The sequence below is a fragment of the Ravibacter arvi genome (genome assembly GCF_039540405.1).
Taxonomy (GTDB): domain Bacteria; phylum Bacteroidota; class Bacteroidia; order Cytophagales; family Spirosomataceae; genus Ravibacter; species Ravibacter arvi.
In genome coordinates this window covers 57,672-172,701 of sequence record NZ_BAABEY010000011.1, presented here as the reverse complement: position 1 = coordinate 172,701, position 115,030 = coordinate 57,672, and the positions used below count along the sequence as shown (strand labels likewise).

General features: G+C 49.1%; 108 protein-coding genes (1 of these 108 running past the window's edge). 62 read left to right on the top strand and 46 right to left on the bottom strand.

Annotated features, from left to right (window positions below; genetic code table 11):
* Positions 1-20: 20 nt before the first annotated feature.
* Together ABD852_RS05465 and ABD852_RS05460 are read right to left on the bottom strand one after the other, a co-directional pair.
* Positions 21-4,337 carry a CusA/CzcA family heavy metal efflux RND transporter gene (locus ABD852_RS05465; RefSeq protein ID WP_345027020.1) on the bottom strand — a complete coding sequence of 1,439 codons (4,317 nt, stop codon included), beginning with the start codon at positions 4,335-4,337 and terminating at the stop codon, positions 21-23.
* 232 nt (positions 4,338-4,569) lie between these two features.
* Positions 4,570-4,965: a hypothetical protein gene (locus ABD852_RS05460; protein ID WP_345027019.1), complete on the bottom strand. Its 396-nt coding sequence runs from the start codon at positions 4,963-4,965 to the stop codon at positions 4,570-4,572.
* 248 nt (positions 4,966-5,213) lie between these two features.
* Between ABD852_RS05460 and ABD852_RS05455 the strand changes: the two genes are divergently transcribed.
* Positions 5,214-5,546 carry a hypothetical protein gene (locus ABD852_RS05455; protein ID WP_345027018.1) on the top strand — a complete coding sequence of 111 codons (333 nt, stop codon included), beginning with the start codon at positions 5,214-5,216 and terminating at the stop codon, positions 5,544-5,546.
* Here the strand turns inward: ABD852_RS05455 and ABD852_RS05450 are convergent.
* Positions 5,494-6,879: an aldehyde dehydrogenase family protein gene (locus ABD852_RS05450; protein WP_345027017.1), complete on the bottom strand. Its 1,386-nt coding sequence runs from the start codon at positions 6,877-6,879 to the stop codon at positions 5,494-5,496. The genes ABD852_RS05455 and ABD852_RS05450 overlap by 53 nt on opposite strands.
* A gap of 4 nt (positions 6,880-6,883) precedes the next feature.
* Positions 6,884-7,657, bottom strand: coding sequence for a glucose 1-dehydrogenase (locus ABD852_RS05445; RefSeq protein WP_345027016.1), 774 nt, complete (start codon positions 7,655-7,657; stop codon positions 6,884-6,886).
* Positions 7,658-7,928: 271 nt separating this feature from the next.
* Here ABD852_RS05445 and mtaB point away from each other — a divergent pair, with 271 nt between their 5' ends.
* Positions 7,929-9,251 (top strand): tRNA (N(6)-L-threonylcarbamoyladenosine(37)-C(2))-methylthiotransferase MtaB, encoded by a 1,323-nt coding sequence (gene mtaB, locus ABD852_RS05440; RefSeq protein WP_345027015.1) that lies wholly within the window; start codon positions 7,929-7,931, stop codon positions 9,249-9,251.
* Positions 9,252-9,316: 65 nt separating this feature from the next.
* On the opposite strand, the gene ABD852_RS05435 is transcribed toward mtaB, so the two are convergent.
* Entirely contained in the window at positions 9,317-10,645 is a 1,329-nt protein-coding gene (locus ABD852_RS05435) for an ammonium transporter (protein WP_345027014.1), read from the bottom strand.
* A 55-nt stretch (positions 10,646-10,700) separates the two neighbouring features.
* A complete protein-coding gene (locus ABD852_RS05430) occupies positions 10,701-11,801 on the bottom strand; it encodes a porin (RefSeq protein WP_345027013.1) in 1,101 nt (366 codons plus the stop codon).
* 496 nt (positions 11,802-12,297) lie between these two features.
* Here ABD852_RS05430 and ABD852_RS05425 point away from each other — a divergent pair, with 496 nt between their 5' ends.
* On the top strand, positions 12,298-12,612 hold the full coding sequence (locus tag ABD852_RS05425; protein ID WP_345027012.1) for a hypothetical protein: 315 nt from the start codon (positions 12,298-12,300) through the stop codon (positions 12,610-12,612).
* A gap of 75 nt (positions 12,613-12,687) precedes the next feature.
* Here the strand turns inward: ABD852_RS05425 and ABD852_RS05420 are convergent, their stop codons facing one another.
* Positions 12,688-13,035 carry a 4Fe-4S binding protein gene (locus ABD852_RS05420; RefSeq protein WP_345027011.1) on the bottom strand — a complete coding sequence of 116 codons (348 nt, stop codon included), beginning with the start codon at positions 13,033-13,035 and terminating at the stop codon, positions 12,688-12,690.
* 130 nt (positions 13,036-13,165) lie between these two features.
* Here ABD852_RS05420 and ABD852_RS05415 point away from each other — a divergent pair, with 130 nt between their 5' ends.
* Positions 13,166-14,203, top strand: a complete 1,038-nt coding sequence (locus ABD852_RS05415) for an acyl-CoA reductase (protein WP_345027010.1) — start codon at positions 13,166-13,168, stop codon at positions 14,201-14,203.
* A 126-nt stretch (positions 14,204-14,329) separates the two neighbouring features.
* Here ABD852_RS05415 and ABD852_RS05410 read toward each other — a convergent pair whose 3' ends face one another.
* Positions 14,330-14,491 carry a DUF1328 domain-containing protein gene (locus ABD852_RS05410; protein WP_345027009.1) on the bottom strand — a complete coding sequence of 54 codons (162 nt, stop codon included), beginning with the start codon at positions 14,489-14,491 and terminating at the stop codon, positions 14,330-14,332.
* A gap of 272 nt (positions 14,492-14,763) precedes the next feature.
* Here ABD852_RS05410 and ABD852_RS05405 point away from each other — a divergent pair, with 272 nt between their 5' ends.
* Positions 14,764-16,620 (top strand): M1 family metallopeptidase, encoded by a 1,857-nt coding sequence (locus tag ABD852_RS05405; protein WP_345027008.1) that lies wholly within the window; start codon positions 14,764-14,766, stop codon positions 16,618-16,620.
* On the opposite strand, the gene ABD852_RS05400 is transcribed toward ABD852_RS05405, so the two are convergent.
* The 3 genes from ABD852_RS05400 to ABD852_RS05390 all read right to left on the bottom strand — a co-directional run bounded on the left by ABD852_RS05400 (position 16,617) and on the right by ABD852_RS05390 (position 20,673).
* The gene (locus tag ABD852_RS05400) at positions 16,617-19,205 is read right to left on the bottom strand and encodes a DUF5686 and carboxypeptidase regulatory-like domain-containing protein (protein WP_345027007.1); all 2,589 of its coding nucleotides are present in this window, start codon (positions 19,203-19,205) and stop codon (positions 16,617-16,619) included. The two genes, ABD852_RS05405 and ABD852_RS05400, sit on opposite strands and share 4 nt — an antisense overlap.
* Before the next feature lie 5 nt (positions 19,206-19,210).
* Entirely contained in the window at positions 19,211-19,627 is a 417-nt protein-coding gene (locus ABD852_RS05395; RefSeq protein ID WP_345027006.1) for a hypothetical protein, read from the bottom strand.
* 89 nt (positions 19,628-19,716) lie between these two features.
* Positions 19,717-20,673 (bottom strand): PDDEXK family nuclease, encoded by a 957-nt coding sequence (locus ABD852_RS05390; RefSeq protein WP_345027099.1) that lies wholly within the window; start codon positions 20,671-20,673, stop codon positions 19,717-19,719.
* 61 nt (positions 20,674-20,734) lie between these two features.
* On the opposite strand from ABD852_RS05390, the gene ABD852_RS05385 reads away from it, so the two are divergent.
* A complete protein-coding gene (locus ABD852_RS05385) occupies positions 20,735-21,655 on the top strand; it encodes an alpha/beta hydrolase (RefSeq protein ID WP_345027005.1) in 921 nt (306 codons plus the stop codon).
* A gap of 171 nt (positions 21,656-21,826) precedes the next feature.
* Positions 21,827-22,534, top strand: coding sequence for a hypothetical protein (locus tag ABD852_RS05380; protein WP_345027004.1), 708 nt, complete (start codon positions 21,827-21,829; stop codon positions 22,532-22,534).
* Positions 22,535-22,540: 6 nt separating this feature from the next.
* Here ABD852_RS05380 and ABD852_RS05375 read toward each other — a convergent pair whose 3' ends face one another.
* Together ABD852_RS05375 and ABD852_RS05370 are read right to left on the bottom strand one after the other, a co-directional pair.
* Positions 22,541-22,981: a DUF3592 domain-containing protein gene (locus ABD852_RS05375; RefSeq protein WP_345027003.1), complete on the bottom strand. Its 441-nt coding sequence runs from the start codon at positions 22,979-22,981 to the stop codon at positions 22,541-22,543.
* 37 nt (positions 22,982-23,018) lie between these two features.
* Positions 23,019-24,023 carry a YpdA family putative bacillithiol disulfide reductase gene (locus tag ABD852_RS05370; RefSeq protein WP_425568768.1) on the bottom strand — a complete coding sequence of 335 codons (1,005 nt, stop codon included), beginning with the start codon at positions 24,021-24,023 and terminating at the stop codon, positions 23,019-23,021.
* A gap of 165 nt (positions 24,024-24,188) precedes the next feature.
* On the opposite strand from ABD852_RS05370, the gene ABD852_RS05365 reads away from it, so the two are divergent.
* On the top strand, positions 24,189-25,151 hold the full coding sequence (locus tag ABD852_RS05365) for an aminodeoxychorismate synthase component I (protein WP_345027002.1): 963 nt from the start codon (positions 24,189-24,191) through the stop codon (positions 25,149-25,151).
* On the opposite strand, the gene ABD852_RS05360 is transcribed toward ABD852_RS05365, so the two are convergent.
* The 3 genes from ABD852_RS05360 to ABD852_RS05350 form a co-directional block, all read right to left on the bottom strand.
* Positions 25,123-25,506, bottom strand: a complete 384-nt coding sequence (locus ABD852_RS05360; RefSeq protein ID WP_345027001.1) for a hypothetical protein — start codon at positions 25,504-25,506, stop codon at positions 25,123-25,125. The two genes, ABD852_RS05365 and ABD852_RS05360, sit on opposite strands and share 29 nt — an antisense overlap.
* 91 nt (positions 25,507-25,597) lie before the next feature.
* Positions 25,598-26,761, bottom strand: coding sequence for a DUF4407 domain-containing protein (locus tag ABD852_RS05355; RefSeq protein ID WP_345027000.1), 1,164 nt, complete (start codon positions 26,759-26,761; stop codon positions 25,598-25,600).
* A 207-nt stretch (positions 26,762-26,968) separates the two neighbouring features.
* Positions 26,969-28,006 carry a hypothetical protein gene (locus tag ABD852_RS05350; protein WP_345026999.1) on the bottom strand — a complete coding sequence of 346 codons (1,038 nt, stop codon included), beginning with the start codon at positions 28,004-28,006 and terminating at the stop codon, positions 26,969-26,971.
* A gap of 356 nt (positions 28,007-28,362) precedes the next feature.
* Between ABD852_RS05350 and ABD852_RS05345 the strand changes: the two genes are divergently transcribed.
* The 6 genes from ABD852_RS05345 (at position 28,363) to ABD852_RS05320 (ending at position 33,977) form a co-directional block, all read left to right on the top strand.
* The gene (locus ABD852_RS05345) at positions 28,363-28,932 is read left to right on the top strand and encodes an HmuY family protein (protein WP_345026998.1); all 570 of its coding nucleotides are present in this window, start codon (positions 28,363-28,365) and stop codon (positions 28,930-28,932) included.
* Positions 28,933-28,955: 23 nt separating this feature from the next.
* Positions 28,956-29,792, top strand: coding sequence for a heme/hemin ABC transporter substrate-binding protein (locus ABD852_RS05340; protein ID WP_345026997.1), 837 nt, complete (start codon positions 28,956-28,958; stop codon positions 29,790-29,792).
* 13 nt (positions 29,793-29,805) lie between these two features.
* Positions 29,806-30,909, top strand: a complete 1,104-nt coding sequence (locus ABD852_RS05335; RefSeq protein ID WP_345026996.1) for a FecCD family ABC transporter permease — start codon at positions 29,806-29,808, stop codon at positions 30,907-30,909.
* Positions 30,906-31,745: a heme ABC transporter ATP-binding protein gene (locus ABD852_RS05330; RefSeq protein WP_345026995.1), complete on the top strand. Its 840-nt coding sequence runs from the start codon at positions 30,906-30,908 to the stop codon at positions 31,743-31,745. The genes ABD852_RS05335 and ABD852_RS05330 overlap by 4 nt, the downstream gene beginning before the upstream one ends.
* A 129-nt stretch (positions 31,746-31,874) precedes the next feature.
* Positions 31,875-32,924 (top strand): hemin-degrading factor, encoded by a 1,050-nt coding sequence (locus ABD852_RS05325; protein ID WP_345026994.1) that lies wholly within the window; start codon positions 31,875-31,877, stop codon positions 32,922-32,924.
* 576 nt (positions 32,925-33,500) lie between these two features.
* Positions 33,501-33,977 carry a RagB/SusD family nutrient uptake outer membrane protein gene (locus ABD852_RS05320; RefSeq protein ID WP_345026993.1) on the top strand — a complete coding sequence of 159 codons (477 nt, stop codon included), beginning with the start codon at positions 33,501-33,503 and terminating at the stop codon, positions 33,975-33,977.
* Between the two features lie 64 nt (positions 33,978-34,041).
* On the opposite strand, the gene ABD852_RS05315 is transcribed toward ABD852_RS05320, so the two are convergent.
* A complete protein-coding gene (locus tag ABD852_RS05315; RefSeq protein ID WP_345026991.1) occupies positions 34,042-34,806 on the bottom strand; it encodes a 3-keto-disaccharide hydrolase in 765 nt (254 codons plus the stop codon).
* 177 nt (positions 34,807-34,983) lie between these two features.
* Between ABD852_RS05315 and ABD852_RS05310 the strand changes: the two genes are divergently transcribed.
* The 4 genes from ABD852_RS05310 (at position 34,984) to ABD852_RS05295 (ending at position 43,185) form a co-directional block, all read left to right on the top strand.
* Positions 34,984-36,777: a 3-keto-disaccharide hydrolase gene (locus ABD852_RS05310; RefSeq protein ID WP_345026990.1), complete on the top strand. Its 1,794-nt coding sequence runs from the start codon at positions 34,984-34,986 to the stop codon at positions 36,775-36,777.
* Positions 36,778-36,922: 145 nt separating this feature from the next.
* Positions 36,923-39,007, top strand: coding sequence for a plastocyanin/azurin family copper-binding protein (locus ABD852_RS05305; RefSeq protein WP_345026989.1), 2,085 nt, complete (start codon positions 36,923-36,925; stop codon positions 39,005-39,007).
* Positions 39,008-39,100: 93 nt separating this feature from the next.
* A complete protein-coding gene (gene nadB, locus ABD852_RS05300) occupies positions 39,101-40,675 on the top strand; it encodes an L-aspartate oxidase (protein WP_345026988.1) in 1,575 nt (524 codons plus the stop codon).
* A gap of 98 nt (positions 40,676-40,773) precedes the next feature.
* Positions 40,774-43,185 (top strand): TonB-dependent receptor, encoded by a 2,412-nt coding sequence (locus ABD852_RS05295; protein WP_345026987.1) that lies wholly within the window; start codon positions 40,774-40,776, stop codon positions 43,183-43,185.
* Between the two features lie 10 nt (positions 43,186-43,195).
* On the opposite strand, the gene ABD852_RS05290 is transcribed toward ABD852_RS05295, so the two are convergent.
* The 5 genes from ABD852_RS05290 to ABD852_RS05270 all read right to left on the bottom strand — a co-directional run bounded on the left by ABD852_RS05290 (position 43,196) and on the right by ABD852_RS05270 (position 50,093).
* Complete coding sequence (locus ABD852_RS05290; RefSeq protein WP_345026986.1) at positions 43,196-43,957, bottom strand: TatD family hydrolase; 762 nt, start codon at positions 43,955-43,957, stop codon at positions 43,196-43,198.
* Between the two features lie 203 nt (positions 43,958-44,160).
* Entirely contained in the window at positions 44,161-46,728 is a 2,568-nt protein-coding gene (locus tag ABD852_RS05285; protein WP_345026985.1) for a TonB-dependent receptor, read from the bottom strand.
* A gap of 674 nt (positions 46,729-47,402) precedes the next feature.
* Entirely contained in the window at positions 47,403-47,579 is a 177-nt protein-coding gene (locus tag ABD852_RS05280) for a hypothetical protein (protein WP_345026984.1), read from the bottom strand.
* Positions 47,580-48,117: 538 nt separating this feature from the next.
* The gene (locus ABD852_RS05275) at positions 48,118-48,495 is read right to left on the bottom strand and encodes a DUF779 domain-containing protein (RefSeq protein WP_345027097.1); all 378 of its coding nucleotides are present in this window, start codon (positions 48,493-48,495) and stop codon (positions 48,118-48,120) included.
* A 71-nt stretch (positions 48,496-48,566) separates the two neighbouring features.
* Entirely contained in the window at positions 48,567-50,093 is a 1,527-nt protein-coding gene (locus ABD852_RS05270; RefSeq protein WP_345026983.1) for an aldehyde dehydrogenase family protein, read from the bottom strand.
* 190 nt (positions 50,094-50,283) lie between these two features.
* On the opposite strand from ABD852_RS05270, the gene ABD852_RS05265 reads away from it, so the two are divergent.
* From ABD852_RS05265 to ABD852_RS05240, 6 genes are read left to right on the top strand one after another with little or no spacing between them, the layout of a single operon-like run.
* Positions 50,284-51,228: an AraC family transcriptional regulator gene (locus ABD852_RS05265; RefSeq protein WP_345026982.1), complete on the top strand. Its 945-nt coding sequence runs from the start codon at positions 50,284-50,286 to the stop codon at positions 51,226-51,228.
* The gene (locus ABD852_RS05260) at positions 51,228-51,857 is read left to right on the top strand and encodes a polysaccharide deacetylase family protein (protein WP_345026981.1); all 630 of its coding nucleotides are present in this window, start codon (positions 51,228-51,230) and stop codon (positions 51,855-51,857) included. The genes ABD852_RS05265 and ABD852_RS05260 overlap by 1 nt, the downstream gene beginning before the upstream one ends.
* 19 nt (positions 51,858-51,876) lie before the next feature.
* A complete protein-coding gene (locus tag ABD852_RS05255; RefSeq protein WP_345026980.1) occupies positions 51,877-52,458 on the top strand; it encodes a GNAT family N-acetyltransferase in 582 nt (193 codons plus the stop codon).
* Between the two features lie 16 nt (positions 52,459-52,474).
* Positions 52,475-53,185: a DNA alkylation repair protein gene (locus tag ABD852_RS05250; protein WP_345026979.1), complete on the top strand. Its 711-nt coding sequence runs from the start codon at positions 52,475-52,477 to the stop codon at positions 53,183-53,185.
* Between the two features lie 16 nt (positions 53,186-53,201).
* Positions 53,202-53,615 carry a DUF3592 domain-containing protein gene (locus ABD852_RS05245; protein WP_345026978.1) on the top strand — a complete coding sequence of 138 codons (414 nt, stop codon included), beginning with the start codon at positions 53,202-53,204 and terminating at the stop codon, positions 53,613-53,615.
* Between the two features lie 28 nt (positions 53,616-53,643).
* A complete protein-coding gene (locus ABD852_RS05240; RefSeq protein ID WP_345026977.1) occupies positions 53,644-54,033 on the top strand; it encodes a DUF1801 domain-containing protein in 390 nt (129 codons plus the stop codon).
* Between the two features lie 14 nt (positions 54,034-54,047).
* Here the strand turns inward: ABD852_RS05240 and ABD852_RS05235 are convergent, their stop codons facing one another.
* The 6 genes from ABD852_RS05235 to ABD852_RS05210 form a co-directional block, all read right to left on the bottom strand.
* On the bottom strand, positions 54,048-54,497 hold the full coding sequence (locus ABD852_RS05235; RefSeq protein WP_345026976.1) for a hypothetical protein: 450 nt from the start codon (positions 54,495-54,497) through the stop codon (positions 54,048-54,050).
* 68 nt (positions 54,498-54,565) lie between these two features.
* Entirely contained in the window at positions 54,566-55,006 is a 441-nt protein-coding gene (locus tag ABD852_RS05230) for a GNAT family N-acetyltransferase (protein ID WP_345026975.1), read from the bottom strand.
* A gap of 111 nt (positions 55,007-55,117) precedes the next feature.
* Positions 55,118-55,573 (bottom strand): Hsp20/alpha crystallin family protein, encoded by a 456-nt coding sequence (locus ABD852_RS05225; protein ID WP_345026974.1) that lies wholly within the window; start codon positions 55,571-55,573, stop codon positions 55,118-55,120.
* Positions 55,574-55,609: 36 nt separating this feature from the next.
* Positions 55,610-55,891 carry a hypothetical protein gene (locus ABD852_RS05220; RefSeq protein WP_345026973.1) on the bottom strand — a complete coding sequence of 94 codons (282 nt, stop codon included), beginning with the start codon at positions 55,889-55,891 and terminating at the stop codon, positions 55,610-55,612.
* 85 nt (positions 55,892-55,976) lie between these two features.
* Positions 55,977-56,306 (bottom strand): hypothetical protein, encoded by a 330-nt coding sequence (locus ABD852_RS05215; RefSeq protein ID WP_345026972.1) that lies wholly within the window; start codon positions 56,304-56,306, stop codon positions 55,977-55,979.
* Between the two features lie 2 nt (positions 56,307-56,308).
* Complete coding sequence (locus ABD852_RS05210) at positions 56,309-56,884, bottom strand: RNA polymerase sigma factor (protein ID WP_345026971.1); 576 nt, start codon at positions 56,882-56,884, stop codon at positions 56,309-56,311.
* Between the two features lie 406 nt (positions 56,885-57,290).
* On the opposite strand from ABD852_RS05210, the gene ABD852_RS05205 reads away from it, so the two are divergent.
* Entirely contained in the window at positions 57,291-57,854 is a 564-nt protein-coding gene (locus ABD852_RS05205) for a DUF4256 domain-containing protein (protein WP_345026970.1), read from the top strand.
* Between the two features lie 102 nt (positions 57,855-57,956).
* Here the strand turns inward: ABD852_RS05205 and ABD852_RS05200 are convergent, their stop codons facing one another.
* The 6 genes from ABD852_RS05200 to ABD852_RS05175 form a co-directional block, all read right to left on the bottom strand.
* A complete protein-coding gene (locus ABD852_RS05200) occupies positions 57,957-58,451 on the bottom strand; it encodes a DUF6265 family protein (protein WP_345026969.1) in 495 nt (164 codons plus the stop codon).
* 19 nt (positions 58,452-58,470) lie between these two features.
* Positions 58,471-58,968: a thiol peroxidase gene (gene tpx / locus ABD852_RS05195; protein WP_345026968.1), complete on the bottom strand. Its 498-nt coding sequence runs from the start codon at positions 58,966-58,968 to the stop codon at positions 58,471-58,473.
* A gap of 155 nt (positions 58,969-59,123) precedes the next feature.
* On the bottom strand, positions 59,124-59,792 hold the full coding sequence (locus tag ABD852_RS05190) for a DUF4097 family beta strand repeat-containing protein (protein WP_345026967.1): 669 nt from the start codon (positions 59,790-59,792) through the stop codon (positions 59,124-59,126).
* 124 nt (positions 59,793-59,916) lie between these two features.
* Positions 59,917-60,708 (bottom strand): DUF4097 family beta strand repeat-containing protein, encoded by a 792-nt coding sequence (locus tag ABD852_RS05185; RefSeq protein ID WP_345026966.1) that lies wholly within the window; start codon positions 60,706-60,708, stop codon positions 59,917-59,919.
* A 111-nt stretch (positions 60,709-60,819) separates the two neighbouring features.
* A complete protein-coding gene (locus ABD852_RS05180) occupies positions 60,820-61,575 on the bottom strand; it encodes a HEAT repeat domain-containing protein (RefSeq protein WP_345026965.1) in 756 nt (251 codons plus the stop codon).
* On the bottom strand, positions 61,559-62,077 hold the full coding sequence (locus ABD852_RS05175) for an RNA polymerase sigma factor (RefSeq protein WP_345026964.1): 519 nt from the start codon (positions 62,075-62,077) through the stop codon (positions 61,559-61,561). The genes ABD852_RS05180 and ABD852_RS05175 overlap by 17 nt, the downstream gene beginning before the upstream one ends.
* A 143-nt stretch (positions 62,078-62,220) precedes the next feature.
* Between ABD852_RS05175 and ABD852_RS05170 the strand changes: the two genes are divergently transcribed.
* Positions 62,221-63,141 (top strand): DUF6454 family protein, encoded by a 921-nt coding sequence (locus ABD852_RS05170; RefSeq protein ID WP_345026963.1) that lies wholly within the window; start codon positions 62,221-62,223, stop codon positions 63,139-63,141.
* Positions 63,142-63,144: 3 nt separating this feature from the next.
* Here the strand turns inward: ABD852_RS05170 and ABD852_RS05165 are convergent, their stop codons facing one another.
* The gene (locus ABD852_RS05165; RefSeq protein WP_345026962.1) at positions 63,145-65,301 is read right to left on the bottom strand and encodes a S9 family peptidase; all 2,157 of its coding nucleotides are present in this window, start codon (positions 65,299-65,301) and stop codon (positions 63,145-63,147) included.
* A 229-nt stretch (positions 65,302-65,530) separates the two neighbouring features.
* Between ABD852_RS05165 and ABD852_RS05160 the strand changes: the two genes are divergently transcribed.
* From ABD852_RS05160 to ABD852_RS05135, 6 genes are all read left to right on the top strand, one after another.
* On the top strand, positions 65,531-65,818 hold the full coding sequence (locus ABD852_RS05160) for a hypothetical protein (protein ID WP_345026961.1): 288 nt from the start codon (positions 65,531-65,533) through the stop codon (positions 65,816-65,818).
* A 197-nt stretch (positions 65,819-66,015) separates the two neighbouring features.
* Positions 66,016-66,657: a hypothetical protein gene (locus tag ABD852_RS05155; RefSeq protein WP_345026960.1), complete on the top strand. Its 642-nt coding sequence runs from the start codon at positions 66,016-66,018 to the stop codon at positions 66,655-66,657.
* A complete protein-coding gene (locus tag ABD852_RS05150) occupies positions 66,650-67,390 on the top strand; it encodes a DUF3307 domain-containing protein (protein ID WP_345026959.1) in 741 nt (246 codons plus the stop codon). Before ABD852_RS05155 ends, ABD852_RS05150 begins: the two co-directional genes overlap by 8 nt.
* A gap of 37 nt (positions 67,391-67,427) precedes the next feature.
* Positions 67,428-67,910, top strand: a complete 483-nt coding sequence (locus tag ABD852_RS05145) for a nucleotidyltransferase substrate binding protein (protein ID WP_345026958.1) — start codon at positions 67,428-67,430, stop codon at positions 67,908-67,910.
* Positions 67,907-68,215, top strand: a complete 309-nt coding sequence (locus tag ABD852_RS05140; protein ID WP_345026957.1) for a nucleotidyltransferase domain-containing protein — start codon at positions 67,907-67,909, stop codon at positions 68,213-68,215. Before ABD852_RS05145 ends, ABD852_RS05140 begins: the two co-directional genes overlap by 4 nt.
* Before the next feature lie 169 nt (positions 68,216-68,384).
* A complete protein-coding gene (locus ABD852_RS05135) occupies positions 68,385-68,792 on the top strand; it encodes a DUF4890 domain-containing protein (protein WP_345026956.1) in 408 nt (135 codons plus the stop codon).
* Between the two features lie 35 nt (positions 68,793-68,827).
* Here ABD852_RS05135 and ABD852_RS05130 read toward each other — a convergent pair whose 3' ends face one another.
* The gene (locus tag ABD852_RS05130) at positions 68,828-70,159 is read right to left on the bottom strand and encodes an MATE family efflux transporter (RefSeq protein WP_345026955.1); all 1,332 of its coding nucleotides are present in this window, start codon (positions 70,157-70,159) and stop codon (positions 68,828-68,830) included.
* A gap of 212 nt (positions 70,160-70,371) precedes the next feature.
* Here ABD852_RS05130 and ABD852_RS05125 point away from each other — a divergent pair, with 212 nt between their 5' ends.
* Entirely contained in the window at positions 70,372-71,790 is a 1,419-nt protein-coding gene (locus tag ABD852_RS05125; protein ID WP_345026954.1) for a DHA2 family efflux MFS transporter permease subunit, read from the top strand.
* Between the two features lie 9 nt (positions 71,791-71,799).
* On the opposite strand, the gene ABD852_RS05120 is transcribed toward ABD852_RS05125, so the two are convergent.
* Complete coding sequence (locus ABD852_RS05120) at positions 71,800-74,226, bottom strand: helix-turn-helix domain-containing protein (RefSeq protein WP_345026953.1); 2,427 nt, start codon at positions 74,224-74,226, stop codon at positions 71,800-71,802.
* A 233-nt stretch (positions 74,227-74,459) separates the two neighbouring features.
* Between ABD852_RS05120 and ABD852_RS05115 the strand changes: the two genes are divergently transcribed.
* A complete protein-coding gene (locus ABD852_RS05115; protein WP_345026951.1) occupies positions 74,460-75,101 on the top strand; it encodes a DivIVA domain-containing protein in 642 nt (213 codons plus the stop codon).
* Positions 75,101-75,451: a dihydroneopterin aldolase gene (folB, locus tag ABD852_RS05110; RefSeq protein ID WP_345026950.1), complete on the top strand. Its 351-nt coding sequence runs from the start codon at positions 75,101-75,103 to the stop codon at positions 75,449-75,451. Before ABD852_RS05115 ends, folB begins: the two co-directional genes overlap by 1 nt.
* Here folB and ABD852_RS05105 read toward each other — a convergent pair whose 3' ends face one another.
* The 3 genes from ABD852_RS05105 to ABD852_RS05095 form a co-directional block, all read right to left on the bottom strand.
* Positions 75,452-77,617: a hypothetical protein gene (locus tag ABD852_RS05105; protein WP_345026949.1), complete on the bottom strand. Its 2,166-nt coding sequence runs from the start codon at positions 77,615-77,617 to the stop codon at positions 75,452-75,454.
* Between the two features lie 18 nt (positions 77,618-77,635).
* Positions 77,636-78,298, bottom strand: coding sequence for an outer membrane beta-barrel protein (locus ABD852_RS05100; RefSeq protein WP_345026948.1), 663 nt, complete (start codon positions 78,296-78,298; stop codon positions 77,636-77,638).
* Between the two features lie 94 nt (positions 78,299-78,392).
* Positions 78,393-79,010, bottom strand: coding sequence for a DUF4136 domain-containing protein (locus ABD852_RS05095; protein ID WP_345026947.1), 618 nt, complete (start codon positions 79,008-79,010; stop codon positions 78,393-78,395).
* A gap of 459 nt (positions 79,011-79,469) precedes the next feature.
* Here ABD852_RS05095 and ABD852_RS05090 point away from each other — a divergent pair, with 459 nt between their 5' ends.
* The 3 genes from ABD852_RS05090 (at position 79,470) to ABD852_RS05080 (ending at position 81,913) form a co-directional block, all read left to right on the top strand.
* Entirely contained in the window at positions 79,470-80,021 is a 552-nt protein-coding gene (locus ABD852_RS05090) for a DinB family protein (protein ID WP_345026946.1), read from the top strand.
* A 1,089-nt stretch (positions 80,022-81,110) separates the two neighbouring features.
* Positions 81,111-81,650 (top strand): DNA-3-methyladenine glycosylase I, encoded by a 540-nt coding sequence (locus ABD852_RS05085; RefSeq protein ID WP_345026945.1) that lies wholly within the window; start codon positions 81,111-81,113, stop codon positions 81,648-81,650.
* Between the two features lie 14 nt (positions 81,651-81,664).
* On the top strand, positions 81,665-81,913 hold the full coding sequence (locus ABD852_RS05080) for a hypothetical protein (RefSeq protein ID WP_345026944.1): 249 nt from the start codon (positions 81,665-81,667) through the stop codon (positions 81,911-81,913).
* 33 nt (positions 81,914-81,946) lie between these two features.
* Here the strand turns inward: ABD852_RS05080 and ABD852_RS05075 are convergent, their stop codons facing one another.
* Positions 81,947-82,306: a DUF488 domain-containing protein gene (locus tag ABD852_RS05075; protein ID WP_345026943.1), complete on the bottom strand. Its 360-nt coding sequence runs from the start codon at positions 82,304-82,306 to the stop codon at positions 81,947-81,949.
* Between the two features lie 541 nt (positions 82,307-82,847).
* Here ABD852_RS05075 and gmd point away from each other — a divergent pair.
* From gmd to ABD852_RS05010, 15 genes are all read left to right on the top strand, one after another.
* On the top strand, positions 82,848-83,990 hold the full coding sequence (gmd, locus tag ABD852_RS05070) for a GDP-mannose 4,6-dehydratase (RefSeq protein WP_345026942.1): 1,143 nt from the start codon (positions 82,848-82,850) through the stop codon (positions 83,988-83,990).
* Entirely contained in the window at positions 83,990-84,157 is a 168-nt protein-coding gene (locus ABD852_RS23040) for an integrase core domain-containing protein (protein ID WP_425568765.1), read from the top strand. Before gmd ends, ABD852_RS23040 begins: the two co-directional genes overlap by 1 nt.
* A gap of 104 nt (positions 84,158-84,261) precedes the next feature.
* The gene (gene aspS / locus ABD852_RS05065; RefSeq protein ID WP_345026941.1) at positions 84,262-86,022 is read left to right on the top strand and encodes an aspartate--tRNA ligase; all 1,761 of its coding nucleotides are present in this window, start codon (positions 84,262-84,264) and stop codon (positions 86,020-86,022) included.
* Positions 86,023-86,081: 59 nt separating this feature from the next.
* Positions 86,082-88,409: an SLBB domain-containing protein gene (locus ABD852_RS05060; protein WP_345026940.1), complete on the top strand. Its 2,328-nt coding sequence runs from the start codon at positions 86,082-86,084 to the stop codon at positions 88,407-88,409.
* Between the two features lie 72 nt (positions 88,410-88,481).
* The gene (locus ABD852_RS05055; RefSeq protein ID WP_345026939.1) at positions 88,482-89,531 is read left to right on the top strand and encodes a GumC domain-containing protein; all 1,050 of its coding nucleotides are present in this window, start codon (positions 88,482-88,484) and stop codon (positions 89,529-89,531) included.
* 34 nt (positions 89,532-89,565) lie between these two features.
* Positions 89,566-90,906, top strand: coding sequence for a hypothetical protein (locus ABD852_RS05050; protein WP_345026938.1), 1,341 nt, complete (start codon positions 89,566-89,568; stop codon positions 90,904-90,906).
* Positions 90,907-90,917: 11 nt separating this feature from the next.
* On the top strand, positions 90,918-91,070 hold the full coding sequence (locus ABD852_RS23035; RefSeq protein ID WP_425568764.1) for a glycosyltransferase: 153 nt from the start codon (positions 90,918-90,920) through the stop codon (positions 91,068-91,070).
* A 10-nt stretch (positions 91,071-91,080) separates the two neighbouring features.
* Positions 91,081-92,100 (top strand): glycosyltransferase, encoded by a 1,020-nt coding sequence (locus ABD852_RS05045; protein WP_345026937.1) that lies wholly within the window; start codon positions 91,081-91,083, stop codon positions 92,098-92,100.
* A gap of 433 nt (positions 92,101-92,533) precedes the next feature.
* Positions 92,534-93,949 carry an MATE family efflux transporter gene (locus ABD852_RS05040; RefSeq protein ID WP_345026936.1) on the top strand — a complete coding sequence of 472 codons (1,416 nt, stop codon included), beginning with the start codon at positions 92,534-92,536 and terminating at the stop codon, positions 93,947-93,949.
* Between the two features lie 71 nt (positions 93,950-94,020).
* Positions 94,021-94,857, top strand: coding sequence for an FkbM family methyltransferase (locus tag ABD852_RS05035; protein ID WP_345026935.1), 837 nt, complete (start codon positions 94,021-94,023; stop codon positions 94,855-94,857).
* A gap of 37 nt (positions 94,858-94,894) precedes the next feature.
* The gene (locus ABD852_RS05030; RefSeq protein ID WP_345026934.1) at positions 94,895-95,632 is read left to right on the top strand and encodes a glycosyltransferase family 2 protein; all 738 of its coding nucleotides are present in this window, start codon (positions 94,895-94,897) and stop codon (positions 95,630-95,632) included.
* 1 nt (position 95,633) lies between these two features.
* Positions 95,634-96,578 (top strand): polysaccharide pyruvyl transferase family protein, encoded by a 945-nt coding sequence (locus tag ABD852_RS05025; RefSeq protein ID WP_345026933.1) that lies wholly within the window; start codon positions 95,634-95,636, stop codon positions 96,576-96,578.
* A 73-nt stretch (positions 96,579-96,651) separates the two neighbouring features.
* Positions 96,652-97,728 (top strand): glycosyltransferase family 4 protein, encoded by a 1,077-nt coding sequence (locus ABD852_RS05020; RefSeq protein WP_345026931.1) that lies wholly within the window; start codon positions 96,652-96,654, stop codon positions 97,726-97,728.
* A gap of 15 nt (positions 97,729-97,743) precedes the next feature.
* A complete protein-coding gene (locus ABD852_RS05015) occupies positions 97,744-98,847 on the top strand; it encodes a glycosyltransferase family 4 protein (RefSeq protein WP_345026930.1) in 1,104 nt (367 codons plus the stop codon).
* Positions 98,848-99,116: 269 nt separating this feature from the next.
* Positions 99,117-100,379 carry a WcaI family glycosyltransferase gene (locus ABD852_RS05010; RefSeq protein ID WP_345026929.1) on the top strand — a complete coding sequence of 421 codons (1,263 nt, stop codon included), beginning with the start codon at positions 99,117-99,119 and terminating at the stop codon, positions 100,377-100,379.
* Positions 100,380-100,393: 14 nt separating this feature from the next.
* On the opposite strand, the gene ABD852_RS05005 is transcribed toward ABD852_RS05010, so the two are convergent.
* Positions 100,394-101,977 carry a capsule assembly Wzi family protein gene (locus ABD852_RS05005; protein ID WP_345026928.1) on the bottom strand — a complete coding sequence of 528 codons (1,584 nt, stop codon included), beginning with the start codon at positions 101,975-101,977 and terminating at the stop codon, positions 100,394-100,396.
* An 89-nt stretch (positions 101,978-102,066) separates the two neighbouring features.
* Positions 102,067-103,083, bottom strand: coding sequence for a hypothetical protein (locus ABD852_RS05000; RefSeq protein ID WP_345026927.1), 1,017 nt, complete (start codon positions 103,081-103,083; stop codon positions 102,067-102,069).
* Positions 103,084-103,384: 301 nt separating this feature from the next.
* Here ABD852_RS05000 and ABD852_RS04995 point away from each other — a divergent pair, with 301 nt between their 5' ends.
* The 4 genes from ABD852_RS04995 (at position 103,385) to ABD852_RS04980 (ending at position 105,992) form a co-directional block, all read left to right on the top strand.
* Complete coding sequence (locus ABD852_RS04995; protein ID WP_345026926.1) at positions 103,385-104,128, top strand: FkbM family methyltransferase; 744 nt, start codon at positions 103,385-103,387, stop codon at positions 104,126-104,128.
* Between the two features lie 109 nt (positions 104,129-104,237).
* On the top strand, positions 104,238-105,110 hold the full coding sequence (locus tag ABD852_RS04990; RefSeq protein ID WP_345026925.1) for a helix-turn-helix domain-containing protein: 873 nt from the start codon (positions 104,238-104,240) through the stop codon (positions 105,108-105,110).
* A 283-nt stretch (positions 105,111-105,393) separates the two neighbouring features.
* Entirely contained in the window at positions 105,394-105,528 is a 135-nt protein-coding gene (locus ABD852_RS04985) for a hypothetical protein (protein WP_345026924.1), read from the top strand.
* 203 nt (positions 105,529-105,731) lie between these two features.
* Complete coding sequence (locus ABD852_RS04980; RefSeq protein WP_345026923.1) at positions 105,732-105,992, top strand: hypothetical protein; 261 nt, start codon at positions 105,732-105,734, stop codon at positions 105,990-105,992.
* 219 nt (positions 105,993-106,211) lie between these two features.
* Here the strand turns inward: ABD852_RS04980 and rpe are convergent, their stop codons facing one another.
* Entirely contained in the window at positions 106,212-106,865 is a 654-nt protein-coding gene (rpe, locus tag ABD852_RS04975) for a ribulose-phosphate 3-epimerase (RefSeq protein WP_345026922.1), read from the bottom strand.
* 141 nt (positions 106,866-107,006) lie between these two features.
* Here rpe and ligA point away from each other — a divergent pair, with 141 nt between their 5' ends.
* Together ligA and dapA are read left to right on the top strand one after the other, a co-directional pair.
* Entirely contained in the window at positions 107,007-109,100 is a 2,094-nt protein-coding gene (gene ligA, locus ABD852_RS04970) for an NAD-dependent DNA ligase LigA (protein WP_345026921.1), read from the top strand.
* Positions 109,101-109,298: 198 nt separating this feature from the next.
* Positions 109,299-110,189, top strand: coding sequence for a 4-hydroxy-tetrahydrodipicolinate synthase (gene dapA / locus ABD852_RS04965; protein WP_345026920.1), 891 nt, complete (start codon positions 109,299-109,301; stop codon positions 110,187-110,189).
* A gap of 130 nt (positions 110,190-110,319) precedes the next feature.
* Here the strand turns inward: dapA and ABD852_RS04960 are convergent, their stop codons facing one another.
* Positions 110,320-111,663, bottom strand: coding sequence for a GntP family permease (locus ABD852_RS04960; protein ID WP_345026919.1), 1,344 nt, complete (start codon positions 111,661-111,663; stop codon positions 110,320-110,322).
* A gap of 142 nt (positions 111,664-111,805) precedes the next feature.
* On the opposite strand from ABD852_RS04960, the gene ABD852_RS04955 reads away from it, so the two are divergent.
* The 3 genes from ABD852_RS04955 to ABD852_RS04945 all read left to right on the top strand — a co-directional run bounded on the left by ABD852_RS04955 (position 111,806) and on the right by ABD852_RS04945 (position 114,928).
* Positions 111,806-112,975, top strand: a complete 1,170-nt coding sequence (locus ABD852_RS04955; RefSeq protein WP_345026918.1) for a sialidase family protein — start codon at positions 111,806-111,808, stop codon at positions 112,973-112,975.
* A 923-nt stretch (positions 112,976-113,898) separates the two neighbouring features.
* The gene (locus ABD852_RS04950; protein WP_345026917.1) at positions 113,899-114,063 is read left to right on the top strand and encodes an ATP-binding cassette domain-containing protein; all 165 of its coding nucleotides are present in this window, start codon (positions 113,899-113,901) and stop codon (positions 114,061-114,063) included.
* Between the two features lie 232 nt (positions 114,064-114,295).
* Positions 114,296-114,928, top strand: coding sequence for a ribonuclease H1 domain-containing protein (locus ABD852_RS04945; RefSeq protein WP_345026916.1), 633 nt, complete (start codon positions 114,296-114,298; stop codon positions 114,926-114,928).
* 2 nt (positions 114,929-114,930) lie between these two features.
* On the opposite strand, the gene ABD852_RS04940 is transcribed toward ABD852_RS04945, so the two are convergent.
* On the bottom strand, positions 114,931-115,030 hold the end of the coding sequence (locus tag ABD852_RS04940) for an ABC transporter ATP-binding protein (protein WP_345026915.1). Its footprint extends 902 nt past the window's final position; 100 of the gene's 1,002 nt are visible here — the last part of the coding sequence; the start codon falls outside the window, past its right edge; its stop codon occupies positions 114,931-114,933.

Below are 115,030 nucleotides of genomic sequence, written 5' to 3'. Positions count from 1 at the left end.
TTCCGATCCCCTTTCATCATTTACCTGGAAATAAGATATTGCAGGTCTGCGATGCTCTGGTTGAGTTGCAGAACTGCGCTGAAATAGTCGTTTTGGATCTGAACAGCCTGGTTATTAAGTATGACCCAGTCCAGGTAGCTAATTTCTCCGCTGCTGAATTGCTCCTGCGCCGTTTGGAAGATCTGCCTGGCGCCGGGCAGCAGTTTCCGGTCATAGGTCTCTACAATGAGCTGTTGTGAGCGGTAGCGTTGCAGCGCCGCCTGGTAGTCGGTTTCCCATTGGGCTTTACGAAGCGCCAGTTCGTTTTCCGCAAACCGGATTCTTTGTTCTTCTGCTTTGATTGTAAACTTTTGAGCTTTTGAAAAAAACGGAATGCCTAAGCCCAGTTCAACTGTATGAAACCGGTTTTTATTCAGGTCTTTAAAACTCTGGTTGGCGTAGCCGATGAGCAAATTCGGGAGGAGCTTTGATCGTTCCAATCGTTCGGACGCCCGGGCCTTCTCTATTTCCTGTGCCGACAGCAGAATGAAAGGATGTTGTTCCGGGCCCGGGCTGAGCAGGCCGTTTTTTGCTATGATGTGGTCAGCGACCGGTTCGTAGCGAGTCGGTGTGTTGAGCATCAATTGAAACTGTATCTTACCCAGCTCGATTTCGTTTGTCAGCGCTTTCAGCTGGATGGCAATGTTTTCCCGTTGCACCTCGGCTGCTGTTTTTTCGAGGAGATTACTTTCTCCTTTTTCAAAACGTAACGCGGCATTTTGAAGGTACCTGGCATACAGGCTGTCCGATTGGTTGAGTATTTTTTCTTTTTCTCGGAGTACGAGCAGGTAATAGAACAGTCCGGTTACCGTTTTCCGGATTTCAATTGCATTGAGATCGACGGCAATTACAGCCGAATTCCATTCTTCCTGGAACAGCTTTTTCTGGTTACTGTAGACGGTTGGAAACTGGAATGACTGGGATATGCCGAATTTTGTATCTGCTACAGGAGTGTTGATTTGCCCGTACTCGCCCGTGATAGCAGTTTGCGGGAGGTTTGCTGCCGTATGGGTCCGTTTCTGATAATACTCAGCCAGCAGGATTTTGCTTTTTTGGGAAAGGTTGTTTAGCGCGGCGGTATCGATAGCCTGGTCCAGTGTAATGGTTTGTCCGAATGCTGACAGTTGCAGGGCCAGGAGAAGTACCGCGGCGGTCCCTTTTTTACCTAGCCGGATTTTGCGGAACTTCAGGTTTTCTACTTGCACAAACAGGGTGGGGAGAACAAAAAGCGTCAGAAAAGTAGCAATCAGGAGCCCCCCGATGACTACGGTAGCGAGCGGGCGCTGAACTTCGGCGCCTGCGCCGTTGCTTACTGCCATGGGCAAAAAACCGAGCGACGCTACCAGTGCGGTCATCAGTACCGGGCGCAGCCGTGTCCTGGTACCGGTTAATGCAACGGAATACAGGTTGCTGTCTCCGTCTTTTTTCAGCCGGTTGAACTCTGCTATCAACACGATCCCGTTCAAAACGGCAACCCCGAAAAGCGCAATAAATCCGATGCCGGCGCTGATGCTGAAAGGCATTCCGCGCGCAGCGAGCAGGAGTATCCCGCCGATAGCGGAAAGTGGGATGGCCGAATAGACCAACAGGCTTTCCCTGACGGACCGGAAGGCAAAAAACAGCAGGATGAAAATCAGTGCAAGCGAGACCGGTACCGCGATCGTCAGCCGGTTTTTGGCCTGGTTCAGGTTTTCAAACGCGCCGCCGTAGGTGACATAGTAGCCCGGGGAAAACCTGAGCTGCCGGTCCGCTTTTTGCTGCAGTTCGTTGACTATGCTCTGTACGTCACGGCCCCGGACGTTGAACCCGACTACAATCCTTCTTTTGGCATCTTCTCTCTGGATTTGTGCCGGGCCGTTTTCAATATTTACGTCGGCTACCTGGTACAGCGGGATTTGGTTGCCTGCTGGCGTGGGAATGAGCAGGTTCCGGATGTCTTCCAGGTTCTCCCGCTGTTTTTCGTCGAGCCGAAGTACCAGGTCAAACCGTTTCTCGCCCTCGTATATCTTTCCCGCGCTCTGGCCCGCAAAAGCCGTGTTGACGATCCGGTTCACATCGGCAATCCGTAGTCCGAATTGCGCGATGCTTGCCCTTTTGTAACGGACAACGAGCTGCGGAAGGCCCGTAACCGGTTCTACATAGACATCCTGGGCTCCCTTCACTGTTTTGATGATTTCACCAAAGCGCCCGGCATATGCCGCGAGGCTGTCCAGGTCCTCTCCAAAAATCTTGCAGACGACATCCTGTCTCGCCCCTGTCATCAGCTCATTGAAGCGCATCTGAACCGGGAACTGAAACCCGGTGCTGATACCCGGCACTGCTTCCAATGACTTGCCCATTTTTTCAGCCAGCTCCGGGAATGTTTTAGCCGAAGTCCATTCCTCTTTGTCCTTCAGAATAACCATCATATCGCTTGCTTCCATCGGCATGGGGTCGGTAGGCACTTCCCCGCTTCCAATTTTGGTCACCACCATTTCTACCTCCGGGTATTGCGTTTTCAATATGTGGGCGGCTTTCTGCGTGTATTCAATGGTAGTCCGAAGGCTACTGCCCGTCAGAACCCGGGTATCCACAGCGAAATCACCTTCCTCCAGCGCGGGAATAAATTCACCTCCGAGCCTGGAAAGGATAAACAGCGCCGCAACAAACAGTACCAATACACCGCCGACAACCAGTTTCGGAAAATGCAGGACCCTTTTCAGCGCGGACTGGTGCAGGTTTTCCAGCTTTTCCATCATCCGGTCGGAAAGCGTTGGGGTATGGGTAAGTTTTTTGCTGAGTACAAGCGAGCTCATCATCGGGATGTACGTAAGGGAGAGTATAAACGCGCCGGCCAGTGCAAAAACTACCGTTTGCGCCATTGGTTTGAACATTTTTCCTTCAATTCCCTGCAGGGTAAAGATGGGCAGGTACACGATGAGAATGATGATTTGCCCGAATACCGCACTGTTGACCATCCGGGTTGCCGAAGCGCCCACCTGCCGGTTCATTTCCTTTTGTGAGATTTTCTGCATCTCGGTATAGCTTTTGCCATGGTGAAGCTGATGAAGTACGGCTTCGACAATAATCACGGCGCCGTCCACTATCAACCCGAAATCCAGTGCGCCAAGGCTCATCAGGTTGCCGCTCACGCCGAAAAAGTTCATCATAATAATGGCGAAGAGCATAGAGAGCGGGATAACGGAAGCGACCAAAGCACCTGCCCGAAAATTTCCCAGGAATAGCACAAGCACAAAAATTACGATGAGCGCCCCTTCAGCCAGGTTTTTTTCAATGGTTCCGATTGCATGATTGACCAGCTTGGTGCGGTCGAGGAAGGCTTCTATGACCACGCCTTCGGGCAGAGTCTTGCGGATTACCGCGATCCGCTCCTTGACATTTCGGATTACCTCGTTGCTATTCGCCCCCTTAAGCATCATCACGACCGCCCCGGCCACTTCGCCCTGATCATTATACGTCATGGCGCCGTACCGGGTTGCTGCGCCTGTCCTGATTTCCGCGACGTCTTTCAGGAGAACGGGGACACCGTCCCGGGTGGCGCTCACCGCGATACCGGCGAGGTCTTCCACGCTGCCCACAAGCCCTTCGCTCCGGATATACAGTACGGTAGGGCCTCGTTCAATATAGGCGCCGCCGGTATTCTCGTTGTTCTTTTCCAGCGCAGCAAAAATATCATCCAGGGTTAGGTTCTGGGCCTGTAGCCGGTGGGGGTTGACAGCGATTTCGTAAGTTTTCAGCTTCCCGCCAAAACTACTTACTTCCGCAACGCCTTCTACGCCCAATAGCTGCCTGCGGACGATCCAGTCTTGTATCGTTCGCAACTGAGTGACGTCGTAGCGGTCTTCATATCCCTTTGCCGGGCGGACCACGTACTGGTAAATTTCCCCCAACCCCGTTGAAATAGGCCCCAGTTCGGGTGTTGCAACGCCTTCAGGAATTTCGTTCCGGACGGCCTGCAGACGTTCTGCCACCTGCTGCCTGGCCCAGTATACGTCCGTTTCGTCATCGAACACGATGGTTACCAGCGAGAGACCGAAGCGGGAGAAACTTCTTATTTCTGTGATGCCGTGAATGTTGCTGTTGGCCTGCTCAATAGGAAAGGTCACCAGGCGCTCGATGTCGGTAGCACCCAGCGACGGCGCCACCGATATCACCTGAACCTGGTTGTTGGTAATGTCGGGTTGAGCATCAATCGGCAACTTTGTGGCTTCATATAGACCCAGCCCAACCAGGGCAATCGTAAAAAGCCCTACGATGAGTTTGTTCCGAATGGAAAACTCAATAATGGTATGTAACATAATAAGTTTTGATCCTGTTAATAAATCGATGGAGCCGATGCTTGTGCAGCCGTTGTAAGGCATGCCCGTAAGCAAAGCGGGTTTAGATGAACCGGCTTCATCCGACCTACGCGGCGCGACCTACGCGGCCCGACCTGCGCGGCGCGTCCTACATAGCGAAGTAAGTCGCAGTCAATTGCGTCGTCAGCCGGCCGCCTTACAGCAGAAGCAGGTTCAGTTCATCCCGGAAAAATTAACAGGATTTGGGCGGTTGCCAGATAGAAGAAAGGAAGTGGCTTTGGACAAAGGTATCGTCTGTCCCGGCGATTTTTTCCCGTTGCACGGGAAGAATATTAACTTCTATTTCAAAAGAAACGGGTTTGGAAAGGACGAAGGAAGTAGCCAGGAAATCGGTATGGACAATAAACGGCAACTTGCGGTCCTGTTCGTAATCGTCGTTATGCGGATGATTTTCCAGGTGATTGCCTTTGTAATGGGCGATCAGAAACCCGGCGAAGGTTATCCCCCGGTTTTTTCCTTTGTGCTCAAAATAATGTTCAATCAATACCGGAAGCTTCAGCAACTGGGAAAGTTCAGTCGTTGAAACCATGTAGATGGTCAGAAAGAATATCGCGAGCACTCTTTTCATCTGCGCATGAACGGTGATTTCTGCTCATAAGCGGCTCGCCGTAATACCCGGGCTTAACCACGTACGCTTCACACCTTTCTCCTGCAAAATTCAGGAAAAAAAGCGATGATTACGCGAGGGGAGGCTAATAAAGATTTTGTCAAAATAAAATAAGTGGCTGAAGGACAGTGGTGATACCGGGGCCACGAATTCACGAATAGACCATTTTATTCGTGCACTCTGTACAACAAAGTTACAGATGGCTGATAATGGAACGCATGGCTTCTATTGAATGGGTATCCAAAGAACAGCCTTCGACAGGCTCAGGCGCCGTCCGGATGGTGCCTGCCGGATGGCGCCTGAGCTCGTCGAAGGCTGCCTACCGGAGGCTGCCGTCCGGATGGCGGGTGAGCCCGTCGAACCCCTTTAACACAATCTGCCGGATGTCTGACCCTCAACCAGGTCAAAAGCTAAGCGTTGTTTATTTAAATCAAAGCACCAAACGTGCTTCGCTGGAATTCGTGGCGAAAAAGGCTTCGGAAGATTTCGCTAAAGCTTCAGATGAAACGACTTGGGACGAGTCAGCGCTTCATAGCCGATAACCGATAAGCTGGCGCCTCGCCCCGTATTCTTGACCCCGGTCCAGGCCAGGGCGGGGTCAAGGTAATCGCAGCGGTTCATGAACCAGGTACCGGTTTCTACCTGGTCGCCGATTGCCAGCGCCGCATCTTTGTCGCGGGTCCAGATGGAAGCTGTCAGGCCATATGCGCTATCGTTCATCAAACGGATCGCCTCGGCATCGTCTTTCACCGACATGATGCCCACGATGGGCGCGAAGCTTTCTTCCGTCATAATGGACATGGTATGGTCTACATCGATCAGTACCTGCGGCGCCATATAGGGGCTGCCGGCTGCATCGGCGGGAAAATGGCTGGGGTCAACAAGTGAGCGCGCACCCTTCGAAAGGGCTTCCGCCACCTGGTCGCGGGCAAATGCTGCTGCCGAAGCTTTCACCAAAGGCCCGAGCGTTGTTTCCGGGTCAAGCGGGTTACCGAGCTTATAGGTCAGAGTGAGCTTTCTGAATCCTTCGACAAATTCGTTGAACACCGATTCGTGGACGTAAATCCGCTCAATTCCGCAGCACGACTGACCGGAGTTAAAATAGGAACCGTCTACAAGATTTTCAACTGCATTTTCCAGGTCAGCGTCGGCCCGGACGTAGGCGGGGTCTTTTCCGCCCAGTTCAAGCCCTGCGATGATGAATCGTTCGTCAATCGCTTTTTGAATAGCTTTACCCCCTGCGACAGAACCGGTAAAGGCCACGTAATCAACCCGGGCGTCGCCAATGATCCGGGCCACCTGCCCGTGATCCAGTGTCAGGTGTTGGAAAACGCCTTCCGGCAGACCGGCTTCCGCGAAGGCGGCCGCGAAGCGGTCACCGCACAAAGGCGTTTGTTGTGCCGCCTTGTAGATTACCGAATTTCCCGCCAGTAAAGCCGGGAAAACCGAGTTGACCGAGGTAAGATAGGGATAATTCCAGGGAGCAATAACAAAAACGACTCCTACCGGCTCTCTTTTTATGAAACGCTGAAAGCCGTCGACAGGCGGCACCTCTATTGTGGCCAGCGCTTCATCGGCAATGTCGATCATATAGCGCGCACGTTCCGCGAAGCCGCGTTTGATCTCGTTGGCGGTATATCGCACGGGGCGGCCCATTTGCCAGGTAATTTCCAGGCCGATTTCATCCGCATTCCGGAGAAAGTAAGCCAGAGCTTTCTCACATATGGCCTTCCTTTCTGCCAGGGGAGTGTGTTTCCAGGCATCCTGCGCTTTTTTTGACAGCGTCAGCGCCTTCTCTATAGATGCGGTGGTATCCAGTTCGCGTTCGTGGTACAGGCTGCCGTCAATGGGGGATATCGTTTTTTGTATGCTCATAACGTTACAATGGAGTTACGTACGCGGAAGTGATACCGCCATCTACCAGAAAGTCGGTTCCGGTAACGAAAGACGACTCATCAGACGCCAGGAACAGTGCGGCGGAAGCCATTTCCCGGGCTTCTCCGAACCTTCCCATCGGGATGTGAACGAGGCGGCGCTGTTTTTTTTCTTCAGTATTCAGAAACTTCATAAGCAGTTCGGTCTTCAGCGGGCCCGGGCACAGGGCATTCACCCTGATGTTTTCACGGGCATGGATCACAGCCAGCTCGCGGGTAAGCGCCAGGACAGCACCCTTGCTCGCCGTGTAGGCGACCTGCGGGGTAGCAGCCCCAAGGATAGCAACAAAAGAGGCTGTGGCAATCACTGAGCCCCCGCCTGCGCGCTTGAGCGCCGGAATTCCATATTTACAACCGAGGAATACCCCCTTGGCATTGATATTCATGGTAAGGTCCCAAATGGCTTCTTCGGTTGTCATGGCGTTGTCGTCGTCGCTGTGCATGATACCGGCATTAAGGAAAAGGATGTCCAGGCGGCCGAATTTTTCTTCTGCCAGCGCCACCATGGCTTCATTGTCTTTCGCGACGGAAACATCAGTTTTGATGAAATAGGCAGTGCCGCCCGCAGCATTTACCATAGCCGCCGTCTCCTGTCCTCCGCGCTCGTCAATGTCGGCTACAATGAGTCCTGCCCCTTCCCGGGCAAACAATAGGGCAGTTTCACGACCGATTCCACTGCTGGCTCCGGTAATAAGGGCAATCTTACTTTTTAGACGCATACTGATTCGTTTTAAAATGGTGATCGTTGTCTTATCTGCTCTGAAGCGACCGACTTATAGGAACAACTCCGGCAGCGTGTCCAAAGGTTAATACTGTTCACGAAAAGAAGAGTCTACTTATGGCTCAAAAATAATTTAAAAAGAGTTTCCGGAGTGGTTCCCGGTCGACTTTTAGTGGTTTTTTGCTGCCGCTTTTCGTTGTTTTCGGCCGAAGTTACCGGGTATCGCTCCATTTATTGTTAACTTTGCGGTTTACAGGGATATTACATCAATGAAAAAGGTAGCTTTCTATACGTTGGGGTGTAAACTCAACTTCTCGGAGACCTCGGCGATTTCGAGAATGTTTGAAGCAAAGGGATATGAGAAAGTAGGCTTTAACCAGGACCCGGATATTTTTATCATCAACACCTGTTCCGTAACTGATAATGCGGATAAAAAATGCCGCAAAATTGTACGTGAGGCACAGCAGATTAATCCCGACGGCTACGTGGCCATAATGGGGTGCTATGCGCAGCTGAAGCCGCAGGAAATATCTGAAATTCCCGGTGTGGATGCAGTACTGGGCGCAGCGGAGAAATTCAGGCTGCTGGAGCTCATCGATACATTTGAAAAAGCGCCTTCCGGCGAGCGGGGCCGGGTGCTGGCGTCGCCGATCGAAGATGCGATCGCCTACCACGCCTCGTACTCGCTGAATGACAGGACCCGCACGTTTCTGAAGGTACAGGATGGCTGCGATTACCCCTGCGCCTATTGTACGATACCGCTTGCAAGGGGCAAAAGCAGATCTGATACGATCAGCAATGTGGTGGCAGCCGCGCATCAGATAGCGGCAAGAGGAGTCCGTGAAATCGTGCTGACGGGGGTGAATATAGGAGATTTCGGAATTATAGACGGCGAGCGCCGGAGCTCGTTCCTGGAACTCGTTCAGGCGTTGGACCAGGTAGAAGGCATCGACCGTTTTCGTATTTCCTCCATTGAACCTAATTTGCTGACGGATGAAATTATTGCTTTCGTGGCGGCCTCCAAACGGTTTGTGCCACATTTTCATATCCCGCTTCAGTCCGGTTCCAACAAAGTATTGGGACTGATGCGCCGCAGGTACAGGCGGGAACTGTACCAGGATAGGGTAGCGAGGATTAAGTCCCTGATGCCCGGCTGCTGTATCGGGGTGGATGTGATTGTCGGGCACCCGGGAGAGACGCACGAAGAATTCCTGGAGACTTATCATTTTCTGAATGAGCTGGATGTCTCCTACCTCCATGTGTTTACGTATTCGGAAAGGCCCAATACACCGGCGACAGGGATCAGGCCGGTCGTTCCGATGAAGACAAGATCCGAGCGCTCACAAATTCTGCACGTTTTGAGTGAAAAGAAGCGGCGGCATTTTTATGAAAGCCAGGTAGGTACAACTGCTACCGTTCTGTTCGAAGAAGGCGATCATGAGGGCAACATGCAGGGCTTCACCGGAAACTACGTCAAGGTACGTGCGGTGTTTGACCCGCTTTTGATTAATGAAACCAAAAAGGTGGTGCTCAGGCAAGTTGATGCGGAAGGCTTGATGGAAATTGCCGAGCCCGAAGATATCCTGGTATAAAAACAAAACAGCCGCCGGCGTGACCGGCGACTGTTGCGGAATAGTCAGGAGAAGGTGGGTTAATTTTATGAAGCCATTTCCAGTAGCTGCTCGTCATGCTGGCTGATATCCAGCCCGATCTTTTCGTCTTCCCGGCTCACCCGTAGCGGCAGGATGAAATCGGTGATTTTAAAGAGCAGGTAAGAGCCGCCAAAGGCGAATAGGGAGCAACCTACCAGGGCAATCAGGTGGTTGATGAAAAGCGTTGTTTGCCCGTAAGCCAGTCCTTCAACGGTTACTGCCGGGTTAATTGAGCTGGTGGCGAAGATGCCGGTGGCCAGCATGCCCACCATCCCGCCTACGCCATGGCACGGAAATACGTCAAGCGTGTCGTCTACACCCGCTTTGGTGGTTCTGAAATGCGCAACTGTGTTGCTGATTACCGAGGCAACGATCCCTATAAAAAGGGAGGCTGAGATGGTAACAAACCCCGCTGCCGGAGTGATGGCCACCAGTCCGACCACTGCGCCGATACAAAATCCGAGTGCTGAGACCTTTTTTCCCCGGGCCACATCGGTAAGGACCCATGCAATTCCGGCCGAAGCTGCCGCGGTATTGGTAGTGGCAAAGGCGGAAACGGCAAGAGTTCCGGCGCTGAGGGCGGATCCTGCGTTGAAGCCGAACCAGCCGAACCAAAGCAACCCGGTACCCAGCAATACAAATGGGATATTAGCCGGTGGGAGGCCATTTTCTCCTACATATTGGCTGCGGCTTTTCAGGAATAAAGCACCGGCCAGCGCGGCCCAGCCCGCCGACATATGGACGACCGTTCCACCCGCAAAATCAAGGACGCCCATTTTGAAAAGTAGTCCGTCCGCATGCCAGGTCATGTGTGCCAGCGGCGTATAAATAAAGATGCAGAACAAGATCATAAATAGCACGTATGATCTGAAATTAACACGTTCTGCCATTGAGCCGGTAATCAGGGCCGGTGTTATAACGGCGAACTTTAACTGGAAAAACGCAAACAGGAGAAATGGAATGGTTCCGGTGAGGGGGGCCTCCATTACGCCATTGAGCATGAAATAGGTAAGCGGGTTTCCGACGATTCCGCCGATATCCTCGCCAAAAGCCATGCTGAAGCCGAAAACCACCCAGATAATGCTGATTACGCCCATCGCAATAAAACTCTGGAGCATTGTTGAAATAACGTTTTTACCATTGACCATACCACCGTAAAAGTAGGCCAGCCCCGGTGTCATCAGGAGAACAAAGGCCGCAGAAACGATCATCCAGGCGGTGTCGCCGCTGTCCAGGCCTTCTGTGATGACATTACCCGGGGTTTGACCGACCAGCAATCCTGCGACACTTACCAATAGCAGAATCAGGAGTGGGATAAAATTGGGCTTGCTCATATTCGTAATTGTTTTTACAGTTAATTGTACTTGTTAGTAGGAGTTTGGTTGAGATTCAGAATTTATAAATGAAAGCGACCCCAAGGGTGGATTGGTTGTTGTGGGTGAATGCCCCCTTGGTATCTTCGAACTCCCGCGCGCCGTTGGGGCGTTTGGCGTATGCATCCAGGCGGAATTCGGGTTTGACCAGGACATGTCCCTCGGCCAGTGTGACGTTGCCTGTGATGGTAAGGGAGTTGACCGAGGTGCCGTTTTTTTGAAAGTCGAGCAATGCGCGGGCGCCGCTGGAATTGTCAAAGTATTCGTAGCGCGCCCCGATCCCGATGTGCTCCGTGATGGCATAGTTGACGTAGCCGGCCACACCGCCCCAGGGTTTCGCGCCCGTTGAATCGGTCAATTGCTGGGACCCAATGGCTGCGTTCAGGCCGAAAAGAAGATGGTCTGAAACCTGGTAGGTGGTGGCAAGATCGAGCATCTGGTAGTAGGCTACGGGTACAACACCGCTTGAGGACGGGTTTTCATCGTTGGTACGAATGGCATTGAGATATATGCTCCAGTCTTTGGCTGGCGAGATGAAAAACTGCCCGATTATCCCTTTTTTGCGGTTGTTGTCGCCAAATCCATCCACCGCATTCACTACTCCCAGCATGAGAGATGCTTTTTCGGAAAAAGCGTAAGTAGACTTCAGGCCGGTATGGTAAAAGGGGCCCATTCCAAAAAGATTTGACAGGGAATAGTTGAAATTGACGGGGGCATCGATCACCTCGTAGCCAATATGCGTTCCAAATTGACCGATGGTAGCCGACCACTTTTCGGTAATATCATATTTAAAGTAAGCCTGTTTGATGGCCAGCGCGGTACCGAGGTTGGCATAATTAGCCAGGTCGGCGTTGGGCCCGAAAACCAGGTCAACTACTACTTCAGACTTTTGGTTGGTGTATTTGACGACAGTTTGGGCGAGGCCCAGGGCAAACTGGTCGGCACGCTGGTCAAACACCCGTGCTGTACCGGCCGTACCTACGTTTCTTTGCGACAGGGGCTTGTTGAAATTAGTTGAGTAATAAGCGTCTACATAACCTGAAAATGAAAACGCGCCTTTTTTTCCGGGCTCTTCCGTTTCCGGAGAAACTGCCAGTGAATCCTCTTTCTTAATCAAGATACTGTCGGAAGAAGAAATCGTTGTTTGTGTTTCTTTGGAAAATCCAACAATATGACAGAACAAACAAAATATTGATAATATAGATATTTTCATAATATTATTTGTTTTAGGTGTTCGTGTTGTTAAAGGCTTTGTTTTTGTAAATATTGAAAATTGAGTTTCAATTACAAAAGCTTTTTATCGTAAAATATATTAGTTGTCTAAAAATTCGTAGTAAAGGATAAGTTTTTGATGCTAAAATATAACAAATTGTGATTTTTGTGTTTCAAGTGTGTTTGTAATATAGTTCTGACTAATTGATATTTTGTAGAATATTATTTTGGTATGTGTAATGATGAAGTGAGACGGGCAAGCCGGCTGAGTCCTGTTGCGCGCGTTTTTGCAGGGGTGGGGCACTTCCGGAAATCGTGGACAAATGGAGAAAAAAAGAGATTTATTTTGTTATCATTGCAGGTAAGTCAGTTATTCCGAAGAATATTAAAGTGAATTTCGAATGAAGCGACAATGGAACGTAATATGCGCGGTGATGATCGCGCTTGTGGCGACCGGTGTTGAGGCGCAGGTTGACCCGGGAGTTTCGGCGAACAATTATAAACATCCGAATAAGGCCCGGCTGGCCCGGCAACCAGCCCGTACGGTGGAAGTTGAAACGATAGCGGAAGCGGAAAAACGCGGCCAGGGAACTGTGAGGTCAACAACTCCGAAGTATAGAAAACGTCACGAAGGGTTGGTGATAGAAAAAGAGGATTCGGTGAACAGGGACCAGATCAACCCGACGAAGCAGCCTGCCCATTACAAAGCCCGGTAGCAGGTGTTCACGACGGGAGTATGGATATAAAAAAAGCCACCGTTTTACGGTGGCTGTAACAGGGGTTACCTGGATTTATTCGTTGTGCAACCAGGCCTTCTTGGCGGTTAGCGTCTCTCTGTCTTCAACTACATCAGGGTCCGGTACGCAACAGTCTACCGGGCATACGGCAGCGCACTGAGGCTCTTCGTGAAAGCCGACGCACTCCGTGCATTTATCTGAAACTATATAATAAAATTCGTCGGAAATGGGGACCTGCTTTTCCTTGCCGCTTACGACGGTGCCATCTCCAAAATCTACCTCATCCAAGCTTGTTCCGTCACCCCAGGTCCACTCAATCCCTCCTTCATAAATGGCGGTGTTAGGGCATTCCGGCTCGCAGGCTCCACAGTTGATGCATTCGTCCGTGATGATAATTGCCATGTTCGACCGATTAAAAGGATATATTTATTCGTTTTGACTAACTTGAATACAAATGTAACTATTTTTAGGTTCACAAATAGTGGATTATTTAATAAATACGTGGCCAATTGGCCGGATTTTACCCAAATACATGATTTCGAAAGACCAAAGAATAGCGGCCTTTGTTGGATTTAGTGAGTTTCTCCGCAATACTGAAAGTGCTGAAATACTGGACGATTGGGCACAACAAGCCTATTTGCGGAACAATTGGTTTGTCCCGCAGAACGTTCTCGCTGCTTTGAGTGCCATTGCCGCAATGCTGCGGGACGAAGAGCGTTTGTCGCAATGGGTCGTCCAATATCCCGAGGTTGAAAACCCGGCTACAATTGGCGTCGTTCTGGCCGGTAACCTGCCGGCCGTAGGCTTTCACGACCTATTGTGCGTACTGATTTCGGGGCACCGGCTCCTGGTGAAGCCCAGCAAAGACGATACGGTTCTTATCGAGCTGATACTTGAAAAGCTTTGTGAAATTGAACCGGCTTTCCGGGAAGCGGTAACGTTCGCCGAGAGGATCAACGCCGCCGATGCCTATATTGCTACCGGAAGTGATAATACGGCACGTTATTTTGAAACCTATTTTGCCTCCAAGCCTCACATTATCAGGAAAAACAGGGTTTCGGTAGCTGTTTTGAGCGGCAATGAGACGGCCGCCGAGCTACAGGGACTCTGCTCGGATATATTCCTGTATTTTGGGTTGGGATGCCGGAACGTATCCAAAGTGTATGTACCCGAAGGGTATGCATTCAGCGCATTTTATGAAACAGCAGAGGCGTTTCGGGATTATGCTGCTCACCACCACAAATATTTCAACAACTACGAGTACAACAAATCGATTTTGCTGGTGAATGGTGACGAGCATTTGGATAACGGCTTTTTGCTCATTCAAGAGAATGAACGCCTGGTGTCGCCCCTGAGCATGATCTATTTCGAAACTTACCATGAACCGGCCGAAGTAAAAGCGCGGCTTGACGCGTTGCGGGAGAAAATTCAGTGCGTGGTTACCGGTCTTGATTTCGGCGAAAAGGAAGTCCCGTTCGGGAAAAGTCAGCAACCCAGCCTGACCGATTACCCGGACGGAGTGGATGTTATGGCATTTCTCAGCGGGATTGGAGGGCGGAAGGAGGAGTAGGAAGTCGGAAATCAGAAGTCGGAAATCGGAAGTCGGAAATCGGAAAATGGGGAATAAGAAACCGGAAAATGGGAAACCAGAAATCAACGGGTTCCGATTTCCGACTTCCGATTTCCGATCTCCCTCTCACACCTTTCCGCGCCCGAAAATCAGGCTGACGATGAAAAGGACTACGAAAATGTAGAAAAGAATTTTTGCGATTTCGGCAGCTCCTGCTGCAATCCCACCAAATCCGAAAACCGCCGCGATAATTGCGACGATCAGGAATATAACTGACCACCTGAGCATAAGACTAAAGTTTAGTGTATTATATAGTTATCGGAAAAATTCAACTCGTTAGTTGAATGAGTCAAATGTAGAACAAAATGACGGAGAATACCAACGTTTATACTTTGTTTTTTCTAGGTGACATGGGATTTTTTTTATCCTGCCTCGTGCTGAAAATTCGGCTGTCAGCGGTACAGAGCGGTATTTCAGCCGGAGGAGGTTGGCCGCTCCATATTTTTACAGTATTTTGCCGTTTGGGATTTGTTGACCGTTACCAAGGTATTTTTTAGAAAATGAAGAAGTATTTTTTGCTTGCCGGATTTTTAATCGCGGCGTTATTAACGGCGCATGCGCAAACGGACAGGTGGCAACAGCGTGTCAGCTACGAGATGGATATCGAGTTTGACACCAAAACACATCGGTACGACGGCAGGCAAAAGCTTACCTATTTTAATAACTCCCCCGACACACTCACTCGCGTGTTCTATCATCTTTACCTGAATGCCTTCCAGCCAGGGAGCCTGATGGATGTCCGGTCACGCACGCTGCCCGATCCGGACAACAGGGTGACCGACCGGATCCGGGATCTCAAGCCCGACGAAATTGGCTATCAGAAGATTAAGCAGCTCAGGCAAAATGGCCGAGAAGTGAAGTATCACGTGGAAGGCACAATTCTGGAAGTAACCCTGGCAACACCCATTTTACCAGGGAGTAAGCATGTTTTTGACATGACGTTCGAGGCGCAGGTGCCCGTACAGATCAGGCGCACCGGGCGGATGAACAAGGAAGGAATTGACTATTCCATGGCGCAGTGGTATCCTAAAATCAGCGAGTACGACTATGAAGGCTGGCACGCCAACCCCTACATAGCCCGGGAGTTTTATGGGGTATGGGGCGACTATGACGTAAAAATTAATCTCGATGCTGCCTACACGGTCGCGGCCACCGGTTACCTGCAGAATGCCGACAAAATCGGGCACGGCTACACCGCAAAACAGGTACGGCACCAGCCTGGGTCAAAGCTTACCTGGCATTTCAAGGCGCCAAATGTACACGACTTCGTGTGGGCCGCCGACCCCGACTACGAACATACGATTGCGAAGGTGGACAATGATCTGGAATTGCACTTTTTCTATCAGCATGATAGTCTCGGAAACTGGAAAGCGCTTCAGTCTTATGCGGTAGACTGCTTCAAACTGATGAACGAACGCTTCGGGCGATATCCTTATAAGCAGTACTCCATTATCCAGGGCGGTGATGGGGGTATGGAATACCCGATGGCGACCCTCATTACGAGCGGCAGAAGTTTAGGCGGGTTGGTCAGTGTGACCGTCCACGAAGCGCTGCACAGCTGGTTTCAAATGCTGCTGGCCAATAATGAATCCAAGTATTACTGGATGGACGAGGGCTTTACCAACTATGCGCAAAGCGAAATAATGGCCAGGCTGATGCCCTCGCCCCTCGATCCCCATGTGCGTACCTATATGGCTTATCGGGACCTGGTACGTTCCGGCGTTGAAGAGCCGCTCACGACACATGCCGATCATTTTGAAACCAATAAGGCTTACGGTGTGGCTGCGTATTCAAAAGGCGCCATTTTGCTGCACCAGCTTTCCTATATCATCGGGAAAGAGGCTTTTGACGCCGGTATGAAAAGGTATTTCGCGGAGTGGAAATTCAAACATCCGAATCCTACAGATTTCAAACGGGTGATGGAAAAAGTTTCCGGCCTGGAACTTGATTGGTACTTTGAGAACTGGGTCGGCACAACCAAGGTGATAGACTATGGTGTAAACCTGGAAGAGCTGAAGGACCAGACGCGGGTCGCACTTCACAGGAAAGGTACCATGCCCATGCCGGTAGACCTTAAGGTTACTTATCAGGATGGCACGAGCGAATGGTTCTATATTCCATTGGATTTGATGCGCGGCGAAAAGAAAGAGCAACAGGCGACCATTCTTTCCGACTGGGGCTGGGCATATCCCGAATATGTCTTCACAATTGGCAAACCCTTGCCGGAAATAAAATCAGTTGAAATTGACCCGTCGCGGCGAATGGCCGACATCGACCTGTCTGACAATCGTTTCCCGGCGGCCCCGTCCACCGGGAAATCGGTACCGGTCCAGGAAGGTGAAATACTAAAGCGTTAGAAGTTGAAGAGGGTACCGATCCTGAAACCGGACCCCAAATACAAATCCTGGTCAAAATGAGTGGCAAACTCCAACCGGATCACTTTTAGCAAGCCTTCGATTCCATACACTTGCTCCGTATAAAAGTAGGTATTGGGAGTGTGGAGCATATGCCCCTGCACATATTCCTTAATTCCGAGCATACGGAGCAGGGGTAATTGCGTGAGCAACAATTTGGGCGAGCGGAAAGAGGCGTGACCCTGTACGTAGTTTTGTGCGGTACTGAACTGGTAATAGGGAAGAAGACGGAAGCCCGTCAGGTGGTCACCCAGTTGCAGTAGGGTCCGGTTGCCCATAAAGTGTTTCATATCCGGAAGCGCCATTGACTTGTTATTAAGGAAACGCCCCCCGTTGAGCTGCATCTGGAGGGTAGAAGCGGCAAACACTTTGGGCTCGTACCGCACACTTCCTTCCAGCAGATCGTAGTCCACATCGCTGCCAAAAACCGGTAGCCCCTTTTTGTAGACTACCGTGAAAACCGGGCTTCGGGGACCTGAATAACGTTTCTTTCCGTTACGCACAGAAAACTGCTGCCAGGGCCGGACGTCCAGCTGCAAAGTCAGGACGGTGTACCGGGTGTTCGGCGAGAAATAAAACGAGGGATAGTCGGCATAGTCCGGTATATTCTGATTCTCCCGTGACAGGGGTTCTCCGCGGAGAAAGCGGCCGCGTTTCTCCAGGTTGTTCAGCCAGTACCTTCGGCCTGTTTCCAGGCGTACATCCAGGTCTGCTATTTCAAATAATTCCTTTTTCCGGTAGGCTGCTTCGATAAACCGGGACTGGTACACCCGCATGTGATTCCGGTTGAGCAATAAGTAATAAAAAGAGTTGACCAGCGGGTGAATGGGATTTTGCCCGTTAACCTGCCGGATCTCCTCTCCGCCGCTCAGGGAGAACGATTGTGTTTGGCCCGAATATTGTAAGGCGAGGGTAGGGCTGAACCGGTTGCGGCCGGTAGAATAATGAACAACAGGAGAAATACGCAAGCTTCTTTCACGCGAAAACCTGCTTTGCCATTCCACGTTTATATCAAAATTAAAGGCTTCGGTGGGGTTAAACGCCAGGGATCTGAGGGGAGATGACAACGACAGCGAGCGACCGCCGCCATATCGGTAACGTCCTCCTGTCAGGAGATGAAGGGGTTTGAACCGCGTCGTATCGGCAGGAGCAGCTTTCTGTTTTCTGACGGCAACAATGCTGTCCCCGACCTGGTAGCTAACTACTTCTGTACGGGTAAGTGGCACACCTCTTACGGTGTTCCAGTACGCGGAATCGCGCCGGTTCGCCAAGGGTTCGACGACAATAGAATCGCGCCGCATTTCCCGTGGGCTTTGTCCCGGGTTTTCCGTTTTTCGTTGCTCGTTCTCATACCTGCGCACCATTTTTTTGAATTCCCTGGCGTCGGTTTTTTCTCCCGAGGAAACGTAATTCTGCAGAGATTGCTCCAGCGCCTTGTTGCCCGGCCTGGCCGGTGGCTGAGCCGCTTGCCCGGCATCCGTAATTGATACGGATTCCTTGAGTACCGGATCGACCCGAAGCTTTTCATACTGGATGGATACCACGTAGCTAAACTTCCCGGCAAAACCGAGGTAACTTCCTTTTATGTCGAAATGCTGGCTTGACGGAATCCAAACGTCCTGTGTAGGCGCATACAGTTGCTTTACATTTATATTAAAGCCCTGCCAGATGGTTTCGAGGTTAAAACTATGAATGGCCCACCGGTTGTCAAGAATGTAAATGCTGCCCCTGAACACACCTTGTTTGAACGATTTCGGCGTTACTTTTATCTTGTTGACTACCTCGCCGCGGTCTTCGAAATGGCCCTCGTATTCAAATTTGTAAATGCTCAGGGCTTTGGGCGAAAGCGGGGTCACCGTGCCGCCGACTTCAGGGTCGTAAAAGCTGGCGAATATGAATTCGTTGGGGGTCGGAGTACTGTTGTCAAGGTTGTTGCGGGTAGAGACGATTCTTTGTTTGTAAGAATTGGGCCGCGTGAAGTCTACCTTGGATACGCTTTCGTTTACAAAAGCCACGTTTTCCCTGATTCCCTGCTTTTGCATGCGGCGGCGCATCAGCAGCGGGATTTTAGTAGGCAGCGCGGTGCTTCTGGCATACACGGAAGCCGAGTAAGACCGGATTTGGAGCTGGTGATACCGCGCCTTGGCAATTGCCCGTCGCATGATAGCGTACGCGGGATCTTCGGTGTCTTTACCGACTTTCAACTCGTGAAGCACCAGGGGTTGTTCCGAAAGCTTAATGTCGAGGTCAATGGGGGTATTGCCAACCGACACCTCCCTCTCTATGGTCTTGAAGCCGAGGTGCTGGAAATGGAGAATGTGAGAGCCAGCTGCAAGGACCAGTTCGTAGCGCCCGTCTTCGTTCGCCAGTGTGCCGAGGCTAGTTCCTTTCACGTTGATCCCCGCAAAAGGAAGCGGTTTACCATTCTGATCCGTTATCTTCCCGTGAACCCCGACCAGCGCCTGTCCGCTGACAAAATGACTTGTCAGGGAAAAAAGCAGGCCGAGTATGAAAAAATATAACTTCACCGCGATCAGGACTTCGGCAATTCGGCCAGGAAGGCTTTGAGCTCGTTGGCCAGGTCATTTATCCGGCTCATGTTCTTCTCAGGAAGCCCGTTAATTGCGTCAAGTTCGGCAATCAGTTTTTCCAGGGTGGGGCGGAGCTGATTCTCCTGGTGGGTAAACCCGCCCCGATGCAGAAAGTCGACTGCAGTCTTGTTCACTGAAATCTCATAGGTGTAATCATAGCCGGAATGCCCGCGGGACAGAATTTCAATCAACTCTTTTTCTTTCAGGTCGTCTAAAATCACGTCCACGGCGTCGACGCTTATTTTGTCGGAGAGCGGAAAATCGTGCGATTTAAATTCTTCATAATCGCCCAGGTTGATTTTTTCAACCAGGAACCGGAGGTAGCGATCAGAAAGTTCAGGCGTGATGAGCTCGTTCATAGTATCGGATGTTGTATGCGGTTAGGCATGGCAATTTAACATTCGGCAGGCAAATGCCCACCTTCCTGCCATTATTTAATCTCTACGAATTAATCCGGTACGGTATTGCTTTCGGCGAGTTCGCACACCTCGTTCAGTACGATCCTTCTTTTCTTTTTTGAAAGCGCGAGCCGGTCCAGGAAATGTTCATTCTCCATAATGTCTTTTACCATGATGCAGGAGGCGGCGAGCAGCACCTCTTTTTCTTTCGGGGTGATCGTGGTCAGGCAGGTGATCGGGTACAACGCTTTCTGGTCGACCAGGTTTTTGATGCTGGCGCCGGAAGGATAGTCCCAGGATAACATCCTGATGCCGTAGTATTCTCCGAAATGGATAGAGTCCGTGGTGAGGTAGGCATTGGTGATCAGCCATCCGTTCGAAAACATCGCTTTACCACCGAAAAGCTCATATTCCCGCACGGAAATGTCTTTGATCCTGGAAAGAAGGTACATGGGGGTAGTTACCGAAATTTTGGCGTCGACGGTATTTCGGAATTTGCACTCGATCCAGAAGGTCTCCCGGTCTTTTTGAGCAATCACATCGGCTTCATGCATAACCGCCAGACCGGGTATGAGCTGTCCGGTCATGGTTTTGTACCCGTAGCTGTGAAAAAACCGGGCCACCCATTTTTCGAAATAATAACCGGCCGGCCCAAGGTCGCGAAGCGCTTTTTTTAGGCTGTACCGTGCGGCAAAGGAATTGGCTACTTTTTTTAGTTGCTTGAAGGCGAGCTGGTAAAGAGACCTCGTAGACATGCCTTCGTAGAGTGAAGGAAGAATTTCTTCAATTACCTGTTCGACTTCCTCCCGTTTTGCACCTGATTTATAGAGTGATACGCGTAGCTTTTCGAGATCGAACGGGATCTGTTCGCCTGAAAATTTGGAAAGATGAATGGGGGGATTCGGGCTTGATTGCATGGTAAGGATCTGGTTACTGCATTGGAAAGCAAAAGTAGGGAGGAATTCATAAATCGGAAACCGGTCTGACGGCGAGCCTCTTGTCTTCACCAACCGATTTTGTATTTTTGGAAGCGGAACCTGATCCGGAGCGGCTCAAACCTTATTTCCCATGACCAGACTAAAACTGACCTGTTTTATTACACTTTTTATGATGACCGGAGCAATGGCGCAGAGCCAGGTAATTCCGCTTTGGCCGGAGGGCCAGATTCCGAATGCTATCCGGAATGATATTGTGGAGAAATCGGAAACGGACGATAAAGGCATCCTGCGCATCAGCGGGGTAACGGTACCAACCATGACCGTCTTTCTGCCGGAGAAAAGCAAAGCAACGGGAGCGGCGGTACTGATTTGTCCGGGCGGCGGCTACGGGATCCTGGCGGCGAGCCACGAGGGCAGCGATCTTGCCAGGTGGTTTAACGAGCGGGGAATCGCCGGGGTGGTGCTCAAGTACCGGTTACCCAACGCCAAGGCCATGGTACGTCAGCACGAAGTACCTTTGACCGATGCCATGCAGGCGATGAAGCTGATCCGGAAAAATGCGGGCGAGTGGCGGATTGACCCGGACAAGATCGGCGTAATGGGCTTTTCCGCCGGAGGACACCTGGCGGCCACACTGTCTACCCATTATCACCGTGGTGAAAAGGCGTCGGAGGGAGCAAAGCCGAACTTTTCGATCCTGATGTACCCGGTTATTACTTTTTCCCAATTGAATACGCATATTGGTTCCAGAAAGAACCTGCTCGGCCCCGACAGCTCGGCCGCGCTCGTCACTTACTACTCCAATGAACTGCAGGTAGATGAAAAGACGCCACCTGCTTTCCTGGTCCATTCTGAAGACGACAAGGCAGTTCCGATAGAAAACAGCATTGGCTATTACCTGGCCTTAAAAAAATACAAGATCCCTGCCGAGGCGCATTTCTACCCGGAGGGCGGGCACGGTTACGGGTTACGGACAGACGGGAAAGGCTCACTTGCCGGATGGCCGCAAGCCCTGGAAAACTGGCTGAAGTCGAGGGGGTATCAGAAGTAGGGGTGAGGTATGAGGTGTGAGGTGTGAGGGGTGAGGGGTGAGCTGGATCCGGTGTTGATGCCAGTGATTGATTATTTCGAATTCCATCTCCAATTCCAATTCCAATTTCCGATTTCCGACTTCTGATCTCCGATTTCCGATTTCCGACTCCCAATCCAACATTCCCGCTCAATGCTATCAGTACTTATTATTTCGTGGTTGCTGAATTTCGTGCCTGCCGGCGAGGCAGGACCTCTAAAAAAGCCGGAAAAGCTCCACTTCACCCAGGCTTGGGTTTGGCAATATCAAAATGACTGGATGCCTGCCGGAGACATCGGGCATCGGGGTGAATTTTTGGTTTATCGCGATACAACGGCCAATACCTGGCTGTTTGATGCAAAGGGTTACGGAAGAACCGGCAGCGGGTTTGACTTTATTGTCGGCAATCCGGACGGACAGTTTGTCTTCTGCTTCAAAGATGACAAGGGAAAAAAGCGGCGATCCGTCAGGAGTATTTCGGAAATCACGACCTCGAGAAGTGACGACAGGATTATCAAACAAGAATTTGAGGCTTCCAATCAGGCCACCGGCAAGTCCCGTAGTTTCGATTTGCAGGCCGGAGTGGCAACGGCCGGGAAAGAGTTTGTTTTCAGTCCTTCCCGCAGCGAAGAAAAGACTTTTCGTTACCTGGCCGATACCCAGGTGGATTTTCAATCCATTGTCTATTTCAACTTTATAGAGGGCGAAGTGAAGCTACCTTACCATTTTCCTACCGATATTCCGTTGGGAAAAATGTTATTGGAAGACAGCACCACCTACCAGGATGGAAGAAAGATTGTTTTCCGGCTGAAGGCAATCGGCCCTGCCGAGATAAAAGTCGATCTCTCCCAATACCGGTAGGGGAAGTCAGACCGTACCAAGGTTGATAAACACCACGTAGGCAATAAACAAACCGACCACAAGCACCATGACGCCGGTAACAAGGGTGGTCCATTTGTTTTCTGCTTTCAGACCGAGCTGCGGTATGTTGCAGACGGATGGATCGGATTCAAGGTAAACCAGGTCCACCTGCGAGCCGACTGGTATAATTTCGCCTTCGCTCAGCTCTTTCCGGTGGCGCACCACATGGTCTTTGCCCGAAGGCGTCGGGAAGCGTACCGCGATTTCACTCAGTTTGGTATCTTTACTTTGTTGCAGACCCAGGTTCCGCACCTCCAGGAGGAGGCCCTGGGTAGCGATACCATTTGTATTAAGCCCGTTTATCTTGGTTTTGTAGACCAGGAAGTTGCGTATGAAGTAAGCGGCAACCAGGATGCTCACAACTGCGATAGCGAAGACAATGGTCATAGTTTGCGTCTTTTGGTGATTGAATGTATAGTGAAAGTCAGATCCGGTCAATCAGTTCCTTTACCTTCCTAATGGGTTTTCCGACAATGTGATCTGCGATAGCAGCCGCGTGCTCGCGGCCGTTTTCGATGAAAACTTTCTCCGTAAAAATACCGGCCATTACCGTTCCGCACAAGTAAAGGCCCGGTACGTTGGTTTCAAAGGTTTCTGCGTCGCGGAAAGGGACTTTGGTAACAGGGTCCATGGCAACCCCGCATCTTGCCAGCAAATGTTCGTCCGGCAGGTAACCGGTGAGCAGGAAAGTAAAATCGGCCGGAAGCGTCTCCGGCTCATTGGTTTCAAGGTTTTTGATCCGGACAAGTCCCTTCCCGATTTCCGTTACTTCGGAGTTGAACCGGACGTTGATCCTGCCTTCTTTAATCCGGTTCAGAACGTCCGGGATCAGCCAGTATTTTACGGTTTTTCGAAAGCTGTCGCCCCGGTGAACAATGGTGACGCGTGCGTCTGTCCGGTACAGCTCAAGCGCCGCTTCGACAACCGAGTTCGCGCCACCCACCAGCACTACATCGGTGAAAGAGTACTTGAAGGCCTCGTCGTAGTAATGAGAAACATGTGGTAGCTCCTCGCCGGGAATATTGAGCTTTCGGGGCAGGTCGAAATAACCGGTAGCCAGTACTACTTTCCTGGCAATGAATGAGTTACCGCTTTTGGTCACCACATGGAACAAGCCGTCGGGCTGCTTTTCTACCAGATCCACCGTGGTAAAAAGCTGAAAATTAAGCTGATAGTAGCCGGCTACTTTCCGGTAGTACTGAAGCGCCTCATCCCGGTTTGCTTTGAAGTCGGCGATAGTAAAGGGAAGACCGCCAATGGAAATATTGTCTACCGTCGAAAAAAAGCGCATTTTTCGCGGGTATTTTCGCAGCGATTCAGTCAGACTTCCTTTTTCCAGGATCAGGTGAGTCAGGCCATATTTGGCCGCTTCAACTCCCATGGCCAGTCCACACGGGCCGGCCCCCACTATCACAACGTCGTAAACCAATTGAATTCGGGTTTGATGAAAACAAATACTCCAATAGCCAAAAATACGTCTTTTTTTATAAGGTCAGGACGCCTAGTTTTGCAACCTCAGTGAGTTATCACGTTTGATTGGGTTTAGAAAGAGAAATTACCGTTCATGTCTGTTTTCGGCGAATTTTGTGATTTGATGGATCAATACGGAGCGTCGGGAATCCCTTTTATCTTCGCGGTCGACTACAAATGCCTGAAGCCGCTGATCTGGAAAGCCGGGGAAGTGCCTCCGGATGTCAGCTACAATTTTGGCGGTTTTTCCAATTGCAGCGATGATGACAATACCGGCATGGCTGCAGCAGGTTTCTTAAAGCATCCGCTTTCATTTGAGTGCTATGAAAAGAGCTTTTCACTGGTAAAAAAAAATATCGGAAGAGGCGAATCGTTCCTGGTCAATCTGTCGGCGCCTACGCCTGTTGAAACGGAACTCTCATTCCCGGAGATTTTTGCCCGGAGCCGGGCCCGGTACCGTTTCAGACTAGCTGACGAATTTGTGTGCTTTTCCCCTGAAACTTTCGTGAAGATCCGGGACGGGATCATCGCTACCAACCCGATGAAGGGGACCATTGATGCAGGAATGCCCGGCGCTGCCCAGCTTGTGCTGGATAATCCGAAAGAAGCGGCGGAACACGCCACCATTGTGGACCTGCTGCGGAATGACCTCAGCCGGGTAGCGGAAAAAGTCTGGGTGGAGCGGTACCGGTACCTTGATACCATTCGTACCTCCGATAAAACACTTCTGCAGGTCAGCTCGGAAATCCAGGGGGTATTACGCAGTGAGCTCAGGCGGTCTTTCGGAACCGTTTTGTCGGAAATGCTTCCAGCCGGTTCGGTTACGGGCGCTCCCAAAGTGCGGACCTGCCAGATAATCGAGGAAGCGGAGGGGTATGAAAGAGGCTATTACACCGGCGTGATGGGGTATTTCGACGGCGAATGTTTTGACAGCGCCGTTATGATCCGTTTTATCGAACGGGGGGCATCCGGGCTGATTTTTAAAAGCGGGGGCGGCATTACCGCCAACAGCGACGCGCGGTCGGAATACCTCGAGTTGATCGACAAGGTTTACCTGCCTATTCCGGCATCTCCCGCTGAAAGTTGATTTCGGTCAGCAAACTGACGGCGTTGAAGCGAAAAATTAGCTTGTTGGCTTCAGCAGACCGATTTTTATCCTGGCACTGAGGTCCGGATTCAACAAAATAGATGTAGATTTTCTGATTCCTCGTCCCCAGTTGCTGAATGTCCGGCGCCCCGAACATTTTGCCGATTTCATTTGAGTTCTTGCCCAGTAATTCCGGTTTGACCTTGCCGATGTCGGGGATTTCTTCCTTGCGGAAATCCTGGCAGGCGCCGCGGTCATTGCGCCATCGCTCCAGGTCGATGTCTCCAAATTTGGCAGGTCCGCTGCATGAAAATGCTGCCGCCGCAATAACAATAAGCCAGAAGGTATGTCGCATAGTGAGCCGGATTAAAGTGCGAATTTAAGCCGGTTTTACCAGAGCGGAGGTCTTGAGCCGATATTTTTGATAAAACTGCGGACCCGTCGCATTACCAGCGGAGACTGGTGCGTCCCAGCTTGTCCTTTTCTTCCTCTTTCCAGTGTTGAATCGTTTCGTCAAGCAATTCGTCTTCAGCGGCGGCAAATTTGCGGCGGATCCGCTGGGCGCGGCTTACTTTTTCTTCCGTCTGGTATTTTTCTTCGTCGGCGAAACGCAGCAGGCGGGCTTCGCTGCGCTGGCGGTTTTTGGCTACCTTCTCCTCTTTGTAAATTTTAAGCTCCTGTTCATGCGCTTCCAGCAATTCGTCATAGGGACCGCGGGAGGAAATAAATTTGACAAAAATCGGGGCGATTTCAATCGCGATAAACAGCAGAACGAGGAAGATGTTGGCCAGGTACATGGCATTGCTTTCAGCGGTTAATGCCCCAAGGGCCTCTATGCGTGCCGCAAACCCGTCATAATGATCTATGCTGACTTTCTGCTGCACCACTACCTGGTCTTCTTTTTTCCGAAGCTCCAGGATCTGGTTTTCGAGCACGGCAATCTGACCGTGCACGCGGGTTTCGGTCTCGGTCAGGTCACGTTGGGCGTCGTTAAGCTGTTGTTCTTTTTTCCGGGCATTGGTCCCGATGCCGGCGATGCCGGTGGTTCCGGTTGTTTTGGTCCCGAAGCGCTCAAAATCGTATTCCTGCTGTTTCTCGTCTCGGAACCTGGTCTTATCGGCTATTTCCTGTTTCAGAGCTGCAATTTTGCCTTCAGTTTCAGCAAATTCAGGGAGCCCTTTGCGAATGGCTTCCCTGGTACGGATCATTTCTTCGGATTTCCTTACGTCAAGCTTCCGGTTGATTTCCTTCTCAAATATTTTTAATTCGAGCGGCTTCGAAATTACCACTGCCAGCAAAACAGCCAGTCCCAGCCTCGGCAGCACCATTTTGAATTCCGACCAGAATTTCCCGGTTTTCACCAGGCTGCTCACGATGTACCGGTCGAGGTTGAAAATCATCATTCCCCAGACAAGCCCGAAAAACGCGGCGATCCAAATGTTCTCAAAAACCGTGAACAATGCGTATCCTGCCGATAATGAGGCCAGAACACCGGTAAAGAAAACAGTTGCCCCGATGCCGGCATACTTCTCTGATTCGCTGGGGCAGCGCATCAGAATGGAACGGTTTACGCCGGAGCAAAACCAAAAGAAATCGCGGAATGACTTCATGACAGGGGTCGTTTTTTTCTGAGGTGTGAGGTATGGGGTGCAAGCCGGCCCACACCCCATACCTCACACCTCACACCTAACCATAAAAATACGATTAAACTCCATGGGTTTGCAACTCGCAATGGGTAAGCGGTTCCTTTTAAATATAAATGGCAACGGGCGCCTCTTATCAGGCGCCCGTTGCCATGGAGCATACAGGTCTCAGGCTTAGAAGTGAACCTGTAAGCCTGCGGTCCATCCGAAATTCAGACCGTTGAAGCGGTCTCCCTTTTCACGTGTCCAGACAGGTCTGAACGGGAAGTTGAAGTCGTCGTCGTCTTTGTCGTAGTAGGTGAAACTGAAGCTTGGGCCGGCGAAAAACTCAAGTTTGTCTGCTACTTTTAAGGCCGGGAGAAGGCGGAGGGTGACCATTTGAACACCGTCGTCATCAAATGATTTCATCAGGGAGCGGGACACAGCCTCGCTTTTCAGACGGAACATCGGGCCGAATTTCCAGTTGGCGCCGAGACCGCCCTCCATTGCCAGGTATTGGTCGCCACCGGGTCGCTTGTTATAGCCTACGCCGATAATGCTGTAGAGTTTTCTTCCGCCGGAACGAAATACGATGGTGGTCGTCATTGTCTCGTCCAACTGCGCCCCAAGTCCCTTTTCTCCGTTCTTGATAAGGTTGATCACACCGATGGAATAATCGCTACTCTCCGCAATATTCAGGAATCCAGAGAGTTGAACGCCGCTTACATGGCGTGCGATGTTGATGAAGCCGCCAATCTGGGAGTTTACATCGACCGCCCTGTTACCGACTCCGGCCACCTGTACGCCTCTTACATTGCCTTTTGAATGGTTGAAAACGCCGGCCACCTGGTTGTCGACCGCACCCGACAAGTTGTAGACGCCCGCAACCTGAATGCCGCGGGTTGTGTCTCTGACATAGTTGCCGATTCCGGCAATCTGAGCACCCGAAGCCCTTCCGCCGACCTGGTTGATAAGCCCGGCTACCTGTACGCCTTCTGCGTTGTTCCTAATAATATTGGCCAGGCCGGCCAGCGCAAACCCGGTTTCATTTTTGGAATAGCCCGAAAGGAAATGAAAGGAGAACCGGTTCGAAATCTCACCGGCGGCTTTTCCGTTGGTGCTGAGCGGATAAATAAAACCCACGTGGAAAGTAGAGGTGCTGTCTTTTTGAGCGGTTACGTTAGTTCCCGCCAATAGCAGGGTAACCAGCGCTGCGAAAGTAAAATGTTTCATTTGTGTGAAAGAGGTTTGAGCAGCGCGGCGGACCGCTGTGAGCCGTGAGGTGTTGGCTTTCATTGCTATACTATTAAATGGTTATAAAAAGGTTGATGCCGCAGCGGTGGACCGCCGTGAGTGATGGGTTTTCGTTAATCGGCGGCGGACCATATGGCGCCGGCGCCTGGAACCCTATCACTCATGGCTATCCTTACGACAACGCTGCCAGCGTTTGCCCTAATTTTTTTGGACTTTTTTCTCATGACTGCCTGTGCGGCCTGAAGAATGGTACAGGATGATTATTAATTTTATTTGAATCAATTCTAAACAATTGTATATTGCGGGCCGGTAATCACTTTGTACAGTCATTCTGAATGAAATCTAAAAGCGCTTTCCTGATTTTTTTCGTGTTGCTGGCGTCGCTGCAGGCCGTTGATGCGCAGCCGCTCCGGCCGGTAACGATAAAGAACCTGCCGGCCGATCCGGACCCGCAATCCAACCGGTATACATTATTCAGTTTTGCCAGGGGAGAAGCTGTGCCTTTGAAAGAGATGGAGACAGACCAGTGGGACCTGGGGTTCAAAGGAACAAGCATTATTGTCAACGGCGGTGGGGAGCGGAAAGGAAAAGGCGGCGTTTTTCTGGTAAACGGTACCTTTGACGCACTCGAAAAGCTTCCCGAAAATACCCGCTGGCATACGGACGAGCCGGAGAAGCCGGCGATTCCGGCGGGCTCAGGGAACGGTTGGTATGAGTACGTGTTCACCACCCACGAAATTAAGCCGTTGCCCAACCGGGTACTGTTGATCAGGACCGCGGCCGGCAATTACGCCAAAGTAGAAATCATCAGCTATTACCGGGATATAGAAGGAGAAACAGACGCGCCGGGGAGGTATTACACTTTCAGGTACGTTTACCAGCCGGATGGTACGGGGAAATTCTGATACGCAATCATAAATTCTTTTCAATGCGTTTTTTTTATCGTTTGGCCGCCAGGATTCCCGGATTCATTTGCTTGCTGATAGCCGTTTCAACGGTTGTTCCTGCACAGCGAATTGTTTCGACAGACGGCACACTCAGCGAAATTATTTGCGGTCTGGGGCTTCAGCCGAAAATAGTCGGGGTGGATGTCACCAGCACCTTTCCGGCAGCGCTGAAAAAGCTCAGGCAAATCGGGCACAATCGCAACATCTCGGCAGAAGGCGTGTTATCGCTCAACCCCGATCTTATTCTGGTAAACAGCAAGGCTAGCCTCAACCCGAAGCTCGTCGGCCAGTTGAAGCAAACGGGCAAAAAAGTGGCGGTTTTTGACCATGAGTATTCCATTGAAGGAACAAAGAAACTGATACGTGAGGTAGGAGCTTATTTCAGTAAAGAGGCAGAAGCCGAAATCATGGTCAAAAAAATAGACAGGGATCTTGCCGCGGTCAAGAGAGGCAGAGGTAGCAAAAAGGTGCTTTTTATTTACGCACGCGGCGCAGGGACCCTCATGGTTTCGGGCGAAGCCACCCAGGTGGACCGGATGATCCGGCTGTCCGGTAATAAAAACGCCGCGACGGGGTTTAAAGAATACAAGCCGCTAACCAGCGAGGCAGTACTGGCGGCCAACCCGGACTATCTTCTTCTTTTTGAAGACGGGTTGAAAAGTTTGGGTGGGGTAGATGGTTTGCTGAAAGTGCCGGGTGTTGCCCATACCAAAGCCGGGAAGAACAGGAAAATAATCGAGATGGACGGGCTTTTTCTGATGGGATTCGGACCGCGCGTAGGAGCCGCGCTTGCCGAGCTGTCCGAAAAGATTCGCTAGCCTGTATCGCAGAATGGTTGAAGAAAAAATAGCTGAGCGCGAAAGTATCACGGGGCAGGTTATCCAGAGAAAGCCCCGCTCCCGGAAACACTTGACGGGGCTGGGTTTGCTGACGTTTATCCTGGCCTTGACCGCGGTCTCCTCGGCGGGCGTCGGCGCCGTACCTGTTTCGCCTGCCGAGCTTTGGGGAATAGTAACTTCGAAGCTGTTCGGCGCTGCGCAGTTCGCCTACCGCGAGGAGCAGGAAGTTGTATTCTGGTTCATCAGGTTGCCGCGCATTTGCCTGGGAATCCTGGTAGGAGCAGGCCTTTCGGTGGCAGGGGCACTGTTACAGGGGTTGTTCCGGAATCCGCTGGCCGATCCTACTTTGATCGGGATTTCTTCCGGCGCTATGCTGGCGGCCGTATTGACCATTGTTTTTAGCATAGGACTGGGTTTCCTGGGCGGATATATGGCAAGTTACTCGCTGGCAGTTGCTGCTTTTTCGGGTGCCTGCCTGACCACGCTCCTGGTTTACCGCCTTGCCCGGGCCAACGGTGAATTCAAGATCAGCACCATGTTACTGGTAGGTATTGCCATCAATGCCTTCGTAATGGCCGTGACGGGACTTATCACCAGCCTGGCAAACGATCAGCAGCTAAGAGATCTGACCTTTTGGAACCTGGGCAGCCTGGGTGGAGCGACCTGGACAAATGTGTTGACGCTGCTGCCCTTTGTGGCAGCGACGCTGGTTTATACACCCGGGCTCTCCAAGTCATTGAATCTCCTTGCGCTGGGTGAAAACCAGGCGGGTTATCTCGGGGTGGACCTGCGCGTTCTCCGACGCCGGTGTATCGTTCTTGCGACGCTGGCGGTGGGTGTTTCGGTAGCAATGGCCGGTAACATCGGGTTTGTGGCATTGATTGTGCCGCATATGGTCAGAAAGGTATTCGGGCCTGATCACCGCGTGGTGATACCGGCTTCCGCGCTGGGTGGCGCCATTATACTAACGGTTGCCGACACGCTTTCCAGGACTTTGACAGCACCTGCAGAATTGCCTATCGGCGTGATTACCGCCCTCATGGGCGCGCCTGTCTTTATCTATATCCTGCTTAAAGAAACCGGGCGACGCGTATGATGGAAATACTGGAAGTCGGGTACAAGGCCAATGGACGGTCACTGATAACGGATGTCAGCCTTCGTATTGAAGCCGGGAGGTTCGTGGCGATCGTGGGACCTAACGGCGCGGGGAAGTCGACTTTTCTCAAGCTGCTCACCGGAGAGCTAACGCCCGCCTGCGGGAGCATCAGGCTGGAAGGCAGGGACCTGAAGCGGTACCGACAACCGGAGCTGGCAAGAAGGCGGGCAGTGCTGGCTCAGCAGAACCACGTTTCTCTCCCTTTTAGTGTCCGCGAGATCGTAATGATGGGCCGTTATCCTTTCCATAAAAACGCCCCGGAGGAAAGGGATTTTGCGATTGTAGAAGCTTGTCTGCGGGAGGTTGAAATGCTCGGGCTGGCCGACCGGGTTTTCCCGACACTTTCGGGTGGCGAACAGCAGCGCGCACAACTTGCCAAAGCCCTCGCCCAGATTTGGGAAATTACCGGCGCTTTTCTTTTCCTGGATGAACCTACCAATGGGCTGGATCTTCGTCATCAGTGCCATTCACTGGAAATTGCACGGCAACTGGCCGGCAAGGGAACGGGTGTCGTAGCAGTTCTTCACGACCTGAATATGGCGCTGCAATATGCCGATGAGGTGGTGATGATGCAGCATGGAAAAGTGTATGCGAAGGGACGGCCGGAAGAAACGCTGACAGAAGAAAACATCCGCCGGGTTTTCGATGTTCAGGTCAGACTGGTAAAACTGCCGGAATCGGGAGAGCGAATTGTTTTGGAAGTCGGAAATCGGAAATCAGCGATCGGAAATCAGGAATCAGCAATCAGCGATCGGAAATCAGCAATTGGAAAATAAAAAAATAAACAGGGCTAGTCGGTAATTTTTAGCCAGGACAGGAATTGGAAACCGGCGCAACCGGGCCTATGCGGCGCGGCCGATTTCCGACTTCCGATTTCCGACTTCCCATTAACCCCAAACAGAGACATGACAAATGCAGCAACACAACATGCCGCCAGCCTCAGGGAGAGGTGGCAGGCTTTCAGGCTGATCAATCCCAAGGTGAGGATCAGGGACGCCGCCCGGGAGTTGGGTACGACCGAAGCCGAACTGGTGGCCACAGGAACAGGAATCGGCACGACACGGCTTCGGCCCGAATTCGAGGCCATACTGAGAGAAGTGGAGCAACTTGGCCATGTAATGGCGCTCACACGAAACGATTCGGTAGTTCATGAAAGAAAGGGGATTTATCTCAATCCTTCCTTTAATCCGCACGTCGGGCTTTTCGTAGGCGAAGACATTGATCTGAGGCTTTTTATGGGTCCGTGGGCTTTTGGATTTGCAGTAAGCGAAGGAGATAAGCACAGCCTGCAGTTTTTTGCGAAAGACGGTGAGGCTATTCACAAAATCTACCTGACGGAGCGAAGCAACCGGGAAGCGTTCGAGGCGTTGGTGAAAAAGTTCGCCGCCGGGCTTCAATCACCGGAATTGCAGGTGGAGACTCCAAAAGAAAAGGGCTATGTATTTGAAGGGATCAGTGCCGAAAATGCAAAGCTTTTCCGTCAGGAATGGGCGGAACTCAGGGATACGCATGATTTCTTCGGACTGCTCAAAAAGTTCGAATTGCCTCGGCGCGAAGCGATGCGCTACGCCCCTGAGGGGCTCGCCTATCAGGTAAGTCCTGGCACAGTGCGCCTGGTATTGCAGGCGGCCGCCGAAAAAGCGCTGCCGGTGATGGTTTTCGTGGGCAACCAGGGGTGTATACAGATCCACACCGGGACCGTCAGCAAGCTTTTCGAAATGGGACCCTGGTACAATGTAATGGATCCTGAGTTCAACCTTCATCTCAGGGAAGACGCTATTGCAGAAGCCTGGGTAGTTATCAAGCCTACCGACGACGGCGTTGTGACGGCGTTGGAAGTTTTCGATGCACACGGTGAAATGGTGGTGCAGTTTTTTGGAAAACGGAAGCCCGGGAAGCCCGAGTTGCAGGAATGGCGGGACCTCGTGAAAGCAAATGCCGTGCGAATATCGTAAACCCCACCAGGGAATATTCAAGGAGGAAGAGGCGGACTGAGGTTCGGCCTCTTCTTTGTTTTTACCGTGATCAAAATTGGATATTGCTGGTTTTTCGAGGCGGTTTCCTGCCGCTTTCTCTGCCCGGAAAACGCCGTCTCGCGCTTTGATTCCTATAACAGGCGTCGCTTTCACAATTTTTTCATACTTTTTTTCAAACGTTTGCATCCTGCCTCCGGCCATGACTTACCCGTTTTCAGCGGCAGGGCAACCTGCAGGGTTGTCGAACCTAAGGGGGAATTGCTATTATTGTGTAAATGCGCATTTTGACTATTCGTTAATCAAATTGGATTATTCTAGCAGTATTCGTCTTGTATGCCAGAGGAATTTTTCAAATGAAATCGCTATGACGTGTGAAATCTGAGGGGGCCTCATGGCCCAAACCTCACAGCTCAAACCTATTTACACCAATGAAAACAGCGTAAAGCATCGTTAACTTTTATTAACCTAAACTAATCAGCATGTTTTTTACAAATTTACTTCTTCGGAAGGGAAGAGGGTTACTGGGTATTGTCCTTTGGGCAGCTACTACAGCCAGTGCTCTTCCAGAAAGCGCTGGGCGGACCGGGTATTTCCCCGACGCGACAGAATAACCTGAATGTCAACCTGATCCGTTATGCCGAAGTGCTGCTGATCTATGCCGAGGCTCAGAACGAAGTGGGAGGGCCCAGCCAGGAGGCCTACGATGCCTACAAGCGTATCCGCGACCGGGCGGAGTTGAAAACCCCCGCTATGGCAACGTTTTCCCAGTCTTCATTCCGGGAGGCCGTCTGGCGGGAACGCTGGTACGAATTCTGTTATGAGGGGATCACCTGGTTTGATATGGTCAGGCTTAAAAAGGTGTTCAATGAAAAGACCAGGGGGTTTGATGATTTTGTGGGGCACCGGAACCTCAATGTAAGTGATGGGGTGGCACTGGCCGAGAAACACCTGTTGTTCCCTTTTGGATTGCAGGAAATGCAGAACAATCCGAACCTGCGCCCGCAGAATCCCGGTTACCCGGCCGCGCCTTAGTCAGGAGATACTCATATAAAAAGGGCCGGAATTTTTTGTTCCGGCCCTTTTTATACTTCGCAGCTTACAGCTCACGTATCCAGATATTGCGGAAACTTACAAGGTCGCCGTGATCCTGCAGACTGATTGGGCCTTTGCCGTGAGGCGTGTTGAGGGGACGGCCAACATAGGGCGTAGTACCCTGGATCTGCGTATGGTTCTGAACCACAACGCCATTCAGGATAACGGTTACATAAGCGGGCACGACGATCATACCGTCTTTGTTGAACCGGGGAGCCGTATACAGAATGTCATAAGACTGCCACTCGCCCGGTGCTTTTACAGGGTTTACCAAGGGTGGGGTTTGCTTGTAAATGGAGCCGGCCTGGCCATTGGCGTAGGTCCTGTTCTGGTGGCTGTCCAAAACCTGTACTTCGTAAATGCCTTGCAGGAAAATACCGCTGTTACCGCGTCCCTGCCCGTTTCCTTTAACTTCCGACGGGCTGCGCCATTCGACATGAAGTTGAAAATCGCCAAACTCTTCCCTGGTTTGAATGCCTCCTTTTCTCGGCGCAACCGTCATGGCGCCGTTGGCTACGGTGAAGGTAGCCGGAGACTTTGCATCTGCCGATGAAACCCATTGGTTCAGGTTGGTTCCGTCAAACAAAACGAGCGCGTCGGAGGGCGCTGTAGTACCGGAAGTTGCGCTGGTGATTTTGCCCGGGGTTACCAGCCGCGGTTCCGGATCCCAAAGCTCACTCGATTCGGGGGTCATCTTTTCGGGTTTGAGCTGGGCATTTGCACTGCAGGCCCCGAGAATACTCAAAACAGAAAAAAACAGATGTTTCATAATCAGTATATTTTAAAAAAAATTAAAAAAGGGATTAAATCAATTAACTTGGTTTTTTTTTAGTGCCGGGAGTGAAAATCAACCGGTCTGCTGTTGTTGCCAAAACTAGTATATTGGCAGGATAGTCAAGAAGTTAAAAATAGAAAATAATAAACAGTTTTTTCAAAATACGAATCAATGGGTACAAACTACTATCGAAGAATAAGAAGCTGCCTTTCTTTTTTGGGGGCAACGGCGTGCTGCCTGACCGCTTCTTCCCAAACCATAACCCTCGCTGACCTCTCGGCGTTCAGAAGTCCGTCGCCTAACTGGCGGGTTGCTTCCAGGGCAATGGCTAACCCGAACACCAAGTATGATTTGAGCGCTATTCCGGGGAACGGAATACTGGTGAACCTTCCGGCAGACCCCAAGCAATCCAAGGATCTTATTACGGTGGAAGAGCATGGCGACGCCGATATCGAAATGGAGTTCATGATGGCAAAGGAATCGAATTCAGGTATTTACCTACAGGGGCGGTACGAGATTCAACTGCTGGACAGCTGGGGTAAGAAAAACGCTGCCGCAGGTGATTGCGGCGGAATTTACGAGCGGTGGGACGAATCGCGGCCGCAGGGTCAGAAGGGCTACCAGGGCTATGCACCCCGCCAGAACGCCAGCAGGATTGCCGGGGTGTGGCAAAAGATCAGGATTTCTTTTCAGGCGCCGAAATTTGACAAGTCCGGACAAAAAACAGAAAACGCAAGAATTCTTAGTATTTATCTCAATGACGTCCTGATTCACGAAAACGTAGAGCTCACGGGGCCTACGCGAGGCGGGATGCACAACAACGAAGTCGCGCGGGGCCCATTGCGTTTCCAGGGAGACCATGGCCCGGTGGCCTTCCGCAATATGGTGATCAAGCCATTCGATGCACCGAAACCTGCACTGAAAAATTTATCATACCAGGTGCATGACGGACGTGTGCTGAAGCAGGAAGAGCTAGCCGGGTTGAAGCCGTCAAAAACGGGAAAAGCCCTGCAAATTGACTACACAGTAGCCCCAATGACCAACAACTTTGTGATCCGGTACCAGGGTACGCTGTCCGTGCCGGTCAAAGGGGCCTACCGGTTCAACGGCGATTTCCGGGGCGGTTATGGCAATCTGGAGATAGGCGGCAAAACCGTATTCCCTTTTTCCTGGCACCATGACACCCGCGAAGTGGAGCTTCCCGCGGGAGATCTCCCTTTTGTCTATACTTACGCCAAAGTGAACGAAGGTGATAAACCTGGCCTGGGGCTATCGGTTTCCGGACCAGGAATCAGGCAAACCGTCCTGAACGCCGTGGGTTCGCTTAACGTTTCGCGGGTGTCCAACCCGATTGCGCTGGAACCGGCCCGCGAAGCTTCCGTGCACAGAAGTTTCATCGCTTTCCGGGGGAAAACGCTTCCATATGGTGTTTCGGTCGGAACTATACAGGGATTAAATTATTCGGTCAACCTGGCGAATGGTTCGCTTATCAGGAGCTGGCGCGGACCGTTTCTGAACGTGACGCCGATGTGGCTGGATCGTGGAAACGGGGTAAGCGTGCCGCTTGGAAGTGTTCTGGACTTTTCAGAAACGCCGCAGATGCTTCGTGTTGCCGGGAGAGACGCTGATGGCTTCCTCCTGAAAGGATATGGGGTCGATGAGAACAACCTCCCTGATTTCCAATATGTATTCAACGGCAGCGGCTTCCATGATAAAACAGTCCCCGATAGTTCGGGAAGATACCTGGACAGAACTATCACCGCTGACACCGGGGGAACAGAATTTCAATTTGCATTGGCAGGCGGCAGCAGTTTTGAAGAGCAGGCAAACGGTATGTACCTGGTTGACGGACAGTACTTCATCAAGGTGCTGCAAGGGGGCAAACCTGCTGTCGTCGAAAAAGACGGGAGTAAGGTACTGGCAGTTACTACCCAGGACAAACTGGTATATTCCATCATTTGGTAATAAAGAAAAAAACAAGATGAAATAGCCACGAGCTTTGAGGTATTAGCGACAAGCGGCACACAAACGGCTGATGAATAAATAGCTCACAGCGGTCCGCCGCTGCGGCTCACCCCTCACAGCTCACGGCTCAAACCTTTTTATTCACATGAATAATTTCCTATATGCCGGTTTCCGGAGAAAATACCTGGTAATACTTGCAATGGCTGCCCAGATCGTGCCTGCTGTTTCACAGACCCGCGAGCTGCCGGCTACTGAAAGCGATTTCTATTCCATGCGGTCGCTTCCGGTTCCGGAGGGCGTGGTGCTGGAAGTAGGCGGGATGGTCACGCTCCCGAACGGATCTCTGGCGGTTGCCACCCGTCGCGGGGATGTCTGGTTGATCGAGAACCCGGACGGGAAGGGGAGCGGCCGTCCCAATTACCGGAAATTTGCGAGCGGGCTTCATGAAATACTCGGCCTGGCTTATCACGACGGCGACCTGATTATGGCACAGCGGGGAGAGCTTACCCGGCTGAAAGACACCAACAAAGACGGGAAGGCCGACGTGTATGAAACGGTTTATTCATGGCCGATAAGCGGGCACTATCATGAGTACAGCTACGGCCCCAGGTTTTTGCCTGACGGTAGCATGATTGTAACAGGCAACGTTGCCTTTGGCGATAATGACTGGTGGGCCGGCCAAAGCCGCGTGCCCTGGCGCGGATGGGCAATGCGTATTACGCTCGATGGGAAAATGGAGCCCTGGGCTGCCGGTATGCGCTCACCGGCCGGTATTGGCGTCGTAGACGGCGAACTTTTTTACAGTGAAAACCAGGGCGACTGGATGGGCTCCGGTTACCTGACCCACCTGGAAAAAGGCGATTTTGTGGGACATCCGGCCGGTCTGCGCTGGGCAGATCGCCCCGAATCTCCGGTGAAGGTCCGTCAAAGTGATATCTATGCACGGGTCGACCCGCGCGAAAGCCCGGCCGGCGGACCTTATGTAAAGCCGGAAAACCTGGCTGAACGCGGCAAGACGTTGGCCGACGTACAGAAAGAGGTGAGCGGCATCAAGACGCCGGCGGTCTGGCTGCCGCATGGAATTCTCGGCATTTCTACGTCCGACATTGTTACCATTCCCAAAGGGGAGGATTTTGGCCCTTTCGGCGGCCAGCTGCTGGTAGGTGACGAAGGGCAGAGTAAAATTGCGCGGGTATTCCTCGAAAAAGTGAAAGGGCAATACCAGGGGGGGGCAGTGTTGTTCAGGGAAGGGTTTCAATCAGGTGTGCTGCGGATGGCCTGGGGACACGACAACTCCCTTTATGTAGGTCAGACCAACCGGGGCTGGGGCTCTACCGGACCGGATGATTTCGGCCTTCAACGCCTGGTGTACAGCGGTAAAACACCTTTTGAGATTCTCAACGTGGTTTCTCAACCCGATGGCTTCGAGATAACCTTCACCCAACCGGTAAGTCGTTCGGCGGCCGAAGACGTAAACGGATATGAAATTACCGGCTTTACCTACAAATACCACCCCGTTTACGGAAGCCCCGTTATTGATGATCAGAATTGCGCGATTTCCGGCATTAAAGTTTCCCCGGACCGGAAGAAGGTCCGGCTCCTGGTTAGCGGGCTCAGGGAAAAGTATATCCATGAAATCAAGCTGGCAGGGATCGCAAACGAGGCCGGTGATAAACTGTTGCACAATACTGCTTATTATACGCTTAATGTCAAACCCGACGGTGCGAAGATGACCGGCTATAAGGCTGTAAAAGCCGGTGACAAAAAAACTCCTGCCGAAGCCGCCGGCAATCATGCGCATCACGGCCCGAAGCTGGCAAAACGAACCACAGAGCAGCCTGCAGACTGGACGAACGGTCCCGATCAGCGTTTTGTATTGGGAACCGAGCCCGGACTTCATTTCGACAGGAAGGAGCTGGTTGTGAAAGCGGGCAGCCGCGTAATGCTCACCATGACCAATACCGACGACATGCCGCATAACTTCCTGCTGGTGACGAAGGGAAGCGCCAACCTGGTAGGTGAGGCAGCCATCAATCTGGGGTTGAAGGGGAATGAAATGGGGTACATCCCCGATCTGCCGCAGGTGCTCTATCATACCAAGCTGATAGGCCCCGGTGCGGCGGATACCATTTACTTTGTGGCGCCGACGGAACCCGGAGAGTACACCTATGTGTGCACATATCCCGGCCATTATTTCTCAATGCAGGGGACCCTCAGGGTAGCACCGTGAAAAGAAATGCTTCTTTTGTAAAGTTTGAGAGGAGCTTTTTTTCATAAGTTTGTTGTCGTTTGAATTAAACCCTGTTGTCAAGAAGAGCTTTTTATGGCCAGATATGATTTCCTTATCATCGGTTCAGGAATTGCGGGATTGAGCTATGCAGTGAAGCTGGCGCGTCATTTCGAGAATAACCGCCCCGTTTCCATTGCTGTAATTACCAAAGTGCAGGCGGATGAAACCAATACCAAATATGCACAGGGAGGTATCGCCGCCGTGTGGGCGGAATCCGATTCCTTTGAAAAGCATATTGCCGATACCATCGACGCCGGCGATGGCATCAACAACCAGAAAATAGTGGACATGGTGGTTCGGGAGGCCCCGGAAAGAATCCAGGAGCTGATCGATTATGGTACGCGTTTCGACCGCGAGCCGGACGGCGAGTACGACCTTGCACGGGAAGGTGGCCATTCTGATCACCGTATCCTGCATTTCAAGGACATTACCGGCGCCGAAATTGAAAGAGCGCTGCTGGAAGAAGCGGGTCGCCACCCCAATATCCAGATCTTCAGCCATTATTATGCGGTGGAGCTGATCACCCAGCATCATCTGGGTGAAACAGTTTACCGGTACCGTACCGACATACAGTGTTTTGGTGCATATGTGCTGAATCGGGAAACCGGGGAGGTGGAGAAGTTCCTTGCCAACACCACCCTGCTTGCAACAGGCGGGATCGGCAGTATTTACCAGAGCACCACCAACCCGACCATCGCCACGGGCGACGGCATCGCCATGGCATATCGTGCCAAAGGCATCTGCGATAACATGGAGTTTATCCAGTTCCATCCGACCAGCTACTTTCTGCCGGGCCAAAAGCCGTCTTTCCTTATCTCGGAAGCCGTTCGGGGTTTTGGCGGCATCCTGAAGCATGCCGACGGGACAACTTTCATGGGAAAGTATGATGAACGGGAATCGTTGGCACCCAGGGATATTACTGCGCGTGCGATCGACTCGGAAATGAAAAAGAGAGGGGTGGATCACGTATACCTTGACGTGCGACATCTCGATTACGAAAAATTCCTGGATCATTTTCCGAATATTAATCAATATTGCCTCGACCATGGGGTGGATGTACGGACCGACATGATACCGGTAGTTCCGGCGCAGCATTTTATGTGCGGCGGGATCAGGGTCAATGAATTCGGACAAACCAATATCAGGCAGTTGTATGCCGTCGGCGAGTGTGCGTGCACCGGTCTGCACGGCGCCAACCGGCTGGCCTCGAATTCTCTTCTCGAAGCGGTGGTTTTCGGTCACAGGGCTTACCTGGCTACGGTTGACAACTATGACCAGGTAACCATTCCGGAAAATATTCCCGATTGGGACGATTCCGGTACAACCCACCCCGAAGAGCAGGTACTGGTGACGGAAATGACACGCGAATTAAACAGCGTGATGTCCAACTACGTGGGTATCGTACGGACCTACAGACGTCTGAAGAGGGCATATGACCGCGTGGAGCTGCTTTACCGTGAACACGAGAAGCTTTACCGTGAATCAAAAGTATCGGTGCCCATCTGCGAACTTCGCAATATGATCAACGTGTCTTACCTGGTAATTAAAATGGCTATGGCCAGGCGTGAAAACGTAGGCCTCCACTTTAACCAGGATAATGTAAAATAGGTTTGGGGTGTGAGATTTGAGGGGTGAGCCGGCTTACCCTCACACCTCATACCTCACCCCTCACACCTAATGATACCTCACCCCCTAATCCCCCTTTGATGCAAAAATTCTTTCGGTTGCTCTTTTTCGGTTGGTTGCTTTTCATTGCATTTTCGGGTACTGCCGTTGCTCAGTCGTCAAAAATACGTGGTGTAATCCAGGATGAAAGTTCCGGCGCTGCGCTTCCTTTTGCCAGTGTAAGGCTTTTTCACCTGCCTGACAGCACATTTATTTCCGGAGAAGTAAGCGATCTCGACGGGAAATTTGAGGTAACCCTGAAGGAAGGAAGATATTGGCTTTTGTTTGAATTCGTGGGGTATAACCAGGAGAAAAGACAGGTGACAGTGGCCGGTACGATGACGGATATCGGGGCAGTAAAATTAAAAGCGGCTACGAAAAACCTGGACGAAGTGGTAGTGCAGGGAGAAAAGAGTACCTATGAAGTAGCGCTTGACAAGCGGATTTTTAACGTTGGAAAAGATCTGGCCAACGCGGGTGGAAATGCCATCGAGATACTCAACAACGTGCCGAGCGTGGCGGTAGACCTGGAGGGAAATGTGAGCTTGCGTGGCAGCAGCAGTGTTCGTATCCTGGTCGACGGGAAACCCTCCGGCCTTGTGAGCATTAAGGGCGGCGCCGGACTCCAGCAATTGCAGGGCAGTATGATTGAACGGATAGAAGTCATTACCAATCCTTCGGCGCGCTATGAAGCAGAGGGAATGGGAGGAATTATCAATATTGTCCTGAAAAAGGAACAGAAAGAGGGATTGAATGGCTCATTTGACATTATTACCGGCTATCCGATGAATTTGGGCGGGGCTGCGAACCTGAATTTCCGCCACCGCAAATTCAATTTCTTTACCAATTACATGCTGACTTACCGCAGCACCCTGGGCGATACCAGGCAGTACCAGGAGCTTTACCGGAATGATTCGACTTTCATAACGGACATGACCTTTGACCGTGAACTGAAGGCATTCCACAATAACCTCAGGATGGGGGCTGACTATTTTTTCAGCGAAAGCAGCATCCTGACAGCCGCCTATACCTGGCGTAGAACCAAGGGGAAGCGGTATTCCCATATCCACTACAACGATTATCTTACCAATACCTCGAACCTCCTGAGCCGGTCGTACCGCACCCAGGACGAGACCGAGACCGAGCCTAATTCAGAATACAACCTTTCGTATAAGAAGCGTTTTGGCCGCAAGGGCCACGAGCTGTTGGTGGATGTGCGCCACCTGGATAACTGGGAGAAATCAGACCAGTATTTCGGGGAAACCGTAACTCCCACCGGCGGCGAGGAAAGGTACTCGCTGCAGCGGTCGATCAATGACGAGACGGAAAAGCAATGGCTTTTCCAGGTCGACTACGTGCAGCCCTTCGGGAAAGACGGCAAGTTTGAGGCCGGTGCGCGGAGCAGTTTCCGGGACATGACCAACGACTATTTTGTTGCCAATGTGAAACCGGACGGTAGTCTGGAAAATATTCCCCGGTTTACCAATTATTTTCTCTATGATGAAAACATCCACGCTCTCTACGGGATCTATGGAAACAAACATCAGAAGTTTTCTTACCAGGTCGGGCTGCGGGGTGAATGGAGCGATGTCACCACTACGCTTGTCGACAGCAACGAAGTTAATAACAGGAAATACGGCCGGCTTTTCCCAAGCGTGCATGTAACCTACGAACTGCCCGGGCAGAATGCGCTTCAGGTCAGCTTTAGCCGCCGTATCCGGAGGCCGGGTTACAATGACCTGAGCCCGTTTATGACTTTCACCGACAATAGAAATTACTGGAGTGGTAACCCGGACCTCAACCCGGAATTCACGAACTCGTTTGAGCTGGGTCACGTGAAGTACCTGGAGCGCGGAACTTTTACCTCGTCGTTATATTACCGGCATACCGTTGATAAAATATTGCAGATCAGGAGGATGGATGAAAGCGGGTTTGCTTATGCCCGGCCGGAAAACCTGGCAACCGAAAACGCCTACGGCCTGGAGTTTACCGGTACCAGCAATGTCAGCAGCTGGCTCAAGCTGGATGGCAACCTGAATTTTTTCAGATCTGTGATCAATGGCGACAACCTGAATGAACAGTACAACGAGAACGAAAATTACGATAGCAAGACTTTCACCTGGTTGGGGCGCCTGTCTGCGCGTATTACCTGGAAAGGAGCGGATTTCCAGTTACGGAACAACTATGAAGCGCCGCAAATTATGCCGCAAGGCAAGCGAAAAGCAATTTATGCGCTTGACTTTGCTGTCAGCCGCGACGTGCTGAAGGGCAACGGAACGCTCACCTTTAACGTCCTCGACGTGTTTAATTCAAGGCGCTTCAGGACCATTACCCAAGGGTCAAATTTCTATACCTACAACAACTCGCAGGGGAGGGTTCGGCAGTTTAACCTAACCCTTAACTACCGGTTAAAACAGGCTAAAACCGGTAAGAAAGGACAGTTTGAAGAGTAAGAGGCGAGTTTCAGGCCCGCTGTAAGCTCCTGGCATTGGCAGTGGTCTGCCGGATGAGATCCTCTTTTTTCATTTGCATGAGGTCGGCAACGCGTTGAGCGACCAGGTCAATATAAGCCACTTCGTTCCGCTTGCCGCGCAGCGGGACCGGAGCCAGGTAGGGCGAGTCGGTTTCCAATACCACGTGTACCGGGTCAATATGCGGCAAGACAGCATCCAGTCCGCCATTCTTGAAGGTAGCTACACCGCCGATGCCTAATTTAAACCCCAGGTCGATCGCAATGCGGGCCTCATCAAGATTACCGGTAAAACAGTGGAAAATCCCGGTCAACGCCGGATTTCCTACCTTTTCGATCAGCTTTACCGTTTCGTGAAATGCTTCCCTGCTGTGGATGTCAATCCAGAGATGGTGCTGAAGGGCGAGCTCACACTGGTAGAGAAACGCGGCTTCCTGTTCCTGCCGGTACGTTTTATCCCAAAAAAGATCCATCCCGATTTCACCGATTGCGATAAATTTACGCTTCCCCAACCATTCTTCCACTACCCGGATCTGGGATTCAAACCGGTCGTTAACATAACAGGGATGGAGGCCGATCATCGGGAGGCATTTACCGGGATTCGCATCGGCAATTTCAAGCATGGGCCCGATGGTTGCGTCATCGCAGTTGGGCATCCAGATTTCCGTTACACCCGCTTGCCAGGCCCTGTGCAGCATTTCGTCCAGGTCGTCGAGGTATTGTTGATCGTAGATATGTGCGTGCGTTTCAATCATGCGAGCGTCTTGCGGAAAATGAGGAGCAAAGGTACCAAAAGTCGCGGATGATTGCACGCCATCCCCCCGGGCTATTTTGAACGGAGCGTAGCGGGTCGAAAAGTCTCCTTTATAAAAATGGGTTCGAGGGGTGAGCCCCCGAACCCATTTCAGTGTTGCAAACCTACAGCCGCCGGATAAACATATTCCCGCCTTACGCTGATTTAGTACACGTAGCGCAGCGTAACACCATAAGTACGCGGGTCGCCTACCACGCCGGCATATTGGCCATAGCTGCCGGGGGCGGCCAGGAGTTGTTCGTAGTAATCTTTATTGAACACATTCCGCGCCCAGACGAATACCGTAATCCCGTTAGACGCGCGGAACCCGGCGCGTGCATTGGTAAGGGAATATCCTTCGATGTTAAGATATTGGGAGGGGGAAGGGCTGGAAGAGAATTTGGAGCGAAAGAATACATCAATCGCACCGAAGTAATTTCCGGCCAGGCCCAGGAAGTTACCCCGCGTAGTGGCCTCGCCGCCAACAGATCCCGCCCACTTCGAAATACCGGGCAATACTCCCCCCGAAATATCTTTGAAGGCCGATGCACCGCCTACTTCTTCCAATGGTACGGGCGCATTCTCAAAGCGAATGTATTTGCCATTGGTATAGGCCGCTGCCGCATTGAAGCTGAAATGATTGCCGAAACGGATGTTCCCGTCGAGTTCGGCGCCGAGTACCCGCACCTTGTCTGCGTTGGCAAGGTAACCCCTGTTGACACCCGGGTCAGGGGTTTGTACCTGGGTTTGGTAGTCGTCTATGTCGGTCTGGTAAAAAGTCAGGTTGAGGACCGAGTTGGCAGAAGGCTTGGTCTTAATGCCCACTTCCTTGTGGTTGACCAGTTCGGGTTTCACATTGGCCAGCTCCAGCATCGGTTGGCCGTTTGCGGTCGGCAGACCACCCACATTCACGCCTATGGGTTTATAGCTGATTGAGTAGGTAGCGTAGGCGTTGATGTTGCTGTTAGGCTTGTATTGGAGCGAAAGCTGACCGGAAAAGTTGCCTTCGGCATAATCGGTGTCGAATTTCTGATTGTTGTAGATCCCGTTTTTCAAAGCCTGCAACTCCGGCGTCACATCCTGCAGGCCGCCATAGACCTGCCTGCTGTAGTGCACGACTTTCTTATCGTAGTTGTAACGAATTCCTGGGAGCAGGTGAAATTTGTTAAAGATATTCCAGTCAGCCTGTCCGAAAACAGCGAGGCTGGTGCTCCGGATGCCGTAATTCGTACGGATCCCGAAATTGTCGAAAAGGCCGGGTGTCTGCCAGAGCGGGTTGCTGTTGGTTTGCGCAAACCGCCACTGTGCCGCCCCTGCTTCTTCGGTATGTACCGGATCGGTGGTCAAATCCTGCCACAGGCCGAAAACACCCACAACGCCACTTAGTTTAGGGGTAATCCTGCCGGAGTACCTGATTTCCTGTGACCATTGGTCGTGGTAGGAATTTCCTGCGGAAACGGTAAAGACGGGAAGCCCTATGTAGTCGCGATCATTGAGCGGCACCCATTTCCAGTAACGCCAGGCGGTTGTAGCGGTGAGCGTTCCGTTGCCGATTTTGATATCGGCGTTGGCAGAGACACCGCCTAACTGATTGTCTGCTTTTGAGGGGGTGTCGAGATCAATAATTCTTTCGAAGGCACTTTTATAGGGCAAAGTGTAATTTAAGTCGGCGATGATGGCATTGAATTGTCTGAATGCTGCTCTTTTTGTAGTGACTACCCCCGCTACCGGCCAGCCGTACCCGGTTGGTTTCTGGTCGGACACGTCGCCGATGAGGGTAATTTTTACACGGTCGCTTGGGGTGTAAAGAATTTGCCCGCGAACCCCGATGTTGTTGATGTCGTTGATGGGCAGCTGGGTATGTTGGTTAAAGAACAGGCCGTTGCGCTGCGTGCCGGTAAAGGACACCCGGGCGGCCAGTTTTTTGCTCAGCGGACCGGTGACCGACGCCTTTGCCTGTACATAACCGTAGTTGCCGTAACTTAATTCAAAGCTGGCGCCAGGGTTAAAGCTGGCCGCGCGGGTGGTAATGTTGAAGGCCCCTGCGGTTGTGTTTTTGCCAAAAAGGGTGCCTTGCGGTCCGCGAAGTACTTCTACCTGCTCAATATCTACGAAGTCGAGCGCAGTGGCGGCGGGACGGGCATAGTACACGCCGTCTACGTAAAAGCCTACTCCCGGATCAATTCCGTCGTTGGTAAGACCAAAGGTGGAGCCGAGGCCGCGGATATTCAGGGTAGTATTGCGGGCATTGGATGAATACAGGTGCACGGTCGGGATCAGCTCTTTCAACCGGTTTACATTGAAAGCGCCAGCGTCATCTGCCTTGGCACCGCGGATGACCGAGATCGGGATGGGTACCTCCTGGGAGACTTCCTGCCTGCGGCGGGAAGAAATTACTACGTCCTCGAGGCTTCTGGAGGTAGGGTCCAGCTTGATAGTAACCTTCTCGTCGCTGACCAGTACCTCCTTCCTGACGTACCCGACATAGGTAACGATGAGTGTAAAAGGAAGTTTCTGGCCCGTTTTCAGGAAGAATTGACCATTTTCGTCGGTGAGGTCGCCATTGGTGGTGCCTTTAATGGTAACGGCGGCGCCGATCAGTGGTTCGCTGCTCTCGCTGTCTATGATAGTCCCGGTGATCAGGGCGTTGATAGTGGTTCTGTCCTGGGCTAACAGGTTTGACGAATATAGAAGTAAGCCTATAGAAAATATAGATTTTATAATGAATTTCATCTTTGTAAAGAGGTTTGAGCCATTAGCGACGGGCCTTGACGGCTCGCCGTTATACAGGCGTTTATGCAAATGTAGATGTGCGGGAAATGAATTGCTTCAGGTCAGGCAAAGGGGGGACCTTGGCCGGGTTCAAGCCGCCGCAACATCGGCAGGCGACTGGTAGATTGCGTTTGTACATCTTGTTCGGTTAGTTCGGAGGCAAACCTAAGAAAAATAATTTTATCTAGTATATAGATTTAGTAGATTAAATAGAAAAAAGTTTTACTTGGTTCATTATCAGTGCATTATTTGGTTGGGTGGAATTGGTTCAGGTTTTTTTGTTTGGGATTAATAAAAGGAGGGGTTGAAAAGGTGCCATCCCGTAGTGGAGAGATCTCCCGCTTCTTGCACCTAGTCACTTTCAGGGGGCTTTTTATACCAACAGGAGATCCTCCGGCTTCACTGCGTTGCGCTACCAATGGATGGCGCCGCTCCAACCGGACGGTCATTCCGAGCAAACAGTTTTTTTTGCGAAAACACCTTGTAGCGGAGATGACAAATAGATGTTGTCAATGGTAGCGGAGCCGAGGAATCTCCCGCTGCCCGGATTCAATTCTCTAAACGGGATTTTTCTAATAACAGGAGATCCTTCGACTCCACTGCGCTGCGCTCAGGATGCCCCTCCGGCAGATGCGCTACCATTGACAACACGATGGATGGCGCCGCTCCAACCGGAGGGTCATTCCGAGCGGAGCCGAGGAATCTCCCGCTCCCTGGACCCAACCCTTTAAATGGGATTTTTCTAATAACAGGAGATCCTTCGACTTCACTGCGTTCCGCTCAGGATGACCCTCCGGCAGATGCGCTACCATTGACAACACGATGGATGGCGCCGCTCCAACCGGACGGTCATTCCGAGCGGAGCCGAGGAATCTCTCGCTCCCCAGATCCAATTCTCTAAACAGAATTTTTCTAATAACAGGAGATCCTTTGGCTCCACTGCGTTCCGCTCAGGATGACCCTCTGGCAGATGCGCTGCTATTGACAATACTACGGATGGGGGCGCCATCCGGACGGTCATCCCGACCGTAGTGGAGGGATTTCCCGCTCCTAGTACCTAATCCTATAAATAGGATTTTTCTAGCAACAGGAGATCCTTCGGCTCCCCTGCGTTCCGCTCAGGATGACCCTCCGGCAGATGCGCTGCTATTGACAATACTACGGATGGGGGCGCCATCCGGACGGTCATACCGACCGTAGTGGAGGGATCTCCCGCTCCCCGGACCCCAATCCCTTAAATATGGTTTTTCTAACAACAGGAGATCCTTCGGCTCCACTGCGTTTCGCTCAGGATGACCGTCCGGCGGTACACCTCCGGCGATAAAAACCTTTTTCTCAGGCTGATGGGGTTTAGCGCGTTTCGCAGCGTACTACCGGCTCCAGCGTCCTTAGTTCTTCATCCGAAAACATCCTTGAACGCGTTACAAAACGGACGCCCAACGGGATTTCGAGAGAGAAACTTGCCCCTCTGCCTTCTGTCACGTCAATTGTAAGCTGGCTGTATTGCCAGTATTCAAACTGGTCGGCGCTCATATAGAAATCGCAGCCGTAAATCTCGCCGAGGAGAACGTCGCTGCTGCCTACTTTGAAATCTCCTTCCTGGAAGCACATCGGTTGTGAGCCGTCGCAGCAACCGCCGCTCTGGTGAAACATTAGCGGCCCGTATCGATCGGTAAGCTGGTCCACTACTTCCATTGCTTCCGGGGTAATCAACACACGTTTGGTCATCATAACATTGGCGCAGGATTTTCAATTACGGGCCGGCGGTACCTGGAGGCGCCGCCAGCCCGGAGAGATTGTCAGAAGAAGCCCAGCTTGTTCTTGTTATAAGAGATCAGCATATTTTTCGTCTGGCGGTAGTGGTCGAGCATCATCTTGTGGTTCTCCCTACCGAAACCGGATTTTTTATAGCCGCCAAAAGGAGCGTGCGCCGGGTAGGCATGGTAATTGTTGACCCAAACCCGGCCCGCCTGCACCGCCCGCGGTACCTGGTACAGTTCGTGCGCATCTCTTGTCCAGACACCTGCGCCCAATCCATACAGCGTATCGTTGGCAATTTCGATAGCCTCTTCGGTAGTTTTAAAGGTAGTTACGCATACAACGGGTCCGAAGATTTCTTCCTGGAATACCCGCATTTTGTTGTTCCCCTTCAGAATCGTGGGCTGTATGTAGTATCCGCCGGCTTCTTCACCGTCTTTTTGATTGGGGCCGCCGCCGGTAAGCACCTGCGCGCCTTCGTCTTCGCCTATTTTGATGTAGGACAGAATTTTCTCGTACTGGTCGTTGGAGGCCTGGGCGCCCATCATCGTGCCCGGATCAAGGGGATGGCCGGTTTTGATGGCTTTCGTACGCGCAATGACCCGCTCCATAAACTTGTCATAAATACTTTCGTGTACCAGCATCCTGGAAGGGCATGTACAGACTTCCCCCTGGTTAAGCGCAAAAAGAACGGCGCCTTCGATGGCCTTGTCCAGGAACTCGTCATCGGCATCGAAAACCGACGGGAAGAAAATGTTGGGTGATTTCCCGCCGAGTTCCATTGTGGCGGGGATAATGTTTTCGGAGGCGTACTGAAGAATCAGGCGGCCGGTGGTGGTTTCACCGGTAAATGCAACTTTAGCGATCCGGGGCGAGGTAGCGAGGGGTTTTCCGGCCTCCGCACCAAACCCGTTGACAATGTTGACCACCCCGGCCGGCAGAATGTCCTCCAGTAGCTCAAACAGCACCAGGATGGAAGTCGGGGTTTGCTCCGCAGGTTTCAGCACGACGGTATTACCGGCAGCCAATGCAGGCGCTAGCTTCCACACGGCCATCAGGATGGGGAAATTCCAGGGGATAATCTGACCGACGACGCCCAGCGGCTCGTGCAGCACTATGCTCACCGTATCGGGGTCATGTTCGGCAATACTTCCCTCTTCTGCCCGGATAGCGCCTGCGAAATACCGGAAATGGTCAATAGCCAGCGGCAGATCCGCGGCCAGCGTTTCGCGGATGGCCTTGCCGTTGTCAACAGTCTCCACGGCCGCCAGGTAGGGAAGGTTGTCCTCCATCCGCTGCGCTATTTTCAACAAAATATTGCTCCGGTAGGCGGCCGATGTTTTGCTCCAGCTTTTGAACGCCTCATGGGCGGCGTCGAGCGCCAGCTCTACATCTTCTTTGGTCGACCGCGCCACCTGGGTAAACACTTTCCCGTCGATGGGGGAAATATTGTCGAAGTACTCTCCACGCGCCGGCGCCGTCCACTTTCCGCCGATAAAATTATCATACCGCTCCTTGAAGGAAGGCCTCGCCACCAGGGTTTGCTTTTTCTCTGCTACAGTTGCCATATATCCTGACTTTTTATGAATGATATAAACTAATTCCGGCTTACGCCTTCACAAAAATAGTATCATCTTTTTGGGGAATATTTCAATATCCTATCCGCTTGTTGCAATAAAATATCTTTGTTTGATCCAAACTTTTAAAACGGTTCGGACGTTTCCATATTAGCGGATAATCATTTAAAACGTGATGACGATGAACAACCGGAGTATTCCCAGTCTTCCTGATTTAACCCCTTCTGGACGGCTTCACACACTGGTAGAAAACCGGTCGATTTATACGATGGAGCATTGCGAAATGAATGTTTTCGAGACTTATCAGCCAAGCGAAAGGGTGAACCTCCGGTTTCCTGACCTGGTTTATACGGCTATGCTGCGGGGTAAAAAAGTGATGCACCTCTTTGACAACCGGCAAAGCTTTGATTATGTCCCGGGGGAATCGGTGATTATGCCATCCAACGAGACAATGGTTATTGATTTTCCGGAAGCTTCTTTTAAAACGCCGGCCCAGTGTATTGCGCTGGCAATTGATGAGCGTAAAATAAAAGAGACGGTTGAAATACTGAACAACCAGTTTGCCAAAACCAATGAGAAAGATTCCTGGAGCCTTGCTTCAGACCAGTTTCATATTCAGAATACACAGGAAATATCCTATACCATTGACAGGATCATGCGCCTGGCCCGTGAAAGCAACCCCGGAAAAGATATTTTTGTCAATATGGCTATACAGGAGCTTCTGCTGAGGCTCATGCAAACCCAGGCGCGCGGGCTTATCTTCGGCCATTATAAGCTGCTGAGCAGTTCCAACCGGTTTGCACGCGTAGTTGAGTTTGTGAAGGAAAACCTCGACCAGAATCTCACGGTTGAGAAGCTCAGTGACCTGGCCTGTATGAGCAAGCCGCATTTTTTCAGGAGCTTCAAACGCGAATTCGGGCTGAGCCCGGTTGAATTTATTATCCGGGAACGGATAACCAAGGCGCGGGAGCTTCTGCAGGAGTCAAAAAATAGCGTTTCGGATGTTTGTTTCAGGCTTGGATTTCAAAGTGTCAATTATTTTTGCACTTTGTTTAAAAAGCACGTAGGCGTGTCTCCCGGCAGATTTAAACAGGGAGCTTTGGTGGCAGCCTGCACCTATGACTGATGAAATTCTTTGTACACCGCTCACCCCTCGTATTGAAATGGTGGCTCTCCGAATATCTCTGGAAAGTAGATACACAGGAACGTGTAATTTACCTGACCTTCGATGATGGTCCCATACCGGTTGTGACGGAGTATGTGCTGAAACAACTGGCAGCCTTTTCCGCGAAGGCTACATTTTTCTGTATAGGCGATAATGTCAGGAAGCATCCGCAGGTATTTCAGGAGCTAAAAAGCCAGGGGCATTCTATTGGCAACCACACTTTTAACCACCTGAACGGGTGGAAAACGGAAACGGACCGGTACCTGGAAAATATCAAAATGTGCCAAGATATTCTTGAAACCGAAACGCGGCTTTTCAGACCTCCCTATGGCCGTATGACCCGGGCACAGTTCAGAAGCCTGCCGGCGGGCTCCCGCGTGGTGATGTGGGATGTGCTGACCGGCGATTTTTCGCGTGAGATTGTACCTGAAAAGGCGACTGCGACCTGCATCCGGCACTCCGGGCCGGGAACAATCATGCTGCTTCACGACAGCCTGAAGGCAGAGATGAACCTCCGGTTTATGTTGCCCCGGGTTCTTGCGCATTTCTCGGAAAAAGGTTACCGTTTTGAGGCGCTGCCGATGCAGTAAACGTAGATTTTTAGCAGATATGGAGATTCGTAAAGCCGGTGTTAATGATTCTGACCCGATAGCGGAATGCCTTTTCCTTGCGATGGAAGACATTGTATATCATTTCCTAAAGAGCAGGGACCGCGCGCAGGGGGCGCAATTTATGCGGCGCCTTGTGGGGTTGGGGGGGAACCAGTATTCATACGAAAATTGCTGGGTGCTGGTGGAAAACGGAACGGTCCTGGCGGCTGCCTGCCTGTACGACGGCGCTTTACTTGAAATGCTCAGGCGACCGGTGGCAGCATTTGTGCACACAAATTATGGTCTTGACTTCAACCCGGAGAACGAAACGGGCGCGGGCGAAATATACCTGGATACGCTGGGCGTGCTGGAACAGCACCAGGGAAAGGGGCTAGGGAAGATGCTGTTGAAATTTTTGATCGATACCTATGTGAACGGAGAAGGCAAGGTGATCGGCCTGCTGGTTGATAAAGAGAACCCGGGAGCGAAAAAACTGTATCTTAGGGTAGGTTTTTCGGTAGTAGGCGAGAAAAAGCTTGCCGGTAAAACGATGGAGCATCTGCAGGTGGGTAACCGGGCGGGCGCACAGACCTTTGAATGAACACCCAGTTTTTGGTATGCCGGAGCTATTAATTGAGGTCGTGAGAGCCGACCTTCACAAGCACATTGAACCGGGGCGGAGTGCCTCCGGGCAGAAATATTTTAAAGGCGGGATTTTGATTTACGGCGTGAAAACACCGGTGGTCAACCAGATCAGCAAGTCCTTTTTCCCGGAAATCGAAGCCCTGGAGAAAGCTGAAGTGTGGCGGCTGTGTGAGGCCTTATGGGCTTCGGGTTATTTGGAGGAATCGCTTGTGGCCTGCAATTGGTCATACCGGTTGAGAAAGAAATTTTCGCGGGAAGATTTTTATGTTTTCGAAACCTGGCTAAGCCGGTACGTCAACAACTGGGCGTCCTGCGATACCCTTTGCAACCATACCATCGGCACGGTAGTGGAGAAAAACCCGGAATTGATTGAAGTCCTGATGCGGTGGGCGGGCGCCGAAAACCGCTGGTTGCGCCGGGCGTCGGCGGTCACTCTGATCGTACCGGCGCGGAAAGGACTTTTTTTAAGCGGGATTTTACAAATTGCGGAAATTTTGCTGACTGACCAGGACGACATGGTACAGAAGGGCTACGGCTGGCTATTGAAAGTCGCGGCAGAGGTGTACCAGGAGGAGGTTTTTGATTTTGTTGTGAACCGCCGTCATAAAATGCCCAGAACTGCACTCCGGTATGCCATTGAAAAAATGCCTGCCGGGTTGAAAGCTGCCGCTATGAGAAAATAGGTAACCCGTATCGAATATGAATTGGACCGGCGTCGTCCTGACCGGAGTGGTATTGTTCTCTTTTCTGCCGCTCGCCATAGTGCTTTACAAGAAGCAACGTGCAAAGAACATGATAGAAAAGGGCAGAAAGGCCGTCGGGCAGGTGTACAGGATTACGCCGGGCTATCGAACGGCTTCAGATTCTGTCAGCTATCGTTTCTATGACCCTTCGAGCGGCCGGTTTTACAACGGCGGACTTCAGTCCAAATTGGGAAAGTTCAAAGTTGGCGACGCATTGGACGTATATTATAACCCGGCCAATCCGGCCCTTAATACGGTACAAGGGGCGTGGCAGTCGGGTATTTTGCTCATCTTTACGGCAGGTATCGCTGTTTTCGTGTGCTGGGCGATGTACCAGCTGTGGGAAATGGTTCAATTGGGTCAATTGTAGTATATTGCGATTCACCAAACGATTCACCATGCAACCCGATATTCAAGCTTACAACCTGGCTCAATCGGAAACGGACCAGGCGGTTTGTAACCTTTTGGCCAATGAACTGGACCGCCTTCTCCCGGAAGCGGAGCGGAAAATCTGGCATGCGCATCCTGTCTGGTTCCTGGATGGAAATCCGGTAGCGGGGTACAGCAAGCTGAAGGGATGTGTCCGGCTGCTTTTCTGGAGCGGTCAGTCGTTTGAAGAAGCGGGATTGTCGAAAGAGGGGACTTTTAAAGCGGCCGAAGCGCGCTACCGGCAGGTCGGGGAGATAAACCTGGCGGACCTCGGTCGCTGGATCGGAAAAGCCCGTGAAATCCAGTGGGATTACAAAAATCTCATCAAGAGAAAAGGCGTGCTCGAGCGTCTTAAATAGGTTAGTGCAGCGAACTATTGCTTCTTTTCGCCCGGTTCCACCACCAATACGCGCTTGCCGGAAATCCACGCTACATGGCAGCAGTCAAAAGTGGTAAATACTTCTGTCGATACAACCACTTGACCGCCCTGGTAGCCTTTGAAAAGAAGATGTATGGGAACGTTGCGCGGGAAATACTCTTGATAGGTATCGCCGATAATCGGGTAATTACCGTTGTTACGGAACCATTTCATGCTTTCCTGCGACTTTGACCAAGTAATGTCTTTGCCTTCAGGAAGTAAAAGTACCTGGAAGTCGTCCAAGGCTACCGGCGTACTGTCCGGATATATAACCCGCATGGAAAGCGTTCTCAATTCCTCGGTGCAAATCGTGGAAGGGGAGCATTTTTGAGTTGCCAGAGGATTGTTTTCGGAACAAGAGGTCCATAGCAGACTGATAAACGGAAGCAGGATGGCGGTTTTCATTTACAATGACCGTGATTTTCTGAAAGACCCGGAAAACGGCCGAAGCGTTGGAACCTGCAGGGAGGCAATTATTTTCGCCGCATGCGCAGGAGCGGGTAGTTTTTACCCAGGTCGTCTTTTTCGCTTCTGGCGAACACTTCGAATCCCATCTTTTCATAGAAAGCAAGCGCAGCCGTATTCTGTTCATTGACGTCAATGAGGTTGGCGTCAAAGTTGTCGAATGCGAACCGGATCAATTTTTTTCCGTAGCCTTGTCCTATGAATTCCGGATGAAGAAAGAGCATTTCAATTTTCCGTTCATAGAGCGCCATGAAGCCGGTTACCCGGTCCCCGGACATCAGGCAAAAAATGGTAAACTCATTCAGGTCAAGATCCTGGAGCAGGTTTTTAATGATGCGGAAGTCTTCTGTGCTCAGAAAATGATGGGTGGCCAGCACGGATTGTTCCCACACGGCTAGCAGTTCACTTCGCTGCCGGTCGGCGTATTTTTGAATGGTGTGCGCGTTCATTGGTATTTTGGATGAATACAAAGAAGGTGCCTGAAGCAGGATCTCTCCGTTTCAGTACAGGTAACGGTTTGAACCCTTCAGACACCCTCCCGGCTAAAAAACTTTCGGAGGTTAATTTACATTTATTTCCTGAGCAGGTTGGTGCGCCTCCGGATTTTTCGGCAAGGTAACCTCCAGGACGCCATCGCGGTAACTGGCGGAAATGGTGTCGGTCATTGCTTTTCCGTTAAGCTGGAAGGAACGTCTGAAAGCTGCGGGACGATATTCCTCGTATATAAACCCCGCGCCTTCTTGTTCAACGGTCGGTTCATAGCGGACGGTTAGTATGTCTTCATCTACCGAAACATGGAAGTGTTCTTTTTGAAGGCCCGCCGCATACAGGGAAAGCAGGTAATGGTCCGGCTTTTCTACGATGTTAACCAGGTGACGTTCCGACAGGTTCCTGTGCATATTGCCGCCCCACGGGCCGCCGAACAAGTGTCCGAACCTGTTTTTGAAACGATTTCCACAGCCTGAAGTGCCGAAGTGATGTTGATTTTCCCGGTTGAATGATTCTTTATTATACATGATTGTCGATTCTGAATGGTTAGAAAATATTTGGTACTATCCGATGGGTACAATCACCGGACGGGTTCTGACGACCACCGGCATAATCCGGGTAGTCGGTTCAAGCGGAATGATTTGGGAATTGGCGGTATAGTGCCTGCCAGGCAATTGTTCTGTCCTCCAGGCCGCGGTCAGCGCTTTGGCTGCAAACACAATCATGCCGACGACAAGCAACGCAATTAAAAGCTTGAAGACTACGAAGAGTACCAAGGCCCCTATGCCGACCGCTAGTGTGAGCGCCGCCGCACGGGGAAGTATGAAAGCGAGTTTATGATTCATTTTTTCTGTTTTATGTTGTTGTATTCGGGCCCTTTTTAAGGTAGACGGATGGAGGGTCAGAATACTTTAACAAAAAACAGTTTTTTTAACGGCGGCATCGTCTCCGCCATTCTTCCTTCAGTGCTTCGCGTTCCTCAGGCGTTGCGTTCCGCATTTCTTCGCGCATCTGGTAGGGATTAAAGCCTGGTCGTCCCATCCGTTTTCCCGGGCCTCTGAAATCGCTGAAGAGTATTTTGCAGAGAAGGAACAAACCGGCCGCCTGCCAGAAACTGATGGCTTTTACCCCCAGTAAATCCGGTAGTATGGCATTCCAGAGCCACATTACCAGGTACCCGGCAATTCCCAGAACGAGAGGTACGATCAGTAAAAACAATCCCCTCATTTTTTTTCTGCCGTAAAATCTTTTAGGTTCCATTGCTATTGAAAAAGTTCATTGTATAAATCCGACAGTCGCAGGCGGAGATGCCTGACTGCATATCCTTTCCGGCTGATGATCGTCTTGAGCGGTTCCCCACTTGCATCTGCTATTTCCTGCAGGGTTTTGTCTTCCAGTTCGTTCTGAACAAAAACAGCCCGCTGCTTCTCCGGTAATTCTTCCAGAGCTTCCGTAAAAGCCTGCCAGAAGGTATCTTTAAAAAGGTAAAGTTCGGGGTTTTCTTTTTCGTCTGCCAGCAGAATATCTCTTATGCTCACTTCTCCGTCTTCGTCTTCATAGGCGAGGTCGTCGAGCAGTTCGCTTTGGCGTTTGCGGTACCGGTCAGTGATCTTGTTGCGGGCTACCCTGTAAAGCCAGCCGCTGATGCTCTCAATTTCTTCGGGAGCGGTGAGATTGCCCAGCTGGTACCAGACATCCTGAAGAATATCTTCGGCATCTTCCAGGATATTTACCCGCCCCCTGATAAAGCTGAGCAATTGGGTACCGTATTTTTTGACTGTGTCCGGCAGGTTGAATGTCCGTTTCTCAGGCATGGACAATTGCATTGATTGGTTCATCGCTTGCGTACGTGTACTCCCGCAGACGAGCGGCCGGCGATTTTACTTTACTTAAGGCGGTTTTTTTTTGAATCTTCCGTTTGAAACAAGTTGATCCCGGCGGTAAGCACCTCTCTCATCACTTCCACCGGCAAATCTTCATCAGGACGAACCCTTAACACCTTCATTTTTATGCGGCTGCCGGTTTCAAGGGCCGGATGGGTCAGAACTTGCAGTGCTTTCCCTGACTATAAATCTAAATAACAATGAAGAATTACGGTTCAAAAGATTGAATCTACCGGAAAAAAATGAAAATTCACCTGTTTAAAACAATCGTTATGCCCCGGGCCATGCGGGAGTGTCCGGGAAATACATGCCGGATGGGCTATTCCGGATCAAATTTTCAAACCACTTAAACAGTTTATCCATGACAACGGCTAAACCTTTGCCATCAGACCGACAGAAAGAGCTTTTTTCAATACTTCAGATCCGTTTTGAGAAAAACAGGAAACGCCACGAACACATTACATGGGAAGAGGTCCGGGCAAAGCTCGAAGCCAACCCGGGCAAACTTTTCATCCTGAATGAAATGGAAGAAACCGGCGGGGAACCGGATGTGGTGGGGAGAGATGAGAAAACCGGTGAATTCCTGTTTTATGATTGTTCCCCCGAAACGCCTAAAGGCAGGCGCAGCCTTTGTTTTGACCGTGAGGCACTGGATGCGCGAAAAATGAACAAGCCGGAAAACTCGGCAACGGATATGGCAGATGAAATAGGAATAAAAATGCTGACAGAGGCCGAGTACCGGTATCTTCAAACGTTGGGAGAGTTTGATGCAAAGACTTCCAGCTGGGTAATAACACCTCCGGATATCCGCAAAAGAGGAGGTGCGCTTTTCTGTGATCGCCGCTTCGGACAAGTGTTTTTGTATCACAACGGCGCCGATTCCTACTACGCCGCCCGGGGATTCAGAGGGGTAGTGAAGGTGTAGGGAGAGGGAAATCGGAAATCGGAAATCGGAAATCGGAAAAGCTGCTGACGGCGTCAGAGCTACGCGCTGATTTCCGATTTCCAACTTCCGATTTCCCCTCTTTCATTTCACCCTTTTAAACACAAAAAGATCCGTGAATTCCCAGGACTCGTCTTTGGGAGTGCCTCTGCGGATTACGAACAGGTTGGGCTTACGCAGCTCGTAGATAATCCTGACTTTTTTGTCGCTTTTTTCAAACAGGGTTTCGTTCTTTTTGGTTTCGATAAAGTAATAGGTGTCGGCCTCTTCTTTGTCTTCTACCGAGATAAGCCCGGGTTTAAAGTGTTTGACACGAACGATCGGGCCTTTTTCCGTTTGTTCAAAAGCAAAGATTTCGTAGAGCGACGGTTGGTTGCCCTGGATCATCCGGATATAGCCGACCACATTGTTGCCTTCAGGCGCCGACCAGGAGGCCTCAATGGGGCCGCCTTTGAATTCTCCTTTCCAGTGGCCCTCAATATGGGCCACAACAGACAGGTCGGGAACGGACTGCGCGTGAGCGGTAGCGGTAAAAAATAAGAAGCTCAGAAGGAGCGCGGTTGCTGAAAAAAGACGCATGGGATATCGGTACGTTGGATTATTTCAGGCTCGCCAGAGCTGCTGTATAGTCGGGTTCCTGGGTAGTTTCGGGTACTTGTTCTGTATAGACTACAGTGCCCTCCTCATTCAGGACCACCACTGACCGGCTCAACAGATTTTTAAGCGGTGAATCCGCAATTTTTACGCCGTAGTCATCACCAAAGGAGGAACGGAACGCCGAGAGGGGTATTACCTGGTCGAGGCCCTCGGCTCCGCAAAAGCGTCCTAATGCAAAAGGAAGATCGTTTGAAATGCATAGCACTACCGTGTTGGCCAGGCCGGATGCTTCCTGGTTGAACTTCCTGACTGAGGTTGCGCAAACACCGGTATCAATACTCGGAAAAATGTTAAGAATAAGTTTTTTACCCGCGAAGTCGGCATCGGTTTTTTCCGAAAGATCGGCGGCTGTCAGGGTGAAGCCTGGCGCTTTGGACCCCTTCCCGGGAAGGGTACCGACTGTATTGACGGGGTTTCCTTTTAATGTTATTGAACTCATCGGTTTGGACTTGGTAATATTTAAAAAATGGATGCTGAAAAATGACAGTTCCGAAGATAAAGAAAACAATTGAGCTTCTTTAGGTTCGGAACTGACGAGGTGCGCCATTTTTTTGTTGTCCGGCGGGCGCCGGCGAGTTCGGAAAGGCGGGATTTTTACTTTTTCCGGAGGTATACGTTGTTGCTGACCGACTCCAGGTGGACCATCGGGCCGCCGTCTTTTGCCTTGCCAAGAATGTTGTATCCCACCATCGGATTGTTTTTGACTTTGCCCTTGAATTCTATCGCCAGGTTGGAATATACTTCGCCGGTAATGCTTTTGAGAAAAAGGTTGGCGCCAAGCGGATCGGGCCAGCTCATGTCAACAAAACCGCTGATAGACTTGGCCATTACCGGAGCGCCTGCCCCGTCCAGCAGCACATTGCCATTGATTGTGCTCAAATCAAGCGGGGCATTTCTCGGTAAATAAACGTCATACAAAATATCGGTTGACGTGATTTGGGGCATGTCCTTTTCTCCGGGGGCAGCACCTGACTTTGATTGATTTACCAGCCGTTTGTCAAGGTCGACAGCCAATTTTACTGCCGATTCCGTTTCGGATGTTTTGACGGTCAATGCGTCATTCAGTTTTCCGTCATTGATCGTGACCAGGATCACAACGGATACTTCCGGCTGGTCCCAGTATTTTACCCGGATACTATCGGCAAATTTGAGGTCCAGCTCTACTTTTTGTCCAGGCTTGACCCTGAGTTTTTCTTCAATTCTTTTTTGCGCTACCAACGGAACATTTGCCCAGAAGAGCAGCAGAAGAAGCAAGGCTTTCATAATTATTGGGGATTGGATTTTTGAAAAGACAATAGTGGTCCCGGGTTGCAAACAGCTCGTGTTTGTAACCGGTCAGGAATGAAAGTGACAGGATTAAGGTTGGGCTTAGGCCCGTGTTGTAGTGTTACCGGGCTTTGCGGAGATAAATATTGCCCGAGATGACGCTTAGGTTGACGGCCATGCCGCCGCCGTTAATGGTACCCTCCAGTGAGTTGCCGCCACCGACACGCGGAAGCCCGCTGCCGCTCCTTTCGCCACCGACCCGCTGTATATCGAAGTCTGTGAAAATTTCGCCCTGGATGGCCTTCATACCCAGTGAGCTTTTGATGCCCGCGGGCATTGTCATATCAATGTCGCCGCTAATCGTTGATACCGCCACAGTTTTGCTGGCTGAGGCCTGTCCCAATTGTACTTCAATATCGCCGCTTATGGAGTTGGCTACGAACGAGCCGCTTATTTTACCGGCTTTTATATTTACCTGGTTGGTTTTTATTTCCACGTCTCCTTCCAACCCCTTAAGAACTACATCGTCGCCGCCGTTGAACTCAAGCTGCTGGTATTTGACCGATACTTTTGACGGCACCTTGATGGTGTATGCCGCTTCCTGCCTCACCGCTTTCTGGATGACGAGGGTATTCCCCTTCTTCTCTGCGGACAGGCCGATCCCGGTGTTGTCGGTGGAGCCGTAGTAAATAGGCTTAAGCCCTTTTGCCCGGTCCGGAATCGGTTTGAGGTTGTCGGGGCCCTTGATAATTACCTCGTCGCCCGAATACCCTTCTATGAGGACGCCGGTGGCGGGAAGTTCAATTTCAACGCGCTGGTCCGCAGAATTGGGAATTTTGATTTTGTAGGTTTGCGCGAACGCCAACTGGCCGAAACTGCAAAGAAAACAGGCTGCAATAATGGATTTTTTCATTGGAATGTGAGATTTGATTGGTGAGGTGTGAGGTGTGGGGGTGAGGTATGATGGGTGAAGCCTAAAGCCTTATCCCTCCATACCCCACACCTCAAACCTCATGGCTAATAGCTATACAAAAAGCTGTCCGGCATCGATGACTGAGGCGGCCTGTCGGGCCATTTCGCGTACAAGTTCCAGGTTGTTGCTGTCTTCCGATAGTTTGCGCAAACTTTCAACGGCCCGTTTGTCCTTGAGGCGGCTAATCGTTTCAATCAGAGAAACCTGTATGATAGGGTCCTTTTCGATTGACAACGCCCTGATCAGCGCATCGGCGGCTACTCTTTTCTTCGCCACAGGCTGCAGCGTGTTCAAAGCTGCCATCCTGACGTTTACATTCGGGTCAAAGTGCAGGGTGTTGATCACCTGCTGCAAAGTCAGGTCGTCGCCCGGGCCGCTGTCCGATAATTGATTCAGGACCAGGATCCGGTCACTGGCAGAACTGCTGTTTTGATAGTCGAGAGAGAGCAGGTTGCCGGCTCGGGGAGCGACATATGCTTCTCCTGCAGCAGAGTGAGTGACCCCATTCTGGCGGCCCATCCAATAACCGGCAATCAGCATTATTACCGACGCCGCCACCTGGAGCGGCCAGTACAGCCTCCTGATTTTAGGGGTGGTTGTTTCAAGCTGCGCAACAGAGGCTGCGGCCACTTTCGTGCTCAGGCTTTCTTTTCTTGCCTGGAGGATCTGAGAAAAATAGGCTTTTTCGAATGCCATTTCTTCTGATAGGAGGGGCGCTGCGAAAAAAAGCTGAAGCTTTTTTTCTTCTTCAAGCGTGGTCTGACCCTCATAAAAACGATCCAGCAGCACTTTAATCTCTTGTTCCATATCGATGATATTTGAGGTACTCTTCCTTTATTTTTTTCCGGGCCCTGGACAGGATCACTCTGATGTTGTTAATTTCCAGTTGCGTGACGGATTCTATTTCTTCAAAACTGTATTCTTCAACGTCCCGGAGATGGATGATCAGCCTTTGCGGTTCGGGGAGTTTCGAGATCAATCTCCGGATCAGCTCTTCGTTATTGTTGTTCTCAATTTCCTGGTGCGGCGTCTGCCCGGTTTCGGTTCTTTCCATCACGGCGTCGCCTGAAATGGTTTTGCTGTAGCCGTGCGATTTTATTTTATCGAGGCAACCGTTGCGGACGGTCTGAACCGCAAGCGCCTCCAGGCTTTCGTACCTGTCCAGGTCGTGCCGCCGGTTCCAGAGTTTCAGAAAGGTATCCTGTACCATATCCTCGGCGTCCTGGATAACGGGCAGGTACATCCGGGCAATGCGGTACAGCCGCGATTGGATGGGAATGATACGTTTGCTAAAACTCTTTAGGTCCATACAACAGCAAAGACGATTGTACGCTTATTTCATTACAGTGTATCTTTGTTTTTTTTCAAATAGTTGAAAACAGGCAGGAACGGATCATTCCGGAAACCTCTATTTGTTGCTTCATGAACCGGATTTTATACGCAGGCATCAGTATGACGTTGTGCTTGATGCTTTGGCCCGGAAACTCGTCAGTCCGTGCCCAGTCCTCGAATGAATCTCTTGCCGCCCGGTTCAGGAAGGTTACGCCTGAAAGCAGGTGGGAGCTGATAGACACCATCCGCCTGGGCTTTAATGCGCATCATACTCAAGGATTGGTGCGGGTGGGGGAAGATTTTTTTCTCACCGCTGTAGAAGTGAAGCGCTGGCCCAAGAAGTATGGACAAATGAAAGGGAAGTTCGACCGGGATACCGGTGAGGGCATCGGGCACTTGTTCAGGTTTAACCGGGATGGCGTGTTACTGGAGGACCTTCGGTTGGGAGAGGGCAGCATTTATCATCCCGGCGGGCTTGATTTCGACGGCAGTGCGCTATGGGTCCCGGTTTGCGAGTACCGTCCGTACGGGCCGTCCATCGTATACCGGATAGAGGCTGGAAAGATGAAGGCGGAGAAGGCGTTTGAGTTTGATGATGCATTGGGAGCGTTGGCGTTCGACAAAACCACTCATACGCTGTTAGGGGGAAATTGGGGATCCAGGGGCTTGTACAGGTGGCAGGTCGCCGGTAACGGAAAGGTTGAGAATGCAGCATCGCCGGCTACGCCGAACCCCTCGTTTTATATAGATTACCAGGATTGCCACGATGCGGGGGAGGGAATGTTGCTTTGTTCCGGGTTGAGAAATTATGCAGGCGCAGATTTCGGAAAGCCTTACCCCATGGGCGGGCTTGATCTGATCAGCACGGCCGATCTTCGCCCTGTTCACCAATTGCCGGTTACCTTATGGGCGCCTTCGGGTCGGGTAATGACGAGTAATCCGGCCTGGATTGAAGTTTCTCCGCATGGGCTGTTGGCTTATTTCATTCCGGACGACGACGAGCAGGCGATTCTGTATGTTTACGAAATCAAACTTCGCTAACAATCATTTCGCGCCTGGCGGACAATGTTTTTTAAGGAAGTTGGTGAATAAAGTTGACATGTGCTGTACCGTGCCTTCGCCCTCTCTAATACCGTGGGTTCGGTTGGGGTAGGCCATAAATTGAAACTGTTTGTTGTGTTTGATCAGCTCGTTGAGGAGCATTTCGGCGTTTTGATAATGCACGTTATCGTCGCCGGTTCCATGTATGTATAATAAGTTTCCTTCGAGGTGTTTTGCGTGGGTAATGGGCGAGCCGTTTATGAAGTCCTGCAGGTTTTCCTGTGGCAGGCCCATAAACCGTTCCTGGTAGATGTTGTCATAGGTGAGCTGGTTTGCCACTGCCGCTACCGCTATGCCGGTTTTAAAGACGGCAGGGTATTGAAATAGAAGGTTGAGGGTAGACGAACCGCCGCCGCTGTGGCCATGTACCGCTACCCGCGAAGTGTCGATAAATGGAAATTTTTCAAATATGGCCTGTGCCGCTTCTGCCTGGTCTTTGATATTTATCACGCCGATATTCCTGTAAATTGCCTTGCGCCAGCTCCTTCCTTTCGGCGATGGCGTGCCGCGGTTATCGACAGATGCATAAAGGTAGCCGTCGGCAGACATGTCGCCGGCGTAGTTGCGGTTGAGGCCGGTGCCGTAGGTATCGAGTACTGTGCTGGCTGCGGGTTCCCCGTATACCTGGAAGACGATGGGGTATTTCTTCGCAGGATCAAAGTTTTTCGGTTTCACCAGCCAGGCGTCCGTTTCTACCCCGCTTTTGGTGGTGACTTTGAAAAACTCGATATCGAGCTGATTTGGCGCGGGGCGGGAACCGTCGTTGAACAGGGGTTGGTGGTCGGGCAGGGATACCCATTGTGAATGGGGCCGGGTTTTGGCATTTGAAAACAAGTGGATGGCCGTTTTCCCATCCGGCGCGATCAGGTAATCATGGCTGCCGGCCTGGTTTACAGGGCTTAGCCTTTCGGCATTTCCGGATCCGTCGAGCGGGGAACGGTAGAGATAGGCCTGGGTGGCGTTGTGGGGCGATGCGAGGTAGTAATAACTGTTGGAAGCTTCATGAATGCGGAGAGGTTTGATAATGTCAAAGTCACCCCTGGTGATGAGTTTTTCGTTTTTCCCGTCTTTGGAAACCCGGAAAGCATGCCGCCAACCGTCTTTTTCACTGATCCAGATGAATTCATTGCCGTCCGAAATCCAGTCCCAGCCGGAAGGGTCATGGTCAAAGATGCTTTTTATGTCAATCCAGGCGTTGTCTTTTTCCTGGTAAAATACGGTTGATTTGCCTGACCGCGTGTCGATGTACAACAGGGTACTTTCGTTCTGTTTCCTGTTGAGCTGTTGTACAACGAGCTGGTGGGAGTTGCGTGTGAATTCCATTCGGGGCAGGTAGGTGTTGGAAGGATCTCCGGGAACCTGCATCCATTTTGATTTTCCCGTGCTGACATCAACTACGCCCAGCTTATAGGGGGAAGGTTTTTCTCCGACCTTGGGATATTCTACAGGAATGGTGAATGAGTAAACCGAATCGGTGTTGTTGATCATCAGGAAATCCCTGATCGCGCTTGCATCTATCTGCCAGTAGGCGATCTGTTTGCTGTCGGGGCTCCATCTGAAGCCGTCCCGGCAATCGAATTCCTCTTCATAAGCCCAGTCGAATGTGCCGTTAATCCGTCTTTTGGTGCCGTCGTGGGTGAGTGCTTTCGTTTGACCGGTGCGTAAGTCGTCTACATACAAATTGTTGCCGCTGACATAGGCTACCTTGTTACCGTCCGGTGAAAGCTTGGCATACAGAAGCGAAGCCTCAGGAAATGATTTACCTATTTTCGTCAAACGGTTGCCGGCTTTACTGAATACCCAATAGTCGCCTTTCGTTTCATAGCGCCATACTTTTCTGGTATTGGTGAAAATAAGAGCTTTGGCGCCGTCTTCGGAAACCTGGATGCCCGATATGCCTGGCAAGGGGACATTGCCGTCAATGAGCGGGCTGGCATAGACTTCCGGTTTGAAATCGGGCAGGGAAACCCGCGTAATCTCACCTTTGTCCGCTTCATAGAATGCATTTCCGCCGGGCGCCCATTGAAAGGTGGTGGGAAGTTGTCCTTTTGCTGTTAAAGAGAGGGCCGACAGAAACAGGAAGATGGCGAAATAACGCATGGTTTAATAATTGAAGTGTCCTGCGAAAGTTTGGAGGATAAGTTGCAGTTTTATGAGCGTAATCTGAAGTATTCGGATGTTTTTTTTGATGGCGGGAGTTTTGAGGCATCTTTGTGACCCCGGAACCTTCCAGGTAAATAGTATGCGCCCCGACCTTTCCTCTTTACCTTTGTCAGGCAGAGCGTGGTGGTACGACGGCTGAAATTTGGTTTTCATATCGATTTGTCAAATGAGTTACGAGGAGTTTTTAGGCACCCTTTCCGATACTGTGCCGCCTGAGTTTTCAAATGAAATTTTAAGGGCGCTTTGGTACGAAGCGCGGGGCGACTGGGAGCAGGCCCACGAGATTGCGCAGGAAAAGGAAGGGACCAAGGCGTATGATCGTCTCCATGCTTATCTGCATCGCGTGGAAGGAGATGAATGGAATGCCGGTTATTGGTACCGGAGAAGCGGGGCGCCTATGCCCGGTGTACCCTTTAAAGAAGAGTGGGCGGAGTTGGTGAAAACGCATCTTTGACCGGAAGCCGGTTGCCGGGGTTGTAGTATGAGTTTTATGGAAATAAGCTTTTTGGCTTATTTGTATAGCATATAAGTTTTTTAGCTTATACTATTATTTAATAAGTTGTTTTGCTTATATTTGAAATGTATAAGTGTTAAAGGTTATAAAACTGTTGCCTTTCGCACACATTTTAAAGCAGCATATCTCGAATGGAAATGCCCGGGAATAAAAAAAAGATAGGAGTCGTGTTAACGGCCGACATGGTTAATTCGACTTCGTTCCCGCCCGAAGAAACCGAGCAGCGGCTTTCACGCTTGTTGCGCCGCTTACAGGCGGAAGCAGAATGGCAACTAAAACCCGAAATCTATCGCGGGGACAGTTTTCAGGGCGTATTGAGAAGCCCGGAACAGGCGTTGTATGTCAGCTTGCTGGCGCGTGCTTTTTTGAAAGCGGAGGCCCCTGACCTTGATCTCCGGGTGGCGATCGGAATCGGGACAATGGAGCGTCTGACTGACCGGTCGGGGACTTCTGACGGGGAAGCGTTTCGTTTGTCCGGCCAGTTGGCCGACAATATGAAGAAAAACAGGGCCAGGATCGCCATTGCATTACCCGGGCCGGTGGAACCGCTTCAGTCGGTACTTACTTTGCTTGAAGCAATAGTGGAAAAATGGACAGTTCCCCAGGCTGAGGTGGTGCTCGGGTTATTGACCGGGTTGAACCGGAATGAAATAGCTGAATTGCTAAAAATCAGTCAGCCGGCGGTAAGCCAGCACGCCAGCGCAGCGAAATGGTGGGCTGTTGAGCCGATAATTCATGATTTTTCGAAAATTATCCACGCATTCTATCCGTATGACTGACTTTCTTGCGCTTCTGACGGCTCATATACTCGCAGATTTCTATTTTCAACCGGCCGAATGGGTGCTGGGAAAACGAAAAAACGGGTGGAAATCCAGGTCGCTGTATGCGCACCTGCTGGTGGTGACAGTCTTATCCTATTTGTTTTTGGGGCGTTGGGCACAGCCTCATGTGGCGCTGTTAATCGGACTTGCGCACGGGTTGATTGACATAATCAAGCTCCGGTTTGATACCCAAAAAACAACCGGCTGGTTTATTTATGACCAATTGCTGCACCTGGTCAGCCTGGTAGCGGCGGCATGGCTGCTCAACAGGGCGGACGCCGTATCGCTGGAAACGGTAATGTCGTTTGTCCGGAATCCACGGGTCTTCGGTGCAGTGGCGGGTGTATTGCTCTGCCTTACGCCGGTGTCGTTCCTGGTAGGCATGTTTACAAGGCCGTGGCGTGCGGAACTGGAGCGCATAGCGCCGGGCGCGGAAGACAATCTTGACAATGCCGGCAGGTGGATCGGTATGTCGGAGCGGCTGCTGATTTTCGTCTTCGTGTGGCTGGGGCAATACGCTGCCATCGGGTTTCTTATCGCGGCGAAATCGCTCCTTCGTTATAACGACAAGCACCCGGCCGATATCCCCGCCAGCTATGTCAGCAAAAAGTCGGAATATGTCCTGGTAGGCACACTGGCCAGCTATACCTGCGCCATTATGATTGCACTGGCGGTACGGCTTCTCAAATGAGCATTGGTAAAACTTAATTTACATCATATAGAAAATAATGAACGATCGGGACATCAGGTGGCGGCAGCGCTTCAGCAATTATAAAAAGGCACTGAGAAAATTAGAGGAGGCCGCAAAAAGAATAGAAGAGGACTACGAAGTTGATGAGGAAGGAAATATTGATAAAGATGATTTCCTCGACGATATCATTAAGGAGGGCGTGATACAGCGTTTTGAATATACCCACGAACTTGCCTGGAATGTGATGAAGGACTATTTGAACGAGATTGGGGGAATAAAGGTGCTGGGTTCAAAGGATTCAACCCGGCAGGCACTGGCCGGACAGCTAATCACCCATGGCGAGGTGTGGATGGAGATGATTCAAAGTCGTAATCAGACGTCCCACACTTACAATGAAGAAGTTGCTGACGGAATATTCGGGAAAATAATCAAGGAATACCTCCCTGCTTTTTTAACTTTCAAAAGCACTATGGAGGGGTTTCAACACGGAGCGCAGGGTAATTTGTCGGATGGAAGATGAAATACGGACTGTCTGAAAATAGCATAAAAGCTATCCATGCTGTATTGGCTCAAAATTCAAATATTGAAACGGCAGTTCTGTATGGATCAAGAGCAAAGGGCAACTATCGGGAAGGTTCCGACATCGACCTGGCACTCATTGGAGACCAGCTGGATCTCTCGCAAATGCTCAGGATCGCCGCGATGCTCGACGACCTCATGATTCCTTACAAGGTAGATGTGGCGCTGCTTCATCAAATAAACAATGCCGAGCTGAAAGACCACATTCTCCGGCGCGGAGTTGTTTTTTACCGGAAAAAGGAATAAGCGGTTTGACTGAGGGATTCCGGGCGCAATGCAATGCAGCCAGGGAACGAGAGGAAGGGTAGAACGGTGCTGAAAAGTTAAAAACAGTTAAATGGGCAAAATCTCCGTGGTCCCGTTAAACCCTGCCGATGCAGCAAACTCTAACGATCATAACCAAAAAGACTGAAACATGAAAAATCTTATTGTTGCCCTGGTAATGATGATCGCGGTTTCCACAGCTTCAATCGCTCAGGGCAGAAGGGGAGGCGGAGAAAGAATGCCACCTGAAAAACGGGCGGAAATGCAAACCAAAAGGATGACCGAAGAGCTAGGCTTAAATGCGGATCAACAGCAAAAACTGCTGGCGCTCAATACGGAGCGGATTAAGAAGAGCCAGGAGCTCGGCAGGGAAGAAACCGAGAAAAGGAGAGAAATAAGAGAGGGTTACGAAAAGGATTTGAAAGCTATCCTGACGCCTGAGCAACAGGAAAAGCTCAAGGAGGCGCGCAGGGAAGGACGTGGTCCGAGAGGTGATGCAGGAAGAACCGGTGACGCTCCGTCGGGCGGAAGAAAAAGAAGTCCCGCACCTGAGAAGTAACAGGGCAGGATAATTGAAAAGCAGGCTTCCCGATTTCAGGAAGCCTGCTTTTTGCTTAATGAGAAGAACCGCCCGATCAGGAAAAATGAAATAAGCGTAAGCCCGGTCGTAAGGCCGATCCAAATGCCGGAGGGGCCCAGGTCCATGTGAAAGGTTAGAAAATAACCCACCGGCAGGCCAACCACCCAATAGGAGATAGCCACAAAAATAGTAGGGATTTTGACATCCTTTAACCCGCGCAGGATACCGGCGCCAACTGCCTGTGTGCTGTCTGAAATTTGGAAGACTGCGGCAAACAGCAGGAGGTAGGAAGCCAGTTGAACCACCCTCGCATTGTCATTGAAAAATGTGGGCAGAATTTCCCGGAAAGACACGAAAAACACGGCGCAAATGCTCCCGTATACGAGGGCAGTCGCGATGGTACTCTTGCCGATTTGTACGATTTTGGGGCGGTTGCGCGCACCAAACGCATTGCTGATGCGGATAGACGCTGCCTGCGACAGTCCCATGGAGGCCATAAAGGTGAAAGATGCACAGCTCAAAGCGATCTGGTGGGCAGCCTGTTCTACAGCACCCAGGGTACCGATAATAATTCCGGAGACCGCAAAAGCCCCCGACTCCATTCCGAGCTGAAGGCTCGACGGAATGCCGATGTGCAGCAGCTCCCTGAGCGTTTTTACCTTGAAATGCCATTGGGTTTTGCGAACTGCGACATACCTGGAGAAAATCCTGTGGTTGAGAATCACGTAGCCGAGGGACAAAAACATGATAGTCCGGGTAATGAGCGTGGCCCAGCCGGCGCCCATCAGTTCCAACCGGGGAAATCCAAGGTTGCCATAGATCAATACCCAGTTGAGGAATGCGTTCAGGGGCAGACCCGCCAGCGAAATTATCATGGCAGTCTTGGTGTATTCAAGGCCATCTGCAAATTGCTTGAGCGTCATGAACAGGATCATCGGAATGATGGAAATGCCGATGTAGTTCATGAACGGAATTGCAAGTGCCACCACTTCCTCGTCCTGCCCCAGGTGGCGGAAAATGCCCTTGCCCGCCAATAAAACGGAAGCAATCACCAGTGCGGTAAAAACGCACAAAAAGAAGCCATTGTAAAAATAGTGGGAAACTTTGTGGCCATTGTGCTGACCGTGTGCCATCGATACCATCTGTGATACCGATATGGTCACCCCGATCCCGACAACGAACGGGATATTCATCACATTGAAAACCAGGGCCGCTGCAGCAAGCTGCTTGTAATCAACTGCACCCACCATTGCGGTATCGATCAAATGGAGGGCCATCTGCGCCAGTTCCCCTAAAATAATCGGTAAAGCGAGCTTTACCGTTTTCGACGTTTCATCAAGTATCATTTTCTCCCGCTATAGTGTACTCAAAAAGGACGCAAAGATACAGCCTTCATTTTTCTTATAGGTGACTTCATGTTTTTTTAATCTTAACTTTTGAGACGCCGAACCGCTGAATTCAAATCGCGAATCTTAAATTTGACCTGCCGTAAATCAGGGATTGCAGTAAACTGCAATACGAGCCTGGCGTTTTATCTACCAATAACACACGTTCCCGTTTGAATATTCCCCGCAAAACGCAGTTTGTGACGACGCTGATGATCGCCGCTTCCATGGCTTCGATCGACAGGAGCATCGTGAATGTATCATTACCTGCAATGCGGGCCGATTTTGGTGTGGAAATGAACGAGATCGAATGGGTGGTAACCGCCTACATGCTTTCTTTCCTGCTTGTATTGCCCTTGATGAACTGGCTGAAAAGCAGGGTAGGGTACTATGGGCTGATGGTCGTTTGCCTGTCGGTCTTTACCGTTGGTTCTGCCGCATGCAGCCTTGCACCGAATTTACCCTGGCTGGTGGCCAGCCGTTGCATGCAGGCGGCCGCCGGCGGAATACTTACGCCGATGACCATGGCAATCCTGAGCGAAACACTTCCCAAAGAGGAGAAAGGCAGTGCCATTGCCTGGTGGGGCATTGGAAACGTCACAGGGCTGGCCATCGGACCGACACTCGGCGGGGCACTGAGCCATTATTTCGGATGGCCTTCGGTTTTCTATATTAACCTGCCCCTGGGGATAATCGCTTTGGTTATGACCTTGCGCCACCTGTCATTTTTAAAACACCGTACCTTGCAAAAAAATAAGTTCGATTTTCGGGGATATGTCCTGTTCCTCGGTTTTATCCTGCTGGTACAACTTTGGGTATGGATGGTTGCCGAATACCCGCTGACGGATTGGAAAACCTGGGTGACGGCGCTGGCGGCTGCCTTTTTCCTGGTCAATTATATCAGGTCTTCCCGGAAACCCGATGCGCTGCTCGATCTCGGGGTATTTCGCTATGCCCTTTTCAACCGGTCGGCCATTGTTATTTTTATCAGGTCTATCGCGCTTTTCGGCGGCATGTTTTACCTGCCGTTCCTGCTTCAGGGGGAGATGGGCTATTCAGAAATGCAGACCGGCCTACTGATGTTGCCGAACGCATTGATGGTCCTGGTCACGCGTCCCGGCGCCGGTCGGCTGGCTGACAGAGGCCGGATCCGGAACGTAACGCTGGTAGGGATTTTTATGGTAGCCTTTTCGTTTGTGCTTTTCGCCTACGTAAACGCGGGTACGGAGAGCTGGTGGATTTTAACCATCATGTTTTTCCGCGGGATCGGTATGGGGCTTCTGGTGGCCCCGGTGTCGGCAGCACTGCTGAATGCGGTAAGACGTGATCAGACGGCAACGGCTACTACGATGAATAGCCTTATCCTGCAACTGGGCGGTTCGCTGGGAGTAGCAATCAGCGGTATTTTTTACCATAGACTGGTTGTACACTACGAAAAGACACTTCCCCTTGCTTTGGCAGAGCACAAGGCCTTGCAAGGCAGCTTTCTCATCGCGGCCGGAATGATACTGATTGCTTGCATCCCGGCTTCCGGCTTGCCTGTTTCCAACCCGGACGGGGGCCATCGGGCGGTTGAAAAAATGCAGCAATAGTGGAAAAGGCTATTCTGCGTGCCGGGTTTTCAACAGGGATACCGCTGCCCTGATTTCCGAAAAAGTAAAATCATCGCCAAGGCCTGCCTTGATTTCTGTCAGTGAGTTCACCGGTTTTTCTCCTACGAACTCCAAAATAAGCGCAATCCGTTCCTTTGAAAAGACTTCCTCAACCTGCACATCGCCTGATGCGATATAGTGAGACAGGTGAGATTCGACAGTACTGACGGCCAGACTTCGTCCGGCGGCAATCTCTTCAATTGATTTTCCTTCCCGAAAAAGAGAAAGCGTCGTTTCCCGGCTCGGAACTTTAGGGGCCGGCGGTTCGTCGATAAGCATTTGGGGTGATGGGGAAATACCTTTTTCGGTGCAGTAGCTTCGTACGATTGAGACGATTTCTACGCCAAAACGGTTTACTTTACTTTTTCCAATTCCCTTTATTCCTTCCAGTGCTTTCAGGGAAACCGGGAGCGAACGCGCTATTTCGGTCATGGTTTTCACCTGGATAACCATATAAGCGGGAACGCCGTGATCAGCGGCCACTTCGTCGCGCCAGCTTTTGAGCGCTTTGTATAGATCACTATTCGACAGGGGTTTTTGAGGGTCAATGTCCCGGTCTTTTTCTCCCTGGAAGACAAAATCATGTTCGGCGCGGGACCTGGCCTTCAGAAAACCGGCGACAGAAAAGTCTTTTCCGACCGCCTCCAGGCAAGCACTTTTGACAAACAGGTTCCGTTCAAGCTCTTCCTGTGCTTTCAAAAAAGCCTTTTGAAGCGCTTTGTTTTCGGATTCCGGTTTCAGAGAATCAATTTCCGGCCGGATAGCGGTGCTCATTTTCTCCTGGAAATACCCCGCGGCTTTTCCCAGCCGCTCCTGGATGGAAGCGTCAACCGCATTTCCGGACGCGGCAAGCAGGTGGTTAAGCTGGTTGCGGAACCTGGAAGCGACCATCAAAATATCCCGGTCGAAAGCGTCGGTCAGCAATTTTAAGCGTTCCTTCAGGGAGTCGTCGGTTACCTGGAATTCACGGTAGATTTTACCGATCTGGCCCAGGCTTCTTTGTACGGCATGCCAATCGAAGGCCTCGAACAACGTGTTTTTCTGGTAGGCAGCCTTCGCCTCCTGAAGCTGGCCGGCATTGGGCGGGTTGGCGGTTGTTTCTTCAGAAAAAGAAGCTACCTGCCGGTCGGAACGGATGCTGTGCGCCTCGATAGGACTGCTTAATACCATTCCTTCCAACGTTTTGCAGCGGCTCAGGGCCACGTAGACCTGGCCGTGCGCGAACGAAAGATTGGCATCTATCACGGCACGTTCGAACGTCAGCCCCTGGCTTTTATGGATCGTAATGGCCCAGGCGAGCTTTAGGGGAAATTGCGTGAAGGTGCCGACAATTTTTTCTTCCACTTCCATGGTCTCCGGGTTGAGCTGGTACCTGAGGTTTGACCAGGTAGCCTTCTCCACCACTATTTCCATGGTATCACCGGGGCATTTAACGAGTATTGCGTCGTCCGCGATGCTGACTACCTCACCGATTTTCCCGTTAAAATAACGTCTTTCCTTTGCGCTGTCATTTTTTACAAACATGACCTGGGCGCCAATCTTCAGCTCCAGCGTTTCATCGGTCGGATAGGAGTAGGCGGGGAAGTCGTCTGTAACCCGGGCGTCAAAAAAGAAAGATTCTTCGCTGATTTCTTCAAGGTGACCGGTATTGATCTTACCGGCACTGGCATTGTGCGTGGTCAGAATAATATAGCCCTCGCCTCTTTTGGGTGAAAAGGACGGTACAAAACGGCTGTTCAGCAGCTCCAGGCCGCCCTGGTCGAGTTGATTGTCCCGCACCTGGTTCAATACGTTGATAAACGCCTGGTCCGTCTGCCGGTAAATATGAGTCAGTTCTATCCGCACGAGGTCGAGCTGCTGCAAAGCCTTGCTGCTGAAAAAAAAGACCGAATCGTAGTGCGGCTTCAACAGGTTCCATTCATCGTCTTTAATAACCGGCGCGAGTTGCTGAAGATCGCCGATAAGCAAAAGCTGTGTGCCTCCAAAAGGCCTGTTCCGGTCTTTGAAGCGCCTCAGGACCGAATCAATTCCATCGAGTAAATCCGCCCGTACCATACTCACTTCATCGATAACGAGAAGATCAATGCTTTTAATCAGGTTGATTTTCTCCCTGCCGAACCGAAACGTGCCGGAAGCTTCGGAACCGGGAATATTAGGGCCGAACGGCAGCTGGAAAAGTGAATGAATGGTAACACCGCCGGCATTGATGGCGGCAACGCCGGTAGGCGCCACCACCGCCATTCTTTTCGGCAGCGATCTGCGCAATTGGGTAAGAAAGGTCGTTTTACCGGTGCCCGCCTTGCCCGTCAGGAAAACACTTTTGTTGGTGTAAAAGACAAACTCCCTTGCCAGCTCCAATTGAAAATTTTGCTCCATAAACAATTACCCGTACCAAATAAGCAGCTTGTAGTGCGTCATATGGCGGTTGGTTCATTCTGAAAGTTCCGGACTTAAAAGTAGGTATTTTTTTGGCTACGGACCCGGCAGGGCTTACCTCAGTTTCAGCCAGCCGGGAGAATAGTGCTGACCCTTAATTTGTTATCAAATGTGCATAACTATCCGATAAAGACTTATTTTTGCCTTCAGGCATCGATTCACAAGGTCCAGGTATGAAGATTTCAATAGCAGACATCAAGAACCATTCATTTGAAAAATCCTTCAGAGGTTATGAACCGGCGGAGGTACACACTTTCCTGGGCGAGCTTTCCAAGGAAATGGAGCGCATCAATGATGATAACAAATTGTTGAAAATGCAGCTTGAGATTGCAGAAAAGGAGCTGAGCCGATTAAAGGATGTGGAAACCTCGTTGTTCAGGACGCTAAAAAACGCGGAGGAAAACAGCGCGCGCATCACGGAGCAGGCGCAGGAAATGGCAGAAACCTATCTGAAGGATTCCAGGCAGCAGACCGATGAAATTATGCTGGAGGCTCAGAAAAAAGCCAATATGATGCTGCAGGAGGCCGAAAACAAGGCGCGGTATGTGCAGGAGGAGGCCGTCAACTCTATAAAAGATTACGAACGCGAGTGCAAGGCACTGGAAAAATACCGTGATCTATTGGTCGGAGAAATCCGGGTGCTCATAGGGAATCTTTCTGATACGCTTGAAAAATATGAAAAAAAGTACCCCCGCGAGGCTTCAAAAGAGCGACTGGAGGAAGTAGCAGAGCCGAAACAGGAGGAAGTGAAAAGCGTGCGGGTGAAAGGCTCGCGCAATCCCGCTCTGGCAAAGAAAAATGAACCTAACGCCTGATGGGAACAGTAGCACTCGAAGGGGTAGAATTTTTTGCTTATCATGGGGTTTTTGAAGAGGAGCACCGGATTGGGAACCGGTTTTCCATTGATATTTGGGTAGAAGCGGACGTCGCTACCGCCGGCGAGACCGACTCCCTGGCCGATACGGTAGATTATCAGCGCCTTTACAGGATCATGGAAGAAGTTATGGCTTCACCGGCTCACCTGTTGGAACACATCGGCGGGCAAATTATAGGCGGAGTGAGAAGTGCTTACCCGGCAGTAAACCTGGTGACCGTAAAGGTGTCGAAGCTGAACCCGCCGATCGGTGCAATTTGCAGCCGCGCCAGCATTACCATGAACGGCTGATCACCGGCTCGCTCCCTTATAGAGGGAAGGCCAGTTGCCATACAGTTCAATTGATGTTTCTGTCTGATCGGGAAGCCTGATTTTTAGTCTTGTAGTTTGATTAGCCGCCTGGAAGGAATGAAGCGCCAGGACAACAAAAGCCTCTCCTTTTTTTACCGCCGTAACGAACGGAAGATGGTTCCTGGCTGCCAGGACCGCCTGTTCTTTTTGTGGGGTATGCCACTTTCCGTTATAAAAGAACGACAGATCCTGCCGGTGGCCATCCTTCAGGATGTCTCCGGTCTGGCCGGCCATCCAGTTTCCCAGGGCAAAAAAGTCCGAGGGGTAATCCCAATACCTCGGTGCCTCCGGCAATTCGGGATGGAAATCGAGCAGGGCCGTCGTCGCCTTTCCGTCGGCCGCTTGCCATAGTGCGGGCGCCTGGTAAGGCTGCGTATTGTCAATTGCGTACTGGTTGGCCCCTTGTCCCCAGGGTTGTGAATCGCTCCAGAGATAAAAGCCATCGCCTTCTGTCAAAGCAAACAGGGAGAGCGCCAGCGCCTGGCTGGGGGGAAGGGTTTCCAGGCCGTTGAACACAAGTGTCCCTTCCGGAGAGGTGGTAGTTACGCTGGTAGGGAAGGGCGGGTCTTGATAAAGCGGCATAAAACGGTTCCAGGCAAACCAAATGGTTTTGTTGTCCTTCTGAAAATCAAACAATCGGTTGATTCTCGAAGCATGGATGGCGGAAAGTACCAGGTAATTATTCAGGGTGAAGTTTCCATTGCCCGTCAGCAGGGGAGGTCGGGGATATACATCGACGGGCGTTACGTTAAAGTAACGGCCAAAGAAGTCGCCGTCTTTATTTTTAATGAAGTTATAGTGATTGGACCGGGGCGCCGTATAGTCCGGGAGCGAATTTTGGGGTGCGAAATAACCATCTTTGTCCTGGAAAGTGGTATTGTGATAGGCGCTTCCGCCCCAATAGTCAAAGAGATAGAGATCCGGGTGGGTTTCTTTCAATCTTTTGGAAAACCACAGGAGCCGTTCTTTGATAGCGGGTTTGTAGTTCCGGTGCCAGAATTCAAAATCGTAAGCATACACACCGATTTTTCCAACACGGTCAGCATAAGCTTCTACCTCTTGCCTGCTGAGACTGCCGAACCACTCTTCGCCCCGGTCTTCGAAAAAGCCGGGCGCTTCGGTCCAATGCTGTTTCTCGGGGTCAATACCGGACTCCCAGCGTGGAAGGTGCGTCACGCCGCGGTCGAAATAGGCCGCAGGCGACGTGTCATGATTTAACCGGTACATCATTACCAGCTTGCCCTCGGGGGCTTTGAACTTTGGAAAAAGCTTGTCAAAATGGGGGTTTAGCCGCCTGGATGGAATGAACCAGCCGGGCATATTAATCCGTGTCAGCTGGTGGCCGGGCGGCGTTGGAGTAGCGTCATGCCCGTCAATCCAGATGGTCTGCTGGCGGGAGGCACGCTCATGAGCGGCATTCCACCACTGGCTGTACGGGCCGTCGATCCACCTGGCGACCACCGTATACAGGTACCCAGGTCTAACCTCAATTCCGGATTCGAGGGAGTCGGTAATCATTCCCTCCAGGAAATAGGTACGCGTCCGGCCGTCGTTATAATTCGCAAAATCTTTCAGGTAGTACTTCCCGTTTTTCAGGCAGACCCGCACATCGAGGAGGTCGTCGTCGCTTCCCTGGCGGAACCATTGGCTGCTATCTGCGATTTCTTCGCCGGCAGGGCGGTCGAACCGGAGTGCCAGCCGAAGCCTGCAGGTGCTGTCCGGCTTGCTGCGAAGTGAAATTGAAAAAGGGCCGTCTTTCAGCCCTTCAGCGGGAATTCTGAGCCAGGAACCATACAGGCTGGAGATTTGGGCAATATTTTTGTGGAAGCCGTCCTGTTCAATGGTTACTTCGAACGGAGCGAGCCCGGGAGATTCAGCATAGGGCAAAAGGTGAATTTCATTACCGATTTGCCGGTAGCAGACTACTGACAGACGATGCAGGGAAGTGTCTGGCTCCATAACCCGTGGAACAGGGAAAGCCGACAAATCCCTCGTCAGCGCCTGCCTGCTTTCCGGTACCAGGTCGTGAAGTACCCGTACCGAAATCCCGGCCATTACCAGGAAGACTACCAGGAAAAAGACGGCCCTGTTCTTTTCGGAATGCATGATCCTTCCTTAATCCTGCTACCACCACCTGTAAAAAAGGCCTGCAGATCCCGAAAACGCGCTGAAACCGTTTTGAATATATTCGTACTTAAATGTATTCTGATCGTAGCGGACAGAGAGATCCAACCCAAAAGAACCGTCTTTTTTGAAGAAATATTTTAATCCTGCAGCACCTGCGAAACCAAAGGTCGTTTTACGTTTCTGATCGGCCAGGCTCCCGAAATAATCAATATAGTTATTGAAATGCGCCCCAAGGTTTACCTGGACGTACGGAGAAAGCTGCGCGTTGGTTCCCAGGAAATGATATTTCGCAAAGGCCGTCAGCGGGACAGTTGAGAAAGTACTGGTTTTGACGGCGGAGACATCATTATTACCCATTTTGTAAGTTGCGCGCGGGTACCGTTGCTCAAAATAGTATTTGCCGGCCTCGATCCCGCCGGAAACCGGCATTTGACGGAACACCCATTCGAGGGAAAAGGCATAATTTCCGAACGAGGCCTTATCCACATAGCCGTCGGTGATGGAACCCATCGGTACAGCGGCTACCCATTTGAGTGTTGCCAGGTTGTACGTGTAGCGTTCATAGGGCGATTCAAGGGTATATAGATCCCGCCGTTGCGCAATCGCATTCGCACTGAAGAAAATTGCAAGTCCACAGAGAACCAGATTTTTATATTTCATGGGGTTATGAGATGTGAGGTGTGAGGTGTGAGGGGTGAGGTGTGAGCCATAGAACTCTAAACCTCAAACCTCATACCTCACCCCTCAGTACTATTCAATTAATTTTAAGATAGGGCGCCTGCTTGAAAAGCTGATCCACCATATTCGACATCAATGCAGTTTGGTACAGGCCTTCGCCACGGATCTGGGCGTTCCAGATTACTTTTAGCTTCTGGTTGGTGGTATCGGGGTTCTTGAAGTCGAGCATGTTTACGATCCAGTATAATTCCTGTACCTGCTGATAAGTGAAATAGCTGGGCATACCCATTCCCCAGCCGCCATAACCGCCCCAGTAGCCGCCCCAATACCCGCCTACGGGTACCTGGACCAGGTTGAGATACCTGTTGTCAACCAGCTCGAGTGTTAGTCCGACATCCGGCTTATCGTCGGGCCCGACATATTTGTAACCCAGTTCCTGCATGTTATGAATCATGCGGGTAATTACGGCTGCATCGGTTTCAGAGAGGGAAGTGCCTTCTCCCTGGTTTGAAATTATGTAAACCGAATCGACGATACTGAAAGTTTTGTACGTTTTGAAATCGGCTTGTGTATCACGATTTGTGAAGAATACCTGGGTTTCTTCATACGTAAGGTCGGAAAGAGGGTCTTTCGAACAGCCGAATAAGGCCATTCCTACTACAAGCGCGCTAAAGAATCCAATCTGTTTTTTCATTTTTCTTAGTTTTGAGCCGCAGCGGCGGACCGCTGTGAGGCATGAGGGGCGTGTCGCACTCGGACAGGAGGATATGAAGCTTATCAAGTTCGCGTCTCACCCTCATACCCCAAAGCTATTAACGTTTTTCGAGGCTGCTAATTATAGTTTTATGATCGTTTTTAAAAGAAAAACGTTGTAAAAGAAACCATACGTAGTTTTCTTTATTCGGTTTTTGCAATCGTAAAGTTAACGCTTTAGGCAATGCTGAATTCAGGGAAGAAGACCTCGATGGCAAAGGAGATTTTTGTTAAAAAATGTTTAAAGCGCAATATTCACAACCCTTAATTTGTTTTTGTTTTGGCTACTAGTAATTTTAGCGTACAAAATTAAAAGCAATACCTCCGGACTTACTTTTACTTTCAGACTGGTTTTTTGAGCAACTGATCGTTTTCGAGGTGCCTGGTTTAACATTTCACTATGGATAATAGAGACGAAACGCTTCGCATAATCGATTTAATTAATGATACTTACGAAAGTGAGGAAGCGTGGCACGGGCCGTCGCTGGTGGGAAGCCTGAGGGATATCTCACCCGCACTGGCTGAGGCCAGGCTCACGCCAAATACTCATTCGATTGCGGAGATTGTCTATCATCTTACTACTTGGCGTATTTTTGTAGCCCGTAAACTGCAAGGTGATAAGGATTTTGAGATCAGGACTCCCGAAAAGGATTGGAAGGTGTTTGGTATGGTGGATGAATTTGAGTGGGAGACCCTCCAGATGGAGCTGAGCCTCTCGCAAGACGAATTAGTGAGTTTGTTGGAGCAGACCGAGGACGATGCTTACCTGGAAGAACTGGTGCCTGGTAAAAACTACAGCTACTATACATTGCTTCATGGCATCATTCACCATGATCTTTATCACGCCGGACAGATTTCACTCATCAAGAAAGGGTTGACACTCAGGAACTTCGAAGAGAGGGATGTAGATACCTTTGACAGTGACTACGGCTATGGGCAGGATCCCTATTGAACGTAGTTGCTTTTTGAAGAGTTTTAATTTTGTTTGTAGAAAAAAGTTTTAACTTTGCATCACATTTTGAGTGCTTTAGAGAGATTATTTAGATATAAGATTTTAATATGGCTTCGGCCATATTTTTAATGGTGTGGATATATGTCGAAAAGCCACCTGAGATTTCGGGTGGCTTTTTTGTGTTTTACCAAGAAGTATTTAAGGACTTTTATAGGCTCCTTTCATTCTTACTTTAACCGCAGAGGGCGCGAAGAACACAGAGCTTTTAAGATAGCCTTTGCGCCCTCTGTGCTCTTTGTGGTTTTATTTAACCGCAGAGGGCACGAAGTACACGGAGTTTTTAAGATGGCCTTTGCGCTCTCTGCGCTCTTAGTGGTTTTTATTTAACCGCGGAGGGCACGAAGTACACGGAGTTTTTAAGATTGCCTTTGCGCTCTCCGTGCTCTTAGTGGTTTTTATTTAACCGCGGAGGGCACGAAGTACACGGAGTTTTTAAGATAGCCTTTGCGCTCTCAGTGCTCTTAGTGGTTTTTATTTAACCGCGGAGAGCACGAAGTACACGGAGTTTTTAAGATAGCCTTTGCGCTCTCCCTGCTCTTAGTCGTTTTTATTTAACCGCGGAGGGCACGAAGTACACAGAGTTTTTAAGATAGCCTTTGCGCTCTCCGTGCTCTTAGTGGTTTTTATTTAACCGCGGAGGGCACGAAGTACACAGAGTTTTAAGATAGCCTTTGCGCTCTCCGTGCTCTTAGTGGTTTTATTTAACCGCGGAGGGAACGAAGTACATGGAGTTTTTAAGATGGCTTTTGCGCTCTCTGCGCTCTTTGTGGTTTTATTTAACCGCAGAGGGCACGAAGTACACAGAGCTCATAAGATTGCCTTTGCGCCCTCTGTGCTCTTGTGGTTTTTATTTGACCGCGGAGGGCACGAAGTACACAGAGTTTTTAAGATTGCCTTTGCGCTCACTGTGGTTTTATTTAACCACAGAGGGAGCGAAGAGTACAAAGGTTTTTTGATAATCTTTGCGTTACCTGTTTTTTTGGACTTAATGAATTTGATTCCATGTCTTATTGCGAATACATAGAGACGATGTCTCCGTCTGATCGGCGGGAGCTTCACGCAACTTACCACAACCACCACTATGGTTTTCCGCTGGAGGATGACAACGAGCTTTTTGGAAGGCTTATTCTTGAAATCAACCAGGCTGGTTTAAGCTGGGAGACTATCTTAAGAAAGGAGGTAGCCTTCAGACATGCTTATGACCAATTTGACATCGCTAAAGTTGCTGCATATGGGGAGGAGGACATCAACCGGCTTCTCGGAGATGCCGGCATTATCAGAAACCGCCTGAAGATACACGCTGCGGTCTCGAACGCCCAAACGATTTTACAAATTCAAAAAGAGTTCGGCTCTTTTAACGCGTGGCTGAACGCCCACCATCCCCTTGCCCTGGCCGGGTGGGTGAAACTGTTTAAAAAAACATTCAGGTTTACCGGTGGAGAAATTGTGAACGAATTCCTGATGAGTATTGGTTATCTCAAAGGAGCCCACGCCGAAACCTGCCCGGTTTATCAACAAGTACTGACGTGTCGGCCAATGTGGGCCCGTAGTGAGGGTTTGAACCATTAAAACCGTATTTAGCTATGGACAATCGCGAGACACTAGGCCAGAACGAAACATTCCTGGAAATACTTTCGGAATGTCTCGAAAGCGGGAAACAGGCAGATATGATTGTTGACGAAAACGGCCTCGACCGGCTGAGTGGGGTTGTTGTATCAATTGAAAAGGGAAAAGACGGCGATATGATTGTTCTGGAGGGCGGACGAAAGGTCGCGCTTGGAGCCATTGTGGCCGTTAATGGTGTATTTTCAGCGCCCTATGAAGGGTGCTGAACGCGAGCCGTCTTTGCGTATGCGACACCTGTATTACCTTGCCAGGTCTTCCAGGAAGCCTTTGAGTACCGTCGCTTGCGAAAGCGCAGGGTCCTTTGTAGCATAAAGCAGGGTGACCACCTCCTGTTTTTTCAGAAGCTCACGCCATTCCGGCTTCGCGGGGTTCTTGTCCAGCTCCAGGAGGTATTTTTCGGCAAATTCTTTGCGCAATTCCGGCGCATGATGGTACCATTCGCGAAGCGAAGTACTGGGCGCGAGTTCTTTGCCCCACCAATCCAGTTTTGCCCGCTCCTTGCTTACGCCCCTTGGCCACAAGCGGTCTATTAAGATCCGATATCCGTCTTCCGGTGAAGGATCGAGATATATACGTTTGGTTAGTATTTTAGGTTTCATGATCGTACCAGGTGTGAGTGATGAGATAGGAGAGCAGGCTTGCGTAACTCGTACCTGTCACGAAATGTAAGGAACATTGTCGTGGATTCAAACAGCAAATGCGCATGATTTCCGCGACGCCGACTGGTGTCAATTGAAGCCGGATTCTATTCTAGTGGTATTGTGAGCTGTGTCTGACCTGAATTAGGTTGCATTTTCTTATTGCGCCCGCCGGTGAAAACGGGATGCGGGCCAGCGGGCTTCAAGTGGTGAGAAGGGCAACATGAAAATGTCAATCTTTAGATTTCGTTGTATTTAGGCGCCAGATAAGCGGTTTTGCCTAATATTTTTTGCCGGATTTTGCGCTAATCTCGGAAATACAGCAGTTATTTGCACCCGGCTGATTGAAGCTGCTTATCCACCACTGTCTTTGAATATGTTTTTTCTCCTAAATAACCGGCTTCAGGTTGCCGGTACGACAACCAATTCCGGTGTTATCGCTATTTCAAGTAGTATATTATCCGGACTTGTGATTATCAAGGCTTAAAATATACCAATAAATATGTCGAAAAAAGCGCTAATAACCGGTGTTACCGGACAGGATGGAGCCTATCTCAGCGAGCTGCTGTTGAGCAAAGGCTATGTGGTACATGGTATCAAACGCAGGACTTCGCTTTTTAACACCGATCGGATCGATCATTTGTACCAGGATCCGCATGTGGAGGACCCGCGCTTTATCCTGCATTACGGAGACCTGACGGATTCCATGAACCTCACCAGGATTATCCAGGAAGTACAGCCGGACGAGATATATAACCTGGCCGCCATGAGCCATGTCAAAGTGAGCTTTGACGAGCCGGAGTATACCGCAAATGCCGATGGAATAGGTACACTGAGAATACTGGAGGCTGTTCGTTTGCTTGGGCTTACCCAAAAAACGCGGATCTACCAGGCATCCACGTCGGAGCTATACGGGCTGGTGCAGGCGGTACCCCAGTCGGAATCAACGCCGTTTTACCCGAGAAGCCCCTATGCGGTGGCCAAACTATATGCGTACTGGATTACCGTGAATTATCGCGAAGCCTACGGTATGCATGCTAGCAACGGGATTTTGTTCAACCATGAATCTCCGCTCAGGGGAGAAACCTTTGTTACGCGCAAAATTACGCGTGCCGCTGCCAAGATCGCCCTCGGTTTACAGGATGTTCTCTATATGGGAAACATTGATGCGCAACGTGATTGGGGACATGCTAAAGATTATGTTGAAGCAATGTACCTGATTTTACAGCAGGACAACCCCGACGACTATGTGATCGCAACCGGCGTTACCACGCGGGTACGTGACTTTATCTGGAAATGCTTCGCCTGGCTCGGCCTTGAGCTGGAATTTAAGGGAGAAGCAGAAAATGAAACGGGCTACATCGCGAAAATTGATGCCGCCAGGCTGGAGGAACTGGGTATTCCGAACAAGGACCACCTCAAAACCGGTACCGAAGTAATGAGGATAGATCCGCGTTACTATCGTCCCACTGAAGTTGAATTGCTGATCGGGGACCCGTCGAAATCAAAAAAGCAGCTGGGATGGACGCCTAAATATACCCTGGATTCGCTCGTTGAGGATATGATTTCTGCTGACCTGAATCTCTTTAAAAAAGACAGGCTTTTAATGAATGAGGGATTTGAGGTAATGAACTATTTCGAATAGTGTTATTTAACTTATTCCGGAATCATTCCTATATCCGGCTGTTAACCACTGAGTGGATTGAGGAATATAATCAACGAAGGCCTCATGAAGCCTTGGAGAACATGACTCCTGTCGAATGGAAAGACTGGCTGGTGAAAAAGGAAAAACTACAACCAAGAACTGTCTGAAAAAAGGGGCACATACAGTTTTATCCGGATGATGATTATCAGGAAAATAGTTACATTTGCCGACAGATATCCTCAACTTGCACTTTTACAATATTTTAGTTTGAATGTTACGTTCACATACCTGTGGAGAATTAAGACCGGAAAATCTTGGGCAATCAGTAGTTTTATCGGGCTGGATACAGCGCATCCGCGATAAAGGCGGTATGATTTGGGTAGACCTCCGTGACCGGTACGGTATCACGCAGTTGCTTCTGGAAGAGGGTAAAACTCCGAAAAATGTTGTCCAACAGGTTAGAAACGCAGGGCGGGAGTGTGTTGTGCAGGCATTTGGAACGGTAGTGGAGCGGGTGTCGAAAAACCCTAATTTGGCAACCGGGGAGATAGAGGTGCGCCTTGAGAACCTGGAACTGCTCAACCCGGCCAAGCTGCCGCCGTTCCTGATAGAAGACGAAACCGATGGGGGAGACGACCTCCGGATGAAGTACCGCTATCTGGACCTTCGTCGTGACATAGTAAGAAAAAACCTGGAGCTCCGGCATTCGGTGGCGCGCTTTACGCGACAATACCTGGACGGGCTTAATTTTATTGAGGTAGAAACACCGGTACTGATTAAATCGACGCCGGAAGGCGCCCGCGATTTTGTCGTTCCGAGCCGGATGAACCCTGGCGAATTCTACGCCTTGCCCCAGTCGCCGCAAACTTTCAAACAGTTGCTGATGGTAGCAGGCTTCGACCGCTACTACCAGATCGTAAAGTGTTTTCGTGATGAAGACCTTCGGGCCGATCGTCAGCCTGAATTTACACAGATAGACTGTGAAATGTCATTCGTGGAGCAGGAAGATGTTTTGTCGACCTTTGAAGGATTGATCCGTAATCTTTTCCGGAATGTGAAGGAAATCGAGTTGCCCGAAATACCCAGGATGACCTATGCCGACGCGATGAGGAAATACGGTTCTGACAAGCCTGATATCCGGTTTGGGATGGAATTTGTAGAGTTGAAAGGAGCCGAACAGGATCTGACTTCCGGAAAAGATTTTGCAGTGTTCGACGGTGTTGCACTGGTAGCTGCGATTAATGTGCCGGGCGCTGCAGGCTATACCCGCAAGCAGGTAGATGAATTGACAGAATGGGTGAAACGCCCGCAAATCGGGGCGAAAGGACTAGTGTATGTCAGGGTGAACGAAGACGGTACTATCAAATCTTCAGTTGATAAGTTTTACAGCGAAGAGTCCCTGAGAAGCTGGGCCACCGCATGCGGCGCTGCTGCCGGTGATCTGATCCTGGTTCTCTGCGGGGAGCCCGATAAGACACGCAAACAGCTTTCGGAGCTCCGCCTGGAAATGGGAAAAAGATTGGGGCTGAGAAAACCGGATGATTACAAAGTATTGTGGGTTGTTGATTTTCCGCTGCTCGAATACGGAGAAGAGGAGCAACGCTGGTTTGCCATGCACCATCCGTTTACTTCTCCCAAGCCTGAAGATATTGAATTGCTCGCCGCCGGCGATCTGGGAAAAATAAGGGCGAATGCCTATGACCTCGTCATTAACGGGGTGGAAGTAGGAGGAGGCTCGGTGAGGATCTATCGGAAGGATCTCCAGAAAACCATGTTTACCGTATTGGGATTCTCTGAAGAAGAAGCCCAGGCCCAGTTTGGATTTTTGATGAATGCCTTCGAGTACGGTGCTCCCCCCCATGCGGGAATCGCTTTCGGGTTTGATCGTCTCTGTTCATTGTTGGGGGGCGTGGATTCAATCAGGGACTTTATTGCTTTCCCTAAAAACAACTCCGGAAGAGATGTAATGATCGATAGCCCGGCGCCTATAGCAGAAGGGCAGCTGAAGGAGTTGGGAATTTTGGTGAGATGATGGGGTAAAGGAGATTCCACACTGGCGACATACATAACTAGCAACTTTATTAAATTCTGATGCTGAGATCTTTTTTTATTAAATACCGTATTCTTCTTTTTGCCGTTGCCGGATTGACCATCTCCACAGTGCCGGGTTTGGGACAGGTCAAACCGAGCGGTGAGCAGGTACTTCAGATGCTGAAAGAGGCGAAAGAAAAGGGGATGACTGACGCGGAAATAGAAAAAATAGCTTTGGAGAACGGGTATACCTTAAGTAGTTTGCAGGAGATGCGGGGAGGCGTAAGCGACGTCAATGAAAAGGTGATCCAGGAGCATAAGTTGGAAAAGGCCGTTCCCAGGCAGATGGTTGATCCTATAGATGACGTCAAGATAAACCAAACCCCGGATACACCTGAAGATGTACCGCTTTTTGGGAGCTCTTTTTTTTCTACTTCCTCCGCGAGTTTTGAACCCGATTTGCGTATCGCGACTCCGTTGAATTATATCCTGGGTCCGGATGATGAATTTTCATTGGATTTGTCAGGAAAATACAGCGAAATTTTTCGACTTCGGGTTTCTCCGGAGGGTACAGTCAGACTGCTTAATTTTCCCCCTATTTTCGTCTCCGGTTTGACCGTTGATGAAGCCAAAAAGCTCATACTAAGTAAGTTGGGGACCGCATATTCCGGAGGTGGAGTTTACGCAAATGTATCGCTGGATAAGATCAGAAGCATCAAAGTAACGGTAGTCGGTAAAGCGAAGAATCCCGGAACCTACACACTGTCATCTTTGGCGACTGTTTTTCATGCCCTGCATGTTTCGGGAGGGCCCTCACTGCAGGGTACTTTCAGGGAAATTGAGGTAATCCGGCAGAATAAATCCATACGGAAAATAGACTTGTATAAGTATATCACCGCGGCGGATGCTTCCGACAATATTATGCTGCAGGATCAGGATGTGATATTAATAAAGCCTTACAACAAGCGGATAAAACTTACGGGAGAGGTTAAAACCCCTGCATTCTTCGAAGCAGTTTCGGGAGAAACCCTGCAGACGATTATAGATTATGCCGGTGGGTATACCCCGGAAGCTTATACTTTTTCGGTTAATTACCGAAGAAATACGGGAAAAGAGTATAAAGTGGGTCACGTTCCTGAAGCCAGCTACGCCAGCTTTGAACTAAAAAACGGTGACAGATTTGATGTAGGGAAAATTCTGGAACGTTTCGAAAACAGGGTTACTATTTCGGGCGCTGTATACAGGGGAGGCGACTATGCTTTGGAGCCGGGTCTTCAAACCGTTAGCCAGCTTATTAAAAAGGCAGACGGGGTGGCCGAAAATGCTTTTTTGAACAGAGGGCTGATCCAAAGGCTCAACGAGCACCTGGAGCCTGTAAATATTTCATTTGATGTAAGAAAACTGCTCAAAGGAGAGATTGAAGATATTCAGCTGAGAAAAAATGATGTGGTCGTCATCAAGAGTATCCAGGATCTGAAGGAAGCCGAGGATGTAGAAATTTACGGGGAGATTATCAAATCTGGAAAGTATAAGTTTTTTGAGGGGATGACCGTTGAAGATTTGGTGTTTCTCGCCGGAGGGTATACGTATGGAGCGATTCCCTACCGGGTCGAGGTTTCGAGGCGGGTAAAAGAAGGTGTCACCGAACCCGGAAAAGGAGGGGAGGATGTTAAGTTGTTTGAGTTAACATTGTCGGATGATTTGTCGGTTTCAGGAAAGGACAAAGAGTTTGCCCTGATGCCATTTGATATTGTTGTGATCAGAAGATCGCAACAGTACAAAATACAAAGACATTCCTATGTATTCGGAGAGGTAAATTACCCGGGTGGATATGTCATTAAGAGTAATTTTGAACGGATTTCTGACTTAATAACCAAATCCGGCGGATTGAAGGAGGAAGCCTATCTAAAAGGAGCCCAATTCAGGAGGGACGGGCATTCGGTTGCGCTGGATGTGGCTTCTATTCTCGAAAAGCCGGATCAGCCGTCAAATTTATTGCTATTTAGCGGAGATACGCTGATAATTCCTAGAAAGCAGGAGACTGTAGAGGTATTTGGTGATGTTTTAAATCCTTCTTTTATAAGTTTTGACCCGGGCTTTAACTACCGGGATTATTTAAGCCAGGCGGGCGGATATACCAAATCGGCGGACAAGAACAGGGTTTTTGTAACTTACTCTAACGGAATTACCAAGCGTACCAAGAGGCCGCTCCTCATTTTTAGAAAGTATCCTAAAATAGAACCGGGTAGCAGAATCACGGTGACCGCCAAACTCCAGGATACGAATAACCAGAAACTGAGTACTTCAGAGCGGGTGATGATTATCAGTGCTATTACTACTTTTTCTCTCACTATCATCCGGATATTGCCCGAAATATTTAACAAGTAATTACAGTAGCACTTCACTTAAAAGTTTTTTGATTAAGAAAATTGCTCCGGGGTAATTAATTCAACATGGAGAATGGAAAAAGTTGAAATTATAGATATTGATATCAGCAAGATTATCAGGTTTGTTAAACGGCATATACGTGCGTGTTTGATTTTGGGTTTCCTTTTTGCTGTATTGGGGTATCTGTTCAGTTATACAAGGGATAAAGTATATGCTTCGAAGATGACGCTTCTCCCGGAAGCCAACAATGCTCAGATGGGAGGAATAGGCGCCTTGTTCGGTCTGGCAAAATTGAACGAAGCCGGTGAAGCGGTCAGGCCTGATTTGTATCCGAGTGTATTGAAATCATATCCTTTCGCCCAATACATGCTGCAGCAACCGGTAATAGCCATTCCGGGTGTGAAGTATGAAAAATTGTCTGATTTTTATCGGGCACTTAGAGAAAGAGATGAATCTGAAGGTTTTTTCACAAAAATTTTTCCGTCAAAAGGAGAAAAGCCCGCCGAGACGGATTCATATAAAAATCTTGATTCCACGATTTATTTCCCGACAAAAAAAGAGCGAAGTGAAATCAAATGGATTTTGGGCAGCATTACTTGTGAATTTGAACTCAGATCAGGAATTGTCACCATAACGTCCGAAGCCCTTGACCCTCTGGTAGCAGCGAAATTAGCTGACCTTTCAGCCAAATACCTGATAGACTTTGTAACTGACTATCGGGCTCAGAAACAAGGTAATCACGTGAATTTTCTCACCGTCCAGGTAGCCAATGCTAAAAGTAAAGCCAGACAGGCCGAAGTCACGCTACAGCGACATAGAGACACCCATAGAAATATTTTCCTGAATACTGACAAGATAGAAGAACAAAGGCTTGCTACGGAATACCAGCTACAGAATTCTACTTACCTGGATCTGGAAAGGCAGCTGACAGAAGCAAATATGCTACTGAAGCGTGACAAGCCTGTTTTTAAGATATTGGAGCCGGCAAGAGCGGATATGAAAACTGTTGCGCCGAGAAGGTTATGGATAGCAGTCGGCTTTGCAATTCTGTCTAACGTGATTTTCATCTTTTACCTTGTGATGTTCAGATATGGTTGGTGGAAACGGATATCCAGAATGTGATATAGTGATTTTTGACTAGGAAAACCTGGCTGTTATGTATCTAAGCAAGCGTTGGCTCGAAATAATTCTTAACTCTTTTATTTGCCTGCTGTTTGCTGTAGTCGTATTGATAGTGGAGTTTGATATTAGTAAAATCAAAATTCTTTTTTTCTTCAATTGCTTCATTTGTGCGGCTTTAATTCATAAGTGCTCCAATTATGTTCCCAATTTTTTAATTGCGGTTTTTATGGGATTATATGTGTACTTTATGTACTCATTTTTCATCCTTGAAATACCATATAGCTATCGCGTTCGATTTGATTTGCCAGTCTATCACAAGACCGTTTTACTGATATACGCTGTCTTCTTTTTGGTCTTGTTTTTAACACTTGATGGTGGGAAGTCAACTTATGATATTTCAGAATCTATAGAAATTGTAAACTCTCCCACTCGTTTTTTTCTTGCGATAAGTGCTATTGTCGTTATTACTTTTTTTTCGAAATCGGGTGACAATATGTTAGAGGCGGGAAGCTATAGCATGGTAAATACACTGAAAGGAATAGAAACGCCAGAAAAAGGATTGAATCTTTTTGAGTATGTGTTAGTTTTTATCCCTATAGCATTTAAGTTTTCCGATACCAAGACAAAAAGGGTAATATTGATCATTGCTGCATCGATGTTTGGTCTCAAAGGATTACTTTACGGCGGGCGAATTGAGATGATTCAGGCTTTTTCGATGATGATGTTTCTGTTTATGGGAAAAATTCTGGAACGTTATCGTTTGCTGGCTATTTTTCTGATCGTGATCGGGGTTTATTTTGCAATGCTGTTTGGGAAAATCAGGAATAACCCTTTGTTTTTAGGGAGTATGGACGACTCTTTTTTTAATGTTTGGAATACTAATAGTTTAATACAAATCACTCACCACGGCGATGTTTTTTATGCCAGTGCGCGCCTGGTCGGAATGGTTGAGGAGGGAATTATTGATTCAATTACCAGGATGGAGTCTTTTTTTGTTTTTTGGGCAAGGCTGGTAGTTCCGGTTAAATATTTGCCTGACTACGCGGACTTGTCCTCGTACCTGGGGAGCATTTATACAACAGGAGGGGGAGGGTTTGTCGGCGCTTTTTTTTATGTCTGGCTTTCTTATCCCGGCGTGATCGTTATTGCGTTATTAATAGGAAAGCTAATGAATAGTGTCCGGAGAGAGGGGTTGGCCGAATATCAGGTAATGATGCTGCTGATTATTATAAGTACGTTTCCCAGATGGGTGGCCTACTACCCGATCAATATATTTAAGATGACATTGTACGCTATACTGGTATATGTAATTTTTAACTATCAGAATATAATGATACGTGTATCCAGCAGTCGTCCGCCGCAACATTCCGGGTAAATTTAACTTACATGGATCAAATAAATGAGTTTCCTCTCGTTTCAGTTATACTATCGGTTTTTGATGGTGAAAAGTATTTGAGAGAATGTTTGGCGAGTATTGAGGCGAGTGATTATCCACATCTTGAGTTGATTATTGTCAATGATTATTCATTTATTAGATAGGGATATTTTTATGAAGTCTGACAAAGTCAAATTATCCATTGTATTACCGGTATACAATGTTGAACGTTATTTGAGGGAGTGCCTGGATTCTATCTATAGTGCTGGAATTGAGAGTTTTGAGGTAATTGCGGTAAATGATGGTTCTACAGATGGTAGCTTGGCAATACTTCTTGAATACAAAGAAAAGTGTGAAAATCTAATAATAGTTGATCAGGAGAATAAAGGACTTAGTGGAGCAAGAAATTCAGGATTGGAAAAAGTATCGGGCGAATTTGTGTTTTTTCTTGATTCTGATGATATACTTACAAAAGGGGTTTCTGTACTTAAATATATAGAACAAATCGTTGAATGCGATATATTTATGTTTGACGCTCTTGAATTCATAGATGATATTTCTAACGGTATTCTGGAATCCGACACATTTAGAAATGAAAAGATAGAAGGATACCCGATAAAACACTATGCAAGTATAGAAATCGGGCACGGATTAGGTAATTCTGGTCCAATTAAATCAGTAAGTTTGAAAGGCGTCGATTATCTAAATATTCTTAAAAAAAATGATCATTATATTCCCGTTGTTTGGAGAAGAATATACAGGAGCCGGTTTATTAAGGAAAACATGTTGTCTTACGTCATTGATGTAAGCCCGGCTGAAGATGATCTTTTTATGTTCGAATCACTGCTACTAAATCCGAGCATAGTATATTTCAATGTACCTGTCGTTTTATACCGGCGAAGGGGGGACTCCATTTCGGGTAATAATGACCGGATAAGAAATTACAATTCCTATTCGATCGTTCTTTCCGAACTTTTAAAGTGGAAGAAGATGCGTGATTCGTTTCAGCAACCTGAAATATTAAACTGGATATTTGATGTGTTTATTAGGAGAAAATATAGGGAAAGATCTACAATAAGGGAAGCTCTGCAGCTTATTGAGTTCTCTAGACGGTCTGGTATTAGGATTTATTTTTCCTCGTATCTTAAAATAGGCGCCCGGCTACTAAAAAACCTGGTGTTGTCTTCCAAATAACGTTCAACACTCATAAGTATGGATGAAAAATTGGCGATTGCGGAAAGTAAGACTTCTATAAAAGACCTGGTTGATATTGTACTTATATTCATAATATTTCTCATTCCTTCTATGATGCTAATGGGAAGTAATAAATATTCTGTTATATATGTGGCTTTTTTACTCATGTTTATACTTCGGGGGTCTTTGATGTCTCCTTTTGCCTATACCGTAGGAACGATGTTCGCTACCTACATATTACCGCTCGGATTGCAACATTTATTTAAAATAAAAAATAGGTATCAATAATAAATTGGATGTAGATTTTTATTTGACTATGTGACGTATGCAGAGTAAAACCATAGCAAAGAATACGTTTTACTTGTATATCAGGATGTTGCTAAGCATGGTGGTAAGTCTATATACTTACAGGATCGTCTTAGACGTTCTGGGAGTGTCAGACTATGGAATCTACAATGTTGTTGGCGGAATAACCCTGATATTTTCTTTTCTGAATAATTCGATGAGTACCGCAACCGCCCGGTTTCTCACGTTTGAGATTGGTAGGTGTGATAGCGAAAAGCTGACGAGAACCTTTTCGACAGCAACAACTATACATCTAATGATTGCTGCTATCGTATTTCTTCTGGGGGAAACAGTAGGGCTTTGGTTTTTAGAGAACAAGTTGGTGATAGAGCCGGAGCGATTAGATGCAGCTCGCTGGGTTTATCGGTTCTCGATTTTTAGTGCTGCGATTTCGATAATACAGGTCCCATATAGCGCTACTATCATAGCGCACGAACGGATGAAGGTATATGCTTATATAGAGATATTTAATACTGCACTGAAATTTGTAATTGTTTTTTTTCTTGCTATCTGGCACTTTGATCAGCTGGTTTTATATGCTGTTTTAATATTTTGTATTTCTATAATTATTCTATTTACCTACTATATTTATTGTATTCGTAATTTTCAAGAATGTCGGTACAGAATGTTGTGGGATTGGGAAATTATGAATCCTATGCTTGGTTTTAGCGGGTGGAATGTTTATGGGAATATGTCATTTACAGCTAGAACGCAAGGTGTAAATATTTTACTAAATTTATTTTTTGGTGTGGCTGTCAATGCTTCTTATGGAATAGCATCCCAGGTCCAAGGTGTTATGCAAGGGTTCTCCCAAAATTTTTTAACGGCAGTTAATCCTCAGATTACGAAATTATATGCCAGGGGTGAGATCTTGCAGATGGAAAATTTGTTGATAAATGCGTCTAAATTTTCATTTCTACTTTTTTTTTGTTTTTCTTTTATTTTAATTGTTGAAAACCATTTCGTATTAACCTTATGGTTGAAAAATGTCCCCGAATATTCTGTTTCATTTTGTCAATTAAATTTAATATCGGCTTCAGTCTCCTGTATGTTTATTCCAGTTGTATTTGTTATTCATGCTACTGGGAAAGTTAAAAATGCGAGTCTTACGATAGGTAGTATTTATTTGATGGTTATTGTTGTTTCGTATCTTTTTCTTAGAATGGGGTTTTCTCCGGTAGCTCCGTTAGTTGTCAATACTATACTTACAGTATGCGGTTCATTTTCTTATCTTTGGTTTTTGAGATATCTCATTAAGGGATTTTCAGTTTTTAGATTTTTTATCAAAGTAGTTTTTCCTTGTTGTGCTATAGTTGTACTTTCTTCAGGTGTCCCAGTTTATTTTCATTATTCTTTGAATGAAGGATGGCCGAGGTTTTTATTGATTAGCGGTGTTTTTCTTATATCTTTTATGGTAGCAACTTATTTTATCGCGTTGAATGTCTTTCAGAGGAAAAGGTTTCTGACGTTGATTATGCAAAAAATGAGTTTCAAGGTAGGTTAATGCTACTTAATTGTTTGTAGTGATAGAATTTATTTAGTATATGTAATCATCTAGACGAAAAGCATATTTAAATGAATGGAACCTTGAAAAATAGGGCACGCAGTTTCCTTTTAGATATTGGAAACATCTATCTCCGCAGATTGCGGAGTATAGCTGCGAACGAGGCTTCCCAACGAAACGTCGCCCATTTAATAAAGCGTTTACGCCCTTATCGAACACAGTTTGAGTTAATCAGAATAGGACCTGATGGGGATGGGGGGTATTTACTGCCCGACGATTTAGGGAATATAAAGGCCTGTTTTTCTCCTGGAGTTTATACAGTCAGCGAGTTCGAGCTTGAATGCCTCGAGATGTATAACATGAAGGTATTTATGGCGGATCGTTCCGTTGATAAGCCGAATCTGAATATCTCGGAGGACAGGTATAGCTTTCAGAAGAAATTTATCGGATGTACAAACAACGAAGAGTTTATGACTATGGACGAATGGGTAAATTCGACTCCGGTGGAGATAAACTCGGACTTGTTACTACAAATGGATATAGAAGGTGCTGAATATGAAGCTCTAATAAACATGTCAGACTCTCTGGTCAGACGTTTTCGTATTATGGTGATAGAATTTCATGATTTACAAGCCCTTTGGGAGCAGAATTTCTTTAGGATAGCCGAAACCGTGTTTAGTAAAATTTTACAGACTCATGTCTGCGTACATATTCACCCAAATAATTGGGATCCTGTTTTCTCGCGGCACGGGATTAAAATACCTAATTTGACCGAATTTCCTTTTATAAGGCGCGATAGCGTCGAACTTAAAGGGTTTCAGACATCTTTCCCTCATAGACTCGATTTTGATAATACAGGAAAGAAGCATTTTCCATTGCCCCAAAGCTGGTATAGCGATAAGCCATAATATATGTTGTGCGGACTATTAAACTAATATTTAAGACGTGAGGAATGAATTACCTCTTATATCCGTAGTGACCGTTGTTCGTAATGGGCAAAAGACACTTGAGCAAGCTATTAATAGTGTTTTAAATCAATCTTATCCTAACGTAGAATATATCATCATAGATGGTGGCTCCACTGATGGAACGTTGGATATTATAAAAGGATATGAGAGTCGCCTTAGGCACTGGACAAGCGAGCCGGATAGCGGTATTTATGATGCTATGAATAAAGGGATAGAGATATGTCGCGGTGAATTAATCGGCATTGTGAATTCAGATGATTGGTATGAACCTAATACGGTTGAGCTGATAGTTAATAGGTATATTGATGAAGGTCGGAAAAACGGTGTATATTATGGGTTTTTGAAATTGTGGAAAGATGAAGTAGAACATTCTATCAGAAGATTTCATCATAATTTTTATAACGAACATATGATACAGCATCCGACATGGTTTGTTTCGAAATCTATCTATCAAAAGTTCGGCGATTTTGATAGGTCTTATAGGGTTGCAGGGGACTTCGAACTTTTTCAAAGATTTATAAAAAGTAAAGTTGATTTCTTTCCGCTAGATGCTGTTCTTTCCAATTTTAGAATAGGCGGAATTTCAACGTATAGACAAGATCTTATAAATCATGAGTATCTAAGACTAAAGTATTCTCTTCGGTTGATTAATAGATATCAATTTTTGAAGCAAAAAACTTGGTTGCTTATTAAACAAGTTTTATTTAATAAATAATATGGTTTTCAAAGAAAAAATTGAGGAATTAAAGAGTATTATTATTGATAAGATGCTACATCGCATAGATAGTGACTATGTTTTATTAGATTTACCCTATCACACAAATATAGGTGATACTCTTATTTGGGAGGGAGAAGAGGACTTTTTAAGTTTACTGCCCTATAATTGCCTTTATAGATCGTCTTTTGATACGTTTAAGCACAAGGAAATACCCGAAAACACGATTGTATTAATGCATGGTGGGGGTAATTTCGGGGATTTATGGCGACCATATCAAGATTTCAGATTAGATATTGTGCAGCGATATCCTCATAATAGAATTATTTTTTTTCCACAGACAGTTCATTATAGTAATGAAACATTAGCTATTAGAGACGCTGAAATTTTAGCCCGGCATAAGCAACTGACTATCTGCGCGAGGGATAGTAGATCATTTAATTTTTTGAAGGAGTATTTTTCTAACGAAATACTTCTAGTGCCAGATATGGCATTTTGTATTAAAGCCGATAAATTGGAAAAGTTTAAGCGAAACGTGGGAAAAAATGTTCTTCTTTTAAGGAGAAGCGATCAGGAGGCAGTATTGGATATCAACTATGGAGAATATATTAAGGACGAATCTGAACTAAAATCGCTTGATTGGCCAAGTATGGAGAAACCATTTTCGATTCAAGTCCTAATTTATAAATTTCTCCGTAGAATTAGAGCGTTTGGCTCTATTGAAGATTGGTATACTCAGCAAATATTGCGCCATTTTCTTGTTAAAACTGGAGTAGAATTTTTGTCAGAATATAAATATATATATACTACCCGTTTACACGGCGCTATTTTGTCTATATTGTTAAATAAATCTTTCTTTTTCTTTGATAATTCCTACGGTAAGAATAGTAGTTTTTTTGATACTTGGTTGTCTGACTTGGAGCACTGCAAATTCATACATCGCTAACCTGGAATGAATATTCAGTACTTACCAGGGTTGAATTTGTTTTGAGGTTTGACCATTAAATGAACAGTATTCTATGAAGAAGAGAATAGTTTTTCTTTATTGCGAAATAATGGGATATACGCTGGCGGGCCTGAGGGCTTTACTTCAAACCGACCGCGATTTTGAATTATACGTAGTTAGCTGGGACAGGGACAATCTTACTCCTTATAAATTTGAGGCGCTTGCCGGGATGAACTATAGACGATTGTCTGAATTTTCCAGTGCTGGCGAGCTATTAACTTATTGCAAGTCGCTTCAGCCGGACGTCCTTTTTGTATGTTCTTGGAATATGACAGGTGGTAAATATATGACAGTATCCAAATATTTTACTGCTAAAGGGATTCCGACGATTTGTATGTTCGATAATCAATGGATGGGAACTTTAAAGCAATGGATCGGTATATGGACGGCATCTTTCTTTTTACGCAAGCATTTTACGTTTATGTGGGGATGCGGAGACAGACAGGTTGACTTTGCGCGTCGTCTGGGATATTCTGAGGAAAAGATTTTTGATGGGTTTTATACTTGTGACGCCGATTTGTATCGTACCATTCCGATTGATAGAACCGGGAAAAAACATAGTTTACTATTTGTCGGACGATTTGTCAGAGAAAAAGGCATCGACCTTCTTCTTACAGCGTTCCGAGAAATAAGTGATGATTATCCGGAATGGGATTTGTTGTTGGTGGGAAGCGGGAGTCTGGAGGCAACCGGACTTACTCAGGGAGATCGGATAAATGTGGTAACATTTAAGCAGCCGGATGCTCTGGCCTCCGTTTTTGCTGAAGCATCCGTTTTCTGTTTGCCCAGCCTTTTTGAGCCTTGGGGGGTTGTTATCCATGAGGCTGCAATTGCTGGATTGCCTATTGTTTGCTCAGATGCTTGTGGTGCTGGTGATGCTTTCCTGGTAGAGGGTGTTAATGGTTTTAAGTTTGCCAAGGGAAGCAAGGATGAATTGAAAAGTGCTTTGATCAAGGTAATGAGTGCAACTGATAGCGAGCGCAAGCATATGGGGATAAAGAGCAGAGCGTTAGGTGAAAAAAATACCCCTGAAAAGTGGAGTAGAAAGTTCTTGGAAATAGTGAATAAAGTTACCTACCAACTTTATTAGTAGTAAAAGATACTTATGGGGAATAAAAGACGAGAGGTACTTTTTATCGGAACCTTTTCTCCGCCTATCACCGGCCAGTCGCTTGCTTTTGAGGCAAGCTATTTTAATTACAAGGGACCTAAGAACAGGATCGATAAGACTCCCATTAGTCATAGTTCTTTAGGGAAGTTAGCTACCCATCTTGTTGTAGCATTTAAATTGCTGTATACACTTCTCTTTAAAAAGGTCGATAAGGTCTACATGACCTGTTTTAGCACTATTGAAGGAAGCTTGAGCGACGTGATCGTGTTATTTTTATGTCATTTTTTTCGAAAAAAAGCGATTGTTCATTTACATGGTTCAAATTTTCGGGATGTGATAGAGAAAACGGCGCGGCCCTATCGTTGGATACTTGTCCAGCTATACAGGCGCGTTGACAAGGCTATTGTGCTATCGGAAAATATGCGAGAGCAGTTCGATTTTTTGCTACCTACCGGGAAGATAGAAGTAATATCCAATTTCTGTGATCCGGTTCTCGAGGCTATTCCGGTCAATTACAGGGAGTCTAAGGGCCTGACAGGCAATCTCAAAATCGGGTATCTTTCTAACCTTATTTATAGCAAAGGCATTCTGCACGTTGTAGAGGCGGTGGAATCATTGCTCGATGAGGGTGTAAATATTGAACTTCATGTGGCAGGTAAATACATGGGGGATAGTTATATGTCAGAAAATGAAATTCGCGATACTTTTAAAGTAAAATTAGAAGAGCGTCCGCAGATTAAGTATTATAACGTCGTGGCAGGGGAGGAGAAGCTACAGTTCTATAAAAATATTGATGTGTTTGTGCTGCCCACATTTTATCTGCATGAAGCTCAGCCTCTCAGTATTATTGAAGCTATGAGGGCCGGTTGCGTCATTGTTAGTACAGATTATAAGTATATTCCGGATCTTGTTTCTCCCAAAAATGGATATCTGGTAGAAATAGATTCAGTTGATTCACTATGTAAAATATTTCGTCATATTTTGAATAATTCTGCTTTATGTAGAGATATTCAATGCTATAATGCAGGAATTGCTGTTAAGGAGTTTTCTTTAGAGAAGCATCTATTCAAGCTTTATTCTATTTTTGCAGCTGACTAATATTTTGAGATTGACGATATTATGGACTGTTACATCTGCCTAGACTGAGTAATGCAAGTAGGTCTCCATCATTTGTTGATGGTAAGTGTTTCTGTAGCTTTGTTTGAATTTATGGCAATGCACCCTTCAGAACCAACTACTGAGTAAGCGGTTAATTTGAAATAGTCAGCAGATTAGTTGGACAATTTTTAGACTTTCAAATGACCATGACCTGTTCCTTTTTTTGAAAATAGAAAAGATTTTGAAAAATTAGAAAAGACTTGCCTGGAATGCGATTTCTTTTTATTAGTTACAATTTCTCGCCGGAGAAAACAGGTATTGGAAAGTACAATGGTGAGTGGGCGGAATGGCTTGTTGATAAGGGACATTCTGTTGATGTCATTACCTCGTATCCCTATTACCCAGAATGGAAAGTGCATGAGGATTATAAGGGGAAAATTGGCTATATGGTGGAGCGAAAAGAAAGATTTAATGTGTTCAGGTGCCCCATGTATATTCCGAAAGGTAAGGGAGGTTTCGGGAGGCTTCTCTCAGATTTTTCTTTTGCTGCTACGTCCTTTTTTGCCTTCCTTGGCGCTATTCTCTTAAACAAAAGATATGACGTTGTTGTTGCAGTGAGCCCTTCAATGCTAAATGGAATTCTTCCGACTATTCTTAAACGAACTACTGGGACGGCATTTGTTTATCATATTCAGGATTTACAGCTTGATGCTGCAGTTGAATTGGGTTTGATAAAGAATAAAATGTTGGAAAAAATTTTGTTGTATATTGAAAAGTTTCAACTTAAATCTTCATCGGTAGTTTCGAGCATTAGTGAAAGGATGAGACAGAAAATCGTCGAAAAAGGAGTTAGCCCTGATAATTATTTTATGCTTGAGAATTGGGTGGATACTGAATTTATTAAGCCTGGCCCTGTTGAAAAGATATTGGAACTAAAGGCTGAGTTGGGGATTCCATTAGATCGAAGAATAATACTATATTCCGGCAATTTAGGAATAAAGCAGGGGATTGAAATACTTATAGATATTGCCGGTTTGCTGAAAAGTGAGGAGGACTGGCTGTTTGTTGTATGTGGAGACGGTATGGCACGGGAAGGATTAATCGCTGAAGCGAAGAGGACTGACTTAAAAAATATATTGTTTTGTCCCCTCCAGTCCTATCAAAGATTACCTCAACTGTTGCAAATGGCGGACATCCATTTGATTCCTCAAAAAAAAGCTGCAGCCGATTTGGTACTTCCTTCAAAATTGTCTGGCATATTGTCAATTGGTGGGGTGGTTATAGCGTGTGCGGAGGAAAATACTGAATTATATAATATAATTCGCCAAAATAATATCGGCTATACAGTCGAACCTGAAAACCCATCGGCCCTTGCCCGCACCATACGACATGTTATGAAATCTGATACTCTGGTAGTAGGACAGAATGCGCGCGAATTTGCAATTAAGAGATTTGGTAAGGATCTGGTGCTGAGTCGTTTTGGTGAACTAGTTTACAATTTAGTTAACTTTCGGGAAATGAAAGGACGATGAAGTAAATTAAATTTTCACAATCTTCCCTTTTTTACTATTCCCAAGAAAGCGCCAAAAGAATTCCGGTATAGATCCCCTTGGTCGTGACCAACCGATAATGTGTAATGAATACAGCCTGCTTTGCGGAGATTTACAGGCAGTTCAAAACGCATCAAACCAGAAAACTGATTAGCTGCAGATGGAAATGGTCGGTCGTACATCCCCAAATTGTGCGAGAAAGATAACTTAGCTAGGAAAAGCATTTTGTTAATCCGACCATTCAAGCCGAGATGCACCATTTGTACACGGTTGTTTGCAGAAAAAAAGTAGGGGTTTAACGGGTTAATAAGAGAAGGCAAACTATGGGTGGAAGGGATAATAAATGGTGTGCCGACGGTGTTCCCAGCTTGTACCCAGCCATAGTATTGCATATGGTTGAAATAGTTATCTGACCCTCGTGTTCCTCCGTCCAGGTCGAAATGGGCCCCTCCCTGGTTTGAAGTTTGGAGGTATTCCAGTGTAATGCCTGAAAGGCTGAAGCCCCTAATGCCTTCAGGGTTACGATTTTTGAAGGCGAGGCCGTGCAGACCGTCGGTCAAATTAATCCGTTGAAATAAAGAGCCGTCGTCATAAACAAACTGCTTGTACCCCATGAGTGTCCATTTGGGTAAGCGTATTTCGAGTGCGAAGTCAACGGTTCCTAAATGGTTCCCGATTCTATTACCACGATCTATAGCATCGTATTCGTCCGGATTTACATATCCGAAAGTGGGTATTCGCTTTCCTGAAATAACATACCAATAGTCTATAAGTTTCGACGGGTACGTCGTTTGCCCAGGAGCGTGCCATTTGTTTGCCATTACAATGGTGCCGCCCCATTGTACATTATGATTAAAGCCTCCATAGAGTCGGACTGGCCACTTTGGTTTACCAATCCTTATGTAAAGGGATTTTTGATGTAGAAAATGTCCTTTTGTAATCGGGTTGGCTGAAAACCAGCCATGCGCATAGTTGCCCCGGAATCCCAACAGACCATTGAAAATGGTTGCATAATCGGTAAAGCCGATTTGCACCATTGGGAGCGGAAGCGAGTTCCCGGATTGAATATAGGAGCCACTAGTATTTAGGCTATCGCCCAGCAGGCCGACTATATGTCTTTTACGGCCCGCGAAAATTTCCAGTTTTCCCCATCTGCCTTTCAAATGTGCTTCAGGAATGATCAGGGTACTCTGATTTCCAATGTTTCCTACCGCTTCGAGATGAAACCCCCAGTCCCATTTTTTTGAGTGAACATAATCTGAGAAGATTGCGGCAGATGGAAGGAGCACCGGGCCTTTTAAAGGAATTACGCCAAATTGGTTGGTCCGTAACCAGAAAGGAGTCGCGTCGCTTGCGATGATACCGCCTAAACCGAACGAGTAATTGTATTGTCGTCCGGCAGAAAGCGTATCGGTACTGCTAAGCCCGACGCTGAATGAAGGCCCGGCATAAATGACAAGAAGAAGCGTCCAGGTAACCGAAAGTGTTTTCCTAATAAAGTCAGCGCACCTGCCCTCAGTTTTATTTTGAGATGCAGATTTCTGTTTTTTGACAGAATTCAGGTATTTAAAATCTTGCATACGTTGATGGTGATTTTGAAAGCTACCTTTTTCGTTAAGTTCTCCTTTTGAATCGACTGAAGCGGATGCGCATCGCAGTGATGGGCTCACTACTTTAAAGGAGGGCACTTAACGGTATAAGGCAAAATGTAAGCTACTTTAATGGTTCCCAGTAGATAACTGTCATTTTTTTTAGGACTGTCTCCCCTCACTCCCAATACATTAGGGTTGGCGCGCAGGTATTCAATGGGGTCGGTATTAGCATCAAGATTAAGATACTTTCTCAAAATATCGGTTCTGTCTCCCTGAGCTCTCCTGGCTTCATATCGTTCCAGACTTCTGTTTGACATCGTCTGAGCAATCTGGCCGTTTTCGGCAGCATTGTCTGACAGGAAAACAGCCGAAGCGGGATAATTCTTGCTTACGTCATCCAGATAATCCGAAGTGGTGAAGCGCATTCCCACCTCTCCGCCAATTTTAAACCGGTCATTTATTTTGTAAGATATTCCGAAGCCCAGCGGTATGGCAAACTTTACCAGTGAATACGGCTTGTCGTAGCCTTCATGCCCCTGGCCTTCAGTGCCGAGCGGTCTCAGCGCGACCCACTTCTGCTTTTCAATCGCCGTTTCGTCAACTGGTAGCCTGGCTTTCGGATTATGTGCAAAAAACGCTATTCCCCCAAAAAAATAAGCATTGAAACGACTTTTGGGTTGATCGGGGACTAAGTTCAGTATGCCGGTTAGTGCTAATTCCTTTACGTCGTTTCTGAAGTGAAGATTCCGGATAAAAAAATTATGATTGGCCGCGCTTCCCGATTTGTTCTGCGTGTAGTCGTCCCCGGCCAATCTGGCCCAGGTGAGCGATACTCTTCCGGCAAAGCGGGGTGAAAAATGCCGGGTATATTCACCACTGATGTTGAAGCGCATAGATCTGAATGTAGAGGCAATTACACGGCGATATGGCGCCATATCCCCATAATAGGAGGCGGTTCCCAGTCCCGCTCCAACCGTCGAGTAAGGCATGAACCTACCGTATCCCTGGGCAAAGGATTGCGATTGAATAATATGAATTATAGCGACTGACAGCACGGCAAAACGCAGTACGTGTAAACCTCGGATGACTTTCATTTTCTCGGGCATAGAACTGGGAGACTTAATATAGTATGCGTTTAGAACTGGCTCTCTTTTTTGGCTCCATAGTCAGTACGAAAATTGTATTTGTTTAGTCTTGGCTTATGTGACTTTTTTATACCTCAAAAAATGTGCCAGGAGTAAGACTGTGTAACCCTGTGGAATAAGCTTATTCGAGGTAGGACGGTTCTTCCAAGGAATACTTGGATAATTTATATTCAACTTTGGTTGAGGACTAGTATTTTTGTGCGTTAATTTACAAGCAGGCCGCACGTTTAATTCTTACCTTAATAAATTCATGATTGGAAAAAAGCTAAAGCGCGTTTTAGACGTTTTTTATATTTTGCGACACAGGCACGGCGGCTTTGAGTATTTGCGGCAACCTCATGCATCTATTGCCTCTTTTAATATCCTGGATCAGCTGGCCCATCATATACCCGATTTAGGAACAGTAATGGACATCGGCGCTAATCAGGGCCAGTTTGCCTGTTCGGTCGCCAGGTTCTTTCCCAATGCCGCTATTCATTCCTTTGAACCGGTCCCGGATACTTACCAGCTGCTTGTTGCTAATACCAAGTCCCTCTCTAAAGTGGTAACTTATAATTTTGGCTTGGGTAGTGAGAGTGGAAAAATAGATTTTTATCAGAACGAGCATTCGCATGCTAGTTCGGCTCTGCCTATTTCGGATTTTCAGAAGAGGGGATTACCTGAAACCTCAAAAACAACACTCATCAGGGTTCCTGTCGAACGGTTGGACAGTATAGCCGGGAAAATGGGGGCCATTGAGGGACCGGTATTGCTGAAACTAGATGTTCAGGGTTATGAAAAGCAGGTCTTGCTCGGAGCCGGCTCTTTTATGAATAAAGTGGATTATCTGCTCTTTGAAGCTTCATTTATTAGTATGTATGAAGGAGAGCCCCTTTTTGAAGAGATGCATGAACTGGTCTGCAAGATGGGGTTCAAATTAATTGGGCCAGTAGGTTCTCTTGAAGTGGGCGCTTCCCAGATAGCGCAAATGGATATGCTGTATGCGAGAAGATAGAGTAATCTGGATATGATAATTTCACCGACTCACGCAATGGAATATAGTTAAGAAGTCTGGTTCCGCACGCTGACATAGGAGCTCATAATTTATCCATTGGTAGCAGCTTATGAACCCCACAATTCCTAAAGTAGATATCTGCACCCTCTCGGAAAACCGCGAAGAGGACATCATGATCAGCCGGTTTTCTGACTACCTGAGCAGGCATTCCAACCTGATCGCGCCGCATCGTCACAGTTTTTACCACCTGCTCTTTTTTACGCAGGGCGGGGGCAAACATACTATTGACTTTCACCACTTTGATGTAAAGCCGTTCCAGATTTATTTCATGACCCCGGGACAAGTACATTCCTGGGACTTCGAGGGCGTTGTAGACGGATATGTGGTCAATTTTTCGGAGAGTTTTTTTCATTCTTTCCTGCTGAAGCAAGACTACCTCGACTCATTTATTTTTTTCCGGACGGAGGCACAGAAAAGTGTCTGGAACCTTGAAGGAAATACGCGGGAGGCGGTGAGCGGTCTTTTCGAACGGCTGATTCAGGTTCCGGCACTTTCCCCCGATTACCGCCATGACATGATCCGGGCCATTCTGCTACAGGTTTTCATCATGGTCCAGAACAGTGTAACCGCCGGTGAGCATGGAGCGGTAAATACCGCCGGGAACGCCTTGCTCCGCAAATATCAAAAACTGATCGACAGCCATTTTGTGACCTTGCGGCTGCCCAGCGAATATGCGGCGCTCCTGCATGTTACGCCCAATCATTTAAATGCGCTCTGTAACGAGCACCTGGGCGCGCAGGCCGGGCAGCTTATCCGCGACCGGATGGTACTGGAGATAAAAAGACAATTGGTTAACCTTAATTTGTCGGTTTCCGAAATTGCCTACCGGTTGGATTTTAAAGACAATTCCTACTTTTCCCGTTTTTTCAGGAAAGAGACAGGGCTCAGCCCCGAGGCTTTCCGCAAAAAGTATGTCCGGTAGGTAGGGGAAAGGCTGTTGTTTAAAAGGCAGGTGTCATTCTGAGAAAGAAGTTTTTTTGCGAAAACACCTTGGGGTAGAAATGACAAATAGATGTTGTCAATGGAAGTCAATGGTAGCCTGAGGCTACCACCCGGACGGTCATCCTGAGCGGAGCGCAGCGGAGTCGAAGGATCTCCTGTTGTTAGAAAAATTCTATTTAGAGGATTGGGTCCGGGGAGCGGGAGATTCCTCGGCTCCGCTCGGAATGACCGTCCGGACGGCGCGCCCATCCATAGGATCGTCAATGGTAGCACATCTGCCGGAGGGTCATCCTGAGCGCAGCGCAGCGGAGTCGAAGGATCTCCTGTTGTTAGAAAAAAGCCCTCTGAAAGGGATTGGGTCCGGGGAGCAGGAGATTCCTCGGCTCCGCTCGGAATGACCGTCCGTACGGCGCGCGCATACGTAGTATCGTCAATGGTAGCGCATCTGCCGGAGGGTCATCCTGAGCGGAGCGCAGCAGAGCCGAAGGATCTCCTGTTGTTAGAAAAATTCTATTTAAAGGATTGAGTCCGGGGAGCTGGAGATTCCTCGGCTGCGCTCGGAATGACCGTCCGGAGGGCGCGCCCATCCATAGTATCGTCAATGGTAGTGCATCTGCCGGAGGGTCATCCTGAGCGGAGCGCAGCGAAGTCGAAGGATCTCCTGTTGTTAGAAAAATTCTATTTAGAGGATTGGGTCCTGGGAGCGGGAGATTCCTCGGCTCCGCTCGGAATGACCGTCCGGAGGGCGCGCCCATCCATAGTATCGTCAATGGTAGCGCATCTACCGGATGGTCATCCTGAGCGGAGCGCAGCGGAGTCGAAGGATCTCCTGTTGTTAGAAAAATTCTATTTAAAGGATTGAGTCCGGGGGAGCGGGAGATTCCTCGGCTGCGCTCGGAATGACTGGTACATAGATTCTCGAACCAATAAAACTGAAAAATAATTTAGTTATTTTTCATGCCATATACTTTTGACACAATAACGACGTTTTAAGTTCATCAAGATAAAAGCAAAGCAAATAATAAAGGCTGCCCTATAACACTAAGGCAGCCTTTGTTTTTGAGCCGGATTATTCCAGCCGCTATCCGGTCGTTTTTTTTAACTCGCTAATGGCCTGTTCCGGCGATGGCGCATTAAAAATAAAGCTCCCTGCAATTAGTACATCAGCGCCGGCAGCAACCAGTGCAGGAGCGTTTGAAAGGGAAACACCACCATCTATTCCTATGGTGAAGTCAAGACCGGCCGATTCCCTCATCTCGGCGAGACGCTTTACTTTCGAATAGGTTCGCCCGATAAATTGCTGGCCCCCGAAACCAGGGTTGACCGACATTAATAAAACAGTGTCCAGGTCAGGGAGAATATCAACCAGAAGTTCTACCGGCGTATGCGGGTTCACTGCCACTCCCGCCAGCGCTCCCGTTTCTTTGATAAGCATAATCCCGCTGTGGAGATTAGCACAAGCCTCTATATGGATGGTGATCCGGTCAGCCCCCGCTTTTCTAAACTCCCTGATATACTTTTCAGGCTCTATCATCATGAGGTGCACGTCCAGGGGCTTGGTGGCATGCCGGGCTATGGCCGCGCAAACGGGGAGGCCCAGTGAAATGTTGGGGACGAATCTCCCGTCCATGACATCCACGTGTATCAAATCGGCTTCGCTGCGGTTAATCATCTCTACATCTCTCTGAAGGTTTGCGAAGTCTGCCGATAAAATGGAGGGAGCTATCAATGCCATGAAAACAATAGTTAATGTGTTATTTTTACGGCAAAGGTAACCCAATAAGCTGCCAAATGAAAATCGGTACCTGCCGCGCAACGGGGGCGATTGGGGGATTCTTTTGCCAGAGCTAGTAACGGATCCCAATTTTGAGTTAACATGAACCCAATAGAAGAACAGATAAAGGCACTTTCGAATCGTTTGAATCATTACAATGACCGTTACTATCGGGATAGCGTATCCGAAATTTCCGACCAGGAGTTCGACGCTTTATTAAAACAACTGGCCGAGCTTGAGAAGCTGCACCCGGAATTCAGGCAGGACGATACGCCCACCCAACGGGTAGGCGGTACCATCAACAAAAGCTTTGAAACCGTTTACCACCGCTTCCCCATGTTGTCGCTGGACAACACCTACAGCGAAGACGAGTTGCGGCAATTCGATATAAGGGTGCAGAAAGGAATACCGGGAGAGGCCTACGAATATATTTGTGAACTTAAGTTTGATGGTATTTCCCTGAGCTTTACCTATGAGAACGAAGTGCTGAAAAGAGGTGTTACGCGCGGTGACGGCAAGCGCGGCGACGACATCACGCACAACGTCAAAACGATCAGGAGCCTGCCGCTGCGCGTGAAGGACGGGGGCCTGCCGCCGGTTTTCGAAGTGCGTGGCGAGGGCTTCATGCCGTTCAGCTCGTTTCAGCGGTTGAATGCAGACCTTGAGGAATTGGGCGAGCAAGTTTATGCCAATCCCCGCAATGCTGCATCGGGTGCGTTCAAACTGCAGGATTCTTCCGAAACCGCCCGCAGGAACCTCGACTGCTACATTTATTCTTTTTTGAGCGACGAAGACACTTTTCAGACGCATGAGGAAAGCCTGAATGCGCTGAAAAAAATGGGTTTCAACGTTTCCCCGGGGTGGAAAAAGTGCCAGAATATCGAAGAAGCCATCGGGTACATCCGGGAATGGCAGGAAAAGCGTTTTGAACTGCCCCTGGCTACCGACGGGATTGTTATCAAAATCAATTCATATGCCCAGCAGCGCGAGCTGGGAGCCACTGCGAAAAGCCCGCGATGGGCCATTTCTTTTAAGTACCAGGCAGAAAACAAGCCTGCCATTTTAAGAAAAGTTACGTACCAGGTAGGGCGAACCGGCGCTGTGACGCCCGTGGCGAATCTGAGTGGTATAGAGGAAAGGGAAATACCGCTTGATAAGGTGAAGGGGGTGCACCTTTCCGGTTCGCAGGTAAAGCGTGCCACGCTCCACAATGCCAACGAGCTGGAGCGGCTGGGGCTCCGGGAAGGTGACGTCGTTTTTGTCGAAAAAAGCGGTGAGATTATTCCGAAAATAACGGGCGTTGATATTGCCCAACGGGAACATTTTGAAACCGTGCAGGTAGTATTCCCGGCGTCATGCCCGGAATGTAGCGCCAGGTTGGTAAGAAATGAAGGGGAGGCAGTTTGGTACTGCCCCAACGAACGGGAGTGCCCGCCGCAGATCAAGGGTAAAATCGAACATTTTATTCACCGGAAGGCTATGAATATAGAGAGCCTGGGCGAAGGGAAAATCGAGTTGCTTTTTGACAGACACCTGGTAAAAAGCCCGGCTGATTTGTATGACCTTACTTACGAGCAGCTGTTCGGGTTGGAAAAAACGCTGGTGAACGAAGAAACCGGCAAAACCAAGAAGATCAGTTTTCGGGAGAAAACGGTAGAAAATATACTGAAAGGGATTGATCTGTCGAGGTCCATGCCGCTCAGAAACCTTCTGTTCGCGCTGGGGATCCGGTTTGTGGGGGCAACGGTGGCGGAAAAGCTGGCAGCCTATTTCGGTTCTATGGAGAAATTGCAGGAAGCATCCTATGAAGCCCTTATCGCCGTGCCCGAAATCGGCGACAAGATTGCGTGGAGCATCCGGGCCTATTTTGACGATCCCGTCAACCGGCAAATGCTGGAACGTTTGCGCATTTCCGGCCTTCAGTTCGAGAATGACGAAAAACCGCTGGAAATAGAAAGTGAATTACTGGCCGGGAAAACTTTTGTAATCTCGGGTGTCTTCCAACACTTTGACCGCGATGAGCTTAAGGAGAAAATAGAGGTGAATGGCGGAAAGGTGCTCAGCGGTGTATCGGGTAAATTGAATTATTTGCTTGCCGGCGACAATATGGGGCCGTCAAAGCTCGAAAAAGCGCAAAAATTGGGGGTGACCATTCTTTCAGAAGACGAATTTCTTGGAATGTTATCGGGAGCATAGCGAAAATACCGGAAGCTCCTTACATTTGCGGTTTCAGAAGGGACGGCTGTTTGGGATGAGCCACGAGGTTGAAGCGCCGGGCAGGCGCCGGACACCTGAGACCTCACTCCTCATGCCTTACGGCACACCGCCCCGCACGTTTCAGTAGAAGAATAAACCAACCGGGTATTTGTCGTTCCCGGAACAATAGCAATTAGGATGTCAGTTGACCAACGATTCAAGGGAGTGGGCGTAGCGGTAGTTACGCCGTTTAACGAGCAGCATGAAGTAGATTTTGACGCGTATGTGCGTTTGCTAGGCTATTTGGCCGAAGGCGGAGTAGACTATTTTGTTGTGCAGGGTACAACAGGCGAGTCACCGACTGTAACGCCGGCCGAAAAGAAACGCCTGCTCGAACTTACTAAGCAGAATAACCCGAAGAAACTTCCTATTGTTTATGGAATCGGCGGCAACGATACCCGTTCGGTGCTGGAGGCAATCGCAGCGGCTGACCTTGATGGTGTCGATGCCGTTTTGTCGGTGACGCCGTATTATAACAAGCCGCCCCAGGCCGGTCTTGTGGCGCATTTTACAGCGATAGCGGACGCGTCGCCTGTGCCTGTCATCCTTTACAACGTTCCGGGCCGTACTGTCGTGTCCCTTTCGCTCGACACCGTACTCAAGCTTGCCCAACACCCTAATATTATCGGGATCAAGGATGCCACCAGCAGTCTTGAGTTTGCCATGCAGCTGGCCTGGAAGGCGCCCAAGGATTTCCTGCTCTTATCAGGTGATGACAACCTGGTCACTCCTATGGTAAGCGTAGGCTGGCATGGCGTGATCTCGGTAATCGCCAATGCATTTCCGTCTGAATTTGGTAAAATGACCTGGCACGCGCTTGAAGGACGCTTCGAAGAAGCTGCAGCGATTCAATACTCGTTTATTGATTTTGACACATTGCTGTATGTCGAATCGAATCCTGTGGGGATCAAAAAGTGTCTTGAAATCAAAGGATGGTCGTCTTCTGAAGTACGTCTTCCGCTTATCAAGGCTTCCGACGAACTTGGCGCAAAGCTGAAAGCCGCAATGCTGCGCGAAGGGTTTATATGAGAGAGAGAGATCGGAAGTGGGAAATCGGAAATCGGCGCGCTGATTTCCAATCTCCACTTCCATTCTCCGACTTCCGATCTCCAATCTCCGATTTCCGATTTCCGATCTCCGACTTCCGATTTCCCCCCACCTACAACAGCAACCACCACAATCCGTATATGGCAAGGAGGGCAGTCAGGCCCATCCAGACTGATGCCAGCGTGTAGACGCTGAGCATGGTTTTCATATCAAGCCCGGAAAACTTGGCAATCACCCAGAAGTACGCATCGTTGGCGTGCGAAATCATCATGGAGCCGGCCCCCATACTTAATACTGCCAGAAGAGTGCCGGTTTCGCTGTCCAGGTCGAGTACCGGGAGCAGCGGGTGAAGCAGTGAAGCGGTGGTAATAACCGCTACTGTGGAAGAGCCCTGCGCGGTTTTCAGAACACAGGCAACCAGGAAGGGGAACAGCAATCCGAGCGAGCTGTTCTCAGCCATTGATGAAAAATGAGCGGCCGGGTTGGTAGCGGCAAGCACTGCCCCGAAAGCACCGCCTGCCCCTATGATTACCAGGATGCCGCCTGCTTTCTCAGCAGCATCTGAGAGGGATCCGGAGATCATGCTTCTTCCTTTTGCGCCGGAAAAATTAAAGAGCGCGAGGAAAATACCGAGGCCGAGTGCAATGGCCGGCTCACCCAGCAAGGCCAGTATTTCCCCGGTCCAACCGGTTTGTTCCGGATCAAAGAAGGGCTTGAGGGCGATCAGGAGAATGGGCAATGCAACCGGGAGAAAAGACATAGCAGCAGACGGCCGGCCTGTATTTTCTCCCGCTTGGACCGCAGTTCCTGTATGTACCTGGCGTTGATCCGTTTTTTTGCCCATATAAGACGTCCAGAGGTACCCGACTATGCTGGAGGGGACCGCTACTACAAGGCCCGTAAGGATCAGTTTTCCGAAATCGACCTGTAACTGTGCGGCTGCAGCGCTCATTCCCGGGTGCGGCGGAATAAGGCAATGTACTGAGTAAAGTCCCGTAGCCAGCGCGCCTGCAAGTATTGCCATTGAAATACCCGTTCTTTTTGCCAGCGAATTGGCCAGGCCGCTTAATACAATGTACCCGGAATCACAGAAAATCGGCAGTCCCACCACAAAACCCGTAATGCCCATGGCCATGGGGGCTTTTCGCTCTCCGGTCCGCCTCAGGATCCACTCGGCCATGACCTGGGTGCTCCCCGATTTTTCTAGCAGGACCCCCAATGCGGTACCCAGAACGATAATGAGCGCCAGGGCTTTCATCACATGTCCGAAGCCCTCCTTTATGTGTGAAAGAATCGTCTGAGCAGGCATCCCGACGCTGATCCCGACTACAAAACAGGCAATAAGCAAGGCGAAAAAGGCGTGTAACCTGAATCTGGCGGTGAGGATCATGATGACGGCAATGCCGCCTGTCAGTGAAAGCAATAAATGCGGCAGCGAGACCTGGATTGTGCCCATTAAAGGAATTTTAACTATTTTCGTATTTTCTCAAAAGGCGGAAACAACCGACGATTTACTGATCGGACCCTCCCGGCGGCATCTCGTTCTGTTTCCCGTCGAACCCTTGGTATTCGTTTAATTATTTTTGTTTCCATTTAGTATGCGTCATTTTTCTTGGGTAACAGCTTCTGTTTTACTGATATCCACCGGCTTGCAGGCCCAGGTCAGAACGGAAGAGCTAAAGCACTACAAAGTTTACTACGAACCGGGCAGGTACGCCGGATGGCCGGCAAACACAGGCATCTGGAGCTGGGGCAATGAAATTCTCGCCGGATTTTCTATCGGTTATCACCGTGAATCGGAGAAGAGCATCCATTTTATTGACCGGGAAAAAACAGAAATTCATGTGTTGGCGCGGAGCCTTGACGGCGGCGAGACCTGGACAATCGAAGATCCAGCTAAAGACGGAAAACTGGTTTTTGAATCTGAATTCGGGACACAGCGGACAGATGTCGCACTGCCCAAGCCGCAGAAACTATCCCGGCCCATTAATTTTGAAAATCCGAACCTGGCTTTTGTAACCCGGTTTACCAAAAATAAAAAATCCAATTTCTGGTTTTCCACCAACAAAGGCAAAGGTTGGAGCGGGCCCTATACGCTTCCCGATTTTGGGATGACCGGCCTCGAAGCGCGCACGGAGTATATTGTGGATAGTGAAAAAGAATGCCTGCTTTTTTTGACGGCAACAAAGTCAAACGGGAAAGAGGGCCGGGTTATCTGCGCGAAGACCGAAGATGGCGGTTTGACCTGGTCAATGGTTTCACCTATCGGTCCGGAGCCGGAGGGGTTTGCCATTATGCCGGCAGCTGTCAGGTTGTCGAGGCGCGAATTGCTGGTTACGATCCGGAACCGTGAAGGGGATCGTAACTTTATCAGTACCTATTATTCCCGGAACAATGGGAAATCCTGGCGTGCGTTTGACGATGCTGTAGAGAATACCGGAGCAGGCGGAAGCCCGCCCGCAATGATCAGGCTGAAAGATGGCAGGATTTGCCTGGTATATGCCTATCGGTCCGACCCGTCGACCGGTAAGAACGCGGCTATCCTGGCCAAGCTCAGCTCGGACAACGGCAAAACGTGGAGCAAAGAATATGTATTGAGAAGCGATGGATCTGCGCGCGATGTCGGCTATCCGAAAATCGTCCAGCGACCTGACGGACAGGTGGTTGCCATCTATTATTTTACTGACGTGATAACAGGCCCTGAAAGGTATATCGGCGCCACGGTATGGAATGTTCCGGGCCGCGAACCGGAAACGGTAGTGAGATAGTCCCGCCCTTCCTCCTCCCGTCATTCCAACCGGAAGGCGGGGTTGCCGGACGGTCATTCCGAGCGCAACGGAGTGGAGTCGAGGAATCTCCCGCTCCCCGGACCCAAGCCTTTAAATAGAATTTTTCTAATAACAGGAGATCCTTCGGCTCCACTACGTTCCGCTCAGGATGACCCTCCGGCAGATGCGCTACCATTGACGATACTGCGGATGGGCGCGCCCTCCGGACGGTCATCCCGACCGTAGCGGAGGGATCTCCCTGTCCTTGTACCCAATCCGTTTAATAGGCTTTTTTGCTGGCAACAGGAGATCCTTCGGCTCCGCTGCGCTGCGCTTCAGGATGACCATCCGGGTGGTAGCCTCCGGCATCATTGACTTCTATTGACAAGATCTATTTGTCATCTCCGCTACAAGGTGTTTTCGCAAAAAACTTCTTTCTCGGAATGACGGGATTGGGGCTGGAGTGACCGGGTTTTGCAGACGGAATGACAGGGTTTGCGCCCATCCGGAGAATATTCGTATCTTGCTTCTTTAGTAACCAGAGCCCGGTCAGTAATTGAAAACACTAAACCTCATTTTCCGGTTTTACAAAAGTTTTTGCCTGGCTACTCTGCTGCCCTCCGCGTTTTTACTTTACAGCGCCAGTCCGGATGTCTTGAAGGTATTTGGTTTGGCATTTAAATTTAAGATTCTTTCGTTGATACTGGTTCTGGCCTTAGTGTATCAATACAAAAGGAGTCAATTTTATTATTACAGGAATCTCGGCTTGAGCCGCAATGTAATCCTGGTATCCGTTTTTATGCTGGATATGATGATCTTCCTGACCGGGGCCGCGCTATTGGCAAAAAGCAATGAGCATTGAAGCGCAAGCCCACCTTACACCTTACACCTCACACCTCACCGCTCACACCTCCCCCCCACCTATGCCCCATATCCTCGAAGTCGACGGCGTATTCTTGACTTTCGGTTTGAAAAAGATTCTTCAGCGTGTGTACCTGAAGGCAGAAACCGGGAAGGTTACCGGGCTTTTGGGCAGAAATGGTACCGGGAAATCTTCTCTCTTAAAGGTAATATACGGGGAATTTTGAACCTGAGCGACAGGCTTTACCTGCTGCGAAACGGGGCATCCCTCGCCGTAAACAATGCGACCGACCTGGTAAAACTGGGTTATTTGTCCGGCCTCGATTGATTTCTTCCTGCCTTGTTTTTTTTCAACCGGCAAACTCCGCCGACAGAATCGCTATTCGCAGCCCGATGGCGTATATTTGCCCCACAATGGAGCAGGCGGCAGCCTTTCCGGGAGTTTAGTTAACCAGACGTATGGCAAAAAAGCAGAAATACTATGTTGTGTGGCAGGGGAGAAAGACAGGTGTATTTACCGATTGGAAAGAGTGTGAAAAGCAAATAAAAGGGATGGAGGGAGCCCAGTATAAATCGTTTGATACACTTCAGGAAGCGGAAAAAGCTATCCAGAGAAGTTACTGGGAATTTGTCCGGAAAGGAGGGGCAAAGCCCGAGATTAAGCCTGCGCCGGCTTCGATCGGGAAACCCATTCTCAACAGCCTGGTAGTAGATGCAGCCTGGAATACCGCCACCGGTGATATGGAGTACCAGGGCTTGTATCTGCAGACCAAAGAAAAACTGTTTCTCATGGGGCCTTTTGCCGATGCTACCAATAATATCGGCGAGTTCCTGGCGATTGTCCATGCCTTGTCTTACCTGCAACGACTCAACAGTGAAATTCCCGTCTATTCGGATTCGAAGACGGCCATCGGTTGGGTCATGAAAAAACATGCGAATACCAAGCTCGAGCTGACTCCCCGCAACAAGCCGGTTTTCGAGTTGCTGCAGCGGGCAGAGCGCTGGCTTGCGGCTAACAAGTTCAAAAACCCGGTTCTGAAATGGGAGACTACTTACTGGGGCGAAAACCCGGCGGATTTCGGGAGAAAATAGCGCTAGGGGCGGGACGACAGCAGGTCAAGGAGCTGTTGGATGCTTCGAGCCTCAAGGACGGTATTTTCCCGGACTAGCATCCATTGCGGCCGGGCGCCGGAC

Excerpts from the sequence above, each read along its gene's own strand:
- ABD852_RS05155 (WP_345026960.1), top strand. The coding sequence starts at position 66,016 with ATGCCCGGGAATAAAAAAAAGATAGGAGTCGTGTTAACGGCCGACATG.
- nadB (WP_345026988.1), top strand. The coding sequence starts at position 39,101 with ATGGCCAGATATGATTTCCTTATCATCGGTTCAGGAATTGCGGGATTG.
- dapA (WP_345026920.1), top strand. The coding sequence starts at position 109,299 with ATGTCAGTTGACCAACGATTCAAGGGAGTGGGCGTAGCGGTAGTTACG.
- ABD852_RS05395 (WP_345027006.1), bottom strand. The coding sequence starts at position 19,627 with ATGAACGAGCTCATCACGCCTGAACTTTCTGATCGCTACCTCCGGTTC.
- ABD852_RS05120 (WP_345026953.1), bottom strand. The coding sequence starts at position 74,226 with ATGGAGCAAAATTTTCAATTGGAGCTGGCAAGGGAGTTTGTCTTTTAC.
- ABD852_RS05005 (WP_345026928.1), bottom strand. The coding sequence starts at position 101,977 with ATGCAAGATTTTAAATACCTGAATTCTGTCAAAAAACAGAAATCTGCA.
- ABD852_RS05420 (WP_345027011.1), bottom strand. The coding sequence starts at position 13,035 with ATGGCAATTATCATCACGGACGAATGCATCAACTGTGGAGCCTGCGAG.
- ABD852_RS05095 (WP_345026947.1), bottom strand. The coding sequence starts at position 79,010 with ATGAAAAAACAGATTGGATTCTTTAGCGCGCTTGTAGTAGGAATGGCC.
- ABD852_RS05210 (WP_345026971.1), bottom strand. The coding sequence starts at position 56,884 with ATGAACCAATCAATGCAATTGTCCATGCCTGAGAAACGGACATTCAAC.
- rpe (WP_345026922.1), bottom strand. The coding sequence starts at position 106,865 with ATGGCATTGATAGCTCCCTCCATTTTATCGGCAGACTTCGCAAACCTT.
- ABD852_RS05425 (WP_345027012.1), top strand. The coding sequence starts at position 12,298 with ATGAAGCGACAATGGAACGTAATATGCGCGGTGATGATCGCGCTTGTG.
- ABD852_RS05220 (WP_345026973.1), bottom strand. The coding sequence starts at position 55,891 with ATGAATCATAAACTCGCTTTCATACTTCCCCGTGCGGCGGCGCTCACA.
- ABD852_RS05190 (WP_345026967.1), bottom strand. The coding sequence starts at position 59,792 with ATGAAAGCCTTGCTTCTTCTGCTGCTCTTCTGGGCAAATGTTCCGTTG.
- ABD852_RS04950 (WP_345026917.1), top strand. The coding sequence starts at position 113,899 with ATGCCCCATATCCTCGAAGTCGACGGCGTATTCTTGACTTTCGGTTTG.
- ABD852_RS05075 (WP_345026943.1), bottom strand. The coding sequence starts at position 82,306 with ATGAAACCTAAAATACTAACCAAACGTATATATCTCGATCCTTCACCG.
- ABD852_RS05380 (WP_345027004.1), top strand. The coding sequence starts at position 21,827 with ATGCTATCAGTACTTATTATTTCGTGGTTGCTGAATTTCGTGCCTGCC.
- ABD852_RS05355 (WP_345027000.1), bottom strand. The coding sequence starts at position 26,761 with ATGAAGTCATTCCGCGATTTCTTTTGGTTTTGCTCCGGCGTAAACCGT.
- ABD852_RS05180 (WP_345026965.1), bottom strand. The coding sequence starts at position 61,575 with ATGGAACAAGAGATTAAAGTGCTGCTGGATCGTTTTTATGAGGGTCAG.
- ABD852_RS05050 (WP_345026938.1), top strand. The coding sequence starts at position 89,566 with ATGTATCTAAGCAAGCGTTGGCTCGAAATAATTCTTAACTCTTTTATT.
- ABD852_RS04985 (WP_345026924.1), top strand. The coding sequence starts at position 105,394 with ATGGTAGCACATCTGCCGGAGGGTCATCCTGAGCGCAGCGCAGCGGAG.
- ABD852_RS05205 (WP_345026970.1), top strand. The coding sequence starts at position 57,291 with ATGACAACGGCTAAACCTTTGCCATCAGACCGACAGAAAGAGCTTTTT.
- ABD852_RS05245 (WP_345026978.1), top strand. The coding sequence starts at position 53,202 with ATGAATTGGACCGGCGTCGTCCTGACCGGAGTGGTATTGTTCTCTTTT.
- ABD852_RS05295 (WP_345026987.1), top strand. The coding sequence starts at position 40,774 with ATGCAAAAATTCTTTCGGTTGCTCTTTTTCGGTTGGTTGCTTTTCATT.
- ABD852_RS05105 (WP_345026949.1), bottom strand. The coding sequence starts at position 77,617 with ATGCATTCCGAAAAGAACAGGGCCGTCTTTTTCCTGGTAGTCTTCCTG.
- ABD852_RS05385 (WP_345027005.1), top strand. The coding sequence starts at position 20,735 with ATGACCAGACTAAAACTGACCTGTTTTATTACACTTTTTATGATGACC.
- ABD852_RS04995 (WP_345026926.1), top strand. The coding sequence starts at position 103,385 with ATGATTGGAAAAAAGCTAAAGCGCGTTTTAGACGTTTTTTATATTTTG.
- ABD852_RS05175 (WP_345026964.1), bottom strand. The coding sequence starts at position 62,077 with ATGGACCTAAAGAGTTTTAGCAAACGTATCATTCCCATCCAATCGCGG.
- ABD852_RS05465 (WP_345027020.1), bottom strand. The coding sequence starts at position 4,337 with ATGTTACATACCATTATTGAGTTTTCCATTCGGAACAAACTCATCGTA.
- ABD852_RS05415 (WP_345027010.1), top strand. The coding sequence starts at position 13,166 with ATGATTTCGAAAGACCAAAGAATAGCGGCCTTTGTTGGATTTAGTGAG.
- ABD852_RS05305 (WP_345026989.1), top strand. The coding sequence starts at position 36,923 with ATGAATAATTTCCTATATGCCGGTTTCCGGAGAAAATACCTGGTAATA.
- ABD852_RS05410 (WP_345027009.1), bottom strand. The coding sequence starts at position 14,491 with ATGCTCAGGTGGTCAGTTATATTCCTGATCGTCGCAATTATCGCGGCG.
- ABD852_RS05325 (WP_345026994.1), top strand. The coding sequence starts at position 31,875 with ATGACAAATGCAGCAACACAACATGCCGCCAGCCTCAGGGAGAGGTGG.
- ABD852_RS23035 (WP_425568764.1), top strand. The coding sequence starts at position 90,918 with ATGGATCAAATAAATGAGTTTCCTCTCGTTTCAGTTATACTATCGGTT.
- ABD852_RS05140 (WP_345026957.1), top strand. The coding sequence starts at position 67,907 with ATGAAATACGGACTGTCTGAAAATAGCATAAAAGCTATCCATGCTGTA.
- ABD852_RS05235 (WP_345026976.1), bottom strand. The coding sequence starts at position 54,497 with ATGAAAACCGCCATCCTGCTTCCGTTTATCAGTCTGCTATGGACCTCT.
- ABD852_RS05230 (WP_345026975.1), bottom strand. The coding sequence starts at position 55,006 with ATGAACGCGCACACCATTCAAAAATACGCCGACCGGCAGCGAAGTGAA.
- ABD852_RS05090 (WP_345026946.1), top strand. The coding sequence starts at position 79,470 with ATGGATAATAGAGACGAAACGCTTCGCATAATCGATTTAATTAATGAT.
- tpx (WP_345026968.1), bottom strand. The coding sequence starts at position 58,968 with ATGAGTTCAATAACATTAAAAGGAAACCCCGTCAATACAGTCGGTACC.
- ABD852_RS05260 (WP_345026981.1), top strand. The coding sequence starts at position 51,228 with ATGAAATTCTTTGTACACCGCTCACCCCTCGTATTGAAATGGTGGCTC.
- ABD852_RS05135 (WP_345026956.1), top strand. The coding sequence starts at position 68,385 with ATGAAAAATCTTATTGTTGCCCTGGTAATGATGATCGCGGTTTCCACA.
- ABD852_RS05045 (WP_345026937.1), top strand. The coding sequence starts at position 91,081 with ATGAAGTCTGACAAAGTCAAATTATCCATTGTATTACCGGTATACAAT.
- ABD852_RS05240 (WP_345026977.1), top strand. The coding sequence starts at position 53,644 with ATGCAACCCGATATTCAAGCTTACAACCTGGCTCAATCGGAAACGGAC.
- folB (WP_345026950.1), top strand. The coding sequence starts at position 75,101 with ATGGGAACAGTAGCACTCGAAGGGGTAGAATTTTTTGCTTATCATGGG.
- ABD852_RS05350 (WP_345026999.1), bottom strand. The coding sequence starts at position 28,006 with ATGAAACATTTTACTTTCGCAGCGCTGGTTACCCTGCTATTGGCGGGA.
- ABD852_RS05335 (WP_345026996.1), top strand. The coding sequence starts at position 29,806 with ATGGTTGAAGAAAAAATAGCTGAGCGCGAAAGTATCACGGGGCAGGTT.
- ABD852_RS05310 (WP_345026990.1), top strand. The coding sequence starts at position 34,984 with ATGGGTACAAACTACTATCGAAGAATAAGAAGCTGCCTTTCTTTTTTG.
- ABD852_RS05460 (WP_345027019.1), bottom strand. The coding sequence starts at position 4,965 with ATGAAAAGAGTGCTCGCGATATTCTTTCTGACCATCTACATGGTTTCA.
- ligA (WP_345026921.1), top strand. The coding sequence starts at position 107,007 with ATGAACCCAATAGAAGAACAGATAAAGGCACTTTCGAATCGTTTGAAT.
- ABD852_RS05010 (WP_345026929.1), top strand. The coding sequence starts at position 99,117 with ATGCGATTTCTTTTTATTAGTTACAATTTCTCGCCGGAGAAAACAGGT.
- ABD852_RS05340 (WP_345026997.1), top strand. The coding sequence starts at position 28,956 with ATGCGTTTTTTTTATCGTTTGGCCGCCAGGATTCCCGGATTCATTTGC.
- ABD852_RS05360 (WP_345027001.1), bottom strand. The coding sequence starts at position 25,506 with ATGCGACATACCTTCTGGCTTATTGTTATTGCGGCGGCAGCATTTTCA.
- ABD852_RS05285 (WP_345026985.1), bottom strand. The coding sequence starts at position 46,728 with ATGAAATTCATTATAAAATCTATATTTTCTATAGGCTTACTTCTATAT.
- ABD852_RS05315 (WP_345026991.1), bottom strand. The coding sequence starts at position 34,806 with ATGAAACATCTGTTTTTTTCTGTTTTGAGTATTCTCGGGGCCTGCAGT.
- ABD852_RS05020 (WP_345026931.1), top strand. The coding sequence starts at position 96,652 with ATGAAGAAGAGAATAGTTTTTCTTTATTGCGAAATAATGGGATATACG.
- ABD852_RS05375 (WP_345027003.1), bottom strand. The coding sequence starts at position 22,981 with ATGACCATTGTCTTCGCTATCGCAGTTGTGAGCATCCTGGTTGCCGCT.
- ABD852_RS05185 (WP_345026966.1), bottom strand. The coding sequence starts at position 60,708 with ATGAAAAAATCCATTATTGCAGCCTGTTTTCTTTGCAGTTTCGGCCAG.
- ABD852_RS05225 (WP_345026974.1), bottom strand. The coding sequence starts at position 55,573 with ATGTATAATAAAGAATCATTCAACCGGGAAAATCAACATCACTTCGGC.
- ABD852_RS05450 (WP_345027017.1), bottom strand. The coding sequence starts at position 6,879 with ATGAGCATACAAAAAACGATATCCCCCATTGACGGCAGCCTGTACCAC.
- ABD852_RS05085 (WP_345026945.1), top strand. The coding sequence starts at position 81,111 with ATGTCTCCGTCTGATCGGCGGGAGCTTCACGCAACTTACCACAACCAC.
- ABD852_RS04990 (WP_345026925.1), top strand. The coding sequence starts at position 104,238 with ATGAACCCCACAATTCCTAAAGTAGATATCTGCACCCTCTCGGAAAAC.
- ABD852_RS05100 (WP_345026948.1), bottom strand. The coding sequence starts at position 78,298 with ATGAAATATAAAAATCTGGTTCTCTGTGGACTTGCAATTTTCTTCAGT.
- ABD852_RS05435 (WP_345027014.1), bottom strand. The coding sequence starts at position 10,645 with ATGAGCAAGCCCAATTTTATCCCACTCCTGATTCTGCTATTGGTAAGT.
- ABD852_RS04960 (WP_345026919.1), bottom strand. The coding sequence starts at position 111,663 with ATGGGCACAATCCAGGTCTCGCTGCCGCATTTATTGCTTTCACTGACA.
- ABD852_RS05170 (WP_345026963.1), top strand. The coding sequence starts at position 62,221 with ATGACGTTGTGCTTGATGCTTTGGCCCGGAAACTCGTCAGTCCGTGCC.
- ABD852_RS05000 (WP_345026927.1), bottom strand. The coding sequence starts at position 103,083 with ATGAAAGTCATCCGAGGTTTACACGTACTGCGTTTTGCCGTGCTGTCA.
- ABD852_RS05130 (WP_345026955.1), bottom strand. The coding sequence starts at position 70,159 with ATGATACTTGATGAAACGTCGAAAACGGTAAAGCTCGCTTTACCGATT.
- ABD852_RS04980 (WP_345026923.1), top strand. The coding sequence starts at position 105,732 with ATGGTAGTGCATCTGCCGGAGGGTCATCCTGAGCGGAGCGCAGCGAAG.
- ABD852_RS05150 (WP_345026959.1), top strand. The coding sequence starts at position 66,650 with ATGACTGACTTTCTTGCGCTTCTGACGGCTCATATACTCGCAGATTTC.
- ABD852_RS05200 (WP_345026969.1), bottom strand. The coding sequence starts at position 58,451 with ATGCGTCTTTTTTCAGCAACCGCGCTCCTTCTGAGCTTCTTATTTTTT.
- ABD852_RS05290 (WP_345026986.1), bottom strand. The coding sequence starts at position 43,957 with ATGATTGAAACGCACGCACATATCTACGATCAACAATACCTCGACGAC.
- ABD852_RS05215 (WP_345026972.1), bottom strand. The coding sequence starts at position 56,306 with ATGGAACCTAAAAGATTTTACGGCAGAAAAAAAATGAGGGGATTGTTT.
- ABD852_RS05275 (WP_345027097.1), bottom strand. The coding sequence starts at position 48,495 with ATGACCAAACGTGTGTTGATTACCCCGGAAGCAATGGAAGTAGTGGAC.
- aspS (WP_345026941.1), top strand. The coding sequence starts at position 84,262 with ATGTTACGTTCACATACCTGTGGAGAATTAAGACCGGAAAATCTTGGG.
- ABD852_RS05160 (WP_345026961.1), top strand. The coding sequence starts at position 65,531 with ATGAGTTACGAGGAGTTTTTAGGCACCCTTTCCGATACTGTGCCGCCT.
- ABD852_RS05165 (WP_345026962.1), bottom strand. The coding sequence starts at position 65,301 with ATGCGTTATTTCGCCATCTTCCTGTTTCTGTCGGCCCTCTCTTTAACA.
- ABD852_RS05015 (WP_345026930.1), top strand. The coding sequence starts at position 97,744 with ATGGGGAATAAAAGACGAGAGGTACTTTTTATCGGAACCTTTTCTCCG.
- ABD852_RS04955 (WP_345026918.1), top strand. The coding sequence starts at position 111,806 with ATGCGTCATTTTTCTTGGGTAACAGCTTCTGTTTTACTGATATCCACC.
- ABD852_RS05055 (WP_345026939.1), top strand. The coding sequence starts at position 88,482 with ATGGAAAAAGTTGAAATTATAGATATTGATATCAGCAAGATTATCAGG.
- ABD852_RS05255 (WP_345026980.1), top strand. The coding sequence starts at position 51,877 with ATGGAGATTCGTAAAGCCGGTGTTAATGATTCTGACCCGATAGCGGAA.
- ABD852_RS05345 (WP_345026998.1), top strand. The coding sequence starts at position 28,363 with ATGAAATCTAAAAGCGCTTTCCTGATTTTTTTCGTGTTGCTGGCGTCG.
- gmd (WP_345026942.1), top strand. The coding sequence starts at position 82,848 with ATGTCGAAAAAAGCGCTAATAACCGGTGTTACCGGACAGGATGGAGCC.
- ABD852_RS05445 (WP_345027016.1), bottom strand. The coding sequence starts at position 7,657 with ATGCGTCTAAAAAGTAAGATTGCCCTTATTACCGGAGCCAGCAGTGGA.
- ABD852_RS05080 (WP_345026944.1), top strand. The coding sequence starts at position 81,665 with ATGGACAATCGCGAGACACTAGGCCAGAACGAAACATTCCTGGAAATA.
- ABD852_RS05250 (WP_345026979.1), top strand. The coding sequence starts at position 52,475 with ATGCCGGAGCTATTAATTGAGGTCGTGAGAGCCGACCTTCACAAGCAC.
- ABD852_RS05115 (WP_345026951.1), top strand. The coding sequence starts at position 74,460 with ATGAAGATTTCAATAGCAGACATCAAGAACCATTCATTTGAAAAATCC.
- ABD852_RS05145 (WP_345026958.1), top strand. The coding sequence starts at position 67,428 with ATGAACGATCGGGACATCAGGTGGCGGCAGCGCTTCAGCAATTATAAA.
- ABD852_RS05270 (WP_345026983.1), bottom strand. The coding sequence starts at position 50,093 with ATGGCAACTGTAGCAGAGAAAAAGCAAACCCTGGTGGCGAGGCCTTCC.
- mtaB (WP_345027015.1), top strand. The coding sequence starts at position 7,929 with ATGAAAAAGGTAGCTTTCTATACGTTGGGGTGTAAACTCAACTTCTCG.
- ABD852_RS05330 (WP_345026995.1), top strand. The coding sequence starts at position 30,906 with ATGATGGAAATACTGGAAGTCGGGTACAAGGCCAATGGACGGTCACTG.
- ABD852_RS05025 (WP_345026933.1), top strand. The coding sequence starts at position 95,634 with ATGGTTTTCAAAGAAAAAATTGAGGAATTAAAGAGTATTATTATTGAT.
- ABD852_RS05035 (WP_345026935.1), top strand. The coding sequence starts at position 94,021 with ATGAATGGAACCTTGAAAAATAGGGCACGCAGTTTCCTTTTAGATATT.
- ABD852_RS05455 (WP_345027018.1), top strand. The coding sequence starts at position 5,214 with ATGGAACGCATGGCTTCTATTGAATGGGTATCCAAAGAACAGCCTTCG.
- ABD852_RS05405 (WP_345027008.1), top strand. The coding sequence starts at position 14,764 with ATGAAGAAGTATTTTTTGCTTGCCGGATTTTTAATCGCGGCGTTATTA.
- ABD852_RS04945 (WP_345026916.1), top strand. The coding sequence starts at position 114,296 with ATGGCAAAAAAGCAGAAATACTATGTTGTGTGGCAGGGGAGAAAGACA.
- ABD852_RS05265 (WP_345026982.1), top strand. The coding sequence starts at position 50,284 with ATGAACAACCGGAGTATTCCCAGTCTTCCTGATTTAACCCCTTCTGGA.
- ABD852_RS05365 (WP_345027002.1), top strand. The coding sequence starts at position 24,189 with ATGGATCAATACGGAGCGTCGGGAATCCCTTTTATCTTCGCGGTCGAC.
- ABD852_RS05060 (WP_345026940.1), top strand. The coding sequence starts at position 86,082 with ATGCTGAGATCTTTTTTTATTAAATACCGTATTCTTCTTTTTGCCGTT.
- ABD852_RS05280 (WP_345026984.1), bottom strand. The coding sequence starts at position 47,579 with ATGGTAGCGCATCTGCCGGAGGGTCATCCTGAGCGGAACGCAGTGAAG.